111 protein-coding genes, 1 tRNA gene and 1 riboswitch (2 of these 113 only partly in view) are annotated in these 113,692 nt (G+C 56.3%); of the genes, 59 read left to right on the top strand and 53 right to left on the bottom strand.

The features are described 5' to 3' along the window. Positions 1–1,819 carry the 5' portion of a type I secretion system permease/ATPase gene (locus tag ADIMK_RS13635; protein WP_036189117.1) on the bottom strand. 302 nt of this gene lie to the left of the window's left edge, so only the first 1,819 of its 2,121 coding nucleotides appear in the window; it begins with the start codon at positions 1,817–1,819; its stop codon lies beyond the left edge, outside the window. A gap of 85 nt (positions 1,820–1,904) precedes the next feature. Here ADIMK_RS13635 and ADIMK_RS13640 point away from each other — a divergent pair, with 85 nt between their 5' ends. Next, the gene (locus ADIMK_RS13640) at positions 1,905–2,285 is read left to right on the top strand and encodes a hypothetical protein (protein ID WP_036189120.1); all 381 of its coding nucleotides are present in this window, start codon (positions 1,905–1,907) and stop codon (positions 2,283–2,285) included. Positions 2,286–2,293: 8 nt separating this feature from the next. On the opposite strand, the gene ADIMK_RS13645 is transcribed toward ADIMK_RS13640, so the two are convergent. The 3 genes from ADIMK_RS13645 to ADIMK_RS13655 all read right to left on the bottom strand — a co-directional run bounded on the left by ADIMK_RS13645 (position 2,294) and on the right by ADIMK_RS13655 (position 6,239). After that, positions 2,294–3,883, bottom strand: a complete 1,590-nt coding sequence (locus ADIMK_RS13645) for a tetratricopeptide repeat protein (protein WP_036189122.1) — start codon at positions 3,881–3,883, stop codon at positions 2,294–2,296. 147 nt (positions 3,884–4,030) lie between these two features. Beyond that, the gene (locus ADIMK_RS13650; RefSeq protein WP_036189124.1) at positions 4,031–5,257 is read right to left on the bottom strand and encodes an argininosuccinate synthase; all 1,227 of its coding nucleotides are present in this window, start codon (positions 5,255–5,257) and stop codon (positions 4,031–4,033) included. 112 nt (positions 5,258–5,369) lie between these two features. Further along, entirely contained in the window at positions 5,370–6,239 is an 870-nt protein-coding gene (locus tag ADIMK_RS13655; protein ID WP_036189126.1) for a flagellar protein MotY, read from the bottom strand. A gap of 208 nt (positions 6,240–6,447) precedes the next feature. Between ADIMK_RS13655 and rnt the strand changes: the two genes are divergently transcribed. Beyond that, positions 6,448–7,068, top strand: a complete 621-nt coding sequence (rnt, locus tag ADIMK_RS13660; RefSeq protein WP_036189129.1) for a ribonuclease T — start codon at positions 6,448–6,450, stop codon at positions 7,066–7,068. A 57-nt stretch (positions 7,069–7,125) separates the two neighbouring features. Here rnt and ADIMK_RS13665 read toward each other — a convergent pair whose 3' ends face one another. After that, entirely contained in the window at positions 7,126–7,728 is a 603-nt protein-coding gene (locus ADIMK_RS13665; RefSeq protein WP_036189132.1) for a peroxiredoxin, read from the bottom strand. Positions 7,729–7,861: 133 nt separating this feature from the next. After that, positions 7,862–8,197, bottom strand: coding sequence for a Grx4 family monothiol glutaredoxin (gene grxD / locus ADIMK_RS13670; RefSeq protein ID WP_036189134.1), 336 nt, complete (start codon positions 8,195–8,197; stop codon positions 7,862–7,864). Between the two features lie 283 nt (positions 8,198–8,480). On the opposite strand from grxD, the gene ADIMK_RS13675 reads away from it, so the two are divergent. The 7 genes from ADIMK_RS13675 to ADIMK_RS13705 all read left to right on the top strand — a co-directional run bounded on the left by ADIMK_RS13675 (position 8,481) and on the right by ADIMK_RS13705 (position 16,618). Next, complete coding sequence (locus tag ADIMK_RS13675) at positions 8,481–9,674, top strand: aspartate aminotransferase family protein (RefSeq protein ID WP_036189136.1); 1,194 nt, start codon at positions 8,481–8,483, stop codon at positions 9,672–9,674. 61 nt (positions 9,675–9,735) lie between these two features. Further along, positions 9,736–10,647 (top strand): ornithine carbamoyltransferase, encoded by a 912-nt coding sequence (gene argF / locus ADIMK_RS13680; protein WP_036189139.1) that lies wholly within the window; start codon positions 9,736–9,738, stop codon positions 10,645–10,647. 121 nt (positions 10,648–10,768) lie between these two features. Then, complete coding sequence (locus ADIMK_RS13685; protein ID WP_036189142.1) at positions 10,769–11,686, top strand: LysR family transcriptional regulator; 918 nt, start codon at positions 10,769–10,771, stop codon at positions 11,684–11,686. A gap of 127 nt (positions 11,687–11,813) precedes the next feature. Continuing rightward, positions 11,814–13,169, top strand: coding sequence for a class II 3-deoxy-7-phosphoheptulonate synthase (locus tag ADIMK_RS13690; RefSeq protein WP_036189144.1), 1,356 nt, complete (start codon positions 11,814–11,816; stop codon positions 13,167–13,169). Beyond that, positions 13,166–13,492, top strand: a complete 327-nt coding sequence (locus ADIMK_RS13695; RefSeq protein ID WP_051692955.1) for a YqcC family protein — start codon at positions 13,166–13,168, stop codon at positions 13,490–13,492. Before ADIMK_RS13690 ends, ADIMK_RS13695 begins: the two co-directional genes overlap by 4 nt. A gap of 30 nt (positions 13,493–13,522) precedes the next feature. Beyond that, positions 13,523–15,502 (top strand): monovalent cation:proton antiporter family protein, encoded by a 1,980-nt coding sequence (locus tag ADIMK_RS13700; protein ID WP_036189146.1) that lies wholly within the window; start codon positions 13,523–13,525, stop codon positions 15,500–15,502. A 54-nt stretch (positions 15,503–15,556) separates the two neighbouring features. Further along, on the top strand, positions 15,557–16,618 hold the full coding sequence (locus ADIMK_RS13705) for a DUF3549 family protein (RefSeq protein WP_036189148.1): 1,062 nt from the start codon (positions 15,557–15,559) through the stop codon (positions 16,616–16,618). A gap of 4 nt (positions 16,619–16,622) precedes the next feature. Here ADIMK_RS13705 and ADIMK_RS13710 read toward each other — a convergent pair whose 3' ends face one another. The 3 genes from ADIMK_RS13710 to purU all read right to left on the bottom strand — a co-directional run bounded on the left by ADIMK_RS13710 (position 16,623) and on the right by purU (position 19,176). Next, the gene (locus ADIMK_RS13710) at positions 16,623–17,297 is read right to left on the bottom strand and encodes a replication protein P (protein ID WP_036189151.1); all 675 of its coding nucleotides are present in this window, start codon (positions 17,295–17,297) and stop codon (positions 16,623–16,625) included. Positions 17,298–17,358: 61 nt separating this feature from the next. Continuing rightward, the gene (locus tag ADIMK_RS13715; protein WP_036189154.1) at positions 17,359–18,255 is read right to left on the bottom strand and encodes a DnaT-like ssDNA-binding domain-containing protein; all 897 of its coding nucleotides are present in this window, start codon (positions 18,253–18,255) and stop codon (positions 17,359–17,361) included. A 66-nt stretch (positions 18,256–18,321) separates the two neighbouring features. Further along, positions 18,322–19,176 carry a formyltetrahydrofolate deformylase gene (gene purU, locus ADIMK_RS13720; RefSeq protein ID WP_036189155.1) on the bottom strand — a complete coding sequence of 285 codons (855 nt, stop codon included), beginning with the start codon at positions 19,174–19,176 and terminating at the stop codon, positions 18,322–18,324. 155 nt (positions 19,177–19,331) lie between these two features. Between purU and ADIMK_RS13725 the strand changes: the two genes are divergently transcribed. From ADIMK_RS13725 to ADIMK_RS13745, 5 genes are all read left to right on the top strand, one after another. Continuing rightward, complete coding sequence (locus ADIMK_RS13725; RefSeq protein ID WP_036189157.1) at positions 19,332–20,867, top strand: thymidine phosphorylase family protein; 1,536 nt, start codon at positions 19,332–19,334, stop codon at positions 20,865–20,867. Then, entirely contained in the window at positions 20,864–21,754 is an 891-nt protein-coding gene (locus ADIMK_RS13730) for a ribose-phosphate pyrophosphokinase (protein ID WP_036189159.1), read from the top strand. The genes ADIMK_RS13725 and ADIMK_RS13730 overlap by 4 nt, the downstream gene beginning before the upstream one ends. A 104-nt stretch (positions 21,755–21,858) precedes the next feature. Further along, a complete protein-coding gene (gene nfsA, locus ADIMK_RS13735; protein WP_036189162.1) occupies positions 21,859–22,596 on the top strand; it encodes an oxygen-insensitive NADPH nitroreductase in 738 nt (245 codons plus the stop codon). Positions 22,597–22,714: 118 nt separating this feature from the next. Further along, positions 22,715–23,038: a hypothetical protein gene (locus tag ADIMK_RS13740; protein WP_036189164.1), complete on the top strand. Its 324-nt coding sequence runs from the start codon at positions 22,715–22,717 to the stop codon at positions 23,036–23,038. 80 nt (positions 23,039–23,118) lie between these two features. After that, positions 23,119–24,165: a CobW family GTP-binding protein gene (locus ADIMK_RS13745; protein WP_051692956.1), complete on the top strand. Its 1,047-nt coding sequence runs from the start codon at positions 23,119–23,121 to the stop codon at positions 24,163–24,165. Between the two features lie 87 nt (positions 24,166–24,252). Here ADIMK_RS13745 and ADIMK_RS13750 read toward each other — a convergent pair whose 3' ends face one another. Further along, positions 24,253–24,465: a cold-shock protein gene (locus tag ADIMK_RS13750; protein WP_010325086.1), complete on the bottom strand. Its 213-nt coding sequence runs from the start codon at positions 24,463–24,465 to the stop codon at positions 24,253–24,255. An 875-nt stretch (positions 24,466–25,340) separates the two neighbouring features. Between ADIMK_RS13750 and ADIMK_RS13755 the strand changes: the two genes are divergently transcribed. Next, a complete protein-coding gene (locus ADIMK_RS13755; protein WP_036189169.1) occupies positions 25,341–27,317 on the top strand; it encodes a methyl-accepting chemotaxis protein in 1,977 nt (658 codons plus the stop codon). A gap of 2 nt (positions 27,318–27,319) precedes the next feature. Here ADIMK_RS13755 and ADIMK_RS13760 read toward each other — a convergent pair whose 3' ends face one another. Together ADIMK_RS13760 and mtgA are read right to left on the bottom strand one after the other, a co-directional pair. Beyond that, on the bottom strand, positions 27,320–29,608 hold the full coding sequence (locus tag ADIMK_RS13760) for a YgiQ family radical SAM protein (RefSeq protein ID WP_051692957.1): 2,289 nt from the start codon (positions 29,606–29,608) through the stop codon (positions 27,320–27,322). 82 nt (positions 29,609–29,690) lie between these two features. Then, positions 29,691–30,428: a monofunctional biosynthetic peptidoglycan transglycosylase gene (gene mtgA / locus ADIMK_RS13765; RefSeq protein ID WP_231517057.1), complete on the bottom strand. Its 738-nt coding sequence runs from the start codon at positions 30,426–30,428 to the stop codon at positions 29,691–29,693. 110 nt (positions 30,429–30,538) lie between these two features. Here mtgA and ADIMK_RS13770 point away from each other — a divergent pair, with 110 nt between their 5' ends. Further along, entirely contained in the window at positions 30,539–32,233 is a 1,695-nt protein-coding gene (locus ADIMK_RS13770; RefSeq protein WP_036189171.1) for a GGDEF domain-containing protein, read from the top strand. Here the strand turns inward: ADIMK_RS13770 and ADIMK_RS13775 are convergent. After that, complete coding sequence (locus ADIMK_RS13775; RefSeq protein WP_036189173.1) at positions 32,230–33,645, bottom strand: aminotransferase-like domain-containing protein; 1,416 nt, start codon at positions 33,643–33,645, stop codon at positions 32,230–32,232. The two genes, ADIMK_RS13770 and ADIMK_RS13775, sit on opposite strands and share 4 nt — an antisense overlap. Before the next feature lie 170 nt (positions 33,646–33,815). Here ADIMK_RS13775 and ADIMK_RS21745 point away from each other — a divergent pair, with 170 nt between their 5' ends. The 3 genes from ADIMK_RS21745 to ADIMK_RS21425 all read left to right on the top strand — a co-directional run bounded on the left by ADIMK_RS21745 (position 33,816) and on the right by ADIMK_RS21425 (position 36,514). Then, positions 33,816–33,986: a YjiS-like domain-containing protein gene (locus ADIMK_RS21745; RefSeq protein WP_081849792.1), complete on the top strand. Its 171-nt coding sequence runs from the start codon at positions 33,816–33,818 to the stop codon at positions 33,984–33,986. Between the two features lie 115 nt (positions 33,987–34,101). After that, positions 34,102–34,869, top strand: coding sequence for a transporter substrate-binding domain-containing protein (locus tag ADIMK_RS13780; protein ID WP_036189175.1), 768 nt, complete (start codon positions 34,102–34,104; stop codon positions 34,867–34,869). 13 nt (positions 34,870–34,882) lie between these two features. After that, entirely contained in the window at positions 34,883–36,514 is a 1,632-nt protein-coding gene (locus ADIMK_RS21425; protein ID WP_081849793.1) for a GGDEF domain-containing protein, read from the top strand. Positions 36,515–36,580: 66 nt separating this feature from the next. On the opposite strand, the gene ADIMK_RS13790 is transcribed toward ADIMK_RS21425, so the two are convergent. The 11 genes from ADIMK_RS13790 to ADIMK_RS13840 form a co-directional block, all read right to left on the bottom strand. Then, positions 36,581–36,967: a c-type cytochrome gene (locus tag ADIMK_RS13790; protein ID WP_036189176.1), complete on the bottom strand. Its 387-nt coding sequence runs from the start codon at positions 36,965–36,967 to the stop codon at positions 36,581–36,583. 189 nt (positions 36,968–37,156) lie between these two features. Further along, complete coding sequence (locus ADIMK_RS13795; protein WP_036189177.1) at positions 37,157–38,662, bottom strand: fumarate hydratase; 1,506 nt, start codon at positions 38,660–38,662, stop codon at positions 37,157–37,159. Between the two features lie 151 nt (positions 38,663–38,813). Beyond that, positions 38,814–39,668: a prenyltransferase gene (locus ADIMK_RS13800; RefSeq protein WP_051692959.1), complete on the bottom strand. Its 855-nt coding sequence runs from the start codon at positions 39,666–39,668 to the stop codon at positions 38,814–38,816. 82 nt (positions 39,669–39,750) lie between these two features. After that, positions 39,751–41,100 (bottom strand): prephenate-dependent tRNA uridine(34) hydroxylase TrhP, encoded by a 1,350-nt coding sequence (gene trhP / locus ADIMK_RS13805; RefSeq protein ID WP_036189178.1) that lies wholly within the window; start codon positions 41,098–41,100, stop codon positions 39,751–39,753. Next, the gene (thpR, locus tag ADIMK_RS13810; protein ID WP_051692960.1) at positions 41,087–41,689 is read right to left on the bottom strand and encodes an RNA 2',3'-cyclic phosphodiesterase; all 603 of its coding nucleotides are present in this window, start codon (positions 41,687–41,689) and stop codon (positions 41,087–41,089) included. Before thpR ends, trhP begins: the two co-directional genes overlap by 14 nt. Before the next feature lie 88 nt (positions 41,690–41,777). After that, complete coding sequence (locus ADIMK_RS13815; RefSeq protein ID WP_036189180.1) at positions 41,778–42,647, bottom strand: hypothetical protein; 870 nt, start codon at positions 42,645–42,647, stop codon at positions 41,778–41,780. Positions 42,648–42,901: 254 nt separating this feature from the next. Then, complete coding sequence (locus tag ADIMK_RS13820; RefSeq protein ID WP_036189181.1) at positions 42,902–43,102, bottom strand: hypothetical protein; 201 nt, start codon at positions 43,100–43,102, stop codon at positions 42,902–42,904. Then, entirely contained in the window at positions 43,086–44,822 is a 1,737-nt protein-coding gene (gene ltrA, locus ADIMK_RS13825) for a group II intron reverse transcriptase/maturase (protein WP_081849795.1), read from the bottom strand. Before ltrA ends, ADIMK_RS13820 begins: the two co-directional genes overlap by 17 nt. 1,087 nt (positions 44,823–45,909) lie before the next feature. After that, positions 45,910–47,553, bottom strand: a complete 1,644-nt coding sequence (gene groL / locus ADIMK_RS13830; RefSeq protein ID WP_036189184.1) for a chaperonin GroEL — start codon at positions 47,551–47,553, stop codon at positions 45,910–45,912. A 60-nt stretch (positions 47,554–47,613) separates the two neighbouring features. Then, complete coding sequence (locus ADIMK_RS13835) at positions 47,614–47,907, bottom strand: co-chaperone GroES (RefSeq protein ID WP_036189186.1); 294 nt, start codon at positions 47,905–47,907, stop codon at positions 47,614–47,616. A gap of 250 nt (positions 47,908–48,157) precedes the next feature. Beyond that, the gene (locus tag ADIMK_RS13840; protein ID WP_036189187.1) at positions 48,158–48,646 is read right to left on the bottom strand and encodes an FxsA family protein; all 489 of its coding nucleotides are present in this window, start codon (positions 48,644–48,646) and stop codon (positions 48,158–48,160) included. Between the two features lie 253 nt (positions 48,647–48,899). Here ADIMK_RS13840 and ADIMK_RS13845 point away from each other — a divergent pair, with 253 nt between their 5' ends. From ADIMK_RS13845 to ADIMK_RS13855, 3 genes are all read left to right on the top strand, one after another. Further along, the gene (locus ADIMK_RS13845; RefSeq protein WP_036189190.1) at positions 48,900–49,661 is read left to right on the top strand and encodes an SDR family oxidoreductase; all 762 of its coding nucleotides are present in this window, start codon (positions 48,900–48,902) and stop codon (positions 49,659–49,661) included. 153 nt (positions 49,662–49,814) lie between these two features. Next, positions 49,815–51,230, top strand: a complete 1,416-nt coding sequence (locus tag ADIMK_RS13850; RefSeq protein ID WP_156042921.1) for an AmpG family muropeptide MFS transporter — start codon at positions 49,815–49,817, stop codon at positions 51,228–51,230. Positions 51,231–51,328: 98 nt separating this feature from the next. Then, the gene (locus ADIMK_RS13855; protein WP_036189199.1) at positions 51,329–51,586 is read left to right on the top strand and encodes a PA4570 family protein; all 258 of its coding nucleotides are present in this window, start codon (positions 51,329–51,331) and stop codon (positions 51,584–51,586) included. Positions 51,587–51,603: 17 nt separating this feature from the next. Here ADIMK_RS13855 and ADIMK_RS13860 read toward each other — a convergent pair whose 3' ends face one another. Continuing rightward, positions 51,604–52,086 carry a YajQ family cyclic di-GMP-binding protein gene (locus ADIMK_RS13860; RefSeq protein ID WP_036189202.1) on the bottom strand — a complete coding sequence of 161 codons (483 nt, stop codon included), beginning with the start codon at positions 52,084–52,086 and terminating at the stop codon, positions 51,604–51,606. Positions 52,087–52,199: 113 nt separating this feature from the next. On the opposite strand from ADIMK_RS13860, the gene ADIMK_RS13865 reads away from it, so the two are divergent. The 5 genes from ADIMK_RS13865 to ADIMK_RS13885 all read left to right on the top strand — a co-directional run bounded on the left by ADIMK_RS13865 (position 52,200) and on the right by ADIMK_RS13885 (position 56,977). Next, complete coding sequence (locus ADIMK_RS13865) at positions 52,200–53,129, top strand: ketopantoate reductase family protein (protein WP_051692961.1); 930 nt, start codon at positions 52,200–52,202, stop codon at positions 53,127–53,129. After that, positions 53,126–53,884 (top strand): polyphosphate kinase 2, encoded by a 759-nt coding sequence (ppk2, locus tag ADIMK_RS13870; RefSeq protein WP_036189205.1) that lies wholly within the window; start codon positions 53,126–53,128, stop codon positions 53,882–53,884. Before ADIMK_RS13865 ends, ppk2 begins: the two co-directional genes overlap by 4 nt. Before the next feature lie 30 nt (positions 53,885–53,914). Continuing rightward, a riboswitch (cobalamin riboswitch) is annotated at positions 53,915–54,057 on the top strand. 48 nt (positions 54,058–54,105) lie between these two features. Beyond that, the gene (locus tag ADIMK_RS13875; protein ID WP_081849796.1) at positions 54,106–56,058 is read left to right on the top strand and encodes a TonB-dependent receptor; all 1,953 of its coding nucleotides are present in this window, start codon (positions 54,106–54,108) and stop codon (positions 56,056–56,058) included. A 33-nt stretch (positions 56,059–56,091) separates the two neighbouring features. Next, the gene (locus ADIMK_RS13880) at positions 56,092–56,706 is read left to right on the top strand and encodes a cob(I)yrinic acid a,c-diamide adenosyltransferase (RefSeq protein ID WP_051692962.1); all 615 of its coding nucleotides are present in this window, start codon (positions 56,092–56,094) and stop codon (positions 56,704–56,706) included. Next, the gene (locus tag ADIMK_RS13885; RefSeq protein WP_036189209.1) at positions 56,681–56,977 is read left to right on the top strand and encodes a hypothetical protein; all 297 of its coding nucleotides are present in this window, start codon (positions 56,681–56,683) and stop codon (positions 56,975–56,977) included. Before ADIMK_RS13880 ends, ADIMK_RS13885 begins: the two co-directional genes overlap by 26 nt. 1 nt (position 56,978) lies before the next feature. Here the strand turns inward: ADIMK_RS13885 and ADIMK_RS13890 are convergent, their stop codons facing one another. The 3 genes from ADIMK_RS13890 to acuI all read right to left on the bottom strand — a co-directional run bounded on the left by ADIMK_RS13890 (position 56,979) and on the right by acuI (position 60,590). Then, positions 56,979–58,529, bottom strand: coding sequence for an HDOD domain-containing protein (locus ADIMK_RS13890; protein WP_036189212.1), 1,551 nt, complete (start codon positions 58,527–58,529; stop codon positions 56,979–56,981). Positions 58,530–58,669: 140 nt separating this feature from the next. Then, positions 58,670–59,542, bottom strand: coding sequence for a cobalamin-binding protein (locus ADIMK_RS13895; RefSeq protein WP_036189214.1), 873 nt, complete (start codon positions 59,540–59,542; stop codon positions 58,670–58,672). Between the two features lie 64 nt (positions 59,543–59,606). After that, positions 59,607–60,590: an acrylyl-CoA reductase (NADPH) gene (gene acuI, locus ADIMK_RS13900; protein WP_036189218.1), complete on the bottom strand. Its 984-nt coding sequence runs from the start codon at positions 60,588–60,590 to the stop codon at positions 59,607–59,609. A 191-nt stretch (positions 60,591–60,781) separates the two neighbouring features. On the opposite strand from acuI, the gene ADIMK_RS13905 reads away from it, so the two are divergent. Next, complete coding sequence (locus ADIMK_RS13905; RefSeq protein ID WP_036189221.1) at positions 60,782–61,516, top strand: FadR/GntR family transcriptional regulator; 735 nt, start codon at positions 60,782–60,784, stop codon at positions 61,514–61,516. A gap of 63 nt (positions 61,517–61,579) precedes the next feature. Continuing rightward, positions 61,580–62,122, top strand: a complete 543-nt coding sequence (locus tag ADIMK_RS13910) for a Z-ring associated ZapG family protein (protein WP_036189224.1) — start codon at positions 61,580–61,582, stop codon at positions 62,120–62,122. A 26-nt stretch (positions 62,123–62,148) separates the two neighbouring features. On the opposite strand, the gene ADIMK_RS13915 is transcribed toward ADIMK_RS13910, so the two are convergent. Further along, the gene (locus tag ADIMK_RS13915; protein WP_036189226.1) at positions 62,149–62,922 is read right to left on the bottom strand and encodes a Nif3-like dinuclear metal center hexameric protein; all 774 of its coding nucleotides are present in this window, start codon (positions 62,920–62,922) and stop codon (positions 62,149–62,151) included. A 76-nt stretch (positions 62,923–62,998) separates the two neighbouring features. On the opposite strand from ADIMK_RS13915, the gene ADIMK_RS13920 reads away from it, so the two are divergent. After that, the gene (locus tag ADIMK_RS13920; RefSeq protein ID WP_036189227.1) at positions 62,999–64,141 is read left to right on the top strand and encodes a trypsin-like peptidase domain-containing protein; all 1,143 of its coding nucleotides are present in this window, start codon (positions 62,999–63,001) and stop codon (positions 64,139–64,141) included. Between the two features lie 69 nt (positions 64,142–64,210). Here ADIMK_RS13920 and hisD read toward each other — a convergent pair whose 3' ends face one another. The 9 genes from hisD to ADIMK_RS13965 all read right to left on the bottom strand — a co-directional run bounded on the left by hisD (position 64,211) and on the right by ADIMK_RS13965 (position 70,868). After that, positions 64,211–65,518, bottom strand: coding sequence for a histidinol dehydrogenase (gene hisD / locus ADIMK_RS13925; RefSeq protein WP_036189229.1), 1,308 nt, complete (start codon positions 65,516–65,518; stop codon positions 64,211–64,213). Continuing rightward, positions 65,515–66,168 carry an ATP phosphoribosyltransferase gene (gene hisG, locus ADIMK_RS13930; protein ID WP_036189232.1) on the bottom strand — a complete coding sequence of 218 codons (654 nt, stop codon included), beginning with the start codon at positions 66,166–66,168 and terminating at the stop codon, positions 65,515–65,517. The genes hisD and hisG overlap by 4 nt, the downstream gene beginning before the upstream one ends. 16 nt (positions 66,169–66,184) lie before the next feature. Further along, a complete protein-coding gene (gene murA, locus ADIMK_RS13935) occupies positions 66,185–67,447 on the bottom strand; it encodes a UDP-N-acetylglucosamine 1-carboxyvinyltransferase (RefSeq protein ID WP_036189234.1) in 1,263 nt (420 codons plus the stop codon). A 25-nt stretch (positions 67,448–67,472) separates the two neighbouring features. After that, the gene (locus tag ADIMK_RS13940) at positions 67,473–67,712 is read right to left on the bottom strand and encodes a BolA family protein (RefSeq protein ID WP_036189239.1); all 240 of its coding nucleotides are present in this window, start codon (positions 67,710–67,712) and stop codon (positions 67,473–67,475) included. A 152-nt stretch (positions 67,713–67,864) separates the two neighbouring features. After that, the gene (locus ADIMK_RS13945; protein WP_051692964.1) at positions 67,865–68,161 is read right to left on the bottom strand and encodes an STAS domain-containing protein; all 297 of its coding nucleotides are present in this window, start codon (positions 68,159–68,161) and stop codon (positions 67,865–67,867) included. Beyond that, on the bottom strand, positions 68,148–68,810 hold the full coding sequence (locus ADIMK_RS13950; protein WP_051692965.1) for an MlaC/ttg2D family ABC transporter substrate-binding protein: 663 nt from the start codon (positions 68,808–68,810) through the stop codon (positions 68,148–68,150). The genes ADIMK_RS13945 and ADIMK_RS13950 overlap by 14 nt, the downstream gene beginning before the upstream one ends. 1 nt (position 68,811) lies before the next feature. Then, the gene (gene mlaD / locus ADIMK_RS13955) at positions 68,812–69,270 is read right to left on the bottom strand and encodes an outer membrane lipid asymmetry maintenance protein MlaD (protein WP_036189242.1); all 459 of its coding nucleotides are present in this window, start codon (positions 69,268–69,270) and stop codon (positions 68,812–68,814) included. Between the two features lie 2 nt (positions 69,271–69,272). Next, positions 69,273–70,055 carry a lipid asymmetry maintenance ABC transporter permease subunit MlaE gene (mlaE, locus tag ADIMK_RS13960; RefSeq protein ID WP_036189245.1) on the bottom strand — a complete coding sequence of 261 codons (783 nt, stop codon included), beginning with the start codon at positions 70,053–70,055 and terminating at the stop codon, positions 69,273–69,275. Beyond that, the gene (locus tag ADIMK_RS13965) at positions 70,056–70,868 is read right to left on the bottom strand and encodes an ATP-binding cassette domain-containing protein (protein ID WP_036189248.1); all 813 of its coding nucleotides are present in this window, start codon (positions 70,866–70,868) and stop codon (positions 70,056–70,058) included. It abuts the gene before it with no gap. Positions 70,869–71,089: 221 nt separating this feature from the next. Between ADIMK_RS13965 and ADIMK_RS13970 the strand changes: the two genes are divergently transcribed. From ADIMK_RS13970 to yjgA, 12 genes are all read left to right on the top strand, one after another. After that, complete coding sequence (locus ADIMK_RS13970) at positions 71,090–72,061, top strand: KpsF/GutQ family sugar-phosphate isomerase (protein ID WP_036189251.1); 972 nt, start codon at positions 71,090–71,092, stop codon at positions 72,059–72,061. Beyond that, positions 72,061–72,597 carry a KdsC family phosphatase gene (locus ADIMK_RS13975; protein WP_036189253.1) on the top strand — a complete coding sequence of 179 codons (537 nt, stop codon included), beginning with the start codon at positions 72,061–72,063 and terminating at the stop codon, positions 72,595–72,597. Before ADIMK_RS13970 ends, ADIMK_RS13975 begins: the two co-directional genes overlap by 1 nt. Beyond that, complete coding sequence (gene lptC / locus ADIMK_RS13980) at positions 72,598–73,167, top strand: LPS export ABC transporter periplasmic protein LptC (protein ID WP_036189256.1); 570 nt, start codon at positions 72,598–72,600, stop codon at positions 73,165–73,167. Beyond that, positions 73,157–73,684, top strand: coding sequence for a lipopolysaccharide transport periplasmic protein LptA (gene lptA / locus ADIMK_RS13985; protein ID WP_051692966.1), 528 nt, complete (start codon positions 73,157–73,159; stop codon positions 73,682–73,684). Before lptC ends, lptA begins: the two co-directional genes overlap by 11 nt. Then, positions 73,681–74,406, top strand: a complete 726-nt coding sequence (lptB, locus tag ADIMK_RS13990; RefSeq protein WP_036189258.1) for an LPS export ABC transporter ATP-binding protein — start codon at positions 73,681–73,683, stop codon at positions 74,404–74,406. The genes lptA and lptB overlap by 4 nt, the downstream gene beginning before the upstream one ends. A 46-nt stretch (positions 74,407–74,452) precedes the next feature. Next, the gene (locus tag ADIMK_RS13995) at positions 74,453–75,988 is read left to right on the top strand and encodes an RNA polymerase factor sigma-54 (protein ID WP_036189261.1); all 1,536 of its coding nucleotides are present in this window, start codon (positions 74,453–74,455) and stop codon (positions 75,986–75,988) included. Between the two features lie 51 nt (positions 75,989–76,039). Further along, a complete protein-coding gene (hpf, locus tag ADIMK_RS14000) occupies positions 76,040–76,330 on the top strand; it encodes a ribosome hibernation promoting factor (protein WP_036189264.1) in 291 nt (96 codons plus the stop codon). Between the two features lie 21 nt (positions 76,331–76,351). Further along, positions 76,352–76,819, top strand: a complete 468-nt coding sequence (locus ADIMK_RS14005) for a PTS sugar transporter subunit IIA (RefSeq protein WP_036189266.1) — start codon at positions 76,352–76,354, stop codon at positions 76,817–76,819. Further along, positions 76,819–77,676 (top strand): RNase adapter RapZ, encoded by an 858-nt coding sequence (rapZ, locus tag ADIMK_RS14010; RefSeq protein ID WP_036189269.1) that lies wholly within the window; start codon positions 76,819–76,821, stop codon positions 77,674–77,676. The genes ADIMK_RS14005 and rapZ overlap by 1 nt, the downstream gene beginning before the upstream one ends. Positions 77,677–77,703: 27 nt before the next feature. Beyond that, complete coding sequence (locus ADIMK_RS14015) at positions 77,704–77,973, top strand: HPr family phosphocarrier protein (protein ID WP_036189272.1); 270 nt, start codon at positions 77,704–77,706, stop codon at positions 77,971–77,973. A 69-nt stretch (positions 77,974–78,042) separates the two neighbouring features. Beyond that, the gene (mgtE, locus tag ADIMK_RS14020) at positions 78,043–79,395 is read left to right on the top strand and encodes a magnesium transporter (RefSeq protein ID WP_036189275.1); all 1,353 of its coding nucleotides are present in this window, start codon (positions 78,043–78,045) and stop codon (positions 79,393–79,395) included. A 4-nt stretch (positions 79,396–79,399) separates the two neighbouring features. Further along, positions 79,400–79,924 (top strand): ribosome biogenesis factor YjgA, encoded by a 525-nt coding sequence (gene yjgA, locus ADIMK_RS14025; protein WP_036189277.1) that lies wholly within the window; start codon positions 79,400–79,402, stop codon positions 79,922–79,924. 12 nt (positions 79,925–79,936) lie between these two features. On the opposite strand, the gene ADIMK_RS14030 is transcribed toward yjgA, so the two are convergent. The 7 genes from ADIMK_RS14030 to ADIMK_RS14060 form a co-directional block, all read right to left on the bottom strand. Next, positions 79,937–80,773 (bottom strand): carbon-nitrogen hydrolase family protein, encoded by an 837-nt coding sequence (locus tag ADIMK_RS14030; protein WP_036189279.1) that lies wholly within the window; start codon positions 80,771–80,773, stop codon positions 79,937–79,939. Then, positions 80,773–84,600, bottom strand: a complete 3,828-nt coding sequence (locus ADIMK_RS14035; RefSeq protein WP_081849798.1) for a YhdP family protein — start codon at positions 84,598–84,600, stop codon at positions 80,773–80,775. The genes ADIMK_RS14030 and ADIMK_RS14035 overlap by 1 nt, the downstream gene beginning before the upstream one ends. A 14-nt stretch (positions 84,601–84,614) precedes the next feature. After that, the gene (gene rng / locus ADIMK_RS14040; RefSeq protein WP_036189282.1) at positions 84,615–86,087 is read right to left on the bottom strand and encodes a ribonuclease G; all 1,473 of its coding nucleotides are present in this window, start codon (positions 86,085–86,087) and stop codon (positions 84,615–84,617) included. A 15-nt stretch (positions 86,088–86,102) separates the two neighbouring features. After that, a complete protein-coding gene (locus tag ADIMK_RS14045; RefSeq protein ID WP_036189285.1) occupies positions 86,103–86,699 on the bottom strand; it encodes a Maf family protein in 597 nt (198 codons plus the stop codon). A gap of 14 nt (positions 86,700–86,713) precedes the next feature. Next, positions 86,714–87,202 carry a rod shape-determining protein MreD gene (gene mreD, locus ADIMK_RS14050; RefSeq protein ID WP_036189288.1) on the bottom strand — a complete coding sequence of 163 codons (489 nt, stop codon included), beginning with the start codon at positions 87,200–87,202 and terminating at the stop codon, positions 86,714–86,716. Next, positions 87,195–88,049 (bottom strand): rod shape-determining protein MreC, encoded by an 855-nt coding sequence (gene mreC, locus ADIMK_RS14055; protein WP_081849799.1) that lies wholly within the window; start codon positions 88,047–88,049, stop codon positions 87,195–87,197. Before mreC ends, mreD begins: the two co-directional genes overlap by 8 nt. Before the next feature lie 67 nt (positions 88,050–88,116). Beyond that, positions 88,117–89,154: a rod shape-determining protein gene (locus ADIMK_RS14060; protein WP_036189294.1), complete on the bottom strand. Its 1,038-nt coding sequence runs from the start codon at positions 89,152–89,154 to the stop codon at positions 88,117–88,119. A gap of 190 nt (positions 89,155–89,344) precedes the next feature. On the opposite strand from ADIMK_RS14060, the gene gatC reads away from it, so the two are divergent. From gatC to nhaR, 7 genes are all read left to right on the top strand, one after another. Continuing rightward, the gene (gatC, locus tag ADIMK_RS14065; RefSeq protein WP_036189297.1) at positions 89,345–89,632 is read left to right on the top strand and encodes an Asp-tRNA(Asn)/Glu-tRNA(Gln) amidotransferase subunit GatC; all 288 of its coding nucleotides are present in this window, start codon (positions 89,345–89,347) and stop codon (positions 89,630–89,632) included. A gap of 30 nt (positions 89,633–89,662) precedes the next feature. Further along, entirely contained in the window at positions 89,663–91,114 is a 1,452-nt protein-coding gene (gene gatA, locus ADIMK_RS14070; protein ID WP_036189299.1) for an Asp-tRNA(Asn)/Glu-tRNA(Gln) amidotransferase subunit GatA, read from the top strand. A gap of 13 nt (positions 91,115–91,127) precedes the next feature. Beyond that, a complete protein-coding gene (gene gatB / locus ADIMK_RS14075) occupies positions 91,128–92,582 on the top strand; it encodes an Asp-tRNA(Asn)/Glu-tRNA(Gln) amidotransferase subunit GatB (RefSeq protein ID WP_036189302.1) in 1,455 nt (484 codons plus the stop codon). Positions 92,583–92,890: 308 nt separating this feature from the next. Next, the gene (locus tag ADIMK_RS14080) at positions 92,891–93,085 is read left to right on the top strand and encodes a (2Fe-2S)-binding protein (protein WP_036189304.1); all 195 of its coding nucleotides are present in this window, start codon (positions 92,891–92,893) and stop codon (positions 93,083–93,085) included. Between the two features lie 126 nt (positions 93,086–93,211). Continuing rightward, positions 93,212–93,685 carry a bacterioferritin gene (bfr, locus tag ADIMK_RS14085; RefSeq protein ID WP_036189307.1) on the top strand — a complete coding sequence of 158 codons (474 nt, stop codon included), beginning with the start codon at positions 93,212–93,214 and terminating at the stop codon, positions 93,683–93,685. Between the two features lie 4 nt (positions 93,686–93,689). Beyond that, positions 93,690–94,157 (top strand): bacterioferritin, encoded by a 468-nt coding sequence (bfr, locus tag ADIMK_RS14090; RefSeq protein ID WP_036189310.1) that lies wholly within the window; start codon positions 93,690–93,692, stop codon positions 94,155–94,157. A 325-nt stretch (positions 94,158–94,482) separates the two neighbouring features. Beyond that, entirely contained in the window at positions 94,483–95,391 is a 909-nt protein-coding gene (nhaR, locus tag ADIMK_RS14095; protein WP_036189313.1) for a transcriptional activator NhaR, read from the top strand. Here the strand turns inward: nhaR and ADIMK_RS14100 are convergent. Together ADIMK_RS14100 and rpe are read right to left on the bottom strand one after the other, a co-directional pair. After that, a complete protein-coding gene (locus ADIMK_RS14100; protein WP_036189315.1) occupies positions 95,371–96,057 on the bottom strand; it encodes a phosphoglycolate phosphatase in 687 nt (228 codons plus the stop codon). The genes nhaR and ADIMK_RS14100 overlap by 21 nt on opposite strands. Next, complete coding sequence (rpe, locus tag ADIMK_RS14105) at positions 96,054–96,728, bottom strand: ribulose-phosphate 3-epimerase (protein ID WP_036189318.1); 675 nt, start codon at positions 96,726–96,728, stop codon at positions 96,054–96,056. Before rpe ends, ADIMK_RS14100 begins: the two co-directional genes overlap by 4 nt. 129 nt (positions 96,729–96,857) lie before the next feature. Here rpe and ADIMK_RS14110 point away from each other — a divergent pair, with 129 nt between their 5' ends. Beyond that, positions 96,858–97,892 carry a DUF3530 family protein gene (locus ADIMK_RS14110; RefSeq protein WP_036189321.1) on the top strand — a complete coding sequence of 345 codons (1,035 nt, stop codon included), beginning with the start codon at positions 96,858–96,860 and terminating at the stop codon, positions 97,890–97,892. Here ADIMK_RS14110 and djlA read toward each other — a convergent pair whose 3' ends face one another. Genes djlA through ADIMK_RS14125 form a run of 3 tightly spaced genes read right to left on the bottom strand, consistent with a single transcriptional unit; the run spans position 97,893 to position 100,456 of the window. Beyond that, entirely contained in the window at positions 97,893–98,720 is an 828-nt protein-coding gene (gene djlA / locus ADIMK_RS14115; protein ID WP_036189323.1) for a co-chaperone DjlA, read from the bottom strand. A 2-nt stretch (positions 98,721–98,722) separates the two neighbouring features. Continuing rightward, the gene (gene murU, locus ADIMK_RS14120; protein ID WP_036189326.1) at positions 98,723–99,412 is read right to left on the bottom strand and encodes an N-acetylmuramate alpha-1-phosphate uridylyltransferase MurU; all 690 of its coding nucleotides are present in this window, start codon (positions 99,410–99,412) and stop codon (positions 98,723–98,725) included. 3 nt (positions 99,413–99,415) lie between these two features. Next, entirely contained in the window at positions 99,416–100,456 is a 1,041-nt protein-coding gene (locus ADIMK_RS14125; protein ID WP_036189341.1) for an aminoglycoside phosphotransferase family protein, read from the bottom strand. A 203-nt stretch (positions 100,457–100,659) separates the two neighbouring features. On the opposite strand from ADIMK_RS14125, the gene ADIMK_RS14130 reads away from it, so the two are divergent. Genes ADIMK_RS14130 through apaG form a run of 5 tightly spaced genes read left to right on the top strand, consistent with a single transcriptional unit; the run spans position 100,660 to position 106,907 of the window. Next, positions 100,660–103,413, top strand: a complete 2,754-nt coding sequence (locus ADIMK_RS14130) for an LPS-assembly protein LptD (protein ID WP_036189344.1) — start codon at positions 100,660–100,662, stop codon at positions 103,411–103,413. Continuing rightward, on the top strand, positions 103,400–104,692 hold the full coding sequence (locus tag ADIMK_RS14135; RefSeq protein ID WP_156042922.1) for a peptidylprolyl isomerase: 1,293 nt from the start codon (positions 103,400–103,402) through the stop codon (positions 104,690–104,692). The genes ADIMK_RS14130 and ADIMK_RS14135 overlap by 14 nt, the downstream gene beginning before the upstream one ends. Positions 104,693–104,694: 2 nt before the next feature. After that, positions 104,695–105,702 carry a 4-hydroxythreonine-4-phosphate dehydrogenase PdxA gene (gene pdxA, locus ADIMK_RS14140; RefSeq protein ID WP_036189350.1) on the top strand — a complete coding sequence of 336 codons (1,008 nt, stop codon included), beginning with the start codon at positions 104,695–104,697 and terminating at the stop codon, positions 105,700–105,702. Beyond that, positions 105,699–106,514 carry a 16S rRNA (adenine(1518)-N(6)/adenine(1519)-N(6))-dimethyltransferase RsmA gene (gene rsmA / locus ADIMK_RS14145; RefSeq protein ID WP_036189353.1) on the top strand — a complete coding sequence of 272 codons (816 nt, stop codon included), beginning with the start codon at positions 105,699–105,701 and terminating at the stop codon, positions 106,512–106,514. The genes pdxA and rsmA overlap by 4 nt, the downstream gene beginning before the upstream one ends. A 6-nt stretch (positions 106,515–106,520) precedes the next feature. Continuing rightward, positions 106,521–106,907: a Co2+/Mg2+ efflux facilitator ApaG/CorD gene (apaG, locus tag ADIMK_RS14150; RefSeq protein ID WP_036189356.1), complete on the top strand. Its 387-nt coding sequence runs from the start codon at positions 106,521–106,523 to the stop codon at positions 106,905–106,907. A 6-nt stretch (positions 106,908–106,913) separates the two neighbouring features. On the opposite strand, the gene ADIMK_RS14155 is transcribed toward apaG, so the two are convergent. Then, on the bottom strand, positions 106,914–107,771 hold the full coding sequence (locus ADIMK_RS14155) for a DUF72 domain-containing protein (protein ID WP_051692967.1): 858 nt from the start codon (positions 107,769–107,771) through the stop codon (positions 106,914–106,916). 194 nt (positions 107,772–107,965) lie between these two features. Here ADIMK_RS14155 and ADIMK_RS14160 point away from each other — a divergent pair. Continuing rightward, positions 107,966–108,042 (top strand) — tRNA-Met (locus tag ADIMK_RS14160). Positions 108,043–108,159: 117 nt separating this feature from the next. Here ADIMK_RS14160 and paaY read toward each other — a convergent pair. Together paaY and paaN are read right to left on the bottom strand one after the other, a co-directional pair. After that, positions 108,160–108,753 carry a phenylacetic acid degradation protein PaaY gene (gene paaY, locus ADIMK_RS14165; protein ID WP_036189359.1) on the bottom strand — a complete coding sequence of 198 codons (594 nt, stop codon included), beginning with the start codon at positions 108,751–108,753 and terminating at the stop codon, positions 108,160–108,162. A gap of 4 nt (positions 108,754–108,757) precedes the next feature. Next, positions 108,758–110,503, bottom strand: coding sequence for a phenylacetic acid degradation protein PaaN (gene paaN / locus ADIMK_RS14170; protein ID WP_368085837.1), 1,746 nt, complete (start codon positions 110,501–110,503; stop codon positions 108,758–108,760). 404 nt (positions 110,504–110,907) lie between these two features. Here paaN and paaF point away from each other — a divergent pair, with 404 nt between their 5' ends. The 3 genes in view from paaF to paaH are tightly spaced (at most 55 nt apart) and all read left to right on the top strand, a layout consistent with a single transcriptional unit that may run on beyond the window. Continuing rightward, complete coding sequence (gene paaF / locus ADIMK_RS14175) at positions 110,908–111,681, top strand: 2,3-dehydroadipyl-CoA hydratase PaaF (protein WP_036189364.1); 774 nt, start codon at positions 110,908–110,910, stop codon at positions 111,679–111,681. Between the two features lie 55 nt (positions 111,682–111,736). Then, on the top strand, positions 111,737–112,528 hold the full coding sequence (gene paaG / locus ADIMK_RS14180) for a 2-(1,2-epoxy-1,2-dihydrophenyl)acetyl-CoA isomerase PaaG (protein WP_036189366.1): 792 nt from the start codon (positions 111,737–111,739) through the stop codon (positions 112,526–112,528). A gap of 29 nt (positions 112,529–112,557) precedes the next feature. Next, positions 112,558–113,692, top strand: partial view of a 3-hydroxyacyl-CoA dehydrogenase PaaH gene (gene paaH / locus ADIMK_RS14185; RefSeq protein ID WP_036189369.1) — the 5' portion only. It continues 389 nt past the right edge of the window; 1,135 of the gene's 1,524 nt are visible here — the first part of the coding sequence; its start codon is at positions 112,558–112,560; the stop codon falls past the right edge of the window.

Genomic DNA, 113,692 nt, shown 5'->3' on the forward strand with positions numbered 1-113,692 from the left:
GCCCACGCTCGCCCACCTGCATATCGAAGCCCATGGGATGCAAATTCACGAACTGCTCAACACCTGCCAGGCGCGCAGCCTGTAACATTTCAGCGTCCGACGCCTGCGGAGAGCCAACAATGATATTGTCGCGAACGGTACCGGCGAACAACATCACATCCTGCGGCACATAACCCGTATTAAGGCGCAAATCTACAGGATCGATCTGTTTGATATCGACACCATCCAGCAGGATGGCTCCGTCCGTCGGTTGATAAAGCCCCAGCAGCATTTTCTCGATAGTGGTTTTGCCCGAGCCGATACGCCCGATCATGGCCACACGCTCACCGGCATTAATCTTGAACGAAACCTGTTTAAGCGCCGGATACTCGACATTGGGGTAATTGAAGCTTACGTTTCGAAACTCCACATTACCGTCCAAATTAGGACGATGAACGAAGTGCTTACCCTCCTCCCGCTCAACCGGGAGCGACATAATCTCATCCAGTGTTTTAAGCGCTTTGGCCGACTGTTCGTACTGAATAATCAAGCTGGCAACCTGGGCCATCGGCGCAATCGCACGCCCAGTAAGAATGACACACGCAATCAAAGCACCGAGCGACAGCTCCTGCTCCATGATCAGGTAAACACCGCCGATCACCAGCAGCACAGACGCCAACTGCTGAACGAATCCAGCAAAAGTAACCACCGACGAAGAGAGCATGCGCGAACGCAGCCCCCAGCGGGAGATATAGCCGACCGCCTCCTCCCAACGCTGCTGTAATGGACTCGCCGCGCGCTGGGTTTTAACCGTTTCCATCGCGGTCAGTGATTCAACCAGAGTACCGTTCTTCTGCGCCGTCGATGCAAAGGTGCGCTCCACGGCATCACGCAGCTTCGGCCGCACAATGAGGGAGTAGATGATAATCATCGGTATCGCCACGGCGGGTACAGCCACCAGGGGACCACCGATCAGGCTGATAACGAAGATATAGATCAGCATGAAAGGAATATCGATGAGTACGGTATTGGTCGTGGAACTCAGGAAATTCCTGATACTGTCGAATTCACGCAGGTTACTGGAGAAAGCACCCACCGAGGCAGGCATCCGGTCGTAACGGATACGCATCACTTTCTCGAAAAGCTGGGCAGACAACAAAACATCGGATTTTTTGGCCGCGACCTCGATAAAATAAGCACGCAGCATCTTGAGGCCAAAATCGAACAGATAGACGATAAGAACGCCGACCGCCAACACCCACAGCGTCTCGACAGCACCGTTGGGCACGACGCGGTCATATACGTTCATTACGAAGAGGGGGTTGGCCAACACGAAGAGGTTGATCAGGAAACTGGCCAGCAGAACGTCACGGTAGATACGTGTCGAGCGTTTCAGCGTGCCCCAGAACCAGTGACCGCTGCGACCATCGAGTACGCGGCTGGACTCTCCGCCCGCTTTGTACTCTGCCCGCACGAAGATAAGATAACCGCTGTACTGAGGCTCCAGCTCACTGAGCGGTATGCGGTAGCTGCCACCGCTTTCCGGCTGCTGAATCACAGCCTCGCCGGTGTCGCTGTCGATTTCCTGAAGAATACAGGCGGTATCATCATCCATAATCAGGACGACTGGAAGTAAAAGCTCCGACAGCTGATCCAAACGCCGCTCGGCAACCTTGGCGGCCAACCCGGCACGCGTTGCGGCTCTCACAAAAAGCTGAGGCGTAAGTCGATGATTAACAAGAGGCAAGCCATCAGCCAGCACCCCGGCAGATGTCGGCCTGTGGTACTGCTGAGCTAAAATCACCAAACAGCTTAATAGTGGGTCGTGCGATGCATCCATACTCGTTGACCTTAGAATTATGGCGGTTAATACTAACAGCTGTTTGACGATATTCCATCCCCCACCGCCAAAAGGATTCAGGCAGATGCTATACGCCAAGTTTGATGATCAGGGAAAGGTGATCAGCCTGACCGAAACCCCTGCCAGCGGTGCCCGCGAAGTCACCCTTCGAGATCCCAAGGTGCTGGAATTCCTGTCAATGAACGATAGTCAGGAGTTCGATCCCGATGTATTTCTGGACCAATCGGACAAATCGACTATCCGAATCCTTGAGGATTTGATCGACACACTCGTCAGCCAGCATCTGATTCGGTTCACCGACCTGCCGATGCCCGCACAGAAGAAACTACTCAGTCGAAAACTGGCGCGCAACCTGGCCAGAGAGGAGGCTGGGCTTTCAAGCCCGGAGGGACAACCTCAAGAAAATGGCGGCAATATTCTGGACGACGAAGAACAGCTGTTCTAACCCCCGTCTTATTCGGCCGTACGGCCCATACGGCCGGCGATCTCAGCCAGACGCTGATAAAGCCCCTTGTAACGCTGTTTCTGCTTGGGCGTAAGCGCCCCGTAGTGCAGCGCATAGAGAGTCTCATCACATAGCGCCATCAAATCCTGTTCAAGCATCGGGATAGAAGATCGACGGATGATCTCCAGTGCAGTCTGCACCAGATTGAGCCCAATCCCCGGGTTCCCCTCCTGCTGCTCATAGGCATCCAGGAAAGAGTCCAGCGCGGGATCCAGCTCACCATGACGGAACTGGGTCATCCCCTTAAGGTTGGCGCGCCCCCACTTCAACCCCGCCATCTGTTTGGTCAACTCCTGACGCAACCCCGACATCTCATCATGCACGGAGGTCCCCTCGACCCCTTCAATCAGCTGATCAAGCCACATCAGACGCTCATCCAACGTCAGCTCTTGAAAGAGACTAAAGGCATCGCGCGCAGCCAGCTCGCCACTTTGTGCATCACCCACCACGCGATAGACCTCGCTGGAGAGCAACCGACAGCGAAAATGGATAACCGGCATATCCAGGAAGTCGCGCTGGGCTCGTTCAAGCATACGGACCGCCTCCTCTTCGGCATCCGCATTGGAACCACCCCGCGCCTGCATCTGCTCCAGCAACACTCGAACCAGACCAAAATAATAATCCGGGTGCTGGAAAGCCGAGTAGCGACTGTACCGTATCGCAGCACGGAACGACTCCACCGAGAGACGAACATCCCCCCCCATAGCTGCCACATCACCCAGATCCCCCTGCAGCAAGGCTACGGTGGGCTGCAAGACGACAGCCTGACGCAACAGATTCTGCGCCTGCTCCAACTCCCCTCTTACACGATGAAGCCTGGCACGCCAGACGAAGGCTTCGATGCACACCTGCTGATCGCCAATCACCTTGTCGAGCTGCTCTGCCGCTTGGTTAAACCACCCGCACCGGGCAGCCGATATGGCAAGCCCAATTCGAACCCAAGGCTGGTCACGACCGTGCAACAAAAGTCCAAACAACTCGTAGGCCTGCTGAGGCTCATTATTACGCAGCAGGACCCCACCTTTCAGGCGCTGAAGATAGACCTTCATCCCTGGGTAATGCTCTTCCAGCCGTGCGCACTCCTCCAAGGCGTCTTCCCACTTACCATCGTCCAGCAACTGCTCTACCGGCCCGAGGTTTTTTTTCAGGCGCATTACCTTTTCGAGCTGCTGACCAACGCGGATACGATCATAGGGCTTGGATATATAGATATCGGGAGCGTTTTCAGGCGAACCGAGCAGAAGATCGGACTTTTCCGGCTCGACCACCAGAACATAACAACCGGAGTGGTAACGCAGGCCTTCCGCCTGCAGCTCGAGCATCAGCTGCAAGCCGTTCTTCTCGTCGCGGCCAAGGTCATAACAGAGAAAGCAGAAATCGACAGGCAACTCTCTCAGCATGCTGAGCGCCATATTCACAGATGAGGCCGCAAGTACCTCACCAAATCCCAGATTGCCCAGGATTGAGCGCAGAGACTGCAGGTCCTCCAGCTTCTTGTCGAGAATCAGTGCCGACTTTCCAGAGAACAGAGCTTCCATAACTTCAGTGACAGCCAATTTTTCGAAAAAGTAGCATGAGAATCAGCCCGTTAGCAAAAAATTGCTGCATAGCCATCAAACCTGAGACACAAAAAACCCGCCGACAGGCATGCCAGCGGGTTTTGATGCGATCAGACAAGCGCCTGATCAATCATCCAGAAGATTGCGCCCCTTGCTTGCGGCTATGCGCATACGCAAGGCATTCAGCTTGATAAAGCCTTCTGCATCTTTCTGATTATAAGAGCCGGCATCGTCTTCAAATGTCGCGATACTCTCATCAAACAGACTATCTTCAGAGCGACGACCCACAACCGAAACAGCACCCTTGTAAAGCTTGACGCGAACATCGCCATTTACGTTACGCTGGCTGTAATCGATCATCTGCTGAAGCATCTTGCGCTCTTCGGACCACCAGAAACCGTTGTAGATAACCTTAGCATAGCGCGGCATCAGCTCATCCTTCAGATGCGCAGCTTCCCGATCCAGCGTGATCGACTCGATGGCGCGGTGCGCCTTGAGCATGATGGTGCCTCCCGGGGTCTCGTAGCAACCGCGGGACTTCATACCCACAAAACGGTTTTCTACGATATCCAGTCGTCCAACGCCGTTCTCGCCACCGATCTTGTTCAGGTAAGCCAGCACAGTCGCCGGACTCATCTCTTCGCCGTTGATGGCAACGATATCGCCCTTGCGATAGGTCAGTTCAAGATAGGTCGGCTGATCCGGCGCCTGCTCGGGCGCCACGCTCCAGCGCCACATATCCTCTTCGGCTTCCGCCCAGGGATCCTCAAGAATGCCGCCCTCATAGGAGATATGCAGCAGGTTGGCATCCATGGAGTAGGGTGACTTTTTCTTGCCCTTGGCGAAGTCGACCGGGATATTGCGCTCTTCACAATACGCCATCAGCGTCTCGCGCGAGGTCAGATCCCACTCACGCCAGGGTGCAATCACTTTGACGCCAGGCTTCAGGGCATACGCACCCATTTCGAATCGAACCTGATCATTACCTTTGCCGGTCGCACCATGAGAAATAGCATCAGCACCGGTTTCGTTGGCGATCTCTACCAAACGCTTGGCGATCAAAGGACGTGCAATCGACGTACCCAGTAGGTACTCACCTTCATAGATCGTATTGGCACGGAACATCGGATAGACGTAGTCGCGCACAAACTCTTCGCGCAGATCTTCGATGTAGATCTCTTTGACACCCAGCGCCTGCGCCTTGGCACGAGCGGGCTCAACCTCTTCGCCCTGCCCCAGATCGGCAGTAAAGGTCACTACTTCACAGTTATAGGTATCCTGTAGCCAACGGACGATCACAGAGGTATCCAGACCGCCGGAGTAAGCCAGTACGACCTTCTTGATATCGGACATGTTGCGACTCCAGATCACAGAAATCCGGCCCCCGCAGCGGAAACCGGTCATTTAAAGCGGAAAGCGCGAAAGTATATCAGAAAGCGCGGTCACGTATAACCAGCGCACGCACTCAACGAACAGGTGCGTCTTCTCGCTCCAGACGAATGGTCACACGGCGGTTACGTGCACGATTCTTCGCGCTTGTATTGGGAACGACGGGATAACGTTCGCCATGATAGCGGGTGACGATTCGATCTTCCGCCACCCCTTGCTCCACCAGATAACGCGACACCTCTTCTGCACGCTTCTTGGACAAGTCGCGATTCAACAACCGACGCCCAAGATTATCCGAATGACCATCCACGTAGATGGTTTGCACACTATTATCAGCCTTGACATAGGTTGCAATCAGCGCCAGACGCTCGCGCGTCGCATCCGACAGCATCGTCTGGCCGGACGGAAAAAGCACTGCCGTACGCGCAACCTGGCGATAGTTAACGGGCAGCAGTCCCGCAATACAGTTGAGATAATCGGTGTACGCAGACTGGAAGTTGGCAGCCGAAACGCCGACCTTGAGCAACTCCGGTGTGCCATACCATTGATCGGTATTAAACGTAGGCGTCATGCCGCGATAGAGCGCCGCGAGCATATTTTTGGCAAGCATGGCAGGCACCTCAATCACTCCGGTTCCTGGCGCCGCCTTAACCACACCAATCATCTGAGGATCGATACCGGGCTGCCATGACGAAGCCTCGGCAACTAGCTTGGCCTGCCCCTCTACCTGCTGTTTTTGAGTGGGCGTCAGTGTGAATCGCACCTCCTCCCCTGCCAGATGTTCGAAAGAGGCAACCCCGTACGATGGGATCTCCTGCTGGAGCCGACAGACAAACTGGGAACTCTCCATCTCCCAGCGTGAATCCTCAATAGAGGCACGAAAGGTCACCGCCCCAGCATGCTGAAACGAAAAAAACAGAACAAGAAGCAGCAACCAGAAGCGCATCCAGTGAATTCCCATCACGTAAAACAAGAGGTCGATCCGCACACCCTAACTTTATCAGCGGGTTATCGGCCAAAAACACCCGTCCTTTAACGCTCCTTTTGCGGGCACAGCAATTGGACCTCATACACTCGACTGTTAGAATGAGCCCATATCCGTTCTCCAGCAACCCCAGAGTTAAGGAAGCCTATTGTCCTCCACCAAACACCCTATGTCCGATCGCTTTCGCGGCTTTCTACCCGTTGTCATCGACGTTGAAACCGCAGGCTTCAATCCACGTACCGACGCCCTGCTGGAGGTTGCCGCGGTCACGCTCACCATGGATGAACAGGGCTACCTGATACCGGACAAAAGCTTTGATGCCAAGGTAGCCCCCTTCGAAGGCGCGAACCTGGAACCCGAAGCACTCGCCTTCACCGGAATCGATCCGTTCGATCCTGAGCGCGAAGCGATGTCCGAACTGGATGCTCTGGAGATGATTTTCAAACCCGTGCGCAAGTCCATAAAGTCTCACGACTGCAAGCGCGCGGTACTGGTCGGCCACAATGCGGCTTTTGACCACAGCTTCATCTGCAACGCCGCAGAGCGTGCCGACGTAAAGCGCAACCCTTTCCACCCCTTCTCGACATTTGACACCGCCACACTGGCAGGACTCGCGTTTGGCCAGACTGTGCTGGCACGCGCATGCGATGCGGCCGGCATCGAGTTTGACGGTAAGCAGGCGCACTCCGCGCTCTACGACACCCAGAAAACAGCGGAACTGTTCTGCACTATCGTCAATCGCTGGAAAGACCTGGGCGGCTGGGAGATGGTGCTCGCCACCCGCGACTAACCCAAAGACACAGACACAAAAAAACCCGCCGAAGCGGGTTTTTTCTCAATCAAGCGATTACAGCTTGTCGGATTCTTCAGCCAGGTACTTGGCAACACCTTCCGGAGATGCGCTCATACCTTTGTCGCCTTTGTTCCAGCCAGCCGGGCATACTTCGCCGTGCTCTTCGTGGAACTGCAGCGCGTCAACCAGACGAATCAGCTCGTCCATGTTACGTCCCAACGGCAGATCGTTGACGATCTGGGAACGAACGACACCTTCTTTGTCGATCAGGAAAGCGCCACGGAAAGCGACACCGCCTTCAGCTTCTACATCATAAGCCTGGCAGATTTCATGCTTGGTATCAGCAGCCAGCGTGTACTTGACCGGACCGATACCACCGGCATTTACCGGAGTGTTGCGCCATGCGTTATGGGTAAACTGAGAATCGATAGAAACGCCGATAACCTCAACACCACGCTCAGTAAAGGCATCCATACGGTGATCCAGAGCGATCAGCTCGGACGGACATACGAATGTGAAGTCGAGGGGGTAGAAGAATACAAGGCCGTATTTGCCCTTGATCGCTTCGCTCAGCGTGAAGCTATCAACGATGCTGCCATCGCCCTTGACAGCTGCAACTGTGAAATCGGGTGCTTTTTTACCTACGAGTACGCCCATTGCTCACTACTCTCCATGCTTGGGTTGAGTTTTTCTAGGGTTAATCAACCAGTTAAAATTACCTGATCAACCATAAGGGTTCTAATAGAGCCACGCTATACGGTCGATTAAGGCTAGCTATTGCCAACCCTGATCAAGCCTCTTCTGAATCCTGCTGCTTGGCAGCGGCACTGACAAGCTCTTTCAGCTCGCCGCTTTCGGCCATTTCGCAAATGATGTCGCAGCCACCAACAAGCTCACCGTTGACCCAAAGCTGTGGAAATGTCGGCCAGTTCGCGTATTTCGGCAGCTCTGCACGTATCTCAGGCGCCTCCAGTATATTCACGAACGCAAAGCGCTCGCCACAAGCGACCAACGCTTCCGAGGCCCTGGAGGAGAAGCCACACTGCGGAAAGCGGGGAGTGCCCTTCATATATAGCAGAATCGTATTGTTTTCGATCTGCTCCTTGATGGTATCGACTACGCTCATGGTTACACCTTGCTGTTGTATATATTCGGTCCCGGGTAGCGCCCGCCACCCGGATGTCAACAGGCTATATCCTACCTCTTTAGTGGGATTAATAAAATATCCCGCCAGGCAGCCAAGCCTCCATCCTGTGAAAAACAATATGGGGACGGCAGGCCGCAATACAAGGACCAAAGGCGAATATCACGTTGACACAATATTATTGCCAAAATACTAACCCCCACATAGAATGTCCGTTTTTTCGGCAGCTATGGCTGCCTTTTTGCGTTGTAGGGAGAAACGCCCCATGTCGTTACAGCCACTGATGAATACCTATAACAGGCTCTCGGTCGCCTTTGACTACGGTAAGGGCGTCTGGATATACGACACCGACGGCCATCGCTACCTGGATGCTCTATCCGGGATCGCCGTGACCGGACTTGGTCACGCACACCCAGCCGTCACCCGCGCGATCGCCGATCAGGCCGGACGTCTAATCCACTGCTCCAACCTCTACACCATTCCGCTTCAGGAGCAGCTAGCTGAAAAGCTCACCTCAATTTCCGGAATGGATAATGCGTTCTTCTGCAACTCAGGTGCTGAAGCGAACGAAGCAGCGATCAAGCTCGCACGTCGTTACGGACACCAGAAAGGGATCGAGGTTCCCACGATTATCGTGATGGAGAACTCCTTCCACGGCCGCACCCTTGCCACCCTCAGCGCCACCGGAAACCGCTCAGCCCAGGCTGGCTTTGAGCCCTTGGTCGCAGGATTCGTCCGCGTTCCGTACGACGATATCGAAGCGGTGCGTCAGATTGCCGCCAAAAACACCAATATTGCGGCAATCCTGGTGGAGCCCGTTCAGGGCGAAGGCGGCGTGCACATCCCCGCCGATAACTACCTGAACCAGCTGCGTGATATCTGCGACGAGAATCAGTGGCTGCTGATGCTCGATGAAGTCCAGACCGGGAACGGGCGTACCGGCCGATATTTCGCTTACCAGCATAACGACATTTTGCCTGACGTGGTGACGACGGCTAAAGGCCTGGCGAATGGCGTACCGATTGGCGCCTGCCTGGCACGAGGGGAAGCGGCAAAGCTATTCACACCGGGAACGCACGGCACAACCTATGGCGGCAACCCGCTTGCCTGCGCCGCTGCGCTTGCCGTAATTGATACCATTAGTGCCGATAATCTTTGCCAACACGCGGACGTTTTGGGGCACTATATCGTCGAGCAGTTCCGTGCCAAACTGGGTGATGCACCCTATATTCGAGAAATCCGTGGCAAGGGCCTGATGATCGGCATCGAGTTAACCGAAGCCGGCAGCGAACTGGCCGTATTGGCCAAAGTAAAAGGCGTATTGCTTAACGTAACAGGTGGTGGCCGAGTCGTTCGTATGCTGCCACCGCTGATCATGAGCCAGAATGAGGCCGACCTCATGATCAACACCGTGTCCCAGCTCATTCGCGTATATGCGGGCGACGAGCGCACCGAGTGACACGCTGAACCTTCATTCACATTGACCTCTGGAACCGACGGCAGAGCCGTCTGTTGATACTATGAGTATTAGACATTTTCTGACCCTGCTGGATATGACACCGGCAGAGCTGCAAGGCATTATCGAGCGCGCTAGCGAGCTCAAGCAGATGCGCAACAACGGCGAAATCTACGAGCCGCTGAAGAACCGTGTTATGGCGATGATATTCGAGAAGGCATCAACGCGTACTCGCGTTTCCTTCGAGTCCGGTATGGCGCAATTTGGCGGGCACGCCATGTTCCTGTCGCCCCGCGATACCCAGCTCGGTCGTGGTGAGCCGGTTGAAGACAGCGCTCGCGTCATCTCCAGCATGGTCGATGTCGTAATGATCCGCACCTTCAGCCATGAACTGGTTGAAACCTTTGCCGCCAACTCCCGGGTTCCGGTCATCAACGCACTGACCGATGATTATCACCCTTGCCAACTACTGGCCGACATGCAGGCGTTCAACGAACTGCGCGGCTCGATCAAAGGCAAAACAGTGGCCTGGGTCGGCGATGGCAACAACATGTGCAACTCATACATCAACGCCTCTCGCCAGTTTGACTTCAAACTCAATATTGCCTGTCCGCCAGACTTCGCACCCAATGATGCCCTGGTACAAAAGAACGCAGACCGCGTAACCGTATTCAACAACCCAGAAGAAGCGGTTGCCGGTGCACACCTTGTCTGCACTGACGTCTGGGCGTCGATGGGACAGGAAGACGAGCAACGTCAGCGAGTTCGCGAATTCCGCGGCTATCAGGTAACCCCCGCGCTAATGGATCTCGCCAGTAAAGACGCCCTGTTCATGCATTGCCTCCCTGCCCATCGCGGTGAGGAGATCAGCGAAGATATGATGGACGATCCACGTTGCGTAGCCTTCCATCAGGCGGAAAACCGGCTTCACGCTCAGAAAGCGCTGCTGGAGTTCCTGCTTGTAGGACCCCGTTAAGGGGCACTCCCCTCGGTTACAGCAACCGCGCGAAGGCGGACCGGAACCTCGCCAGAGTCTGGTCCGCCGTCTATACTGGCCTTCAGCGTCCACTCCTGGGTTTAGAGAGAGTCAGTCAGGTATGATAGAACTACGTCATTTGAAAACCCTGTCCGCTCTGCGCGACGCGGGAAGCCTTGTCGAAGCGGCCGAAAGGGTTCATCTGACACAATCCGCACTCTCCCACCAGATAAAAGATCTCGAAGAGCGTCTTAACTGCTCGCTTTTCATTCGTAAGACAAAACCGATCTGCTTTACCAGCGCCGGCCAACGCCTGCTTGCTCTTGCAGATGACATGCTGCCGATGATCCGTAACGCCGAGCGTGACATCGCCCGGCTGGCCGGAGGAGCTGCCGGACGGCTCAACATCTGTATTGAGTGTCACAGTTGCTTCGACTGGCTGATGCCGACCATCGATCATTTCCGCCAGAACTGGCCCGAGGTGGAGCTGGACCTGTCCACCGGTTTTACCTTTCAGCCGTTGCCAGCGCTGGCGCGAGGCGATCTTGACCTTGTCATTACATCAGACCCTGAGCCTCGCAGCGGCCTGCACTACGTACCGCTGTTCAGCTACGAGTCTGTACTGGCGCTCAGCCGTCAGCACCGGTTGATTGCACGAAAGTTCATCCACCCACGCGATCTGGCCCAGGAAACGCTGATCACCTACCCGGTAGATCCCAATAGACTGGATATCTACACCCGTTTTCTGGACCCGGAAAATATCGAGCCTGCCGATCAGCGCACCGCAGAGCTGACCGTGATGATGGTACAACTGGTCGCCAGCGGTCGTGGCGTTGCAGCCCTGCCCAACTGGGCTTTACACGAATATCTGGAGCGCGATTATGTCGCTGCTCGCCCGCTGGGCGAAAAAGGGCTTTGGTGCACACTGTACGCCGCTATGCGAGAGGACCAGAAAAACGCCGACTTCATGGTCGACTTTCTCAATACCGCGCGAGAGGTCACCTTTCGCAATCTGAACGGAATTCGCGCGGCATCCTGATTACCCTGCAATCACCCCATCTGCACCAAAGGAGTACGCTGCGCCTTTGTTTGGCGGCTCCGATCACATACACTTAACGAATCCACACTATTCCGCCCATCAAGAAGACGTTTACGGACACGACCCTATGTCAAACTGGAGCCCCCGCAGCTGGCGGGCCAAACCGATCGTGCAACAGCCGATCTACCCCGACCTGAACGCCCTGAACACCACTGAAGAAACACTTGGCAAGTATCCGCCCTTGGTGTTTGCAGGCGAAATCCGTTCTCTGCAGGACGAGCTGGCTGCCGTCAGCCGTGGTGAGGGCTTTCTGCTGCAAGGCGGCGACTGTGCCGAAAGCTTCGCGGAATTTAACGCCAACAAGATCAAGAATACGTTCCAGTTATTACTGCAGATGGCCATTGTGCTGACATTTGCAGGCAGCTGCCCGGTAGTCAAAATCGGTCGTATGGCCGGACAGTTTGCCAAGCCGCGCTCATCCGGCAGTGAAACACTGGACGGAGTCGAGCTGCCGAGCTACCGGGGGGATATCATCAACGATATCAACTTCACCGCCGAAGCACGAACACCGGACCCCCAACGCCTGCTCTCTGCCTACCACCAGTCGTCAGCCACTCTCAACCTGCTGCGTGCGTTTGCCGGCGGCGGCCTGGCCGACCTGCATCAGGTGCACAAGTGGAACCTCGGCTTCGTATCGCAAACGCCTCAACACGAAAAGTACGAGCACCTCGCCGCCCAGATCGACCAGACGCTGGCGTTCATGGAGGCATGCGGGCTCAACGCAAGCAACACACCGCAGCTCAAGGAAACCGCTTTCTACACCTCTCACGAGGCGCTGCTGCTCAATTATGAAGAGGCGCTGACACGTCGCGACAGCCTCACAGGCGATTGGTATGACTGTTCAGCGCACATGCTCTGGATTGGTGACCGCACCCGCCAGCCTGACCATGCCCATGTGGAGTTCCTGCGCGGCGTCAAGAACCCGATCGGCGTCAAGGTCGGTCCCAGCACCGACGTAGACGATCTCCGGCGTTTGCTGGAAATACTCAACCCACACAATACAGCCGGTCGCATCACCCTGATTGCCCGCATGGGGGCGGAGAAGATTCTGGACAAGCTGCCGCCGCTGGTACGTGCCGTACAGCAGATGGGGGCAAATGTCGTGTGGAGCTCCGATCCGATGCACGGTAATACCATTAAAGCCTCCAACGGGTACAAAACCCGTAACGTCAACGCCATCCTGCATGAGATGCAAGGGTTCTTCGAAGTGCACCAGGCCGAAGGCAGCTATGCCGGCGGTGTACACTTCGAGATGACCGGTAACGATGTCACCGAATGCATCGGCGGTGCTTACCAGATTACCGAAGAGGGACTGGCAGACCGTTATCACACCTACTGCGACCCCCGCCTGAACGCGGACCAGTCGCTGGAGCTGGCTTTCATGATCGCCGATACACTGAAGATTGCCCGGAGGCAACGGTGACCCCAGCCCAGCAGATTCTGCCCATATTGATGGATATCGAGCGCGAGATGCGCGCGCTCGAACTCTGGTCCGAGTCCATGCCTGACGCCGAAGCGCTGATGAGTCAGCAGCCGTTCTGTATTGACACACTGGATTTCCATGAGTGGGTGCAATGGCTGCTGCTGCCAAGACTTCAGCACATCGTCCTGGAACAGCTGCCGCTTCCGGAGAGCTGCTCGGTAGCACCTATGGCCGAGGAAGCATTCAAGCAGATAAGTGACGATACCGGTTGCCTGCTACAACTGCTTGAAGAACTCGACCGGGCTGTGACCGACGCATCCTGATCCCGCTCCTGGCGTTACGGAAAAACTGGCATGGAACACCCACTGTTTGAACAGCTGCTACTAATTCTGGTTGGCGCGGTCATCGCCACGACCGTGTTCCGACGTTTTAACCTGCCGCCGATTCTGGCGTATTTGGCAATAGGTGCACTGCTTGGCCCCTATGCACTGCAGGTGACCGACCCTCACCAGATGACGCTGATGTCCGAACTCGGTGTCGTGTTCCTGCTATTCATGCTCGGGCTTGAGTTTTCACTTCCGCGTATGATCGCCATGCGCAAGCTCGTATTCGGTTTGGGTTCGCTACAGGTTATCCTAACGACACTGGTGTTGATTCTGATCTCCATCGCCTTTGGCATAGAGTTCAGAGGCGCGATCGTCATTGCAGGCGCTCTGGCACTATCATCGACCGCAATCGTCACACGGGAGCTGCTGCGGCTGAACCAACTCAGCGCACCCCATGGACAGCTGTCCTTCGGCATCCTGCTGTTTCAGGACTTAGCCGCGGTATTCTTCCTGATTGTCGTACCCGTTCTTGGCAGCGACGGTGGCAATATCGATACGGATACACTGCTGCTTTCCCTGCTTCAGGGCGCAGGACTGCTCCTGTTGCTGATGGTGCTTGGGCGCACAGTACTGCCAGCGCTGTTCCATGAAATCGCCCGCTCCCGCTCCGACGAAATGTTTGTGCTCATGGCGCTTGTTACTGCGCTTGCCGCCGCTTGGCTGACCCATGCTGCCGGTCTTTCGATGGCCCTTGGCGGCTTCCTGGCCGGCATGATGCTCGGGGAGAGCCATTACAAGCACCAGCTTGAAGCCGACATCCGGCCCTTCCGCGACGTTCTGCTTGGGCTGTTTTTTGTCACCGTCGGCATGCAGCTGAATCTAAATACCCTGGTTGAGAACTGGTACTGGGTCATTCTGTTCACGCTGGGCTTGATGCTGCTCAAGGCGGCGATCATCTCGCTGGTAACAGGCCGCCTCAACCACGATCCCAGCAGCGCGCTGCGTGCCGGCCTATGCCTGTCTCAGGGCGGCGAATTCGGCTTCGCACTTCTGGCTCTGGGTCTGGGCCATCAGATGGTCGACAGCGAGCTCAATGCCATGATCGTCTCGACGATCATTCTGAGCATGATATTCACGCCGATGCTGATCAACTACAGCGGCCCGATTGCCTCCAAGCTGCTGAAGCAGTCGGACAAAACCAGCTCCGACCCATTCACGCCGCCAACGCTTGAGGAGCTCAGCAACGCCACCGAACATGTCGAGAATCATGTCATCATCTGCGGTTTCGGTCGTGTGGGCCAGATCGTGGCCCGTTTCCTGCGCCCGCTGAACATCCCCTACATTGCAATAGACTCCGATCCGTTTCGAACCCACGAAGCCGCACAGGCGGGCGAGCCCATGTATTACGGGGACGCCCGTCGTGGCGACATCCTCAAGGCTATTGGCGCCGAACGTGCGCGCCTGTTGATTCTAACCGTACCCGATCATGTCGAAAGCATGGCGGCACTGAAGCAGATCAAGCGCAACTACCCTGACCTGCCAGTGCTGGTGCGCACCCAGGACGACAGCAAGCTGGAGCTCTACCAGAATGCCGGAGCTGCGGAAGTGGTGCCCGAGGCGCTGGAGGGAAGTCTGATGCTGGTCTCCCACATACTGACACTGCTCGAAGTGCCCTCTGAAGAGATTCGCTCACGCATTGACGAGGTCAGATCCCAACGCTACCAGATGTTGCACGGTTTTCTTCATGGCAAGCGATCGCGCAAGGTAACAGAGGCTGGCATACCCAATGAGCTCCGCCACCCAGTCACTCTGACCCAAGACTGCTACGCAACGGGAAGAACACTCGGCAGCCTGGGACTGAAAACGGTCGTGGTCAGTCTGCGGCGGGGCGATATCGAATTAGGCCCCCCACCGCACGAAGAGTGCCTCGAAGCCGGCGATATACTCATCCTTTCAGGTGAGCCTAGCCTTGTCGAAGCGGACGAGGAACGGCTGTTCAGTGGTTGACCCGGGGCTGCTAGAATAGCCCCCAGCCACCCTGGATAACCAGCAGGAGATACAATGCCCAGCGCCAACCACCCGCAACCCACCCTGATTCATGTACTGCGTGAAGCGGGCGCTGCAATACGTCTGTTTGATATGGGACGGCGCGTCAGCAAGCTGACGGGTGAGCTTTTCGAGCGCATCGAGCAGGCACGGATTCCCTATCCACTGCCTTTTCTCCACCACGCCTGGATCGGCATATTGATCTGGCATCCCAAGCAGCCTGAACAGAATGCAATCTGGTTTCTCAAACTTCCGCTGGACGAGCAGGGCTTTCTGGTGCAGGCAGCACGTGACGATCTGGTGCAGAGACTGCTTCAGAATGCTGTCAACGCCAAGAGTGGCGCACTTGAAGAGGATGCGCTCAAGGACAACCCGTTCGCCTTCAAACCAGACCAGGACAAGATGGCTATCTTCCACGCCCTCGCCGCCCAATCGACGGGCGTGTCCGCGTCAAGCTATTTCGAGACCGCGCAAGACTACATCAACGGCGAACTGCCGCTGGATCGCTGGACCGACCTGGCTCTCCAGGGGCTGGCCGATCTAGTGGTCAGGCTGGACGACAAGTCCAACGCGAACGCATTGGCCGCTCGAATAGCTGAATTGCCGCTGCCGGCGCTGGCATCTATATCAACACTGCTCGAGCATTTAGTACCGCCGGTCAAGGTGAGGGATGCGCTATCGGCACGCCTTGATCAAATGCTGGCCGATTCCACCACAGACCCGCTGGTGGTCGCAGCTGTGATTCGCGGCCTGTCGAACATTCAGGACGAACACTTCAAACAGCGTGAAGTCCTCAAGGTCCTTGCCTCAAAGCACGCGCTGGAAGCCGAAGTGATCGTCGCCATTGCCACCCGATGCTCACTGGCACTGCAGGCCCCCGAAGTGCTGCAGCCGTTTCTGGAGAGGCTCGCCGCCGGGAAGGCCGGTCAGGCGGGATTCAGTCGGGTATTGGCCGACCTGATGTTCATGCCCGCCCTGAGAGCCTTGATCATGCAGGCATTTCGCAATCCACAGCGCAGCGAGACGCTGGCCGCGGCAATTGGCGAGATGTTCGGACAATCGTTCGGGGGGCATTGACGCCTCATCGATTGACGATGGCGCCAGCCTGTTCGGGCAGATCGATCTTGAGCCCTTTGGCATCGATCTCGGCCTGAGCCTGCTTCTTAAAGCGTTCACGCGTAGCACTGCCCTTGGGCAGTGTCAGGTAGTACAGCAAAGAGCAGGCGAATTCCGGCTCAAGCTCGTGCTCCTGAGCAAACGCCAGCATGAACCGCGCAACCGTACTGTCCTGTTTGTTCTCGATCGCTGGAACTACTGGCAATTCAAGCTCCTCGCCCTCGCGAACCCGACGACAAAGTACTTCGTACTGATAGCGAAAGCGCGGTAATACCTCGGTTTCATCTTCCGAGCGCAGCTCAAACCAACCGGTATTGCGCGCGGCCAGATAAACGGCCGGATGACTCCAATGATGCTGTCGTGGACGATCGGCGTGCATGCAGGCCTCGATATAGGCATCCCGTGCGGATGGCAGTCCGAAGTCGCCACCGATATCACGCAAGATCGCCAAAAACTCGGAAATTGTCGGCATCCAGGCGAGTGTTTCCTTGCAGCGATTAACGGCCGCGACCAACTCCCCTTCACCATAGTTACGCAGGCTCAGCGCCCACTCACGTTTGGCAATACGGATCTCATCCTCGGTTTCGAAACAGCTTTTGAATTTATGGCCGTAGATCGCCATAAAACGCGCAAAGATCATGTTGACCAGCGCTTTGGTTTCGACTGAAATCGATTGAGGCTGACTTTGCGGCCCGGATTGATTACCAGTCGGTGTCCTTGATGTCCATGATGGCTGCGGTAACCCGTTTGCGCTTTTCGCGAGAATCTGGTCGGGAGTTTTCATGGCCAGAGGCACCTGTCAATGTGGAATCACGCTCCTGCTGATAGCGTTTGTCGCGTGCATCCTGTGTTTGTTTCTTTACCCACTCTCGTTTGACCCAAGCGAGAAACTTTTGATCCCAGTTACTCTCTTTTCGGTCTTTGTCGAGAAAATAGAGCACAAATTCATCGATGCAACCGTCTGCAAAGTCTGCGGGAATGGCATAACGCGGCAGCATCTGATGGAACAGCTCTGACGGCTGCCAACCGATGAACATCGATTGCAATTTCTGATTGCGCTGCTCGGCCTGCTCGAAAATCTCCTCAAGCTCATCCTTGTGCCGACGCCAGCCGATACTGCCGCCGAATGTAGGAGCAGGCCCGCGGCGCTGGGCAAGATTTGTCTGCCGGACAGGTCGGGGCGTCGGTGGCGGCTCATCGACCACTGGCAAACGACTCACCTGCTCGACAACAGGCGGGTTATGCCGCACGGGTATTTCGGGCACCGGCTCCTGAACCTGAGGCCGTACAGCCGTGCTCACCTCTGGCGCCGGCATTCTCACACGCAGATTTCCGGCGCTCCCCCAGGTAATCTCAACCAATCGCTCGGCGAGTAGCACATCACTGAGCGCACGCAATTGCGCCTCGTCCCAGAACGGCGCCAGTGCTTGCCACTGATCGCGCGAGAGCAGCAGCTCCGAGCGGCCCTTCTCGTCGGTCATGCCATTACGCTCGGCCGCCTCATGATACAGGCCAAGCAGCAATGCAGGTTCCACCCCGATGCGGCAGGCCAGCGAGGGGTAGATCAACATCGGCTTTTCCGGGAAGGTGAAACTCATAGGGGTCAGCAGACTCAGTTAGTGTGTTTACAGCATTACAGCTTAGCGTACAGGTGAGGATACCGGTCAGGAAAAAACCACCGTCTTGTTGCCATGAACCAGAACCCGATCTTCAAGATGCCAGCGCAAGCCGCGCGCCAGTGCCAGCTTCTCGACATCACGCCCCAGACGCACCATCTCTTCAGGCAGATGACGGTGACTGACGCGAGTCACTTCCTGATCGATGATGGGGCCTGCGTCCAGTTCCGGCGTGACATAGTGACAGGTTGCGCCGATCAGTTTCACGCCACGGTCATAGGCCTGATGATAGGGCCGCGCACCGGCGAACGACGGCAGGAAACTATGATGGATGTTGATGATTTTATGCGGGTAACGATCACACACTTCGGTGGGCAGTATCTGCATGTAACGCGCCAGCACAACGGTATCAGCGTCGTGTTCCCGGATCAGCGCGTCCACGCGCTCGAAATGGGGCTGCTTGTTTTCGGGGTCCACCGGCACACAAAAATAAGGAATGCCATGCCACTCCACCATTGAGCGCAAGTCTTCGTGGTTTGATATAACGCAGGGAATCTCGCAGAACAGCTCGTTACTGTGATAGCGGTACAGCAGATCGGCCAGACAGTGAGATTCGCGGCTGGCCATCAGGATCACCTTTTTCGGCTGCATCGAATCGGTGATGCTCCACTCCATTGCAAAGGAGTTGGCTATCGGGTCGAAGGCTTCACGCAGACGCTCCAGCGAAAACGGAAGCGATGAGGCATTGATCTCCACGCGCATGAAGAAGTAGCCGCTGACCGGATCGGAATGCTGGTTGGCGTCGGTAATCGAGCCACCATGGCTGGAGATGAAATTACTGACCATCGATACAATGCCCACACGGTCCGGGCATGAGAGGACCAAACGGTAACTACGTTCCATGAAGAGCGATCCTGCGCTGGCTAAAAACGAAAGAGCGGTATTCTAACAGCCCAAGGCCCACTCAGGGAGTCCAAGACAGACTAGCATCATACTCGCCGGGAGGCCTTTGCGTTACTATCAGATAAAACATAACAACGGCAGAGGACCTGTCCGCCATGAGTTTTACGCCCGAGAAGATGGCACCCCTTAAAGCCCGCCGTCTTGGAATCAATACCCATCACGAGCCCACACTCTACCTGCGCGAAGACAGTCCGGTCTGCCGCTCGGAGGGCTTTGAAAGCCTTTCGCGAATCACCGTAAACTGCCAGGACCGGCACATCATCGCCTCGTTGAACATCGTCTGCTCAGACCTGCTGGAGCCAGAGCAGGCCGGTTTTTCCGAGTCCGCCTGGCAGATGCTGGATTTGAAGCCAAACGCCGAGATATGGCTCTCGCACCCACGCCCGGTACAATCCCTCTCCTATGTGCGCGCCAAAGTCTATGGGCACGAACTGGACGAGTTGCAACTGCAAAGCATCATCAACGATATTGTCGAAGGTCGCTATGCTGATGTGCATCTGGCCGCCTTTATCACCGCCTGCGGCGACGATTCACTGAGCGACAGAGAGATCACTGCGCTGACCGAAGCGATGGTCAAGGCCGGAAGCCGCATCGACTGGGGGCTGGAGCAGGTCATTGATAAACACTGCGTAGGCGGACTCCCCGGAAACCGCACCACACCCATCATTGTATCGATCCTTACCGCCTGTGGCCTGACTGTACCTAAGACCTCCTCTCGCGCTATTACGTCTCCGGCGGGCACCGCCGACACCATGGAAACGTTGACCGAAGTGGCCCTATCACTGGAGCAGATGCGTACTGTCGTCAACCGAGAAAAGGGCTGCCTGGCCTGGGGTGGATCGGTACGCTTAAGCCCTGCCGACGACATGTTGATTCAGGTCGAGCGGGCACTGGATATCGACAGCGAAGGTCAACTGATCGCCTCGGTGCTGTCAAAGAAGCTGGCCGCCGGCGCAACCCATGTGCTGATCGACATACCGGTCGGCCCCACCGCCAAAGTCCGCAGTCAGGAGGCAGCCGAGCGACTGTCCGAGAGTTTCAAGACGGTCGCGCACAACCTTGGCCTGCAGCTGGACGTACTGCTTACCGATGGCAGCCAGCCGATCGGTCGCGGCATAGGCCCGGCGCTTGAGGCTAGAGATATTCTGGCGGTATTGCAAAACAAGCCGGACGCCCCAAGCGACCTGCGAGATCGAGCCACACTGATCGCCGGCGCCATGCTGGAAATGGTTGGAGAATCCGCCCCCGGGAAAGGTCAGCAGCGGGCAATGGAAAAAATAACCTCCGGCGAAGCCTGGGACCGTTTCCGACGGATCTGCGAAGCACAGGGCGGTCTGAAAAAGCCACCGGTCGCACCCTATCGCTATGCGCTGGTCGCGCCCAGCGATTGCGAGGTACTCGACGTCGACAATCGCCAGTTGGCCAAAATCGCCAAATTGGCCGGTGCTCCGGCCGACCCGGCCGCGGGCATCGAACTGCACGTCAAGATCGGCGACAAAGTTGAGCAATACCAGCCTCTGCTGACGATCCATGCCGAAAACGCCGGCGAATTGAATTACGCCGTTGACTACCTGACCGACCACGAACTGGTATTGACGCTGAGCAGTAACGGCAAGGAGAGCACCCGATGAAACCGGTCCTTTTCAACTTGGATTCCGATCCAGACCTGTCCACTCGTCTGCGCAGGGCCCTGAATGCCGACGCCGGAGAGCTCGAACAGCGCCATTTCCCCGATGGCGAGAGTTATCTTCGCGTCCATAGCGATGTTGACTCTCGCGACTGCCTGATTCTGTGCAACCTTTACCGGCCGGACGAAAAATGCCTACGCCTGTTTTTTTTGGCCGATACCCTACGCGATCTTGGCGCCCATCGAATTGGCCTGATAACCCCTTACCTGCCCTACATGCGCCAAGACAAACGCTTTCAACCAGGAGAGTGCATCAGCTCACGCCCCTTCGCGCGATTACTGTCGGACGCGTTTGACCTGCTGGTGACCACCGATCCGCATCTGCACCGCTATAACTCACTGGACGAGATCTATACCCTGAAAAGCCGCGTGGTCCATGCGGCCCCCATGATCGCCGAATGGATACAGCAACACATCAAATCTCCACTTTTGATAGGCCCGGACAGCGAAAGCGAACAGTGGGTGTCCCATGTAGCCAGCTTGGCCGGGGCACCGTTTCAAGTGCTCCGCAAGGAGCGCCACGGTGACTATGACGTCAGCGTCTCACTCCCCGATGTCGACCGCTGGCGAGAACACACGCCAGTGCTGGTCGACGACATCATCTCCAGCGGACGCACCATGCTTGAGACGCTGGACCATCTGGCAGCTCAGGAGCTGCCGCGCGCGACTGTCATCGCCGTTCACGGTCTGTTTGCCGGTGACGCCTGGCGCCAGTTGCAGTCTCGTGCTGATGTTATCACCTGCGAAGCGGTTCCCCATCCAAGCAATGGCATCAGCCTTTCAGCAGCACTGGCCACCGCGATGGCGGAACTCCTCTCGGAGACCGATTGATGCAGAACTGAAATGGCATTGATGCAGCCTGTGCACTGGTCGTGAATATAGTAAGCAGGCATCATTGAGGGCTTCGCGATACAGTGAAAAAGGATACACCCACGATGAACGCCGTTATTGAGCTGCTAAAACAGCACCGCTCCATTCGCAAGTTCCGCCCGGATGCAATCGAGCAGGAGACACTCAATACCCTGATCGAAGCAGGGCAATGCGCTGCTACCTCCAGCTTCATTCAGGCCTGCACGGTCATTCAGGTCGATAATCCAACGCTTAGAACCGAGCTGGCCGAGTGCGCCGGCAATCAGGCATATGTCGCCAGCGCTCCGCGTTTTCTCGTGTTCTGCGCCGACATGCGCCGCCATCAGCTGGCCTGCGAAATGCACGGAGCCGAGATGCAGTCGGGTTATACCGAGCAGTTTTTAACCGCCTCGCTCGACTGTGCCCTATTCGCACAGAACGTTGCCGTAGCGGCCGAATCCATGGGGCTTGGCCTTGTGTACATAGGTGGTCTGCGCAACCAGATTGAACGCGTCTCCGATCTGCTGCAACTGCCTGAACTGGTCTACCCGGTCTTCGGTTTGTGTCTTGGCTTCCCTGATCAGGACCCCGAAACCAAACCCCGCCTGCCGCTTAATGTCGTGCTCAAACAGGACCGTTACGACGACACCCAGGACCATGATGCAATCAAGGCCTACGACGAGCAGGTACTTGAGTACTACAGAACGCGCACCGGCGGCACCAAGGAGATGACCTGGAGCGGTCAGATTTCAGAAATGCTGGTGAAAGAGGCACGCCCGCATATGCTGCCTTACCTGCAGTCACGCGGCTTCCTAAAACAGTAGACCGGCCTGGCAAACATGCCCGTCATTGCCTGAATGACGGGCTTTTCGATAGGCAGCGCGCGCACTCTCGTCTATGCTGAAAATGTACTCAAGCAATCAGCCGAGAGATGTGAACATTATGCCTGAACGACACATCAACTCCCTGCTCTCCGAGCTTGAAAGCCGCTCTCGCCGAGTGGCCAGCGAACGAGAAGTTACCCTCAAGATCGATAACGAAGACCTGATTCGACTCAAGGCATTGGCGGAGGTGTATGGCCTTAGCATCGACGAGGTCAGCGCCTGCCTCTTGCACCAGGTACTCGTCGAAGTTGAAGAGAAGATGCCCTACCGTGCGGGCTCTCGCATTATACGGGTCGAAGACGACGACCCGGTGTATGAAGACATCGGCCCGACACCGCGTTATCTGGAAGCCAAACGGCGCATCGAGCAAGAGTGCGCCTGACCGATCAAGCGGCCTGCTAAAAGCGCTGCCAAGTCAACAGTTCAGCACCAGACTTGCTGTTGCCTCTACAGCGAAGGACAATGCGCCTCTGCGTCAGCCCTGCATCTCTACGGAGGCCGCTTATCAACATCATCAAGTCAGTTCCAACCAACATCATTACCGGTTTTCTAGGTGCCGGAAAAACCACAGCGATCAATCGCCTGCTGGCCAACAAGCCGCCATCGGAACGTTGGGCCGTACTGGTCAACGAGTTCGGTCAAATCGGTGTCGACCAATCCTTGATCGACAACGACGAAGCCGTCCATATTCAGGAGATCCCGGGAGGCTGCCTCTGCTGCGCACGCGGGCCGCAACTGCGCGTCGCGTTGACCCGCCTGCTGCGCACCGCCAAACCAGACCGACTGATCATCGAGCCTACGGGGCTTGGCCACCCTGTCGGTATCGTCGATCTGCTGCTGGGGCCTGATTTTGCGTCGGTGATCGATCTGCGCTCCATGATCTGTCTGATCGATCCGCGTGTGTTGGAGCAACCCGAAATTCTGTCACACCCGGTATTCGGGGTTCAGATCGGCATGGCTGATATTCTGGTCATTAACAAGTCCGACCTCTGCACAGCAGAGCAGCTTGCCGAAGCACAGGCGCTGTCCGACAACATGTTCCCGCCCAAACACCAGGTCCTCACAACTTCCATGGGAGAGTTGAACCCTGATTGCCTGGATGCAGTGGCCGGTGCCCACACAAGACGCTCAGGCGGAGCGCTGCGCCCAGCCGCATCTGGCGTTCAAGAACCACCACCTGACAACGCAATGACCGCGACGCCCGGTTGCCCGGCATTTTTCTCCGGTGAGATGGAGGGCTTTTTCAGCCAAAGCTGGCTCTTCAGTGCAGAGGACAGCTTCGATACGAACCGCATAACAGACCTGCTCGATCAACAACGTGATTGCCTGCGCGTTAAAGGCGCTATACGCATCGGGCATACATGGATCGGCTACAATCGGATGCTGTCGGATCGGACGATCACGCAACTGGCCTGGCGAAGGGATTCACGTATCGAATTACTGTCGGCAGAACCGCTGAATATCGACGCGCTGACGAACGAACTGCTGCGCTGTCTTAAAAGCGTATGACAAAAGAGCGCGAGCTAATCGCGAGGGGATAAAGCGGAAAAGCGAAGAGCGGGCACGAAGTGTCCGCCCTTCTGTATACGGCGTTACTTACGCGACGACCGTTACGTTCTCAGCCTGAGGACCTTTCTGGCCCTGAGTTACTTCGAAAGTAACCTGCTGGTTTTCGTGCAGTGTACGACGGCCAGTGCCGTTGATTGCGCGGAAGTGAACGAATACGTCAGGACCGTTTTCCTGCTGGATGAAGCCGAAGCCTTTCTCATCGTTGAACCATTTAACGGTGCCGGTTACGAGCTGTGACATGTTTTGCCTCTTTCTTTTTTCTTTCATACCAGCGAAAAGCTGGCGACTTCTTTCCGGTCGAAATCCTGTATCCCGACCTGGTTCTTAACAAGTTCGGGCCTATCCCGAATCCTGTGTGGCGCTGATCGACTACCCGAGTCAAACCTCGCCGTTCCGGCAACCGCGCGCTGAATTACCCGCGGCGCTGAACACGTTTGACGCAACGCCAAGGCGCTGCGTCGGGCCCTGGCTCACCCTACCGGAACTCTCACGGTGCTATCCCCGGACAAACGGCAAGCGGAAACAGCACGAACAGAAAGCGTTCGCACACCATCGGCAATCGTTTGTGTCAAACAGGGAACGTCGGCCGGGATGGCCGTAAGATGAGAGCTGGTAGACACTTCAAAGGCCGTCGGTCCCTGACTTTTGGATCGTACCGGCAATTTATGAAGCTTTGCGGTCAAAAACCCGCTAACTGTGTGTAGCATCAAACTCAATGAAACTCCGAACCAGCTTACCCGCTGGCGGGCCCGGTCTTGCTGTATCGCGTCCACTACGATGGAAGTTTATATCCAACGTCTTGGATCCGCCTCAAAACACGCTATTTTCGCGCTTAAAAATTGCCGACCGGAGGACAACCTTTTCCGCATAATACTCCAGTTCAAACCAATTACAATGGTCTAGACTGGCGATATGCTCCCCTTTCATCAATTTCTTACATACTGGTCTAAGACCAATTACTTTGACTCCAAACGCCCGCCGGTGCTCCCGGTTGCCAAAAAGCTGTGCAATACTTGACCGACACCACATAAGGCAATTGGTGCACAAACCGTTATACGAGCACTCGGCAGCCTGATCGTGAATTCGGCTTGATTATGGACAATCGGAGTAGACGGATGAAACTCAAATTTTCACACAAGATTCTGACACTGGCCTTTCTACCCCTGCTACTCTTGTCACTGCTCCTGATATCGCAATCGCTCACCGACCTGAACACCAGCCGCGCCCTTGATAAGCTTGAGCACATTGCAGAACTCTCTACCATCAACAGCGCACTGGTCCACGAACTTCAAAAAGAGCGCGGCGCAACCAGCGGTTGGCTCGGCTCTGGTGATCAGGCGTTCGCCGAAAAACTCAATAATCAGCGCAAGCTAACCGACGCAGCGCTCAAGACCTGGCGCGATTATCGTACCAACCTCGACAGCGACGATGCCAAAATCAACGACACACTCAACCGCATCGATAACAGCCTGAGCCAGCTTTCCGCAACGCGCCGGACAACCGATGCCCGCACTATCGCACTGAAAGATGCTCTCGGGTATTACACCGGACTCAACAAAGACCTCCTTTCCGTCGCAGGTGATCTGTCTATTATCAGCACCAGTGCAGACCTAAGCAGAACAGCCAGCGCCTTCTTCGCTTTCCTGCAGGCCAAGGAGCGTGCCGGCATAGAGCGAGCAGTGCTAAGCAACACCTTTGCCGCCGACCAGTTTGCCCCAGGACTCTTCGCCCGTTTTCTGACCCTTGTCTCAGAACAGAATACCTACCTGTCCCAATTCGAAGTAACTGCATCTGACGCGCTTAAACAAAAATGGCAGCAGATCAGTAAGCAGTCCGCTTTCGGTGAAGTCGAGAAACGCCGCTCGACCGCCATCGACAAAGCATCTGAAGGCGGCTTTGGCATCAGTGGCACAGACTGGTTCGAACGCGCAACCGCGCGTATCAACCTGATGAAAGAGATGGAAGACATCATTGCCGGAGCCCTTATCGATCAGGCGCGTAACGATCATGCTCAGGCCAGCTTCAATATGTGGGTTGAGCTGGCGATGCTCGCCAGTGCATTACTGGTCGTTGGTGGGCTTTCCCTGCGCATAAGCCATACAGTTAACAAGCAGGTGCTCTCGCTTGATCACGCAATGGACAAGGCGCGCAGCGAACATGACCTCAGCGTGCGCGCCGAGGTCATTTCAAGCGACGAACTCGGCGACGTGGCCCGCAACCTCAACCACACACTTGAAGGTTTTGCCAGCGCCATCCGTGAAGTAAATGACGCCAGCCACCTGCTCAGTGAAGAGGCCCGTAATACCCGTCACACTGTGCAGCAGACGGAACGCAGCCTGAAAACACAAAATGCAGAAACCGTGCAGGTTGCAGCCGCAATCGAAGAGGTATCAACGGCGATCGCCGATGTCGCCGGTAGCACATCCAATGCATCCGAGGTTGCACGCTCGGCCAATGAACTCGCCGCCGAGGGCCACAGCCGAATGCAGTCAGCCTTCGGCTCGATTCAGCGGCTTGGCGACGATATTGCCAGGGTCGGTAACATCACGGCTGAACTGAGAAGCAGCAGCGATACCATCTCTGAGGTTATCAATGTCATCAACTCGATCTCCGAGCAAACCAATTTGCTGGCCTTGAACGCCGCTATTGAGGCCGCCCGTGCCGGTGAGCAGGGTCGTGGTTTCTCGGTCGTTGCGGACGAAGTGCGCACGCTGGCACAGCGTACCCACGCCTCCACCGCCCAGATTGAGGAGATCATCCAGCGACTGCAGGCACAAACAGCGGACGCCAGCCGCCTGATGGAGGAAAACCAGCGCGACATGGCCTCCACCACCGTTCAAATTCGGGATGTCAGCGAGGCGCTGGATGAAATCGTCAGCGCAGTGGATAACATTGCATCACTGTCGATGCAGATTGCCGCCGCCGCTGAAGAGGAATCCACGGCGATGAACGATATTGGCCGCAGCATCTCGAGCATCGACAGCAGTGCAGAAACGATCAGCGGACACGCAAGAGAGCTCAGCGGACAGGCCGAACAGCAGGCTGCGATGGCCGAGCAGCTTGAGCGTCTGATCAGCCGATTCCGTATTTAGCCTTATACGCGACGGGACTTGCGGGCGGAAACCGACTTACCCTGTTCCCGCCCTTTGCCCGCCTGACGCGAAGCAGGTTTGGCTTTGCCTGATACGCCGGCACCGCCGGGCTTTCGCCCCTTGCCCTTCTCGCCGTCTTGACGTGGCGGCAAGCCCGTATGCTGGGTCAGGATGCGCCCCTTGCCCGCCCGCGAAGACTTGTGGGAATTCTTGCGTCGAGGTGCAACATAATCCGATTCGGCCTGATGCTCGGGGATCAACTGATGTTCGCCCGAACCAATCAGATCCGCGCGCCCCATCTCCTTGAGTGCTTCCCTCAGCAGCAGCCAGTTATCAGGATCGTGCCAACGCAGAAAAGCCTTGTGAAGACGGCGCTGACGCTCCCCTTTGACCGTTTCGACTTTCTCGGCACTTTTCTTGTAACTCAGTCGCCTTAGCGGATTGCGTCCGCTGTGATACATCGCAGTGGCTGTCGCCATCGGTGACGGATAGAAGGCCTGGACTTGGTCCGCCTTGAAACCGCTGCGCTTAAGCCAAAGCGCGAGATTCATCATATCCTCATCGGTTGTACCTGGATGCGCCGCGATAAAATAGGGTATCAGGTACTGATCTTTGCCCGCCTCGGCCGAGAAACGCTCGAACATCCTCTTGAACGCATCGTAGGTGCCGATACCGGGCTTCATCATCTTGTCGAGAGGCCCGCGCTCGGTATGCTCGGGCGCAATTTTCAGGTAACCGCCGACATGGTGTGTTACCAACTCACGCACATACTCTGGATCCTCGACGGCAAGATCGTAACGCAGCCCCGAGGCGATCAGGATCTTCTTCACACCCTTTAGCTTGCGCGCCGCACGATACAGCGTGGTCAGCGCCGAATGATCGGTATTGAGGTTCTGACAAATGCCCGGATAGACACATGAGGGCTTGCGGCAGGCCGCCTCAATCTCAGGGCTTCTGCACGCCAGCCTATACATGTTAGCGGTTGGCCCACCGAGATCGGAAATCACGCCGGTAAAGCCCGGCACCTTATCGCGAATCTGCTCGATCTCGCGGATGATCGAGTGCTGAGAGCGGTTTTGAATGATTCTGCCCTCATGCTCGGTAATAGAGCAGAAGGTGCAACCGCCAAAGCAACCGCGCATGATATTGACCGAAAACCGGATCATTTTATACGCCGGTATCTCCTGCTTCCCATAGCTCGGGTGCGGTACGCGCGCGTAAGGCAGATCGAAGACATAATCCATCTCCTCCATGCTCAGAGGGATCGGCGGCGGATTCAGCCAGACCTCCTGATCACCGTGCAACTGTACCAACGCGCGGGCGTTGCCCGGATTGGTCTCGAGATGCAGGACCCGACTGGCATGGGCATAGAGCACCGGGTCGCGGCTGACCTTTTCAAACGAAGGAATGCGGATCACGGTCCGGCTGCGATCAAGACGCTGCCGAGGAGACGGTTCAATATGGAGAACCTGTGTATCGTCTGTTTCGACGGCCGCGTCACCCTGCTGCTTCTCCAGCTCGCACTGGGGCAGATCGCGGGTGTTAACGTAAGGGTTGATAATCTTGTCGATCTTGCCCGGACGGTCGATGCGGGTGGAATCTATCTCCATCCAGTCGTCAGGGGTATCTTTGCGAATAAACGCACTCCCCCTGATATCGGTAATTCGCTCGATCGGCTCGCCCGCTGACAAACGATGAGCCAACTCAACGACGGCCCGCTCGGCATTACCGTATAACAGGAGATCTGCCCGGGCATCCAGCAGGATTGATCGGCGCACCTTGTCCTGCCAGTAGTCGTAATGCGCAATGCGGCGCAGCGACGCCTCGATTCCACCGAGGATTATCGGTACATCCTTGTACGCCTCACGACAGCGCTGACTGTATACAAGACTGGCACGATCCGGACGCTTGCCCGCCATACCACCCGGTGTATAGGCATCGTCCGAACGTTTCTTACGATCAGCCGTATAACGGTTGATCATCGAATCCATGTTTCCAGCGGCAACACCGAAGAACAGGCGCGGCCTTCCCAATGCCCGAAAGGCATCGGCACTGTGCCAGTCTGGTTGCGCGATAATTCCGACACGAAATCCCTGAGCCTCGAGCAAGCGGCCGATAATCGCCATGCCGAAGGAGGGATGATCCACATAGGCATCCCCCGTGACGATGATGATATCGCAGGCGTCCCAGCCCAATGCGTCCATCTCCTGACGGGACACCGGCAGAAAAGAAGCGGATGAGCGTCCAGTCGACGCAGGAGCGAGCTGGTGAACAGGTGTCGAGGTATGCATAAAGATTAACCGGGTTTATAGCGGAAGGCCGGAAGCATTATACCTCAGAGAGCGCATACTTCCGACCTGTTTGCTCGGGTATTCAATCATGAAGCGGCGACAGCCAGGAAAAACCCAGCTGCGACATCTGGCGTTCAATCCAGTAACTACGCTTGAGGACGTATCGGCTCGGTGGCTCGGCGCTGTATTGCCAGGGATTTGGCAGAATCGCAGCCAGGCGCGCGGCCTGTGACGGCGTCAACTGGGACACTGGCTTATTGAACCAGTACTCACTGGCCGCTGCGACGCCGTATACACCGGGCCCAAACTCCACAATATTGAGGTACACCTCAAGGATGCGCTCTTTTCCCCACACCAGCTCCAGCAGCAGCGCAAGCGGTAACTCCAAGCCCTTTCGAAGCCAGTCCCGACCCGGCCACAACAGCAGGTTCTTCGCCGTCTGTTGTGTCAGCGTACTGGCGCCCCTCAGGCGCTCGCCCTCTAGCGCCTCCTCCAACGCCTGACCGATCGCCTTGGTGTCGACGCCGGAGTGCAACGGAAAACGCTGGTCCTCGGAGGCGATAACCGCCAACTGCACCGATCGCGGAATCGTATCGAGATCGCGCCATTGATGACGCACCTGATCGGGATATCCCGCCGGAGGATTGATCATCCTGTGCAACTGCCAACTCCACACAGGTGGATTGACGTAACGCATCAATACGAGAAGCGACAGCAACAGGGCGAAACTGCCGCCGAACAGCCACAGCAATCCGTTGCGTACGCGCACGAACAAACTGCGAGGGCGTCGTGTCGTTTTTCTCTTGCGTTTCAGTATCACTGTCACCTCTGTGTGTAAGTTGACTGCCTCACACAATACCAATGTGTAAAATAACCGGAGGTTTGATCCTGTTAATATGATCAACATTCTCTACCCGCTCAGGATCCGCGATGAATCTCAAAACCCGATTCATGCTTTTGATGCTCGCCCTCTTTGTCATCGCGGCGGCCATCGTATGGGTTCTGGTTCGCCAGTTATCCGAGTCCATCGTCGAAGAGTGGGCTACCCGCTATGCCGAAAAACAGGTGCTGTACGACAAGGGCCGTACATTGCAGCCAATTCTGCGAGAAATCGCCCTGTCACGCCAATTTGCAACTTCGCAGCAGCTACTGGAGTGGGCGCACAACCCCTCGGACGACACGCTGACCCAGAAAGCGATCACCGAGATGGAGACTTTCCGCCGCAACTTCAGCGACCACAGCTACTTCGTTGCGCTGCTCGACTCGGGTCGCTACTACCACAATAACGCCGAAAACGAGTACGCCGACCAACAGTATCGCTATACGCTGGACCCAGAGCGCTCTGCCGACCGCTGGTTTTACGACATTGTGCAGCAAAATCGCGATATGCACCTGAACGTCAACCCAGACGTCGAACTGGGCGTCACCAAACTCTGGATCGACATGCTGATGCGCGATGGAGAGCGTATTCTGGGCGTGGCGGGCACCGGCCTGGACTTAACCCATTTTCTCAATGATGTAGTCGATCCGACAGATCCCGGCATCACCCGCCTGTTCATCGATCATGATGGTGCCATTCAGCTTTTTCGTGACCAGAACCTGATCGACTTCGCCTCGATCACCAAAGCCAGTGCCGACAAAAAAACGGTCGACAGGCTCTTTTCAGACCACGAAGACAGGCAGGCGGTTCGGGAGCTGATGCAACAGCTGGCAAAAACGCCGGATCAAGTGCTGAGCCGATTCGTTACCATCGATAACCGCCGTCATCTCGCAGGCATCGCCTACCTGCCCGAGATTGGCTGGTATGAAATAACCCTACTCGACCTCGATGTTATTCTGCCACTGAGCCACTTCACCGGTATTCTACTGAGCTTCGGCCTGATGCTGTTAATCAGTTTATTCATGTTGCACATCGCATTGAGCCGTTTCGTCATCCGGCCTCTTGGACAGCTTGAATCAGCGATGGATGAAATCCGGCAGGGCCACGCGCCCTCGACCCTCGCACCGATATCCTCAAAGAGTGAGATCGGCCGCCTTACAACACATTTCCAGACCATGGCACACGCCGTTCAACGGTCCCGGGAAGAGCTGGAAACCAAGGTTTTGGAGCGAACCAAGGCGCTAGAACTACAAAGCAAGACAGACCCTCTCACTGACCTGTTGAACCGACGTGGCATGCAGGAGCGACTGGAAAGTCAAACCGAGCAGCTCGAGCGCGAGGGTCGCGCCTTTGGCCTAATCTGGCTTGATCTGGATGGTTTTAAGGACGTAAACGACCGGTTCGGACATGAAGCGGGGGACCGGATACTGGTTGGCGTTGCACAGCAGATACGCTCCGTCATCCGCCCCTACGACAGTGCCGCTCGCTGGGGCGGAGACGAGTTTCTGGTGCTGATTCAAACCGAGCAACGCGACCTTGTACACCAACTCTGTGAACGCGTACGAGAGGCTGTCGAAGCGCATCAGGTATTCTATGGTGGCGATCAGGAACCCGTCAGCATAACGCTCAGCGCAGGCAGCCATCTCGCCAGAGAGGGAGAGTCACTGGAAACCATCCTTCACAGTGCCGATCAAGCGCTCTATCAAGCCAAAGCAGCAGGCCGTAACCGCTGCATCGCCTCCTAGTCGGGGTAGCGCTGCCGAATCATATCGCCCAGCACACAGAGCGCCTCCTCCGTTTGAGCATCCACGCCATTGACGAAGTTCAACCGCATACAGTTGCGGTACTTGCCTGTAGCCGAAAACAGCACGCCAGGCGCGATTCTGAACTGTCTGTCGCTGAGTTCACGGTTGAGTTCGACGCAATCCACTTCCCGGGCAAATTCTACCCAGAGCAGGTACCCCCCCTGTGGATAGCTGATTCGGATACCCGGCGGAAAATGCTCTTCAAGCCAACTGACCATCTGATCACGGTAACGCTGGTACTGCGCTCTCACCTTGCGCAGATGCCGCTCATATCCCCCTTCGGCAATAAATTGAGCGACCGCCAACTGGGACAGAGTGCTGGAAGCCGCCGTGGAAACAAACTTGTTGTGAATCACCTGGCTACGATAACGCCCTGGAGCTATCCATCCCAGCCTCAACCCCGGGGCAAGCGTCTTCGAAAACGAGCTACACAACAGGACCCTTCCATCGGTATCAAACGCCTTGATCGTACGCGGTCTTGGCCATGCATAGGTCAGATCGCCGTAGATATCATCTTCAATGATGGCGATATCGAACCGCTGCGCCAGCAGCAGAAGCTCACGCTTGCGCGAGTCGGGCATGGAGTAGCCAAGCGGATTGTTACAGGTAGGCGTCACCGCCAGCGCCTTGATAGGCCACTGCTCCATCGCCAACTCAAGCGCCTCGATGCTCAAGCCGCTTTCAGGATGGGTCGGTATCTCCATCACCTTGAGATCGTTGGCCTTGATCGCCTGCATGGCACCGTAAAAGCAGGGAGAGTCCACGGCAACGATATCCCCCGGCTCTGTTACGGCGCGAAGCGCGCAGAACAGCGCCTCCTGGCAACCGGTAGTTATGATGAGCTCGTCCGGATGCAACTGACATCCAGAGTGGTCCCCCAAGCGCGCGACCTGGGTACGCAACTCCTCCGTACCCCGCAGGCTGTCATACTCCAAGCCCCTCATGTCGCTTCTACGCGCCTGCATCGACCAGAGTTTCAATAGAGGCTTGAGTGTGGCACCGGCCAGATCGGGCATGGCATGCCCCAGAGAGAACAGCTTCGAGGGTGCCTCAGCCCCCAGTATGTTAAGCACATCCTCCCACTGGGAAACTTCTATGGGGCGGCGTACAGGCCGGCTTACCTGTGGTAGATCGGGCGTGGTTGAACGCAGTCTGGCGAAGTACCCCGACTTCGGCCTGGACTCCACTAACCCTGCATCTTCGAGCTGCCGATAGGCTTCCTGAACCGTGGTAATGCTCACGCCATGCTCACGGCTAAGGGCACGAATCGATGGCATTCTCTCGCCACCCGCTACAAACCCCTGCTCTATGCGCTGACGAAGATAATCCGCGAGCCCCTCGTACAATTTCATCAGTGAACACCAATATTAAAATAAACCAGTACAGTTATGCTTATAAAATGATATACAGATAGAAAATACAGCAATCTGTATACTAAAAATTCTTTATATCTGAATCTGTATACCTATTCCATATTTTCTTAATCTGCTCCCTGAAATCAACAACCACCAGGGAGAGCACGATGTTTTTCACACAGCTTATCCGGTCCGCCTACCGTCGGTTACGTCAGCTACAGCAGCAGCAACGCCAACGTAAACAGCTATTAGCACTCGAGAGTCATATGCTCAAAGATCTTGGCCTTTCGAAAGCGGATGCTGCGCGCGAGGGGAATAAGCGCTTCTGGCAGTCCTGAAGTATCTGCGCTCATCACCTGACGCAAGATAATTAGAAGCGCTCAAAGACAATCTCCCGCTGCCGGTTTAAAATTGACCTATCAGCCAATTAGCTCACGGCACGGGGACAAAGGAATGTCGAAACGCGGGCGTTATGCTCAGATCTATCTGTTGCTCGCGGCTCTATTCTGGAGCAGCAGTTCAGTTGGCGAGACACTCAGGGTTGCGACCGAAGGCGCCTACCCTCCCTTCAGCTATTTTGACAGCACGGGACAACTGGCAGGCTTCGATGTCGATATCGCACGCGCCCTGTGTCAGGCCCTCGAACGGACATGCGACATCAAGGCCGTGGCCTGGACAGATCTGCTCGATGAGCTCCAAGCCGGCAAGCTCGATATGGTCGTTGCCAGCATGGCCAAAACCCGGGAACGCGAAGCGCAGGTGGATTTCACCGACTATTATTACCAGTCACACTCCATCTTTGCCGGTCGTCCCGAGGTTACCGATACCACACCTACAGCGTTGATGGGCAAGTCCCTGGCTACCGCACGGGCCACCATTCAGGCAGATTTTCTTAACAAGCACTACACACTCAGCCGCGTCATACTCACCGATAATATGCCGCAGGCGTTACAAATGCTGCTGGAGGGGAAAGTGGACTTTGTCCTCTCCGACACCACTAACCTGCTCGATTTTCTGGAACGGCCACAGGCGATGGCGGCCGGGATGGATTTCGTAGGCGATCCCGTCAAATCCCCCGAGCTGCAGAGCAAGGCTCATATTGCAGTCAAAAAAGGCGACCAAGTCCTTCGGGAGGAGATAAACCGCGCCCTTGAGCAACTTCGCCTCAACGGCACTTACGACCAAATCAACCGCAAATACTTTCCGTTCAGTATCTACTGAAAGGGGCTGAACCATGCGGACGGACAAAACTTCAGTCTTATTCCCCGGCAGGATACAGATCAGCCTTGCTACCACCCTGTATGTCGGAGTCGTACTCCTTATGCTAATGGGCGGCTTGGCGGTCTGGCTGTCGACTCCCTTGCTGGATGGCATCGTCAAAAAGGCCCGTCAGACGAGTGAGGAGCAGTTGCCGCAGATCACACGCTGGCGCCACAACGGCGAACGTGCAGAGCTGCTGCACAGCTATATCAACACTGTGTTCTGGGTCGAAGATCCGCTTATCGCTCGCCAGGCCCGACTGCAGGCACAGGTGCTGGTCCACGGCCTTGCACTTGAGGCTGACGAACAGATCAATCGCCAGGCGGACGATGTCATTACAAAGCTGCTCGCACTCATCGAGATCCGCCAGCAGCAGCGTCAGATCCAGCAGTCGCTGAATAAGCTGGCAGAATCCGAACTTGAACTCTATGAGTCGCTCGCGCCATCTTTGATGCTGGAGAGCCCTTTCTACCGGCAAAGCCACGCCATCAGCCGATTCGCTGCATCCACTACAGACACGTCCATACACAACTCGGATTGGGGGCATCTGCAACAGGAGATAACTTCTATCATAGACTCGTTGTCTGCCTTAGCTGCCGACGAGCCGCTTCAACAGACAGCCATCAACCAGTATCTCTCACTGCTGCAACGGCAGAGTCGGTCATTGACACAGATGCAGGTACTGATCGAACAAACCCGCCAGATTCACGTGCAAGCGCTTGCCGCCCAGCAAACGTTATCGGGCATGCTGAACAGCGATGCCGCGCTGAAAACCCAACAGCTGGCAGAGAGGGTAGAAAGCGATGCACTTCAGGTCAGAACCTATACACAGATACTGCTATCGATATTTGCCCTGCTGGGTACCGTGTCCGTAATCTGCTTCCATGTTCTGGTTCTAAAACCGATTCTTCACGCAACCCGGGCACTGGATAGCGTCGGACTTGGCACGCCGCTACCTCCTGATACCTGTCGACCGTTATTTTCGGAGCTCAACGCTATCGTGCAAAGCGTGTGGCGATATGGCGAGGTGGCCACCGAGCTACACAACACCAATGCCGAGCTAAGGGAGTTATCTCAAATAGACGGTCTGACGGGGCTGAAAAACCGACGTTGCTTCGACACTGCCCTGCAAAGCGAATATGACCGGTCCAGTCGACATGGACACTCCTTGGGACTGGTTCTGTTCGATCTCGATCATTTCAAGTGTATTAACGACCGGTACGGTCATCTGCTCGGCGACGACTGCCTAAAGGCATTTGCCGACTTGCTTAAACAGTTCAGTCAGCGGTCCGGCGAAATGGCGGCGCGATACGGCGGCGAGGAGTTTGCGCTGATACTGCCGGAGATCACCTTTGAGAGCGCACAGAACATTGCCGAAAAGATACGTCAGGCATGTACCGAACTGAGCATACGCTCCGAGCACGATGAGCCGATTGAGCTTTCAGTCAGCGCAGGGCTTATACATGTAAACAATACCCGGCTATACCCGCCCGAGGCGATCTTGAGGGAAGCAGACGCAGCGCTCTATCGTGCTAAGCAGCAAGGAAGAAATAGAGTTGAGAGCGTCAGCAGCCTGCCCGGCATTCATCTCTGCACACGCAACTGAACGGCTTGCACGCCACTCGGAAGGCGGGAGCGCCTCTACAGAACCGCTCCCATGCGCAATGTCGCTTTATTTCAGTGACTTAAGAAAGGCGATTAGGTAGTCCTGCTCGACTGGGTCGGTCACCGAAACGTGGCGCATGCGAGTACCCGGCACCAGCGCCTCATTATCGGCAACCCATTTACGCAGATTGTCTTCGGTCCAGGTAATACCGGAGTTTTTCAACGCATCTGAATAGGCAAAGCGAGGAATAGTACCGGCCTCACGCCCGACTACGCCGTGCAGATTCGGTCCAAAGCCGTTCTTGGCCGGATCCAGCGTGTGACAGGCTTCACATTTGTGGAACACCGCTCGACCTGCGGCAATCATCGCTTCCTGCTCATCACTGTCAGCCAGTGCAACCGGTGCTGCAACCAACGCGCTTAAGGAAAGTGCAGCTATCCATCGAATAGTCATGGGACACACCTCGGAAAGTTGTTAACGGATAGGTCAACTATATGCCGCGGTGCAGCATGAACACCTTAGTACTTCAGTACTGTTTGCAGGGTCCGGTTGATGCAGATCAAGCCGCTCTCGCCCGAAAGCGGTTGCTCCAAATACAAAACCCCGGCCTAAGCCGGGGTTTTGGTTTGCAAGAGACGACGATCAGGCGCTGTGCGCGATGATATCCTTCCACTTGGCGGGACCGGTGGTGTGAACGGACTCGCCAGAGGTATCGACAGCTACCGTCACCGGCATGTCCTTGACCTCGAACTCGTAGATCGCTTCCATACCCAGCTCCGGGAAGGCCAGAACGTCAGCATGGGTGATCGCCTTGGACACCAGATAAGCCGCACCGCCGACCGCCATCAGGTAGACCGCCTGATTGTCCTTGATTGCATCAATTGCAATCGGACCACGCTCGGACTTGCCGATCATGCCCAAGAGACCTGTGCTCTCCAGAATCTGACGGGTGAACTTGTCCATGCGGGTGGAGGTAGTAGGGCCTGCCGGACCTACAACCTCATCGCGAACCGGATCAACCGGGCCGACGTAGTAGATAAAGCGGCCTTTCAGATCCACCGGCAGCTCTTCACCGTTGTTCAACATCTCGACCATACGCTTATGAGCCGCATCACGGCCGGTTAGCATCTTGCCGTTGAGCAGGATGGTCTCGCCCACCTTCCACTCTTTCACCGCTTCCGGGGTGATCTCGTCCAGATTTACACGGCGAGTGTTGGCGCCAACCTCGAAGGTCACCTCCGGCCACTCGTCCAGGCTCGGCGGGGTCAGTACGGCCGGGCCGTTACCGTTCAGCGTGAAGTGAGTATGACGGGTAGCGGCACAGTTCGGAATCATACACACCGGCAGGGAGGCGGCGTGAGTCGGGTAGTCCTTGATCTTCACATCGAGGATGGTGGTCAAACCGCCGAGGCCCTGAGCACCGATGCCCAGCGCGTTGACGGCATCCATAATTTCCAGACGCAGCTCTTCGACACGATTCTGCGGGCCGCGCTCACGCAACTCGTGGATATCGATCGGATCCATCAGCGACTCTTTCGCCAGTACCGCGGCTTTCTCTGCAGTACCGCCGATTCCGATACCGAGCATACCCGGCGGACACCAGCCTGCACCCATGGTCGGCACAGTCTTGACGATCCAGTCGACGATGCTGTCAGACGGGTTCAGCATCACCATCTTGGACTTGTTCTCGGAGCCGCCACCTTTGGCTGCCACATGCACCTCAACCTCATCACCCTCTACGATCTCGTAGTGAATAACGGCCGGGGTATTGTCCTTGGTGTTCTGGCGCTTGCCGGCCGGATCGGCCAGGATGGAGGCACGCAGTACGTTATCCGGATTCAGGTAAGCACGGCGCACGCCCTCGTTGACCATATCGGTCACGGACATCTTGGCATCCCACTGCACGTTCATCCCGACTTTCAGGAACACGGTCACGATACCGGTATCCTGACAGATCGGACGGCGGCCTTCGGCGCACATGCGGGAGTTAATCAGAATCTGCGCCATGGCGTCCTTCGCCGCCGGGTTCTGCTCCTTCAAGTAGGCTTCATGCACACCCTGGATAAAATCGATCGGGTGGTAGTAGGAGATGAACTGCAGCGCATCTGCAACGCTGCTGATGAAATCATCCTGGCGAATAACGCTCATTCGGGACTCTCCATTCAGACTCGGGCCTTTAAGGCTCTATGTTGAGGGTCGGGGCGTTCAACATTGACAGGCTTTCCACCCCTTCGGTTGGGGCGGCATTATACACCAGTTAATGACCGGATGACTGCGGCTATTCAACTAACGGAGGGGGTCAGTTCAAGGCAAAACAGAACAACAGACCAAACACCATGACTAATTGACCGGTTGCCGGCGTCAGCGGTCGACGCTGCTCCGCAGACGTATTCAGGTAACGCAGGGGGCGAATCATAAAGGGTAGCGATATCAGCAACGGCCAGGGCGTAGCAAGCAGACCGGAGACCCAAAGCACCAGGCAAGCAATAAGAGTCGAGGCCATCAGCAACCAGTACAACCGCTTAGCCTGCGTAAAACCGGCCCTGACCGTCAATGTCTTAAGCCCCTGATCCCTGTCGCTCTCGTAATCCCGCAACTCGTTACTCAACAGCAGCAGCGATACGAGCAGGCTGATCGGTATCGACTGAGCGATGATCGCCCTGTTCAATACCCCTCCCACGGCAACATAGCTACCCACCACCATAAAAACCCCCATCAACCAAAACACGAGCACCACGGCCAACCCGCGTGACTTGTAGTTGACAGGGTTCAGGGTATAGCCCAGTGCACCGGCTAGCCCGAGCGCGAACAACCCAAGCAGAGCCATCGAGCGATCGGCCACTAGATACAACCCCAGCGGGGTGGCCAATAGGAAACACCCGATACCTGCACGAAAGTTTCGGCGTATAGCCGCTATCAGGCAGGCGCTGCCCTCCTCACCGCTTAATAGCTCGATATCGGAGTAGTCGTTAATCAGGTTAACGCCGGACTGCAGCAACAGCCCGCCAATGACTACCAGTAACGCATTTAACGGTATCAGAACCCCCTCTTGCCAGGCCGCCGTAATCCCGATCAGGCAAGTGGTGACCGCCACACCGAAAGAGAACGGGCGCAATGCATGCAGGAAGGTGTATTTGTTCTGAATCGTGTTCAATGTAAATGGGCCGTGCAGGTTGCTGAAAACAGTTCGGGAGCCACTAAGGCTCCCGAATGATGACACTTCCAGACATTACAGACTAGCGCGGCGGCGCATTGGGCAGATCACGCATCAGCAAGGCGTATTGCATATCGGTGTCGAAATCGAGCGGAATCGTGACACGATGACCGGAGCCCGGCGCGGCATCCACCGCCTGCCCCTTCTTGTCGTACAGCTCGGAGAGCTTGAAACGACGGTTTCCGACAGGTGTCATCAGCTCCAGCGTATCGCCTTTTTCGAACCGGTTTTTCACGTCGATCGTCAACGTTCCACGCTGGGCGTCATGTTCGAGCACTTCACCGACGAACTGCTGATGAACACCCACCGAGTTGCCGGTTTCGTAGTTCTGATATTCATCATGGACATGGCGACGGTAGAAACCTTCTGTGTAACCGCGGTTGGCCAGGTTCTCCAATACATCCATCAAACCCATGTCGAACGGTTTGCCGGCCACAGCGTCGTCGATCGCCTGGCGATAAGCCTGAGCGGTACGTGCAACGTAGTAATGCGACTTGGTACGCCCTTCGATTTTCAGCGAATCGACACCCATCTCGGCCAGCTTATGCACATGCTGGATGGCGCGAAGATCCTTGGAGTTCATGATATAGGTGCCGTGTTCATCTTCGAACGCGGGCATGTATTCACCGGGACGGGTTTCCTCCTGCAACAGGAAGATCTTATCGGTCGGCTTACCCTCACCCAACGCAGGCTTCGCCTCTGCAGTCGGGTCAAAGGACTGAACCGGCACCACATCGCCAGCATCGTCCTCCTTTGCCTCATGAGCATCGTATTTCCAACGGCAGGTATTGGTGCACGTACCCTGGTTGGGGTCACGATGGTTGATATAGCCTGACAGCAGGCAACGACCTGAATAAGCGATACACAGCGAGCCGTGTACAAACACTTCAAGCTCCATCTCCGGACAGCGATCTCGAATCTCTGCCACCTCTTCCAGCGACAGTTCGCGGGAGAGAATGATGCGCTCGATACCGGCGCGATGCCAAAACTTCACCGACGCCCAGTTCATGGTATTGGACTGAACTGACAGATGGATCGGCAGATCCGGATACTTGTCCTTGACCATCATGATCAGACCCGGATCGGACATGATCAATGCATCCGGCCCCATCTCGACCACCGGATCGATATCACGCATATAGGTGGTCAGTTTGGAGTTATGCGGCATGATGTTGCTGGCCACGAAAAACTTCTTGCCGAGCTCGTGTGCAACCCGAATGCCTTCGGCCAGATTGTCGTGGGTAAAGTCGTTATTGCGCACCCGCAGACTATAGCGCGGCTGGCCGGCGTAAACTGCATCCGCACCATAAGCGAATGCATACTTCATGTTTTTCAATGTCCCCGCCGGGGACAGGAGTTCAGGCGTTCGCATCGTTAACCAGATCTTTGGATTCAGAGGCTGCCCACGGCGCAGGCAGACGGGTTTCGAAAAGAGGTGTGTAGATAGAGCCACGCTCACCTGGGCGACTTTGGAACAGCACAACCGAGTCCACCGGCACCACTTCACGCAGCACAGGCCAGCACTCCGGCGCTTCAAAGCGGTTGTCCGAAGGCAGTCGTCCCAATGTCACATGTGGCCGAAATCCTTTCTCGTGATAATCGATGCCACTATCCTTCACCACCTGTGCCAAGCGTTCCTGCAAAGCGGCAAGCGGGGCGGGATCACTGGTCAGCGCAGCGATCACAGCAAGGCGCGTATTGACCGGATAATAGTCCAGCGTATCCAGATTCAACTGGAAGCTGGGGATATCATCCAGCGCCTGAGCCACCGCCCTCTCAAGCATCTGAACCTGATCGAGCGTTATCTCGTTCAGGAAACAGAGTGTCAGATGGTAACCGGCGGAATCGACCCAATGCGCATCAAGCCCGCGATCGTATTCACACAACGTATCGGCGTAGTCCGCCAGAGCCCGGGAGATTCGATCCGGGATCGGCAGCGCAAAAAAAGCACGAATGTTCATCTACGCTCGACAATCACCTCTTTTTGGAAACCGGCTATTGTGCCGCCGAACCCCGGCGGACGCAAATCCGAGTACAACACTCGGGCTTCTAGCGGGCATCAACCCGACGCTGCAATTGGTTGATCTGATCGCGCAACTGCAAAAGACTCTGGCTGAACTGCCGACGCGAACCGTCGATCGCCTGTATGGACTGCTCGATAGACGCGATACGCTGCCCAAGGCCTGCACTACTCTGAGAGCTCTGACTGAGCTTGTCGATACGGGCTGACAACGCCTGCTGAGCGCTCACCCGCTCATCTTTCTCAAGTGACAAGGCAAACCCGGTATCGGTGCTGACCGCCTTCAACTTATCAGCCTGCTCCGCCATCGACTTCTCGAGCCCTGCAACCTGCTTTTTGAGGGTGCCGAGATCACCTTTTCCTGCATCAACGCTGGCATTCAGCTTGGTTACTTTATCACCGGCTGCGGCCAGTTGCTGCTTCAGCTCCGAGAGCTCGGCAGCCTGCGTCTCAAGCGCCTTTTTCTGCTCTTCCAACTGAGGTTTGTTCCGCTGGTACGCTACGGTCCAGAGCTTGGCGATCTCCGAATCGAAATGTTCGTATTTCTCACCTGCGCGACTTTCAAGTTGCCCGATGCGTCCCATCAGGGTCTGTCCCGACTGGCTGGCAGTATCACTGGTCAGCGCCAGCATCTCGGCCATTTCGGCAATACGGGCCTGCGCCTTGGCAAGCTCGGCGCCCTGCTCATCTAGCGCCTGCTTCAGTCCTACCGTCCAGTACGCCAAACCTGCACCGCCTGCAGCGAGCACCAACAATATTAACGTCAGCAGAAAACTGCCGCCACGCGGTTTATCAGCAACCGGGACTGTCGGGCGTTTTGCTGTGGGAGCCGGTCTGCGATCAGTTTCCTGGACATCCAGTCCCGATAGATTGAGCCCGGGTTCTTTACGTTCACTCATCGTTGTTTTCTATTCCGTACAGGCTGGAAAAATCACACTAGCAGGTTTACCTGATACGAAAAAGCCCCGCAAAAGCGGGGCTTTTCAGCATTACGGCGGGGGCGATGTCGGGTAAGGAGCAGCCATTGCTGGCCACCCCTCCCCTAAGAACCGTACGTGCGAGTTTCCCCGCATACGGCTCAAGCCTTTAGAAGCCCTCCTCTGTGAGGAAGACCGACGGCCTTAGCAGATAGCACCTATTCTCGCAGCTAAGTTCAGCCAATGCTACGAAGTCGAGGCTTTCTCTGCTCGTCGAGATGCTGGCTCAGTGCTTCTTTAGCCACCTTTTCCGCAAATTTCGTCATGTAGGCGTCGAAGCCACCTTCACGACTCGTTGCATGCAAGATCGCCGCAGTACCGCTTAGTACTTTACCAGACTTATCGCTCACAACTTTCAGACTACACTTGTTTTCCATATCCCAACCTCTTATCACCAGACTGAACAAATAACATGGTGATAGATTGATCAGTTTTCAAGTGAAAGCCCAAAGCGTGCAGCTTCCGATGGCAATTCGGATGCAACAACACCAAGTTCTCCAGCTTGTCGCTACCACCCTTGTGCCGCTCAATAACATGGTGAATGTTCCACCCGGTCTCGAACGTGATGTACTGCTTGCACATCGGGCAACGCTTCTGCTGTCGACTCCAAAGCATATAGGTCTTCCGCTTGCCCTGTTCCGAGTTTCTCCACGCATACTCCAAGCGTTGCTCGTAGTAGCTTTCGAACTGCGGTAGGTACGGATTCGCGTCCGCTTTCATCTTAGTGTGCCGCTTGATCGGCGTGTCAGCTGCGTATATCAATGTGGCAAGTTTGCCGCTGGGGTACTGCTCCGCGAACACCCAATTGCGTTTCCCAACGCGCTTAAAGTATTTCGCTTTGACCCAGCGTTTACGGCGATTTAGATGCCGCCTCTTGCACCACTGCCACAGCAGCTTCCAGATACGATAATCCACGTAGTTGAAGGTTTCCTTGGCCACGATATGCCTGTGATAGTTAGCCCAACCCCGAATCATCGGATTGAGCATATCTATCAACAACCAGGCCGGGACCGTTTTGTTGTCCTTCACCACTTGCCGGATCTTGGCCAGAAACTGCTTCAGGTTCTTGTGAGCAGGCTTGATTAGCAGCTTGCCCCCATATTGCCTGATATTCTGACCCAGAAAGTTGAACCCTTCCGACACATGCGTAATCAGTGTTTTTTCCGCCGACAAGGTTAACCCACGTTCCGCCATGAAGGCTTCAACAACAGGCTTTACCTCGCTGTCCAGCAGCTCTTTCGAGATGCCGGTAATGACGAAGTCATCCGCATAACGCACATAGTTGACCTTTGTCTTGTAGCTGGCTTTGGTGTTTTTCTTCCCGAATCGGGCTTCTAACTCCTCTTCCAGACCATCAAGCGCAATATTGGCCAACACCGGCGAGATAATACCTCCTTGTGGAGTCCCCGCCTCGGTTGGGAATAACTGGCCGGATTCCATGTATCCTGCCTTTAGCCATTTTCTGACGATCACCCGGTCCAGAGGGACATGAGCAACCAGCCAGTCATGACTGATGTTGTCGAAACACCCTTTTATATCGCCTTCCAACACCCATTGAGCCGAACTCTTGCGACTGAGGTTGATGAACAACTGCTCAATTGCATCGGCCGTAGAGCGCAAGGGACGAAAGCCATAGGAATTACGATCTGCCGTGGTCTCCGACACCGGCTCAAGCGCTAACAGGTATAACGCCTGCATGGCTCGGTCCAGCATTGTCGGAATCCCCAAAGGACGACGAGCGCCATTTGACTTCGGGATATATACGCGACGTAGCGGTCTAGGCTTATAGCCCTTCCGCACTAATCGAAATACAGCATTCCATTTGGTCTCGGGGGTGTCCCATGTTTCGCCATCGATGCCGGGGGTTTTCCGTCCCCGGTTTTCCGTCACCCGTTTCACAGCCAGAGCTTTGGCCGAAAACGAGCGAACCAGCAAGCGCTGCAGGCTATTAACCTTACGCCACTGCTGATTACTGGCCGCCTTCGCGATGCGCACCTGTAGTCCTCTCACCCTGATATGACAGGTTTCCCAGTCAATACCGTGCCAGTTGGCGGAGTGGGAAGACGCAGGTACGTCAATCGTGGTTGATATACTCATCTTGCAGTCCTCCTAGGTTTGACCACCCCTGAATGACTGAAGACGCAGTAACCCCTTGCGGGAATTATGCATCCCCACAAGGGCGTCGATGAGTGAAGCCAAGGCCAAAGCCTGACTTCGATTTAGAGACTTTACAGGACGTTACGCGAGTAAAGACCTGCCAGAAGTGGGCACCGTTTCCGGTCAGGGCAAAGTTCGAACCCCTATCCTAGCCATTACAGCCAGGCATTCGCTTTTTCTGGCATCCTTTACCCGCACATCCAACAGTTTGCCTTACGGCTTACTTGCCCGATGGGCAGATGTACGGGCTTACCGAGTTCCATAACGATGACACGAGAGGGTTAGGTTCTGCCTATCTACCGGTAGCTTTGTTGTCAGCGTAATCCCAGATGTAAAAGGATTAACCAGCTACGCACCATTTTGGTTGAAGCCTGTCAGTGACTTTGGCTCCTTGCGGTTGACGGTATTTATCAGCAGTTCACATACGTTAACCATACCTCCCAGCCTAGCACCTCACCCGCGTTGTCACTCGCAGGATCCATGCACGCACCCTCACGGGCCGCACACACCGAAAAACGGGGCTACATTGTCAGGAAGCTTCGCACCACTCCATTACTGGAATCGCACTATCCCTAGGCTACAACTGGCTGAACAGCAGGTTCACTACGCATCAGCTAAATGCGCCGAACAATCATCGTTACAGCTTGCATCGCTGCGAGGTTAGATCAGTGACTCGATTGAGCCGTGGTGATCGTATCTGTGCTCCACACTATCCGGGCGGATGAACAAGCACGAAGTGGCATGGCAAAAGGCCATAAGGTGAGGACATGCAGAGAACCGGGACAAGCCCGATTCTCTTTTTGCATGCGTTGTTGGTTCGCTTACAGACGAACCGAGTCTGTGGTCTCAAGCGCTTAGCTAAACGCCATCATCGACCGGGGTCACATGGGTGGACTGACCGCCGCAGCGGCTCCTCTCATTCACAGTCCGGGTGAGAGGATGGGGCAGGTGCTCAACACACCTAAACCCCGGGCTAACACCTTGATTCAAAAGGAACCAAGGTGCCTCGCAGGCGACTCTCGTCGCACTACATCATGCCGCCCATGCCGCCCATTCCACCCATACCGCCCATGTCAGGCATAGACGGCTTGTCTTCCGGATGTTCAGCAACCATCGCTTCGGTGGTGATCATCAGACCGGCGATAGAAGCCGCTGCCTGCAGTGCAGAACGGGTGACTTTAGCCGGATCAAGAATACCCATCTCCAGCATGTCGCCGTACTCTTCGGTAGATGCGTTGAAGCCGTAAGCACCTTCGCCATTGCGAACGTTGTTTACAACGACAGAGCCTTCACCACCGGCATTGCCGACGATCTGACGCAGCGGCGCTTCCATGGCACGCAGTGCCAGCTGGATACCGATAGTCTGGTCGTGGTTTTCACCTTCCAGACCTTCAACCTTGCTCAGGGCGCGGATCAGTGCGACACCACCGCCAGGAACAACGCCCTCTTCAACGGCAGCACGGGTAGCGTGCAGCGCGTCATCGACACGGGCCTTCTTCTCTTTCATCTCAACTTCGGTCGCGGCACCAACCTTGATGACAGCAACGCCGCCAGCCAGCTTGGCAACACGCTCCTGCAGTTTTTCGCGATCGTAGTCAGACGTTGTTTCTTCGATCTGAACACGGATCTGCTGAACGCGAGCGTCGATATCAGCCTTGGAACCCGCACCATCAACGATGGTGGTGTTTTCCTTGGTGATGTTAACGCGCTTAGCAGTACCCAGGTGCTCAAGGCCGGTGGTTTCCAGGCTCAAACCAACCTCTTCGGAGATCACCTGACCGCCAGTCAGGACAGCGATATCCTGCAGCATCGCCTTGCGACGATCCCCGAAGCCCGGTGCCTTGACGGCAGCAACCTTGACGATACCGCGCATGGTGTTAACCACCAGGGTCGCCAGTGCTTCGCCTTCAACATCTTCAGCGATGATCAGCAGCGGACGTGAAGCCTTGGCAACCTGTTCCAGAGCCGGCAGCAGTTCGCGGATGTTGGAGATTTTTTTGTCAACCAGCAGCACGAACGGCTCTTCCAGTTCGGCGGTCATGGTTTCCTGGTTGTTGATGAAGTACGGAGACAGGTAGCCGCGATCGAACTGCATACCTTCAACCACGTCCAGCTCGTTCTCGAAACCGGAACCTTCTTCAACGGTGATAACACCCTCTTTGCCCACTTTTTCCATCGCTTCAGCGATGATCTGACCGACTTCTACGTCGGAGTTGGCAGAGATGGTACCAACCTGAGCGATAGCCTTGGAATCGGCGCAGGGAACAGCCATGGCACGCAGCTCTTCAACAACAGCGGCAGTCGCCTTGTCGATACCGCGCTTCAGATCCATCGGGTTCATGCCCGCTGCAACAGACTTCAGACCTTCATTGACGATAGCCTGAGCCAGAACAGTAGCAGTGGTGGTGCCGTCGCCGGCAACATCGTTGGCCTTGGAAGCAACTTCCTTGACCATCTGGGCGCCCATGTTTTCGAACTTGTCTTTCAGCTCGATCTCTTTAGCGACAGAGACACCGTCTTTGGTAACGGTCGGCGCGCCGAAAGATTTTTCCAGCACCACGTTGCGGCCTTTCGGGCCCAGGGTCGTTTTTACAGCGTCAGCCAGAATGTTCACACCATCGAGCATGCGCTGACGGGCATCATTACCGAAACGTACGTCTTTAGCAGCCATTATTCGTTTATCCTGTAATTCTGTGATCGGTTAACGTTTTTAAGCGATTAATAGCGACGATCAGTCTTCCAGTACGCCGTAGATTTCGCTTTCCTGCATGATCAGTAGCTCGTCGCCGTCAATTTTGACGGTGTTGGAACCGGCATACTGACCGAACAGGACTTTATCCCCCACTTTGACAGACGGCGCCTGAACTTCGCCGCTGTTCAGCACGCGACCCGGGCCAACAGCTACAACTTCACCGCGATTCGGTTTTTCAGCAGCAGAACCCGGCAGCACAATGCCGCTCGCCGTGGTGGTTTCTTCCTCACTGCGACGAACTACTACACGGTCGTGAAGTGGACGAATTTTCATCTGGTTGTTCTCCTGGTATCTAGGATCCAATGCGATGTTGGTTTTTTTGTGTTTGAAGCCCTGACGGGCTCCTAAATTCAGATGCCTATGGCTCGTGGCTAACTAGGTGGGGCCGTGCCGACTTATTTCAATGCCAAAAGCGATTTTTTTTTCGCTTTGACCGCGGTACCCCACACAAACAGCACTTCTCCTGCCTATGTGGGGTAGTGGAAGGGGATTTCAAGGGAAGAAATGAATTTTTTCACAGGCTCTAGCGCGGCTTTTCATCATCCCGATCGACCACTTCGCCTTCGATCACATCACCGCCACGTCCGGCATTGGAGGATCGCCCGTCGACATCTCCGCGCGGGTTTGCGCCCATGCCGCTCTTGGCTCTGGAGGCGACAATCACGGTAAAACGGCTCATCAACAGACGCACGAAGGCTTGACGCAAAGGCGGGATCAGGCAGCTGAAGCCAATCGCATCAGTCACAAAGCCCGGCGTTACCAGCAAAGCGCCGCCCACCGCCAGAACAATGCCTTCAACCATCTCCTGCCCCGGCATCTCTTGTCGATCAAGGCGCTGCTGAGCACGGCTAAGAGTCGCCAGTCCCTGATGACGCAACATGTTAACCCCTATAAAGGCTGAGAGCAGCACCAGACCAACGGTGTACCACGCCCCGATCGCCTGCCCCACTTTGAGCAGCACCGTTATCTCGACGATTGGCAGAACGATGAACAGAAGGAAAAGAAATCGCATTGCGCACCTCGAACATTTTTAGCGCTACAAGACTATCAGAGAGCTGCACACAACGGTAATAGAGGCACAAAAGTGCCTGACAGAAAGCGACATCTGCGACTATTAGGCTATTTGATCATCTATACCCAGCCCGCAAAATGAATTTTGCTGCACCACGGAAATTGCGTGTTGCAGCGCAGCATATTGCGACGCACAATAAACACTGTATGCAAAACAACCAGAGACGTGATAACGCCCATAGAGGACAGGCAATATGGAACTTAAAGACAAGGTAATCGTTATAACAGGTGGTGGACGCGGTCTGGGTCGCGCGATGGCCCTGGAGCTTGCAGCCAAAGGCGCGAAACTTGCGCTGGTGGACCTGAACCAGGCCGACCTGGATGAAACGATCGGCATGTGCGTTGACAAGGGTGTGGAAGCACGCGGATATGTCGTCGATATCAGTGAAGAAGCTGAAGTCGAAAAGCTGTTCAGTGACATCGTCGCTGACCTGGGTACCCTCAACGGGCTGGTCAACAATGCAGGCATTACCCGTGACGGCCTGTTCGTGAAAGCCAAAGATGGCCAGATCGTCGGCAAGATGTCCAAGGAGAACTGGGACCTGGTGATCAAGGTCAACCTGACCGGCACCTTCCTGTGCGGCCGCGAAGCAGCCGCGAAGATGATCGAACTGGGCACCGAAGGCTGCATCATCAACATCTCCTCCATCTCCCGCTCCGGTAACATGGGCCAGACCAACTACACCGCAACCAAGGCGGCCGTGGAAGCAATGGCAGTCACCTGGGCCAAAGAACTGGCCCGTTACGGTATCCGTGCAGCCTCCATTGCGCCGGGCTACATCGGCACTGAAATGGTCATGGCGATGAAACCGGAAGCACGCGAAAAAATCGAGGCCATGATTCCGACCAAGCGTCTGGGTAAACCCGAGCATATCGCCAAGACAGTTTCGTTCATTCTTGAAAACGACTATGTCGATGGCCGTTGCTTCGAAATCGACGGCGCGCTGCGCATCTAGCCTCAGGGCATGCCCGGAGAGGCGTGTGCCTCTTCCGGGAAACCCTCTCCCCAACTCCATCCTACATCGCTTGATTTCCCGCTTGCTTCACGCACAATGGAAAGCCCGCTCTGCGAGCGTTGCTCAATAACCTCATGACAACTCGGGAATCCAATGCCAATCCGCGTTTCACGCTCATGGATTAACGCCCTCGGAATCTATCTGCGCCCCAGACCTATCACCTTGCTATTTCTGGGATTCTCTTCGGGCCTGCCACTTTTGCTTGTGTTCTCTTCACTGTCGTTCTGGCTACGTGAAGCCGGTATTGAACGCAGCAGCATCGGATTCATATCCTGGGTCGCACTGGCCTATGCCTTCAAGTGGGTATGGGCGCCGTTGGTCGATCGTCTGAGCTTGCCGCTGCTGGGCGGGTGGCTGGGGCGACGACGCAGCTGGATGCTGCTGGCCCAAATCGGTGTAGCCGCGGGACTTTTGGCCCTGGCCGCTAATGATCCGGCACAAAACCTTCACTTCAGTGTACTGATGGCCGTGCTGGTCGCCTTCTGCTCCGCCACACAGGACATCACGGTGGATGCCTACAGGATCGAATCAGGTGACGAGAGGATGCAGGCGGCGATGGCCGCTACCTATATGGTCGGATACCGGTTAGCGATGATTACATCAACTGCAGGTGTGCTGGCTATCGCAGCCTTGATCGATACCAGTGAGGCGACATACGAGCATGCGCCCTGGATGCTGGCCTATACGGTGATGGCACTGCTGATGATTCCCGGCATTCTGACCACACTGCTCTCACCAGAACCTCCGGCTCCGCCGCGGGATGAGATGAACGCACAGCTGGCGCAGATCGAGTCATGGAGTCAACGAAACGCCCACCTTCCCGAACGGCTGGCCAGAATCGCCGGTTGGTTCTATATCGCGCTGATATGCCCTTTTGCCGATTTCATCCGACGTTATCGCTGGCAGGCAGTGCTTATACTGGCGCTTATCGGTAGCTACCGTATCGCCGATATCGTCATGGGTGTCATAGCAAACGTATTCTATGTCGATCTTGGTTTTACCAAAGCCGAGATTGCCGCCGTTACAAAGGTATTCGGCGTCATAATGACCCTGATCGGAGCCCTCGCAGGAGGCGTACTGGTCGAACGCTTTGGCGTCATGAAAATACTGTTTGCCGGTGCACTGATGGCCGCTGCAACCAACCTGCTGTTCGCACTCATGGCACTGAGCGGCCCTCAAGTGGAGTTACTGATATCGGTTGTGTCACTGGACAACTTCAGCGCCGGCATCGCCACAGCGGCCTTTGTGGCCTATCTTTCGGCACTGACCAACATTCAGTATTCTGCCACCCAGTACGCACTTTTCAGTTCGGTTATGCTCCTGCTGCCGAAGTTTCTGGGCGGCTTTTCCGGGGTCGCCGTCGACAGCATCGGCTACCCGATGTTTTTCACCGGTACCGCAGTGCTCGGCGTTCCCGTACTGATCCTGATCGTTATCGCCGCCAGAACCACCCATATTCACCACTCAAGCACAGCCAAAGATACGGCGCTCCAAGACAATAAACTGTGATCCCGACCATACAAATGTCGATCACGCTTCCGCACTATTGCAAATGATATTGATTATCATTAATCTTCAATAACCAATATCATTTGAAGGAGCGCGGCATGACCTACCAAATCGATGCATGGCTGGAACGCAAGGACCCTGAACTACGTGTGACCTTGAGAAATACAGGCGTGGTACTGCTGCACTGGCACAGCGAGGAACTCAAACCCATGCTGGAGTCCGGTCTGTTAAATCCTCATGATTTTTGCTGTTGTCAGGGCAAAGAGAAGGAGTTGGTACGAGAACTTTTCCTCATCGCGTGCATGGACGAGGGGCGTTGCGGACAGTGCCGCTACAATACCGGGGAGAAGCATTAGCCTCTCCCCGGCGCAGATCAGTCGCGGAAGTTGTTGTACTGTAACGGCAGTTCTAGATCTGCTTCGCGCAAAACAGCCATGGCAGCCTGGAGATCATCGCGTTTTTTCCCGGTAACACGGACCTTTTCGCCTTGAATCTGGGACTGTACCTTGAGCTTGCTGTCCTTGATCAGTTTGGTGATTTTTTTGGCCATTGCCTGATCAAGCCCCTGCTTGAGCAACACCTGCTGGGTAGCCTTTACACCGCTGACATCCGGGTCTTTGACCTCCATACATTTGATGTCGATCTTGCGACCGGTCAGCTTGGAACGCAGCACCTCCAGCATCTGCTGCAGCTGGAAATCCACTTCTGCGCTTAGCGTAACGGTCTCATCCTGCATGGCAAAGTCAGCCTTCACACCCTTGAAATCATAGCGCTGCTGAATTTCGCGATTGGCCTGATCCACCGCGTTGGTCACTTCATGCATATCCAGCTCGGATACGATATCGAACGAGGGCATTTTCATCTCCTGATCTACTTGAGAAACGGGCAAAGTAAAAGGCCCATTTCCGGGGTTCTGTCGGGTCGCCGGCGCCGCTATCATAGCCTTTTATAGTGCAATGGAGAGAAGCTATGCGCTGGCATATTCTCGGCGCGGGTGCAATCGGTTGCCTGTTTGCAGAGCGGCTGGCCCGGGCTGGGTGTGACGTCACCTTGCTCGTGCGTACCGAGGCGCAACTCGAGGGCCTTAACCGACTCGACAATATCGTAAGCGTCCAAATCGATAATACCTGGCATCTTGCCAGAGTGGACGCCGAAACTGTCGCGGACAGCTCCGCCATCCAACATCTGCTGGTCTGTACCAAGGCCTATGACGGACTGGACGCAATCAACGCCATATCGCCAAGGCTTGCGCCGGACGCGCAAATCGTACTGCTTCAGAACGGCTATGGCCACCAACAAAAGAGCGCACTTGCCCTCGCACCGCGTCCGATTTGGGCGGGCGTCACCACATCTGGCGCACGTCGCACAGGCCCTTTCAGGGTCGTTCAGTCCGGTGAGGGAGAAACCCAGATCGGTCGCCTCAACCTGCCCGAGGGCGCAGACCACGGCCTGCCTGATGGATGGAGCACGCTGGATCACCGCGTGGTATTAAACGGCGATATCAATAGAGCCCTGTGGCAAAAGCTGGCCATAAATGCGGTAATCAACCCGTTGACGGCCCTGCATGGATGCCGCAACGGTGAGCTTCTCAGCCCCGTTTATCGCCAGGAGCTGACCACGCTATGCACTGAAATCGAGAATGTGGCCAGTGTCTGTACCCAGCCGCTTTTCGATACCACTCTGCTGGAAGCTGTGCTTGAAGTAGCCGAGAACACCGCGCAAAACCGCTCATCCATGCTTGAAGATCTAAGCGCAGGGCGGCCGACCGAGATTGAACAGATCACGGGCTTTATCTGCGCGGCTGCGCGCGAGCTTGGTGAGGAAACACCCTTGAACACGGAACTGCTCAATGCTGTACGCTTTGAGCAGCGCAGAAAAAACCGTGAGGAGCAGGCATGAGCCCGATGAAAAAGATGAAGCGCGCAGAATATGAAGCCCTCAAACTTGATCTTCAGATTGAGCTGCTGAAGATGCAGAACTGGGTTCGCGCCAACGGCGAAAAGGTTTTGATACTGTTTGAAGGTCGCGATGCCGCCGGCAAAGGCGGTACCATTAAACGGTTTATGGAGCATTTGAACCCGCGCAGTGCGCGTGTCATTGCGCTTGAAAAACCCACCGAGCGCGAGCGCGGACAATGGTACTACCAGCGCTATATCAAGCACCTGCCGGCTGCCGGTGAGATCGTTCTGTTTGACCGCTCATGGTATAACCGTGCAGGCGTCGAGCGTGTTATGGACTTCTGTTCGCCCTCCGAGTATCTGGAATTCATGCGCGAAACGCCGGAACTGGAGAAAATGTTTGTGCGCAGCGGTATCCGGCTTTTCAAGCTGTGGTTCGAAGTCAGCCGCGACGAACAGTTTCGCCGATTCCAGTCTCGCCGCGTCGATCCACTCAAGCACTGGAAGCTCTCCCCTATCGACATGGCCTCACTGGATAAGTGGGATGAATACACCGAAGCCAAGGAAGCGATGTTTTTCCACACCGATACGGCTGACGCTCCCTGGACTGTCATCCGCTCTGACGATAAAAAGCGCGCCCGGATCAATGCCATGAGGCATCTGCTGAGCAGCCTACCCTACCCCGATCGCAACAGCGACATTACGCTGCAACCGGACCCGAACATTGTTTTACCGGCAAGGAACATCCTGAGCTGATGTTGCCCAGCTCAGGTCAGCTCTTTACAATCGCCCTCTGACCGCAAGGGTGCCCGGAATAGCCGGGATAATCGGGAAGTTGGTTGAAATCCAACGCTGCCCCCGCAACGGTGATGGACGCTGTAAACACAGTGCATCCTAAGCCCGGAGACCGGCCCTGCTGACGCCCATAGACGTTATCACTACGCCATGCGCGGCGGGCGCATAGACGAGGTATTCCCATGCACTCCCCTGTTCCTACGTTGCTGGCGGCCGCCATGACCGCAGCGACTTTCCCGGTATTTGCCGCTTCTCAGGATTCAAACACCTCCGCCGTTTCGGCCCCTTTACAGGTTGTCGTGACTGGCACCCGTTCAGAACAGCCTATCGGCACAACGCCGGGCCAGGTTGACGTGATCACGCGCGCACACATTGATGCGAGCGGCGCCCAATCTGTCGTCGAGGCATTGCGAGCCAGCGGTGCAGTACAGATCAATCAAAGCTACACCGGGAACGGCAATGACGGCGTTATCTCAATGCGCGGCTTTGGCGAGAATGCAGGGCAGAACGTATTGGTACTGGTCGATGGCAGGCCGCTGAACAACCCGACACTTCAGGCGCCGGACCTGGCAAGCATCAGCCTCAACTCGGTCGAGCGCATTGAGGTTTTTCAGGGCAGTGCAGGCACTCTTTACGGCCAGTACGCTGTCGGCGGCGTCGTGAACATCATTACCCGCAGCATAACCGGCACGCAGGGGCAGATAAACGCCAGCTCAGGCAGCTATGACCGCAGGCGTCTAAACGGCAGCGTCGAACACCGCTTCGAATCAGGTCTTGGACTGGCATTTTCGGCTGACAGCGACACCAGCGACGGCTACCGTGACAACAGCAACCGCGATTACGACCAGTTTAAAACCGAAATCTCCTATCAGCACGAGCGGGGCGAGGTCCGTTTCAGCCACGAGCAGGTCAATAACAACCAGAGGCTACCCGGCGCTCTAAATGAAGCCCAGGTGCGTGCAGATCGCCGGCAAACGGTATATCCCGATGACTACTTCAATGAAGATCTGCGAATCGACACCCTTTACGTGCATCAGCAGCTGAATGACCATCTGGATGTTCGCGCAGACTGGAGTCAGCGGGACAGCAACGGCGAAGGTGTCGCCACGTTCTTCCCCTTCCCTCAGGACACCCGGGCAAACACCTTTATGCCCCGCATGACAGGTCATTGGGATACAACAAATGGTCCGATTCAGGTAACAGCAGGTATCGATGTGACCGACAGCGATTACCAAGCCTGGAACTACAACGACATTACTCAGAACACGGAAGCGGCTTATGCACGTCTCCAGTTACCGGTGTCACCGCAATGGATGGCGACGCTGGGCGGACGCCACAGCAAGGTGGAAGATCGTGATCTCGGTGCTGATCTGCGGCATCACGATTCACTGTTCGTAAAGGAGCTGGGACTAACCTGGACCCCCTCGACGGCCCACCGCCTGTTTATCCGACGTGACGAGAACTTCCGTTTCGCCACAGCTGATGAAAACGGCTTGACGCTGCCCGGCGTCGACTTCCTCGATCCACAAACGGGGGTCTCCTGGGAGTTAGGATGGGCATGGACGGGCGCTGCAAACAGTGTGGAGCTCACCCTGTATCAGCTCGACCTGGACGACGAGATCCTCTTCGACAGTGAAATCAGCAACCCTCAGCCTTGGGATGCTAGCTATCAGGGTGCCAACATCAACCTGGACAGCTCCCGCCGCAGAGGGTTGGTGCTGAGTGCTGAGCACCAGCTCTCACACGCGTTCAGACTCGGCGGAACCTATACCTTTACCGATAGCGAACTGACTGCAGGCAGCTTCAAGGGCAACGAAGTGCCTTACGTCGCCCGCCACCAGTTCAGCCTCTACGGCAATTACCGGTTCGACCCACAATGGAATCTGTATACCGACCTGCAATATACGGGCAGCCGCTACCCCGCCAGTGATGATGCCAACGCGCAATCTCGTATTGGCTCCGATCTGATCGTCAATACGTCACTGCGCTGGAGTGCCGACCACTGGAACGCTCGGATCAATATGAATAACCTGTTCAACAGGCACTATTACACCTACTCTGGTTACTCTGGAGGGCCCTACTACTACCCGGCAGCTGGACGCAACCTACTGTTTACACTGGGTTATACGTTTTAAACGAAGCATGGTGCCGACAACTGGAGATGAACCATGGGTAATCGGCTTACACGCCTCTACACCCGCAAGGGCGACAAGGGCACTACGGGTCTAGCAAATGGTAGTCACGTCGCAAAGACACATCCGCGAATCGAAGCACTCGGAGAGGTGGATGAGCTGAACTGTCTGATCGGCCTGCTTATTGCCGATCTGTCCGAGGGCGACAGCCTTAAAACGGATCTACAAAAGATTCAGAACGAACTGTTCGATCTCGGCGGTGAATTAGCCGTCGCAGACCCGAACTATACCGTGATCGATGCAGCGGTGCTGGAGAGCATCGAGGAGCAGCTTGATCTGCTCAACGAAACCTTGCCGCCGCTGAAAGAGTTTATCCTGCCCGGTGGCAACCGCCCGGCCGCCAGTGCCCACCTGGCGCGCGCCGTCTGCCGCCGTACAGAGCGGCGCCTGGTTGAACTTGCCGCATCGGACACAGTCAATCCCTTATCGATCGCCTATATCAACAGGTTGTCAGACTTGCTGTTTGTTCATGCTCGTTTGCTTGCACGACGCGACGGCGGCAGCGAGGTGCTATGGCAACCACGCGGCGCTCACACAACGCCCACAAGTGAGGGGACGGCTCACGATGAAAACCCGACTTCTGGCGACTAGCCTGTTACTGGCTGCCACGATCAGCCCGCAGGCAAACGCAGATTGTGCAATGGATCAGACGTTTTGCGATGCAAAGTGCAGCATCGAACATTTCAGTGACAAAGCCGCGCGGCTGGGGTGCGAATCCCGCTGTGCAGCAGAGCGCGCCGCCTGCAGCACCAAGGCGGGTGCCGAAAAAGCCGTTGAGATAGGGAAAAAGGCGCTACGTGACACAGGCGCCTTCATTGAGGGCTTTACCGGCGAAAAGGATCCGCCCGAGAATAGCCATTAAACTAACTTGAGCGCTCCGAGTGGCGCTGTACCTCCAGCGCCAGCCGCGCCTGTATCAGGAACTGGTTAAAGACTCGAAACGCGCCTTCGTCGACCCGCTTTCCAACCTGAATGGTATCGGCATAGAAGAGCCCGACCGGCTTATCACCCACCCGCAGTGGCGCTGCCACAAACCCCGTGGGCGCAACCGTACGTATAAAATCCTGCGGCAGGCGTTCTGCCCACCCCTGTTCGCCACAATCGGCCACCAACAGTGTGCTGCCTTTCTCCACCAAACGAACGAATAATTGCCCTTTGGGTTCTGATGAGCTCAGATGCATCTGTTTGCTGAGCACCTCCGCGTCCAGCCCCTTCACGATCCGTGCAGATAATGTGCTGCGATCATTGCTGAGCAGACAAAACGCGACACGATCCAAAGTAGAACAACGCTCAATCGCCTCCACCGCCAGTGCAACAATTGCCGTAGGCTTAACCCCCTCAGCCAGAAGCTCGTTCATCTTCGCCAGATAATCAAGCTGCAGCTGATCCTGAGACGGCCTCGCCGAATGAGGCTCCGCCAGCACGGTAGCAGCAGGCGCAGCCGCCTGGAACTGTTCACTGCGAGAACTGATGTAGAAAGCCAACTGTCGCGAAAGCTCGTCCAGCTGATCGTTACCGCTGCCCTGATAGGGCGGTATAAGCACCTTGGCCGGCAAACCGTACTCTACGCAGATATCACATACCTGGCGAAAGGAGTTACTGATCGCCGTTTCAAGCTCCTTATGCGTCAAGCCGGTGCAGCTAGCCAACTGCTTGAGCCGTTTGCCATAATCGAGCTCACGCCCTGTATCACGGTAGTAGATCAGCTCCAACAGATCATGACAGCCTGCAGCCAATAGGTGGTTGAGTCGATGGGAAGGCTTGAGCTGTTCGGCACTCATTGAATCCATCGCCTGAACGACACTTTTCGGGAAACCCCAACTCTGTGTCAGGTCCTGACCGATATCGCTGAAATGCCCGCCGAGTTCGGCAAGCTGGATTCTCTCCCACTGTTCACGCCCCAACGCCCTAAGCTTGAGCATCTTTCGGTAACGCTCAGGCAGTGTATACGCCACCACGATCTCGCCAAGTCGATAGAGTAATCCACAGATGTAGCTCTCTTCGATATCCATGGCGCCAGAGCGCATGGCGATCTCCCTTGCCATCGCGGCATTCAGGAATGCGCTGACCAGTAGCGTATCCATACCAGTACCGGGCTCATCGACGCTAAAGGTCTCGATAAGCTTCAACGTCATCGACAGGTTCTGAATGCGCTCGAAGCCGATCAGGACGACAGCCCGGGAGACAACGCTGATATCACCGTGACCACGGTTGTAATGGGGTGTATTGGCAATCTTCAGCAGCTTTGCCGACAGGTTCGCATCCTTCATCACCGCCATTGCAAGTGCCATCGCATCACTTTCGCGCGATGAGCTTATCTGGCGAATACGGTTAACTGTGGCGCTGAAAATAGGCAAATCGCCCAAGCGGTCAAGCTGGGCATACACTGCATTTAACGTGGTCTGATACTTCACCGTCGTGCGCTACCTTCAGACAGACGAGCTACGAATACCCAAACGAGGTTAAGGCTGGGTCAATGCGGCTAATATAGTGTAGGAAAAGGCTTAAACAGTACAGGTATTGCGTCAAACAGCGGAGACTTTCGCGCTCACCATCAGCGTTTCATCCGTTGACGCACATCGACCACAGCTTCACAGAGCGCCTGTACTCCATCCAAAAAGCGTGGGGTTGGCCGATGAATCAGATCAGCGTGCAGCGAATATAAAGCGCCATTGCGTACCGCCGGCAACACCGACCATGACTCCCATCGCTCTTGCCACCCACCCCCAACCTCATCAGTACTGACAATCAGATCGGGCGCTACAGCCAGCACCGCTTCAAGACTGACCTGAGGCGCCGCCTCTGGCCGATCGCCGAACGGATTTCGAGCACCGCAGAAACCGATCGCCTCCCCGATCAGCGCATCGTCACTGACGGTTAGCAGTGGATTGTCCCAGAGCTGGTAGAAGAGCGTCGGTACTGCCCCGGCCTCAGGTTTGAGCGCTCGTAATCTAGCCTCAAACGCTGAGGCCTGCACCTGCGCCTGTGCGTCGTTTCCTGTGAGTTGTCCCAACAGACGAAGATTGTCAGGAATGCTTTGGATGCGCTTGGAGGATAGCCTGACCACCTTCAAGCCGAAGCCTTCCAGCGTGCGCAGCTGCGCCTGAGGGTTTCCCTCGAACCAGGCGATGACCAAATCCGGGCGAAGGCTGAGTATGGTTTCTGTATTGAAACGCTGGTAGTCACCCACCAGCGGAATGGAACGCGCGGCATCAGGGTAGTCGGAATAGCTGACACGACCGACGATGCGGTCGCCGCTGCCCACTGCGTAGAGATTCTCGACAATATCCGGTGCCAACGCAACAACACGGCGTGCAGGCTGTTGAAGCTCTACCCTGTGTCCACTGCCATCGACCACCGAGATGGGCGCTGAGATAGCCATACTGGCGGTAAGCACCAGCATCATGGACAGTAGAACCCTCAACATTAACACCGCCCCATTTGGAAAATGGCGCAGTATAGCACTGCGCCCTGATCGGTGACCGGTGCGACTAGCCACCGATTTTAACGATGGTTCGGCCGCGAACTGCACCACTGACGATCCGCTGCGCATACTCAGGCACCTGCTCCAGCGAAATCTCCTGGACCAGATCGTCAAAAAGTTGAGGATCGAGCTCGCGCTGCAACCGCGCCCAAGCATCGGTGCGGCGCGCAGTCGGACAGGAGACAGAGTCCACGCCTTGCAGACGCACATTTCTTAAGATGAACGGCATCACCGTGGTTGGCAAATCGGCGCTGCCAGCCAGCCCGCAGGCCGCCACCGCCCCGCCATAGTTCGTTTCGGCCAACGCACGGGACAGGACCACCCCGCCGACGGTATCGACGACTCCGGCCCAACGCTGCTTCTCAAGCGGTCGGCAAGCAGCCGACATCTCGTCCCTCGGCCGTATAGCCTGCGCTCCCAGCTTGCGCAGATAAGGCTCCTCCTCCACCCGCCCTGTAGCGGCCACTACCTCAAAGCCCTGTTTCGCAAGCAACGCAATCGCGACACTGCCGACACCGCCAGAGGCTCCGGTCACCAGTACCGGCCCCTGCTCAGGCTTGACACCCGCCTCTTCCAACGCCAACACACAGAGCATCGCGGTCAAGCCCGCGGTACCAATCGCCATCGCTGTTTGCGCGGTCATGCCATCCGGCAGCGGGACTATCCAGTCCGCTTTCATCCGCGCCCGAGCAGCCATTCCGCCCCAGTGACGCTCACCTACGCCCCATCCAGTTACGATGACCTGCATGCCGGGCACAAAACGCACATCCTCAGAACTCACTACCTGGCCAACCAGATCGATGCCAGGAATAGCCGGGAACTTCGAAATAATCGGCCCTTTACCTGTTACCGCAAGGCCGTCCTTATAGTTGAGCGAGGAGTACGTGACATCGATCAGCACCTCACCGTCGGGCAGCACCGATTCATCGAGCTGCTTGATGTCAGCCATTGTCTCGCCTTCAACCTGATCGAGCACCAGTGCCTTGAACATCGACTTCACCTCTTGATCTGGAGAACATTGAGTTATATCCAGTAAGACACTCTATTTGTCTTACAAATTAACATTAGAATCCAATCCCTCCCTCTATTTGTCAAGCAAATTAACAAATAGCGGTCGATGTGAAATACTCTAAAAAACTAGCCCAATTCTCAAAAACCAGCCGTCCCTCCCGGAGCCTTCAGGTGGAATTCAACCCCGTCAGCCAACAAAACCTGCCCCGTCAGATTGCAGACCAGATCCGCAATGCCATAGCAGACGGCACTCTGAATGCAGACGATCGCCTACCGACTGAAGAGGAGTTAGCCAAGCGCTTCCGAGTCTCCCGGCCGACAATACGGGAGGCTCTCAAACGTCTCGCGGCCCAGAACCTTGTTCGATCGCGTCGCGGGCCAACCGGCGGTACGTTCATTAACCGCCCCGATATCGCAGAGCTTGGAGAGGGCCTGTCCAGTTCAACCCGGCTACTGGCGGGATTAAACAGCCTGTCGCTCGAGGAGATCATTCAGTGCCGTCTGGAGCTGGAGCAGCTTTGTGCCACCCTCGCTGCCGACAACCGCTCTGAAGAGGATCTGGCGCGAATGGAGGCCGCCCTTTCCGCACAGAGAAAGCTGGTCGACCAACCGGAGCAGTTCTGCACCGCCGATGTCGGCTTTCACCGGGCACTGGCCGACGCGGCCGGTAACAAGCTGTTAAGCCTGCTGATGCACTCTGTCATTGAGGGCTTGCAGCCGGTGAGCAATATGGTGGCCTTTCGATATCCCGAACGGGATCTGATTATCGAGCAACATCAGGCGCTTTGTGAGGCGATTGCCCAGCGCGACTCCAAAGCCGCTCGTGAGCAGATCGCCAGACAGGTTGAGACACTGTCATCCCAACTGGAGCGGGCCCGCGACGAAAGTCAGGGAACCGGAAGATAGGCACAGCGGTCGGATTGTCATATTCTTATCTGGTGAGGAACGTTGTCGTGTTAAGGAGATGTTGTGGAAGCAAGTAATGCCTGGACCTTGGGTCTTGTCGGAATCGCCATCGGCTTGGTACTCGGGTACTTGCTCGGGCGCAGTAACAGCAGTCGACAGCAGGAGATGGCCAGCGAACTGAATGCGGCGCGCTCCGAGCTTAATCGCTATAAGGATGAGGTTACCGAGCACTTCGAAACCACTGCCGAGCTCGTCAATGGCCTGACTGAACAGTACAGACGGGTGCATCAGCACCTGGCATCCGGTGCCCAGACACTTTGCAGCAGCGAACACGCGGGAGAGTCGCTTCAGGCCTCACTGCAACCGCGTCTGCACAAGCAGGATATTCCGACGGTCACCGATGCTGTGGATAACACCGAAATCGATGAACTACCAGAACCCCCGAGAGACTATGCTCCCAAAAGCGCTGACGAAGAGGGCACACTCTCTGACGGGTACGGCTTGAAGCAGAAACCTCAACAGGATGATGAGGAAGACCCCAAAGCGCCAACCGTCGATCCCTCGACGCCCGCGACCGAAGAGACAGCAGGGGCCCCTCGGCGCTAACCCCTGAACAGATCGCCGGTATCGACTCAAACCGGATTGTCGATATCGGCGAAACGGTGCTCCAGACCGAAATGTCGCGCCACGTGAGTACCCAATGCCTGCACCCCGTACCGCTCCGTCGCATGATGCCCGGCTGCGATGTAATGGATACCCGCCTCCCGAGCAAAGTGTACGACCGGTTCCGATATTTCCCCGCTTAAAAACGCATCGGCACCCAGCGCCTTGGCTTGTTCGATCATTCTGTCGGCAGCCCCGGTGCACCAGGCGATATGCCTGATAGGATGGTCACCACCGCTTATGACCTGCGGCGCCCGCCCAAGCGCGACCTTAACCCGGCCAGCAAAGCTCTGCAGATCCACTGCCTGAGACAACACGCCCACGTTTCCGACGCTTAGCGGATTATCAGGCTCAAGGCCGCTCTGAACCTCGATGCCGAGAAGCTTCGCCAGCCGAGCGTTATTGCCATACTCCGGATGTGCATCCAGCGGCAGATGGTAGGCCAGTAGGTTGATATCCGCGCACAGAAGCGTTTTCAGGCGGCGCTGCTTGATTCCGGTAACGGCGGCAGACTCCCCTTTCCAGAAATACCCGTGGTGAACCAGAAGCAGGTCGGCCTGCCACGCGACCGCCTCATCGAGCAGCGCCTGACATGCCGTGACACCGGTCAGTATGCGCTTTACCTGAGCACATCCCTCTACCTGCAAACCGTTCGGACAATAGTCACGAAAACGCCCTGCCTGCAGCAGTTGATCGCAATACTCCACGATCCGTGCGGTTTCTACGCCAATAATATCTGTCATCTGTATTTCCCATTACTCTGCGACTATCCGTATAATCGTTGCTTTTAGTAGCGGTTCCGCTTTGCACAATCAACCTATGCGAATACTTTCATTTCTCGGCTGGCCCATCATCGCAGGCATTCTTGCGGCAGCACTCATTCTGCAGCTTTATCCACAGCTGCTAACGAGTACACCGACGGTCGAAATCCGCCAGGCCAACAACGAACGCAACAGCACGCAGGGTCCGTTCAGCTATGCGGACGCCGTGGATCGTGCCGCACCGGCTGTTGTCAATATTTACACCCGCACCCTGGTCGATAGCGACGGTAACCCTATCGGCAACGATCCACTCTATAAACACTATTTCAACTCGGAGACTCCGCCGACTCAAGAGCGGATTCACTCAAGTCTTGGCTCTGGCGTCATTATCAACCCTCAGGGGTATGTGGTCACCAACAACCACGTGATAGCCGGTGCAGATTCCATCATCGTCGCGCTACAGGACGGCCGGGAAGCCGTCGCTCAAACAGTGGGCACCGATCCGGAAACCGATATAGCCGTACTGAAAATAAGCCTTGGCGACCTGCCGGACATCACACTGGCACCGACCGAATCACTTCGCGTCGGCGATGTCGTGCTGGCAATCGGTAACCCCTTCGGGGTTGGACAGACCGTCACGCAGGGCATCATCAGCGCTACCGACCGCAACAGCCTAGGCCTGAACACCTATGAAGATTTCATCCAGACCGATGCTGCGATCAACCCCGGCAACTCCGGTGGTGCACTGATCGACCCCAATGGCAATCTGGTTGGGATCAATACTGCGATCTTCAGTAAGTCAGGCGGCTCCGAAGGTATCGGCTTTGCGATCCCTGTAGATCTCGTAAAGCAAGTTCTTGAAGATCTTATTGAACGCGGACGCGTGGTGCGTGGCTGGGTTGGTGTTGAAGCCCAACCCCTGAACCCGAGACTGGCGGAGTCTTTTGGACTGTCGCCAGAACAGCATGGCCTGATCATCGCAGGTATCTATCGAGACAGCCCTGCACACACCGCGGGACTTCAGCCCGGCGATGTATTGCTTGCGCTCGACGAACAGCCGATCACCGATGACGGCCACACGACAATGAACACCATTGCCCGACTGAAGCCCGGCGAGAAGGTACGTTTCACCATCTATCGCAATGGCGCACAGCAGGAGATAGAGGTCACAACGACAGAACGACCGGCCAACGTCAATTAAGCCAGCCTACAGAACAACAAAAAAGGCATGCCCAATGGCATGCCTTTTTTATTTAAACGTAAACAGCTGTCAGGACTTGATGCGGTATTCAGCCGAACGCGCATGAGCGGTCAAGCCTTCACCACGCGCCAACACTGACGCTACCTTGCCCATTTCCGATGCCCCCTCTTCAGAGAACATAATCAGCGATGAGCGCTTCTGGAAGTCATACACCCCCAACGGCGATGAGAAACGCGCAGTGCCCGATGTCGGCAATACATGGTTGGGGCCAGCACAATAATCGCCCAGCGCCTCTGCCGTATAACGTCCCATAAAGATCGCGCCAGCATGACGAATTTCATCCAGCATCGCTTCAGGATCCGCAACGGAGAGTTCCAGATGTTCAGGCGCTACACGGTTGCTGATACGGGCAGCATCGCTGAGATCCTGCGCCTTGATCAGCACCGCACGGTTTCGCAGTGAAACCTCGATAATCTCGGCTCGCTCCATTGTCGGCAGCAGCTTCTCAATACTCGCTTCCACCCGATCAATAAACGCGGAATCAGGGGATACCAGTATCGGTTGTGCATCCTCATCGTGCTCGGCCTGCGAAAACAGGTCCATCGCGACCCAGTCCGGATCCGTCTGGCCATCACAGATCACCAGAATCTCCGAAGGTCCGGCAATCATGTCGATGCCAACAGCACCAAATACGGCACGCTTTGCGGTCGCCACGAAAATATTGCCCGGACCGACTATCTTGTCGACACGGGGAACGGTTTCGGTGCCATAGGCAAGCGCCGCCACAGCCTGGGCACCGCCTACGGTAAACACGCGGTTGACGCCAGCCAGCGCAGCCGCGGCCAAAACCAGCTCGTTGACCACACCGTCAGGCGTGGGCACGACCATAACGATCTCTTCAACTCCGGCGACATGGGCCGGCAGTGCGTTCATCAACACCGATGACGGATACGCCGCCTTGCCGCCCGGTACGTACAGACCGACCCGATCCATAGGCGTCACTTTCTGCCCAAGCATGGTGCCATCGGCTTCCGTGTACTGCCAGGACGTGGCCAGCTGGCGCTCATGGTAGGTACGCACGCGCTCGGCTGCTTTCTCAAGCGCCGCACGCTGCTCAACAGGCAGACCGTCCAGCGCCTGCTGCAAGCGCTCCTGCCCCATCTCGAGCTCTGCCATGGAGGCGACACTCATTCGATCGAAACGATTGGTATATTCCACCAGCGCGGCGTCGCCTTCACTGCGAATACGACCAATAATCTCGTTTACGATGTCGTTAACCTTGGTATCGGATACGCTCTCCCAGGCCAGCAATGCATCGAGACGCTCCGCGAAATCGCTCTGCTGACTGTCGAGACGCACAATCTCCGTCTTGCTCATGCCTGCCCTCCCTCACGCTTGGCCACTATCGCCTCGGCCAGCTGATCCAGAATCGGCTGAATCTGACGATACTTCATTTTCATCGACGGCTGACCGACAACAAAGCGGGAGCTGATGTCCGCGATATGCTCCATCGGTTCAAGTCCATTTGCGCGCAGTGTGTTGCCAGTATCCACGATATCGACGATACGATCGGCTAACCCCATAATCGGTGCCAGTTCCATCGCACCGTAGAGCTTGATGATGTCGACCTGAGCACCCTGACGGGCAAAATACTCTTTAGTGACATTGACGAATTTGGTCGCTACCTTCATCCGCCCCTCTACCGGTGCAGCATCTTTCATGCCCGCCACCATCAGACGACACTTGGCGATCTCAAGATCAAGCGGTTCATACAGGCCTGCGCCGCCATGCTCCATCAGCACATCCTTTCCGGCCACCCCCATATCAGCCCCGCCATACTCAACGTAGGTCGGCACATCGGTGGCACGGATCACCACAAGCTTGATATGCGAATGGTTGGTATCGAAGATCAGCTTACGGCTGGAAAAAATATCCTCGGCCGGAACAATGTTCGCCGCTGCCAGCAGTGGCAGCGTCTCCTTAAGGATGCGCCCTTTGGACAGGGCGATGGTCAGCTGTTCTTTCATTAGCCTCTTCGCTCAATCATCCCGGCACACGACGTATACGCGCACCGAGCAACTGCAGTTTCTCTTCAATACATTCGTAACCGCGATCGATATGGTAGATCCGGTCGATCAACGTCTCGCCCTCGGCCACAAGCGCGGCAATAACAAGACTCGCCGACGCACGCAGGTCTGTCGCCATGACTGGCGCACCCTGCAACTTCTCCACACCTTCAATAATCGCCGTATTACCGTCGATGGTGATATCGGCGCCCATGCGGATCATCTCCTGCATGTGCATGAAACGGTTCTCAAAGATCGTCTCCTTGATCCGCCCCACACCGTTGGCGATGGTGTTCAATGCCGCAAACTGCGCCTGCATATCGGTCGGGAATGCAGGGTAAGGGGCAGTCGTCAGACTGATTGCCTTTGGCTTGCGCCCAGACATGTCGAGACTGACCCAGGTGTCACCCACCTCGATGTCTGCGCCGGCTTCCTCAAGTTTCTGCAACACTGCCTCGAAAGTATCCGGACGCGTGTTGAGACACTTGACGCTACCACCCGTTACGGCGGCCGCAACAAGATATGTTCCAGTTTCGATCCGATCCGCCATTACCGAGAAGCGACAGCCATGGAGCTTTTCAACGCCACGAACCGTTATAGTGTCGGTACCGGCACCTCTGATGTCCGCCCCCATGGCGATCAAACACTCGGCCAGATCAACAACCTCCGGCTCACGAGCGGCGTTTTCGATAACCGTTTCGCCTTCGGCCAGCGTCGCGGCCATCAGAATGTTTTCAGTGCCTGTCACGGTCACGGTGTCGAAAAATACGCGGGCACCTTTCAACCGGCCATTCATGCGTGCACGAATATAACCGTTCTCAACCTTGATATCCGCACCCATCGCCTCCAGGCCCCGGATGTGCAGATCCACCGGTCTGCTGCCGATGGCACAACCACCGGGAAGCGATATGTCGGCACTGCCAAAATGCGCCAACATCGGGCCCAATACCAGAATCGACGCACGCATGGTTTTCACGAGATCATAGGGCGCGCAAAAATCATGAATCGGACGCGGGTCGATCTCAACGCTGAGCTTTTCGTCCACCATGAGTTCGACACCCATGCGGCGAATCAACTCAAGCATGGTGGTAATGTCATGCAGGTGTGGCAGGTTGCAAATGGTGACCGGCTCACTGGCCAGCAGCGTTGCAGCCAAAATTGGCAACGCTGAGTTCTTGGCGCCGGAAATACGCACCTCACCCCGCAGAGGGACGCCACCCTCGATTATCAATTTATCCATCAGGCAATCCTGTCAGGTGAGCGTATTACTGCTTTGCAGCCCACTGCTCGGGGGTAAAGGTCTTGATAGAAACAGCATGGATGGCACCACTGGCAATCTGCTCGGTCAGACAGGCATAAACCAGTTGCTGCTTTTTAACCGGCGTAAGGCCGGCGAAGCATTCGCCAACAGCCGTTATCTGGAAATCACAGCCTTCACCTGCTGTATATACGGTGCAACCCTCAAGCTCGCGCTCGATGATCTGTTTCACTTCTTCAGCTTGCATGCACAACTCCGAATGCAGAGTTTGGATTCTTCGGGACAGGGAGGGAATGATACAGCTTCGCCGCAGGCTGGGCCACCACGTGGCCGCCCAGGCAACAAAAGGGAGGTATCGGCATGGACGAAAATAGATACTTCATCCATGCCTGAAGGCATTCAAGCCTGGCTCAAGGCTCCATCCAGCCCCACAAGATCGGCAATCGCCTTGAGATCAGCGGGAAGATTGGCAATTGAAAGCTCAATACCGTCTCGACGCGCCTTGCGACAGCCGGCCAGCCAGAGCGCCAGTGCCGAGCTATCGACACGTGTCACACCACCAAGATCCAGCTGACAGCTACCTTCCTGGCGGGACAGTAATGTCTCAAGCTCTGCACGCACCGACATAACCGATCCGAAGAGCAGCTCGCCACTGAGTGATATAACCCCGGGCGCCGACTCCTCAACCCTCGTCACTTTCGCCTTCCCCACCGGTTGCCTTGATCGCGACCTGCGACTCCCAGCTGTCGATCACACCGCCGACGCTACTGTAGCGCTGATAGAGATCGGCAAACTGGTTTTTAAAGGTCAGGCGCAGGTTGACACCGTCGACGGTCACGTTTACCAACGTCCAGCGGTCACCCTGCTTGAGCATGTAATAAACCAGACCGTAGACAGTACCGTTGGCTGCACGAACATTTACCGTTACAACCTGCTTGTCTGGATCAGGGCTATCCGCCAAAGGCTGCGCGATCTCATAGGTTTCAAATTCGAAACCCACTATCGCTTTGGCAAAGGTCTTGAGAAGCGTCGTCTTGAACACGTCGGAAAAACGCGCCATCTCATCATCGGACGCCTGGCGGTAATACTTGCCCATTACACGCTTGGCAATATAGGGGAAGTCCACAACCGGAGAGATGACCCGCTCGACTTCGGCCATCATTTGGTCGATCTTTTCCGGCGACTTCAGGCTTTCATCTTCAACCACGGCCAGCATTTCACGCGTCACTTGATCCATAACACCACTCGCCTCCTGCCAGGAGGGCTGGGCAGCCTGAACACCAAGCGCCGGAAGGAGCAGCGTAAAACCAAGAACAGCTGCCGAAGCCAGATTTCGCACGTTCATGTTATTCACTCACCTTGTTAAACAGGAATTTCCCGACCAGATCCTCCAGCACAAGTGCCGACTGAGTATCCTGAATCCGATCGCCGTCCTTGAGGTTTTCATCCTCGGCCCCCGGTGTGATACCGATATACTGCTCACCCAGCAGGCCTGCGGTCAAAATTTGTGCAGAGCTGTCCGTGCTTAAATAGTCGACATCATCACGAATTCGCATCTCCACCTCAGCAACGAGAAACTTCGGATCCAGCCGGATCGCCGTTACCTCACCGATCTGAACACCGGACATGGCCACCTTGGCCCGAGCCGTCAGACCACCGATGTTTTCAAACCGTGCGTAAACCCGATACCCACCGCCTTGGTTCGCCAGGCTAAGACCACTGATATTCAGTGCCAACACAACCAATGCAACGGCGCCCGCCAGCATCAGAAAGCCCACGCCAATTTCCATTGTACGCATGCGCATTATTACAACTCTCCAAACATTAACGCTGTCAGAATGAAGTCAAGCCCCAATACCGCCAGTGAGGAAAACACTACGGTTCGAGTCGTTGCCTGACTGATTCCTTCCGATGTCGGCACACAGTCATAGCCTTCAAACACGGCGATCCAAGTCACGACCGCGCCAAACACGATCGACTTGATGATGCCATTCAAGACATCGTCGTTAAAATCAACCGAATGCTGCATGTTCGCCCAGAAGGAACCGTCGTAGATCCCCAACCAGTCAACAGCAACAATCGCACCACCCCATACCCCTACAACCGAAAAGATCACGGTCAGTATCGGCATGGAGATAAAGCCTGCCCAAAATCTGGGCGCGATCACCCGTCGCAGCGGATCGACGCCGATCATCTCGAGACTGGCAAGCTGCTCAGTCGCCTTCATCAACCCGATTTCAGCCGTCAAAGCAGAACCGGCACGCCCTGCAAACAACAGCGCCGTCACAACCGGTGCCAGCTCACGAACCAGACTGAGCGCGACCATTTGCCCCACCGCCTGCTCCGATCCGTAATCCACCAAGATGGTGTAGCCCTGAAGGCCCAACACCATACCGATAAAACCACCTGAAACGACAATAATCACCAGCGACAGCACACCCACGAAATAGAGTTGCTGCACCAAAAGAGGGAACATGGTGATCGGCGACGGTCGTGCGATCAACGACTGCGCCAGCAACTGACCGGCGCGTCCGAACGCCGCCAGCCGGGACAGGGTGCGATGACCCAGCGACTGTATCCAATCCAGCATTTAGGGGGTTTCCTGTAACAATTCCTGCATCAAATCCGGCGCCGGATAATGGAAAGGCACCGGACCATCCGGCAACCCCTGCATAAACTGACGCACCTGCTCGGAATCGACGACAGCAAGCTGCTCGGGTGTGCCCTCGGCAATTACCCGTCCATCTGCCACCATGTAGACATAGTCTGCAATTCCCAGCGTTTCCTTAATATCGTGAGACACGATGATACTGGTATGACCCAGCGCCTGATTCAGGCGACGGATCAGATTGACCAGCACGCCCATGGCGATAGGATCCTGACCGGTAAACGGCTCATCGTACATCACGATATCGGGGTCGAGGGCGATGGCCCGCGCAAGCGCTACACGCCTGGCCATACCACCGGAGAGTTCACTTGGCATCAACTTCGCCGCACCGCGCAAACCGACAGCCTGTAACTTCATCAACACGATATCGCGGATCATGTCCTGGCTAAGATCGGTATGCACCCGGATCGGAAACGCGACGTTCTCGAACACGCTCATGTCCGTAAATAGCGCTCCGCTCTGGAACAGCATTCCCATACGTTCGCGTGCCAGAAACAGTTCGCGGCGACCCAGTCGGGGAATGTCATCGTCCTCCAGCAGGATCTGACCGCTATCGGGTTTCAGTTGCCCGCCGATCAGCTTCAGCAGCGTGGTTTTACCCGTACCGGACGGCCCCATAATCGCAGTGACCTTGCCACGGGGGACGCGGATACTGATATCGTCGAAAATGGTGCGTGAACCACGGCTGAAGGTCATGCCGCGAATGTCGATGATTATATCGCTCAGTGGATCCATAGCTGCCCGAAAGGCCTCACACTCAGTTCCTTGTGCTGCAGCGCGCGCAGCATCGCAGTCTAATTCAGAGCGCGACAATATATCACTCCCGGACAAAAACGTGAACTTCATCCCCCCAGAAGGGGTCATCTGAACAGCCGCCACGCTGTGCCCGCACAGCCCTGTGTTGTACACTCCCCTCTTTAATACCCGTAACTGTTTACAGAGAGACATCTCCACTTATGACAGACTTCGATTTCCTCCGTGCCGGTCGCCGCACGATAGAGCTTGAGCTCGATGCTGTGCAGAATCTGCTCCAGCACCTCGACCAGCGCTTTAGCCGTGCTTGCGAACTGATGATCAACTGCCGCGGAAGGGTCATTGTCACCGGCATGGGCAAGTCCGGTCATATAGGCAACAAAATCGCTGCGACGCTGGCCAGTACCGGCACACCCGCCTTTTTTGTCCACCCAGGTGAAGCCAGCCACGGGGATCTCGGCATGTTCACCCGTGACGACGTTGTTTTGGCGCTGTCCAATTCTGGCGAGACGGCAGAAGTCGTTACTATTCTCCCCCTAATCAAGCGCATGCAAGCGCCACTTATCAGCATCACTGCACGCCCTGATTCAACACTGTCCAAAGCGGCCGATGTCAGTCTGCACATTCCGGTCGATCGTGAGGCCTGCCCACTGGGTCTGGCACCGACGTCAAGCACTACAGCACAGCTGGTGCTCGGCGATGCTCTGGCGATCGCTCTACTGGAAGCCCGTGGCTTCAGTGCCGAGGATTTCGCCTTTTCCCATCCCGGCGGCGCCCTCGGCCGACGCCTTTTGCTGATGGTTGATGACATCATGCACACCGGCGATGCCATACCGGTTGTCAATGCCGAAACATCGGTGCGCGATGCATTGCTTGAAATGACGCGAAAACATTTGGGCATGACCGCGGTAACAGACAGCCAAGGCGCGCTATTGGGCATCTTCACCGACGGCGACCTGCGCCGCACTCTGGATCAGGAGATCGACCTCAAGCAAACCTGCATTCATGACGTGATGACCGTGAACTGCACCACCATCCACCCGGGCATTCTTGCGGCCGAAGCATTGCAGATCATGCAGAGCAAAAAGATCAACGCGCTGGTTGTGGTCGATGATGCAATGAAACCGGTCGGCGCTCTGAACATGCATGACATGCTCAAGGCGGGGGTTATCTGATGCTGGAGAAACTGCTCCCTGCACAGGTCGAAAAGCTGACCAATATTAAGCTGGTCGTTTTCGACGTAGACGGCATTCTAAACTCCGGACAACTTAACTTTCTGGCCGACGGCCGTGAGATCAAGTCGTTCAGCATACTGGATGGCCTTGGTATCAAACTCCTGCATAAAGGCGGCATCAAAAGCGCCATTATCACCGGCAGACGCTCCCCTCAGGTCGAACTCCGCGCCGAAGCGCTGGGCATCACCTATCTGCGCCAGGGCCGCGAAGACAAGCTGATCGCGCTTGAAGAGTTGTGGCACGAAACCGGGTTTGGTCCAGACAACACCGCCTACATCGGTGACGACCTTCCTGATCTTGCCGCCATCCGCCGGGTCAGCTTCGGCGCCACCGTGCCCAATGGACACTGGTTCGTACGCGAGCACGCCGATTGGATCACCCAGACACCCGGCGGCCAAGGCGCTGGACGTGAGCTATGCGAGTTGATTCTTGCGGCACAAGGAAAGCTGGACGGCCTGCTCAAGGAGTATTTGTAAGTGTTTAGCAGTACTCGTATTCGCCTGCTAATAGCCCTGGCCATTATTGCCCCTGTACTTATATTTTGGGGTTTCTCCGGCGATACACTGCAACAACCGTCTGGAAGCTCGAAAGAGAACGCAGCCAGCATCGATTTCTTCATGCACGACGCACGTACTGTTTACTGGTCACCGGAAGGAGACCTGGCCCGCGAGTGGCAAACACCCGAGCTCAAACACTACCCCTTGCGTTCGCGTAGCGAATTGCTGGAACCGGAAACGTCAATGCCGACACCCGAGGGCGGGCTATACAAAATGCGCGCCAACGAAGGATGGATTGTCGATGATCAGAGCCAGATTCAACTTGCAGGCGATGTAGAGGTTCACCATAATCCGCAATCTGGACCCAATGGGGTCCTGACCACCAGCAGCCTGACGATCTACCCGCCACGGAACATTGCCCGCACTGACGCACCGGCAAAACTGGTTCGCGATGGAGAGCAGACCGAAACGGTAGGGCTTGAGGTCTATTTCGATCAACAGCGAATAGAACTGCTTTCAAACGTACAGGGTAGATACAATGCGCCTTAACCGCCTGTTTCAAGCCACCCTCTGCTGCCTATTGCTGAGCGGCGTAGCGGAATCGACGCTGGCGCTTCCCGAAGATCGAAGCCAACCGATCCATATCAGTGCCAACAGCGCGAGCATCAACGAAAAAACCGGCGTTACTGTCTACAGCGGCCAGGTAGAGATCTCTCAGGGATCAATGAAAATCCGTGGCGACCGTGTCGAGCTATATCGCTCGGCTGACGGCGATGTAAACCGTATCGTCTCGATAGGCAAACCCGCCGAGTTTGAGCAACAACCCAAAGCCAGCGATCCTGTCACGCATGCCTACGGCCTGCGTATGGAGTACAAGATCAACAGCCAGCAAGTGACGATCAGCGAACAGGCAAAGGTGGAACAGGGTCAGGACACCTTTACCGGTGAGCGTATCGTGTACAATATGGACAAGGCGATCGTCGATGCATACAGCAGCGAAAGCGGCGACCAGCGCGTCAAAATGGTTATCCAACCCAAGAGCAGTCGAAACGGGCTGAACCCATGATGCAACTGGAAGCATTACATCTGGCCAAAAGCTACAAGGGCCGCCAGGTTGTTCGTGATGTGTCGATCGAAATCAGCAGCGGAGAGGTTGTCGGTCTGCTAGGACCCAACGGCGCCGGCAAGACCACCTGCTTTTACATGATTGTCGGCCTGATCAAAGCTGATCACGGCCAGATTCGGATCAACCAGGACGACATTACCCGCCTGGCCATGCACGGGCGAGCGCGACGCGGTATCGGCTATCTGCCTCAGGAAGCCTCGATCTTCCGCAAGCTGAGTGTCCATGACAATCTCATGGCCATTTTGGAAACGCGCAAGGACCTGAGCAAGCTTCAGCGGGAACAGCGAGTCGAAGAACTGCTGGAAGAGTTTCACATCACGCACCTGTCGAAAAACCTCGGCATGTCGCTATCCGGCGGAGAAAGACGTCGCGTGGAGATCGCGCGAGCCCTGGCAACGGAGCCTGCGTTTATTCTGCTGGATGAGCCCTTCGCCGGAGTCGACCCGATTTCGGTAGGCGATATCAAGCAGACCGTACGCCACCTGCAAGACAGGGGGATCGGCGTATTGATAACGGATCATAACGTGCGGGAAACGCTCGACATCTGTCAACGCGCCTATATTGTGAGTGATGGCGGAATTCTGGCGAAGGGAGATCCTCAACAGATACTGACCAACCAGCAGGTACGACAAGCTTATCTCGGCGAACAGTTCAGGCTTTGAACATGAGCGCCGCAACATCCGATCCACGTAATGGCATATCGCGTATATGAAGCAATCCTTACAGCTAAAAATCGGTCAGCAACTCACCATGACGCCGCAATTGCAGCAGGCTATTCGCTTGCTGCAACTTTCGACACTGGATCTACAGCAGGAGATCCAGCAGGCTCTGGAGAGCAATCCGCTGCTCGAAATTAGTGAAGAGGATTCAGATCTGCCCGGCGATGAAGGTGACGAGCGAGGCGAGCCTGAGCAGACCTCTGGCAACTCCGATGAGCGAAGCGAACACTCAGAGAACGCGTCGGACGATTCCTATGACGACAGCGCCTCATACGAAGACACTGCCGAAGACAGCTGGAGCGAAGATATTCCGTCGGAGCTTACGACCGACAGCTCCTGGGATGACACTTTCCAGGCAGCCCCTTCCAGTAGCGTGTCGTCACGTGATGACGATTGGGAGCCAGGCGATAACGACACCCGGGACGAAACACTTCAAGACCACCTTATCTGGCAGCTTAATCTGACACCGATGAGCGATGCCGACCGCCTGGTCGCTGAAGCGATCATCGACGGCATAGAGCCTGATGGCTATCTGACCGTCAGCGCCGAAGAGCTGCTTGAGCAGTTTTGTCAGCAGTACCCCGAAGACTTCGCCGATTGTGAACTGGACGAGATCGAAGCGGTGCTGCACCGCGTTCAGCAGTTCGACCCACCTGGCGTGGCGGCCCGAGACCTAAGTGAGTGCCTGGCGATACAGCTGCGCCAATTGCCACCAGACACCCCTTGGCTTAGCGAAGCGCTGAAGCTGGTTCAGGAACATCTCCAGCTGCTGGGCAATCACGACTACAAGACCCTTCTCAGAAGAATGAGGCTTAAAGAGGAGTCGCTTCAGGCGGTAATCCGTCTGATCCAGACACTGAATCCCAAGCCTGGCGCCATGATCACGTCGAGCCAATCAGAGTATGTTATTCCCGACGTTGTGGTAACCAAGATCAAGGACGAGTGGATCGTCAATCTCAACCCCGACGCTGCGCCACGCCTTCGCATCAACACACAGTACGCTGACCTTATCCGCCGGGCAGACAACAGTGCCGACAACAACTTTCTGAAGAACCACCTGCAAGAGGCTCGCTGGTTCCTTAAGAGCCTACTGAGTCGAAATGACACCTTGCTCAAGGTAGCGACCGAGATCGTTAGCCGACAATCCGAGTTTCTGGAGCAAGGTGAAGAGGCGATGAAGCCGATGGTACTGCATGACATTGCAGAAGCGGTGGGTATGCATGAGTCGACCATTTCACGCGTCACGACCCAGAAGTACATGCACACTCCCCGTGGTATATTCGAACTGAAGTACTTTTTCTCCAGCCACGTCAGCACATCGGATGGCGGCGCAGCTTCATCGACAGCCATCCGGGCACTGATTAAAAAGCTGGTATCAGCGGAAAATCCGGCCAAGCCTCTTAGCGATAACAAGATTGCACAACTGCTGGATGAGCAAGGAATCAATGTCGCCAGGCGCACCATCGCCAAATATCGCGAAGCAATGGCGATTCCGCCTTCTAATGAGCGCAAGCGTCTGGTTTAATTGAAGTGGAGAAGCACGATACAAAAGCGTGCAACGACGAGGAGAAAACGTATGCAGATCAACATTACTGGCCATCATGTCGAACTGACTGAAGCGCTTAACGACTATGTCCGCTCAAAGTTTGACAAGCTGGAGCGCCATTTTGACAACATCACCAATGCCCAGGTGACCCTCAGCGTTGAGAAGCAGCGTCAGCAGGCAGAAGCCGACGTCCACATTGCCGGCGGACAGATCTTTGCCACACACGAGCACGACGACATGTATGCTGCGATCGACGGACTGATCGACAAGCTTGATCGCCAGATCATCAAACACAAGGAAAAGATGAAAGCACACAAATAAACTGGAAACTCCTGTCAAATAATGAACTTAACCGAACTGCTGACCGAATCGCGCACACTCTGTCATACCGATATCGTCAGCAAGAAACGAGCACTGGAGCTGGCCAGCGAGACTCTCGCCGGCCAGCCCGGCGCTCCGGCAACCGAACAAATTTTCAGCGGTCTTCTCAACCGCGAGCGCCTTGGCAGCACCGGTATCGGTGACGGCGTCGCGATCCCCCATTGTCGTCTCGCCGATTGCCATCAGGCCATGGCGCTACTGATGACATTGGCGACACCAATAGACTTCGATGCGATCGACAATCGTCCTGTCGATCTGCTCTGCGTGTTACTGGTACCCGAAGATGGCGCCGAAGAGCATCTGCAAACGCTTGCGGGGCTTGCAGAACTCTTCAGCCAGGCGGACGTCCGCGAACAGTTGAGATCCTGCGAACAGGCAGCACAACTGTATCAGAGCGCACACGAACTGGCCGACGCTCAAAGGGCATGATGAAACTGGTCGTGATCAGCGGCCGGTCAGGCTCAGGCAAGAGTACCGCTCTCCAGGCACTTGAGGATGTCGGCTTTTACTGCATCGACAACCTCCCCGCCCGCTTGCTACCTGACTTGATCGATCAGATGCTCGGGGATCCCGAGCATCCCGACCAGCTAGCCGTCAGTATCGACGCCCGCAACCTGGTCAGCAATCTGCACGCTTTTCCCGGTATCATTCAGACACTCTCGATCCGTAAGGATCTCAGCTGTGAAATCCTTTACCTTGATGCAGCCGAGCCCACGCTGATCAAGCGCTACAGTGCCACCCGACGCAAACACCCCTTGTCTGACAGCCAATCAGGGCTGCGCGAAGCGATCGAATACGAGCGTACCCTGCTGGAAGGAATCGCCAGTCTTGCGGATATTCGTGTCGACACCACACGCCTTAGCCTCTATGAGTTACGCGATACCATCAAGTTACGCATTGCACAGAGAAGTGAACAAACGCTCTCCGTTCAATTTGAATCCTTCGGCTTCAAACATGGCGTACCGCTTGATGTCGATTTCACGTTCGATGTTCGCATGCTGCCCAACCCATACTGGGTACCCGAGCTGCGTCAGTTCACCGGTCGTGAGCAGGAGGTAATCGCCTTCCTTGAGAAGTCCCCCGAAGTAGAAGAGATGGTGGCCGACATCCGCGATTTTCTGGAGCGCTGGATCCCCCACTTCCGCCGCAACAATCGCAGCTACGTCACCGTCGGCATAGGGTGTACAGGCGGGCAGCATCGATCGGTTTATATTGCCGAGCGTCTCGCTGGTCATTTCAGCCAACTTATGGATAATGTCCATGTTCGCCATCGCGAACTGACCTAACCCCCTCGCTCGACCCTAGGGAAGCCGATGATCGAGAAGCAGCTGACAATAATCAACAAACTCGGCCTGCATGCCCGGGCCGCAGCTAAATTGATCAATACAACCGGCCACTACTCCAGCGATATCAAGATCGATAAGCAGGGCCGCGTGGTGGACGGAAAAAGTATCATGGCCGTTATGATGCTTGCCGCTTCAAAAGGTACCGACCTTGTCTTTCGCATTGAAGGTGAAGACGAAGAGGAAGCGATGAGTGCCATCGAGACCCTTATTAACAACCGCTTTGACGAGGCGGAATAGAGCCACAGCCTTCTCGCCGCTATACTTTCCGTTATACCCTGCCACCCTTACTTGAGCGATCGTTGCCGCATGAGCTCCCAACAGGACAACACCAGTCGTCTCGATGTTCTAAGCAATGCGCTCGACAGCAGTGAGATTCGTCAGCTCAAGTACATGCTCAACAAGGGGCTCAGACCGGTCGAAGCCGCCAAACTGCTGGAGAAGTCGCCGCCCAAAGAGCGCCAGCTGCTCTGGAACCTGCTCAACAAGGAGAACGAGGGTAAAATCCTCCAACACCTTGGTGACGATATTCAGACCGACATTCTAAGCCGCATGGATCCCAGCGAACTGCTGATGGTCACCGAAGGCCTCGATTCTGACGATATGGCCGACATGCTGCAACAGCTCCCCGACCGGGTGATGAAAGAGCTGCTGCGCATCATGGACAAGCAGAATCGCAAGCGTGTCGAAAAGCTGCTGTCCTACCCGGAAGATACCGCTGGCGGCCTGATGAATACGGATACGGTGACCATCAGGCCGGATATCACAGTGGAAACCGTGTTACGTTATCTCAGGCGTCATAGCGAGATTCCGCATACGACCGACAGCCTGTTCGTGGTCAGCCGTAAGGACTCCTTTATCGGCACGCTACCACTGAGCCGATTGCTCACCTCGGATCCGCAGGTCATGGTCCGCGAAATCATGCAAACCGAGCTCAAGGCCATACCGGCGGACATGCCGGAGCAGGAGGTTGCCCGCCTGTTCGAGGATGAAGATCTGGTATCGGCGCCAGTGGTGGATGATCACGGCAAACTGCTTGGCCGTGTCACCATAGACGATGTGGTTGACGTCATTCGTGAAGACGCCGACCACTCGCTGATGAGCATGGCAGGCCTTGATGATGACGAAGACACCTTCGCACCGGCCCTGCGCACAACGCGTCGGCGCGCGCTCTGGCTAGGCATAAACCTGATCACGGCCTTTATCGCATCGGCCGTTATCGGCTTGTTCGAAAACACGCTGGAGCAGGTCGTAGCGCTGGCGGTCTTGATGCCGATCGTTGCCTCCATGGGTGGCATTGCCGGCAGCCAGACACTGACACTGGTTATTCGAGGTCAGGCGCTAGGGCAGATAGAACGCAGCAATATTGGCTGGCTATTCAATCGCGAGCTGATATCAGGCGCATTGAACGGTACTCTATGGGCACTGGTTGTCGCGCTAGTTGCCGTGCTCTGGTTCAACGATATCACCGTCGGCATCGTCATTGCCCTGGCTATCGTGATCAATCTTCTGGCCGGCGCCATGGCCGGCACACTTTTACCCATGGCTCTCAAAAGCGCAGGTATAGACCCGGCTCTGGCCGGTGGTGTGCTGCTGACAACGATCACCGACGTCGTCGGTTTCTTTGCATTCTTGGGTCTTGCGACCCTGTTTTACGGTTGAAACAATGAGCGAATTCGAACACCAATCGGGGCTGGACCCTGACGAAGAACTGGGGCCAAGCCGCAGTCAGATTAAACGCGACATGGAAGCGCTTCAGGAGCTGGGCAGGCGTATTACAGAGCTTCGTCCCGACCAACAGGCCCAGGTACCAATGGATGAACGCCTGGCCACTGCGGTCGCGGAGATGCGACGGATAACGGCTCACGGTGCGCGAAAAAGGCACTTACAGTTTATCGGCAAGTTGATGCGCACCGCCGACGCCGACGCCATTCGCGAGGTAATCGAGCGCTTTGACTCGGCCTCTGCCGCCCACAACCAGCATTTTCACGCCCTGGAACAGTGGCGCGAACGCCTGATTGCAGGCGGCAACGAGGAGCTGCAGAGCTATATCGACGCCCATCCTGAGGCCGACATTCAACATCTGCGACAGCTGGTCCGTAATGCTCAGAAAGAGCGCAAGGAGGAAAAGCCGCCTGCGCAGGCGCGCAAGCTCTTCCGCTACCTGCGTGACATCAGCGAACAGGCCTGATTAAACACCCGCCTATCGCCAGCTATCGCGCCGATGCTGCCAAACCGGCATGTCGGCGCGTAGCTGTTTGACCTTGTCCAGATTCACATCTGCGACAACCACACCCTCACCCCACTCGTGACACCCGAGCACTTTCCCCCAGGGATCGATAATCATCGAGTGCCCCCAGGTTTCGCGCTTCGGGCTATGCACACCGCCCTGACCCGCCCCCAGGCAGTAGCACTGGTTTTCAATGGCTCGCGCTCGCAGCAACACTTCCCAGTGAGCCTCACCTGTCACCTTGGTAAAGGCAGCAGGTACCAACAGTATCTCGGCACCCAAGTCTCGCAAACGCTGATAGTGCGCCGGAAAGCGCAAATCGTAACAGATGCTCAGACCGAGTTTGCCAACAGGCGAATCAACGACAACCACGTCCTCGCCCGGTTCGAACCGCTCCGACTCACGGTAGCTCGACAGCGCATCCCCCACATCCACATCGAACAGGTGCCGCTTGTCATAGGAGGCGGCGACTGCCCCCCCGTCATCGACCACCAGCAACCGACTGCGTACCCTACCGTCTTCGATTTTGGATCCATCGGGCCTAAGCAGAGCCGGCGTACTGCCTGCAACCAGCCAAATACCGTACGCTTTGGCCTGGGCCGCCAGCCAGTTGGAGAGACGTCCGTGCAACAACTCCTCTTCAGCCAGCGCGCGTATCTGACCGCTTTCGATCAGCGCAAAGTTTTCCGGCATAACCGCGAGCCGAGCGCCCTGGCTGGCAGCCTGAGCAATCAACTCTCCGGCCTGAGCCAGGTTGGCTTCGGTATCCTTGCTGGACACCATTTGGATTACCGCCACTTTTTCAGCCATCAGGGCGTCTCCTTCTGTGCTGCTGCCGGTGTCTGCAGCTCAACCTGCGGATCACCCCAGTCACCGGAAATTCGATATTTCAGTGTCGTCACTTTCTCAAGCTTATCGCCGATCAGCTTGTCGATCAGGAACACCGCGCCTGCCACCTGAGGCGCACCCAATAAAACAGCGGCAAAGGGCACATTACTGGCCAATGGCAGTACCACCTCCATCTCCTTGTCTACCGTTTCATCGACGAGGTTCAGAGTGCCGCTGGCTTTAAGATTAGCCGAAGGGCCTTCCATGATTAGCGGATCCACAGTGCGCGCGATACCCTTTGCTATATCGTAGCGTCCTTCGAGGCGATCAAAAGCAACACCCTTCTTGAACAGATCGGAGAAATCGAGCCTCAAACGGCGGCCCAACGAGTTGAAATTCAGAATACCTAATACACGGAGCAGGTTGGCGCTGTTACCCGATTCAATCAGCCGTCCATCCTTGAATTTAAACCCCAAAGCACCGCCAAGATTCGCCGCCTTGATCGACCAGGGAGCCCCGGACCACTCCAGCTGTAGATCCGCACTTAATTCCTCGCTTTCAAACGTCTTCTCAAGCTGCCACAACTCCAATTGTCGCCCCAGATCCTTTCCCTGAATCTTCAGGGTCAAGCCGGTGCTTGGATGCTCTCCTCCCAACCAGTTGAGCTCACCTTTAATATTCAGTTGAGCAAGTGTCGCCACGATATTTTGTATTCTCAGACGCTGCCCCTGGGGACGCAGATTCGCCTGCCAGTGCCCCAGGTCACGCCCCCTGTATACAAACTTCTCAATATTCAGATCAGCCGGCGGCATCGACTCTGGGCTAAATAAGGACTCGTCCTCTTCCTGTTCAGATCCGGTCTTGGCGCTATCACCCGAGGGCAGTTTGTCCAGCGTCAGGCGTGAAAGGTCGATGGATATCGGTCGATCATCCCTGGGAATATGGACGTCCCCGGCAATCTCGTCACCGGCCAAATTCACCAGCCAACCTCCTCGATCAGGGGTCACTTTCGCGCTCAATCGGTGGACACTGAGCGCGCCGGCATCCACTCGAGCGATCTGCAGATCCACCGCTTTAAGTGCTACGTTTTCGCCAGCTGGCACACCGGCATTGGCATCTGCCCCTGCCGGTTGCAACTTCTCGAGCAGTGGCTTTAATTCATTGACTTTAAGGAGACCTAGAGCACCATCCACATAGAGGCCGTCACCCGCTCGCAGTACACTCTCGCCCTCACCCAAATGCACCGTACCACGCAGCGCATCGTGCGATAGATCAAAACGCCCGCTCAACGCCTGTCGATAACTGAAATCAAGCTGTCGACTGGACAACGCGAGTCCGACCTTGAGCTCGCCCGGCTGGGAAGCTTCAAGCCCCAACGGCGACGGCAGGTCCACCGCAACACCTTTCAGGTCCGACTGTATATCCAGTCGACTGATGCACGCTTTCTGCCCGTTACAGAGCGTTAACGCGGCGGTATAACCCAAGGTGCCCCGCATAAGCGTGAGCTGATCCACACCTGTCCATTTCCGGGCGGTCTCGACCGGTAACTGCCCTTGCATATCCACTCGAGTAACACCGTCACGGGTGGCAAGCTTTCCACTGAAAGACTGATCAAACATCCTGCCGGTAAGTTTTTCACTGGAAAGACCACGAGCGGTGCTGTAATTCAACCAGCCTTGAATATCGCTGATATCGAGACGCTTGGACTCTGATGAGAGTCTGGCACCGTCCAGGCGCCCCTTAGCCACAACGCTCAGCTTCGCTTTCGCGTCATGCTGCACCGGTATATCCAGATTCAAACCGGTCTCAATATGGCCGTCGAAGTGCCAGTCATCCAGCGATTCACCCACAAAGGCCATTGGTTTGGAGCGCAGAACTTTCTCCAAGTCAGTTGCAGGCCCATCCAGTTGAGCGATCACCTTGAGTCTTGGCTGATGCAGAGGCTTATAGGCCCACCCCGACTTTATTTTCGAATCAAGCAGGGTTGCATGGCGAATGTCAGCTCTCAAGTCTCCGTTATGTATGTATAAAAACAGGTCTGCGTTATCGATACTGGGCCAATCCGGGTCATACTTCAGCTGTGCATCCGCGATATCGAAAAAGAGTTGCACCACGGGTGGCTCGCGATCTTCCAGCATCCGCGTTCCACCGTGCAGCAATAGACCCGCCTGACGAATCGTACCGCCCTCTATCGCCTTTCCAAGCCAGCTGTGCAATCCTTCGCCTACTTCATGGGCAGGCGTAAAACTCTGGGCACGTGTTGCAGCGCCCTCCGTAATACCGATCTGCAGCGTAAGCTCGGTCTGCTGCTCCCGGTCATAGGGTATCTCGATACTGAATCGACCGGCCGCTTTCACGTCAGGCTCGGAAAGGTGCAGAAGCTCACTGCTGATAAGAGCCGCATCAGGAGAGAGTGACCACTTGATAACACCGTCTGCCTGCGCAAACGACCAGCCCTGGGGATAAAGTTTAGGGAAGTTCAGATCGAATCGATCCGAGCGAAGATGCAGAGCTCCACCGTTAATGTTTGCCTTCACCAACCCTGAAACACCATCGACAGCCGGTGCCCCATAGTAGGCATCAACAGCAAGATTCTCGGCATCCGCCGCAACGTGAAAGTCGCGCCACTGCCCGGATTCCGGCCAGACTACCCTGAGATTGTTTAACCGGCCCCGCGGCTTCAACTCATCGACAACCTCCAGCACTTTTTCCGGTAATGCCGACTGCTGTCCCACCCATTGCGCCAAGCGCTCAAGATCGACACTGGGCACTGCGACCTGCTGCAGTCTGAAAGGCTTTTGAACACCTTTACTCTCCAGCAACACCTGAGGTATTACCAGCCCTTCCCCCTCGGTATTGAGGTGAACATTGTTGAGCTGCAGCTGATATCCACCCGCTTTAGGCAGTAACGCAAAGTCGAGATAGCTATTGTTCAAGACCACCCGCTGTGGTGGGGCGCCATATTCCAGATCGCCCACCGCCAGCGCACCATTTAATGACGCCAGGGCACCGGCATGCCAACGTCCCCAAAATTCCGTTCCGGCGCGCAACCGGATCAGCGGCAGCTCAAGATCAATCAGCGTAAAGAGCTCGGGCCCCAGGGAATCAAGCTTTAGGTAAAAAGGGTAATCGCCCTGCAACGGATCTTCGGGCGTGCCCTCAAACTGCACTGCAAATTCAAGACGGGTATCCTCACCCAGCGCCGCTACCTGAAGGTTGCCGCTGAGCTGGTGCTGGTCGTCAACATTTTCAAGCAGGGCGTCGATCGAATTCAATTGCCTTGCACTGCCGGCATCGGGAAGCATCAACAGGCTAGCGTCGCGTATGACGACCTGAGGCTGACCTAGAATAAGTCCTAAGAGGCGTTGCCACCCCCGTTCCGACATGCCGCTGCTGTCAGCGCCGACACCGGGCCGATGCAGCCACCGACCGTCCCGTTGATGCCAGAAACCCTTTACAGAGCTGAACTCGAGTTTGCCGAAAACTGGCTGCCAACGTACTAACGATCGCCAGGGATCGAGCTGAACGTCGATATGGTCGATGCTCAAGCGCACCTCGGGCCCCTGCTCACCGGCACTGAACACCCTGAGCCCCTCAACATTGAGCGCCGGGTAGTAGCCTTCCCAGCGTGCATCGATGCGATCGATCCCCAGATTGACACCCAGTGCTTCGCCCAGATAGGCCTCAATTTCGTCCTTGTAGTCCGATACTTTCGGCAGCCCCAGGCGCAAGCCGATTATGGCGATACCAATCAGCATCGCCAGCATCAAACTCCACCAACTGAGGTGTCTAACCGACGCCTTGAGCATAAGCGGCGCGTTCCTTAGCGCAGAACCACATCGAAATGTTCGGGGTTATACATGGGTTCAACTTGGAAGCGGATCGTCTTGCCGATGAACACTTCAAGCTCCGCCACGTGATCCGATGCATCATCCAGCAGGTAATCGACTACCCGCTGATTGGCCAAAACCAGATAGGAGTCGGTATCGTAGGCACGGTGCTGACGCAGAATCTCGCGGAAAATTTCATAACAGACCGTTTCCGGTGTACGGATAGAGCCACGCCCCTCACACTGCTGGCAGGGCTCGCAGAGCACCTGTTCAAGGCTCTCCCGGGTGCGTTTGCGGGTCATCTCGACCAGACCAAGCTCCGACACACCTGTCACTTTGCACTTGGCGTAATCCTTTTCCAGCACTCGCTCAAGCGTACGTAGAACCTGGCGCTGATGATCGACATCTTCCATGTCGATAAAATCGATGATGATAATGCCGCCAAGGTTCCTTAAACGCAGCTGACGCCCTATCGCAGTCGCCGCTTCAAGATTGGTTTTGAAGATCGTCTCTTCAAGATTGCGATGCCCGACAAACGCGCCGGTATTCACATCAACCGTCGTCATCGCTTCTGTTTGATCGAATATCAGATAGCCGCCGGATTTCAGCTCCACCTTGCGACCGAGGGCCTTCTGCACCTCCTCCTCTACGTTAAAGAGGTCGAAAATAGGGCGCTCGCCCGGGTAGTACTCCAGCTTACTCTCAATCTCAGGCACCAGAGAACGGCAGAAATCGACCGCCTTCTGAAACGTCTCACGGGAGTCGATCCGGATACGTTCAACGCCGGCATGGGCCATATCACGGAGCGCGCGCATATTCAGCGGCAGATCCTCGTAAACCGCAGATGGGGCACTTGCCTTGGCAATCCGGCTCTGAATCGAATCCCACAGCCGTACCAAAAACTGTATATCGGCCGCCAGCTCGGCCTCACTTACCTGCTCGGCTACAGTCCGCAGGATAAATCCATGACCTGGAGATTCTTCCTCTTCGCTGGTACTGAGCTTCTGGATCAGGGATCTTAAACGCTCACGCTCTTCCGGATCCTCAATGCGCTGAGAGACACCAATGTGGGAGCTGCCCGGCATCAGCACTAGATAGCGGGAGGGAATCGAAAGATGGGTTGTCAGCCGCGCCCCCTTGGTCCCGATCGGGTCCTTGGTTACCTGCACAAGCAGCGACTGCCCCTCTCTCAACACATGAGCAATGGAGAGATTCGCGCGCCCTTCCGCGGACTGACTCTGGTCGACAACCTCGTCAACGTGGATAAAAGCTGCGCGCTCCAGGCCTATATCGACAAAGGCCGCCTGCATACCCGGCAAGACACGTACAACCTTACCCTTATATATATTGCCAACAATTCCGCGACGCTTGGCACGTTCGATATAGATCTCTTGCGGCATACCGTTTTCGATTACCGCGACACGGGTCTCCATCGGAGTAAAGTTGATCAGTATCTCTTCCGCCATGCCGAATTCCTTACTTCAGGCTTTTGGGTCAGACGATGTTTGCCAGACCTCAATATCGAATTCTTTCAGTATGGCCGCTGTTTGCGCCAGCGGCAGGCCAACGACCGCCGAATAGCTACCGTTGATCGAATCTACCAATACAGCACCCAGTCCCTGAATGCCGTAGGCTCCCGCCTTGTCTGCAGGTTCACCACTGGCCCAGTATGCTCGGGCACGTGACTCATCAAAGGCGACAAAGTTGACTTCCGTTATGACGGTTTCACAGATACAACGTTCCCCATCGACGACAGCAACGGCCGTCATCACCTGATGTTTTCGACCGGATAATCGCCTTAGCATGCTTAGCGCATCCGCCTCGTCACGCGGCTTTCCGAGAATTTCGTCATCCAGAATAACTGCCGTATCTGACCCGAGGGCGGGCGTAACACTGCCCGCCGCCAGGAAGCCGGCCTTCGCCTTTTCACAGGCTAGACGCGCAACATAAGCAGTTGGCGCTTCATCGTCCAGCGGGTCTTCGCACAGGTCGACAGGCATGACCTGATGAGGCACTCCGATCTGATCCAACAATTCGCGGCGACGTGGGGATGCGGAAGCAAGAATCAGAACAGACATTGGGAAACCTTGACTCAGCGTATTCGGAACAGGCGCCGAACACCTCTTAACAGCAGGAACAACCAGGGCCAGACCAGAGCGCTGATCACCGCTGGTAGTAGAAACAGTAGCGAATCGCTTGTCGTGCCGGTAATGCCCTGCATCCAGTGGAACAGCAGCTGATTGATTCCCACCAGCACCAGAATCAGGGAGGACTGCTGCCACAACGGGAACATGCGCATCCGTTTGTACAGCATCAACACCAGAAAGGCGATGATCGTCATCGACAGCGCGTTGAGCCCAAGCACACTGCCACGCACCAGATCCATGGCCAGCCCGACAACGAATGCACTTCCTATGCCGATGCGGTAGGGCAGTGCCATGACCCAATAGATCAGGACCAGAAGAACCCATTCAGGTCGCGCCCATGTCATGAAGTCCGGCATCGGAATCTGGCTGAGTACCAGACCGATGATGAACGTCCCAAGAATGATCAGCCCGCCGCCGGCGCGCTCTTCATTCATCAGGCGCCTCCGAAGGGAGCGTCACATTGACCTGTTCGTGCTGTACGAGCAGCAGATGACGGCTCTTGTCCAAGCGAGCGGAGGGCTTCGCCTTGACCTGCACGAACTGCCTGCCTGGATCGCGTATCACATCCGTCACTTCTGCCACCGGGTAGCCCCGAGGGAATCGCCCAGCCAGCCCGGAGGTGACCAGCAGGTCCCCGACACGCACATCGGCTGTATCGGCTACATGTTCAAGCTCCAGCTCATCCAGATCCCCCTTGCCCAGAGCAATTGCGCGAAAACCGTTGCGATTGATCTCGACCGGAAGCGCCGCACGGGCGTCGGTGACCAGCATTACGCGGGCGGTATAGTGCGACAGCGTAATGACCTGCCCCATGATACCACCGGCGTCCAGCACCGGCTGGCCTTCGTAGACACCATCCTCGAAACCGCGGTTTATGATCACCTCGTGCTGGAACGGATCGGGGTTTACACCGATCAACTCAGCCAGCTTGACCGGCTCCGTTACGCGTTTTCCAGCACCGAGCAACTCCCGAAGGCGGATATTCTCGGCGATAAGCGCCGCGTTCTGCTGCACCTTGCGCTCAAGCATCAACGCCTCGGAGCGAAGCCGCTCGTTATCGCTCAGCAGTGTGGCACGGCTTACAACAACGCCGGACAGGTTATCGGCGGCACGGGCAGGCAGATCGACCAACCACTGGACGGGTGTAGTCAACAGGGACAGGTAAGCACGCCCCTCTTTCATCTTCGACCAGTTCAGGTCAGAGATGATCAAAAGCAGTGCCATCAATATCAGAACGACGAAGAGGGCACGCGGTGCCCCCCCTCGAAATATGGTTTTAATAGCAGACCTCCGGTTTCTTTTTCACCAGTGCATCAACAGCATTGGCGATTGGAAACAGGTCAAAATCTTATTCGTAGGTCAGCAGCTCGAATGCGTGCTTATCGAGCATCTCCAGCGCCTTGCCACCACCACGAGCAACACAGGTCAGCGGATCTTCGGCGACGATCACAGGCAGGCCGGTCTCTTCGCTGATCAAACGATCGATATTACGCAGCAGCGCACCACCGCCGGTCAGCACAATGCCGTGTTCGGCAATATCGGCTGCCAGCTCCGGCGGACACTGCTCAAGCGCACTTTTGACCGCCTGCACGATAGAGGACAGCGGCTCCTGCAGCGCCTCCAGAATTTCGTTGCTGTTCAGGGTGAAGCTGCGCGGAATCCCTTCAGCCAGATTGCGACCGCGCACATCGATCTCGAAAACCTCTGTACCGGGATAGGCTGTACCGATCTCCTGCTTGATCCGCTCAGCTGTCGCCTCGCCGATCAAACTGCCATAGTTGCGACGCACGTAGGTGACGATCGCTTCATCGAAACGGTCACCACCGACACGTACAGACTCCGCATAGACGATTCCGTTCAATGAAATAACCGCGATCTCAGTGGTACCGCCACCGATATCCACCACCATGGAACCGCTTGCTTCATCCACCGGCATACCGGCGCCGATCGCGGCCGCCATAGGCTCCTCGATCAAATACACCTCGCGAGCACCAGCACCGATCGCCGATTCCTTGATGGCGCGACGCTCTACCTGCGTGGATTTGCAGGGCACACACACCAGCACACGCGGGCTCGGGGTCAGGAAAGAGTTGTCATGTACCTTGCTGATGAAGTACTGCAGCATCTTTTCGGTGACATGGAAATCAGCGATGACGCCGTCTTTCATCGGTCGAATCGCTGTGATGTTACCGGGCGTACGGCCCAGCATGCGTTTTGCATCGGTACCGACTGCCGCTACCGATTTCTGGTTGCCATTGACGCGTATCGCGACTACCGAGGGCTCGTTGAGCACTATGTCCCGGTCACGCACATAAATGAGGGTATTAGCAGTACCCAGGTCGATCGACAGGTCGCTGGAGAAAAGGCCGCGGATTTTCTTGAACATGAGAAGTGGATACCCTGAGGTTTGCCGTCGGGCCGCCGCCGCTGAAAACTTAGCTGGGCGACTTTACTGGCCACAAGTCCTGAAAGGCGATAACTCTAACAACGGCGGGGATTTTGGGCAAGGAACAAATATGGTAACTTAGCCCGCTTCTAACTCTTTCCTGAATAAGCTAACAGCGAGAAGCGGACTTATGTCTCTGGACCGATCCGACGTGGAACGTATCGCCCATCTGGCACGTCTCCAGATAGACGAAAGCGATATCCCGTCCTACACCGAAAATCTCTCCAGCATCCTTAACCTGATCGACCAGATGCAGCAGACGGATACCTCCGGCGTTGAGCCGCTGGCCAATCCGCTCGACGCCGTACTGCGTCTACGTGAAGACGTGGTCAGCGAAGTCAACCAACGTGCGGCGCTGCAATCGGTTTCCCCGGCTGTCGAAGAGGGGCTGTTCCTGGTCCCGAAAGTGATCGAGTAACTCTCGCCCTATTTCAAGGAATGCTTACAGATGTTTGACAAGACACTGGCCGAGCTGGCTGAAGGTCTGCGCAAGGGGGAATTCAGCAGCGTCGAGCTGACCCAAGCGTACCTGGAGCGGATCAAGAACGAAGATAACCGCTACAACAGTTTCATTACCGTTACCGAAGAGCAGGCACTGGAGCAGGCCAGAGCGGCCGATGCAGCCATCGCCGCTGGAACTGCAGGCGCTTTCACCGGCCTGCCGATTGCACACAAGGACCTGTTCTGCACCCAGGGCGTTCGCACAAGCTGCGGCTCAAAGATGCTGGACAACTTCGCCTCCCCCTACGACGCCACCGTTGTCGCCAAATTCAAGCAGGCCGGCGCGGTCATGCTGGGCAAAACCAACATGGATGAGTTCGCCATGGGCTCCTCCAACGAATCCAGCTTCTACGGGGCCGCGCGCAACCCGTGGAACACCGATTGCGTACCCGGCGGCTCATCCGGTGGTTCTGGCGCTGCGGTAGCCGCCCGCCTGACACCAGCCGCAACCGGCTCGGATACTGGCGGCTCGATTCGTCAGCCGGCCGCACTGTGCGGCATCACCGGTCTGAAACCCACCTATGGCCGCGTATCCCGCTACGGCATGATCGCCTACGCCTCATCCCTCGATCAGGGCGGGCCGATGGCCCATACCGCGGAAGATTGCGCGATAATGCTGAACGTGATGGCCGGTTTTGATCCGATGGATTCAACCTGCCTCAATCGCGAGGTGCCGGATTACACCGCAACGCTGAACGAATCCCTCGCCGGGCTGAAGATCGGCCTGCCCAAGGAGTACTTCAGCGAAGCGCTGGACCCGCAGATCGCCGAGCGCGTCAAAGCCGCCGTTGCCGAATTTGAAAAGCTTGGCGCCACGGTAAAAGAGGTGAGCCTGCCAAGAACCGAGCTGTCGATTCCGGCTTACTACATCATCGCGCCGGCCGAAGCCTCTTCCAACCTGTCGCGTTTCGACGGCGTTCGCTATGGCTACCGTTGCGAGAATCCGCAGGATCTTGAGGACATGTACAAGCGCACTCGGGGCGAAGGCTTCGGTGCCGAGGTAAAACGCCGCATCATGGTGGGCACCTACGCGTTGTGCGCCGGTTACTATGACGCGTACTACAACAAAGCACAGCAGATCCGCCGCCTGATCCAGCAGGATTTCATCCGCGTTCTGGAAGAGGTCGACGTCATCATGGGCCCAACCACGCCGCACCCGGCTTTCCGCATCGGTGAAAAGAATAACGATCCGGTTAGCATGTATATGGAAGACATCTTCACCCTGTCGCTGAACCTGGCAGGATTGCCGGGTATGTCCGTACCCTGCGGTCAGGTTAACGGTCTTCCGGTCGGCTTGCAGATCATCGGCAACTATTTTGCCGAGGCGAAGCTGTTGAACGTTGCGCATCAGTTCCAGCAGGCGACTGACTGGCACAAACAGGCACCGGCCGGAATCTGAGAGGTTTAGAACGATGGAATGGGAAGTTGTTATCGGGCTGGAGATTCACGTCCAGCTCTCCACTACGACCAAGATTTTCTCCGGTGCCAGCACTGCATTCGGTGCCGAGCCGAATACTCAGGCTTGTGCAGTCGACCTTGCCCTGCCCGGCACCTTGCCGGTGTTCAACGAGAACGCCTTGCGCATGGCGGTCATGTTCGGCCTCGCAGTGAATGCCGAGATTGGCAAGCGCTCGGTATTCGAGCGCAAGAACTACTTCTACCCCGACCTGCCCAAGGGTTACCAGACCACACAGCTAGCCGAACCGATTGTGGGTGCAGGCTATGTGGATATCGAAACCGACGATGGTGTAAAACGTCGTGTACGGCTGCATCACGCCCATCTTGAAGAGGATGCCGGCAAGTCACTACATGAAGACTTCCACGGCATGTCCGGCATTGACCTGAACCGCGCCGGCACGCCACTGGTTGAGATCGTATCCGAACCGGACATGCGCTCCTCCAAGGAAGCAGCCGCCTACGCACGCAAGATCCACGCAATCGTTACAACGCTGGGCATCTGCGACGGCAACATGGCCGAAGGCTCCATGCGCTGCGACTGTAACGTATCCATACGTCCCAAGGGACAGGAAACGCTTGGCACCCGCACAGAGCTTAAGAACATCAACTCCTTCCGCTTTATCGAACGCGCCATCGATACCGAAGTGGCACGCCAGATCGATCTGATCGAAGATGGCGGCAAAGTGGTGCAGGAGACCCGACTGTACGATCCGGACAAGAACGAAACCCGCAGCATGCGTTCGAAAGAGGATGCCAACGACTACCGTTACTTCCCCTGCCCCGACCTGCTGCCGGTGGTGATCGATGACAGCTACATCGACGCTATTCGTGCAACACTGCCCGAACTGCCGGATGCACGTCGCGCACGCTTTATCGAAGAGTTCGGGCTCTCGGAGTATGATGCAGGCGTTCTCTCCAGCTATCGCGCTCAGGCCGATTACTACGAGCAAGCGGTCAAAGCCTGCGGCGATGCGAAACTCGCCGCCAACTGGGTCATGGGCGAGTTGGCCAAATACCTGAACCAGAGCGACACCGATATCAAAGACAGCCCGATCTCGGCTGAGCAGCTTGGCGGACTGCTGGTGCGTATCAAGGACAACACCATCTCCGGCAATATCGCCAAGAAGGTGTTCGAGCTGATGTGGAGCAAGGGCGGCAGTGCCGACGACATCATTGAGACTGAAGGGCTCAAGCAGGTGACCGACACCGGCGCTATCGAGAAGATCGTCGACGAGGTCATCGCCAACGCCGACAAGCAGGTCGAGCAGTACAAGGCGGCCGAACCCGAAAAACGCGGCAAGATGCTTGGCTTCTTCATGGGGCAGGTGATGAAAGCCACCGGCGGCAAGGCCAACCCCGGTGCGGTCACCGGAATTCTGAAGCAGAAACTGGACGCACTCTGCAACTAAGCTGTATCGATCGGACAGGCTTAAGCCTGTCCGATCTCCTCCCCTCTGTTCACATCCGCACAAACACCCGACACCCTAACGTCGCCCAGCGGCTTTATCATGTTGATTTAAAGGCGCTTTTAGTCACTGACTGATGGCACAGTGCTTGCTCTACTCTCGAATGTGCGCCCTTATTGGCACAGCCTCCCCTACTCTGGACCGCTATCGCACCGCAACAACCAAAAATTAACGAAAGATGTTGCAAAAAGGTAATGCGAAACATTATCATTACCAACAGTATTTAATTACCCATCCAAACGGAGGGAGTCATGTACGTATGCATCTGTAACAACATCACCGAACGCCAGATTCAACAAGCGATCGACGAAGGTGCCCGTAACGTACGCGATCTTAACCGTGCGCTTTGCGTTGGCAGCGAGTGTGGCAAGTGCACCTGCACCGCCCGACAGATTCTCAAACGCGAGCTCACCTCCCAAGCCGAAGCTTTGGCTATTCCCGCTTAATCCCCCTACCCGCTCCAATCGCCACAGGGCGACCGACAGTCTCATCTTTTGCGCTATACTCACAGGCTGAGGCTGCCCCGCCCAGTCTCATGGAACCTATGCGCCACGACAATTTAGGAGCTACCAATGCAAGGCGATAAGTCACTTGTGCGCCGCCTCAACAAGGTGTTGACCTACGAACTGACCTCCATCAACCAGTTTTTTCTGCACGCCAGAATGTTCAAGAACTGGGGCCTGGAGGGACTGAATCACAAGGCTTACAAGAAATCGATTCTCGACATGAAGCAGGCGGATGAGCTGATCGAGCGCATCCTTTTCCTGGAGGGCCTTCCGAATCTTCAGCAGCTGGAGCGCTTGCGTATTGGGGAGCATACCGCCGAGATGCTGCAATGCGACCTGGACTTCGAGATGGACCAGATCGCGCTGTTGCGGGAAGTTATCGCCGAGTGCGAAGCGGCCGGCGACTATGTCAGCCGGCATCTGCTGGTCGAAATCCTCGAAAGCGAAGAGGAGCACGTTGACTGGATTGAAGCACAGCAATACCTGATCAACGAAACAGGAATCGAGAACTATCTGCAGTCGGCGATTGAAAAGGAGTAAGGCAATGCAGGGTAAACAACGCGTCATCGATGCACTGAACAAGCTGCTGGCCGGCGAACTGGCCGCAATGGATCAGTATTTTGTCCACTCCGAGATGTACGACGACTGGGGGTTGAGCAAGCTTTATGAGCGCATCTCTCACGAGTTCGACGACGAGAAAGGACACGCCAAGGCGATTATCTCCCGCATCCTGTTTCTGGAAGGCACTCCCGACCTGGTTACCCGGGACACGATTCATGTGGGCAAGGACGTACCGGAGATGCTGCGCAACGACCTCAACACCGAATACTCCGTTGCACAGAACCTGAAAGACGTCATCAAACTATGCGAGGACGAGCAGGACTATCAAACCCGCGAAATGCTCCGCCAGCAACTCGAAGATACTGAAGAAGACCACGCGTACTGGCTGGAAAAGCAGCTCGGCCTGATCGACAAGATCGGACTGAAAAACTACCTGCAGTCGCAGATGTAAGCCCGCACCGGCAAGCTCACATCGAAAAGGCAGCGCCCGAGGGGCTGCCTTTTCAGTTTCTGACCGCAATACGCCCGCGGGGTACTGTACATCCACCTACCCCGCTCCTGCGCATCCCTGCGTCCACGGAGTACCGTACATCCTGCACATAAAAAAACCCCGCCGAAGCGGGGTAAAACTGTGTGTGATAAAGCCGATGTCCGTTCACATACCGAGAACAGAACAATCCAGTCTCGGGGAGAGACTGCATGAGCAAGATCCAGTATAGTGATTTGAAGACTATATAAAACTCGAATTTAATAACGCAAAGCTTCGATTTTATCGAATGAAAATTCACAACCTAAACTTCCGCCACCTGCGTTACTTCATGGTCGTTGCACAGGAAGGCAGCATTGCCCGCGCCAGCGACCGCCTGAATCTGACACCGCAGACCATCTCCGGCCAGCTGAAAACACTGGAGGAGATGCTGGAGATCGAGCTGTTCGAACGTCGAGGCCGCCGCCTGGAACTCACAGACGCGGGCCGACAGGCACTGGAATACGCCGAGGAGATTTTCAGTCTCGGTGAAGCGATGCAGCTGCAATTGCATCACGCCGATACCGCACGTCTGACCTGCGCTGTGGGCATCGCCGATGTGGTGCCAAAGAGCATCGCCTACCGCCTGCTGGCTCCGGCATTAGAACTTGACGAGCCATTGCGGCTGGAGTGCCGCGAAGGCTCGATGGAATCATTGCTGGGGGAGCTGATCTCCAACCGTGTTGACCTGATACTGGCCGACCGTCCCATCGACGCGGGCACCCATGTGCGGGCGTACAATCATCTGCTCGGTGAAACAGGCATCAGCATGTTCGCCAGCCCCGCGCTGGCGGCCCGCTATCGCAATCGTTTCCCCGAGGGGCTCGATGGGGCGCCTTTACTGCTGCCAACAGACGACACCGTGGCCGGTGCCAACATCATGAAGTGGCTTCGCGCCCGCCAGATATCTCCACTGATCCAGGTTGAATGTGTGGACAGCGCCCTGATCGATACGTTTGGCCAGGCCGGTATCGGCCTGTTCTGCGGCCCTTCCGTGCTTGAGGAAGAGCTGCAACGTCAGCACGGCGTCGAGCTGATCGGTCGATTGGAGGGGATCAGAGAGCGCTATTATGCGATTTCGCTGGAGCGGCAGATCCGCCACCCCGGCGTTCAGGCCATCACGCATCGCGCGCGTGAACTACTGGGTGTTGAGCGGTAACAACTCTCGCAGTGAGTCGACGACACGATCAGCCCCGGCGTCTTGAATCGCCTCGCCGTGGTTGTAGCCATAGCTGACACATACAACCGGGCAACCCGCCGCACGAGCCGCTTCGACATCGACTTTGGAGTCACCGATCATCAGCGCCCGATCGGGCTCTACACCCAAGGCGCTGCATGCATGAAGCAAGGGCGCGGGATGCGGCTTCCTCTGATCTAGCGAATCACCCGCCACAACAACGGGGAAATAACGTGCTAACTGGAGCTGATCCAGCAATTCGGTCGTGAAGCTGCCAGGCTTATTGGTTACAACGGCCATCGGAACCCCTTGAGCCTGATAATGCTCCAGCAGTGCCTCAACACCGGGATAGATGTGGCTGTTGCGACCGTTGGCCTGGGCATAGGCCGCGAGAAAGAGCTCCCGCGCAATCGGAAACAACTCACCACCGAGCGGATCGGAATCGACCTCAAAACCACCAGCCAGTGCGCGCCGCACCAGCATGTCGGCACCGTTGCCAACCCAGCGACGCACCTTATCTTCCCCTGCAGGTGCTCGACCTATCCCCTCCAGCATCAAATCGACCGCGCGTGCCAGATCCGGTACGCTGTCGACCAGCGTGCCATCAAGGTCAAACATCACCAGCGCAGGCTGAGTACCACAGATCACCGCTCCACCTTGGCAAGCTCTGCGCGCATCTTATCGATCGTGGCGCGGTAGTCGTCGGTGTTGAATATTGCCGAGCCGGCGACAAAGGTATCAGCTCCGGCTTGCGCAATCTCGCGAATATTTCCGATACCCACTCCGCCATCGACTTCAAGGCGTACCGCATAACCGCTTTCATCGATGCGCTGGCGTACCTGCTTCAACTTATCGAGTGTAGCAGGGATAAACTTCTGACCACCGAAGCCCGGGTTTACCGACATCAGCAAGATCATGTCCAGTTTATCCATCACGTAATCGAGGTAGTGCAGCGGTGTAGCGGGATTGAACACCAGACCCGCCTTGCAGCCACCGTCACGGATCATCTGTAACGAGCGATCGATATGTTCTGACGCTTCTGGATGGAAGGTGATGAATGTCGCGCCCGCGTCGATAAAATCGCCAATCATGCGATCCACCGGCTTCACCATCAGATGCACATCAATGGGGGCCTTGATGCCGTAGTTACGCAGCGCCTTGCACACCATCGGACCAATGGTCAGATTGGGGACATAGTGGTTATCCATAACATCGAAGTGAACAATATCGGCACCGGCTGCTAATACAGCGTCGACCTCTTCACCCAAGCGGGCGAAATCGGCTGAGAGGATGGAGGGAGCTATCTTGTAGTCGGTCATCGCACAAAATACCGCAAGGGTTGAGAATCGAAGACGCCATTGTACAAAAGCATGCCGACAGATTCAGCCTCGGCGAGGTGCTCGATACAAACTCTTGCCGCAAAGCCCCGTGACACCGATAATCCGTGCATGAGCTACTTACCCTTACCGACTGCACTGCTTCTCATACTGCTCTCATCGCTGACAGGCCAGGCTCTGGCAGCAGACGAGACCGGCGATAGCCCGGCGTCCGCTGCCTCCGGCTCACTGTACAACGTGGAGCGAAGCGAAGCGGGTAACACCCCTCTCGACGAACAGCTCGGTGAGCAACTTCGAAGCGATACCAGTGTATTAACCATGGAGGTCGGCGATCAGCGATTCCACGCGTTGCGCCAGGAAGCCGATACCGCCGCAACAGCGGGGTGGGTATTGCTGCTGCCGGACCCCGGCATGGGCCCTGCTTGGCCCCAGCAGGTGGAGGCACTGCTGTTCAATCTTGCACAGCACGGCTGGCTGACACTAGCCCTTGAGCCACCACGCATCTCGGCGCCGTCCATTCCGGAGCGCACCCTTCCGGTGATGAAAAGCTTCAGCGCCGCCTCTGCAGCTGCCCCCAGCGATAGCGAAACACCAGAAACCAGCACTGAAGAGCAAAGCCCTGAGCCGAGCTTTGGCGAGCGTTTCAACGAACGGGTCGCACTAGCATTGGAGCAACTTCCGAATGAAGAGGACAAACCGAGAATCTTTCTGGCGTTTGGCCGCTCTGCAGGATGGAGTGCGTCTTTTATTGCCGAACACCCAGAGCTTGGTGCCAGCCTTATTATCCTTGACGCGATTCCGGACACACAGACCGACGCACCAACGTTGGAAGAACAATGGGGCAAGCTGACCTCAACGCGCGTACTTGATCTCTACCATACTCCCCTGCCGGGCTATCCACAGGCGGCCTCCGATGCCCAAGTGCGAAAAGCCCAATCACAGAGGGCAAAGATGGAATACTACCGCCAGTCAAGAATAGCGCCCCCCTTCAGCGGCTGGCAGAAAGAGATGCCCTGGCTGAGCCAAACCATTAGAGGGCTGATCAAGAGCCAGATTGTCAAGCCGATGGAAGAACAGCGCCGAAAAGAGCGGTATGCAGTGCCCGACAGCCCTAAACAGGTAAAGCCGGGAATGCCTGCCAACTGATCAGCGCATGCCCCTGGATTTTCGAATCAGGTCGTAAGCGGCCTGAATCTCTTGGGTCTGCTCCTTGGCCAATTGAATCATCTCCTCCGGCAGGCCCTTGGAAACCAGCTTGTCCGGATGGTGCTGACTCATCAGTTTACGCCAGGCCTTTTTGACCTCCGCATCAGTTGCGCTCGACTCCACCCCAAGCACACCGTAGGCCTGCTCAAGTGACGCGCCGGAAAACTGCTCAGGATTCTGATGCGCGCGGTAAGATTGCTCTCTGAATGCCTGCTCGGCACGAATGCGACTCAACAAAGCCTGAGCTTCTTGAGGCGTAAACTGCAGCAGGCGGCAAATTTCGGACAACAGCACCTGTTCGGATGCACTCACCTCACCATCAGCCATGGCCGCCTGAAGCTGAATCTCGACAAACATCAGCTTAACGGCACTGCGGTGGCGCAATAACGCGCCCAGTGGTAACAGGACACTGGCGATATCAAACTCGGCGCGCTTGCCCTCAGAGAAGCACTCGATCGCTTCGCGTCTTTTCTCCTCGGAGAGGTTCATACGCGCCATTACCTCACGCGCAAAACTGATCTCTGTCTCAGACACCCGGCCATCGGCCTTTGCCACCTTCCCCATGACCGTGAAGGTTGCGCGGAAAAATAGCTGCTGAGGGTTATATTGAGACACCCCTTTTCGCAACGCCCTGTCGAGCCAGAATCCCAGTGCGCCCCCCATCAGCAGACCGAAAAAACCGCCGCTGAATAATCCGATAAGCGCGCCTATCGCAAGCCCTGTGCGATGACGGTAAAGCAGCTGTCCGAATGATTCGGCTCCTGCCATAACTAAATCTCTCCTGTTAAACGTTGATCGAGCGCAGCCAGGCGCTCGGGGGTTCCGATATCGTCCCAATACGCATCGACATGAGTGCCGCAGACAGCACCTCTGGCCATGGCCTCTCGCAGCAACGGCGCGAGCGGGGCTGGCTCTTCAGGATTAAGCCCGGTAAATAGAGACGCGCGTAACAGACTGATGCCGGCAAAGGTGTAACGAGGCTCCCCCTCAGCGTGAACGCTTCCATCTCCGGCGAGATAAAAATCTCCCTGCGGATGCCAGACAGGATTATCCACCAGCACAAGATGAGCCTGCTGCCGGGTAGTCAGCCGCAACGCCACCAGCTGCTCATCGGAAAGCTCGGTATAAACATCACCGTTGACCACCAGAAAGCAGTCCTCTTCCCCGTCAGCCAGTAAGGGCAGCGCCGTACGAATACCGCCGGCCGTTTCAAGCGGATCCTGCTCGGCGGAATACTGCAGAGAAACACCAAAGCGCTCGCCAGTCCCCAACTCCTTCTCAATCTGTTCCCCCAGCCAGGCATGATTGATAACGATGCGCTCGACACCGATCCGCGCCAGACGCTCGATCTGATACTCGATCAGGGGCTTTTCGCCTGCTTTTAGAAGCGGCTTGGGTCGACTGAGCGTTAAAGGTCGCATACGGGTGCCAAGCCCCGCCGCCAGAATCATCGCTCGCATTGCTCAGCCAAGCTCCCGTGTCAACGCCTGAGCATCGAACAACGTGTGTGCAGCAAGTGCCGGTACCACCTTCTCATCAAGCAAACGGTAAAGCTCCGCGCTTTCTGGGTAGCGGGCGGCCGCGCGGTATAGGTATCCCAGTGTGCGCGGAATATCGTTCAAATAGCCGGACTTGCCATCTCTGAGATACAGGCGTGAAAAGATACCCAACACCTTCAACTGACGCTGCATACCCATAAAATCGAACTGTTTCAGGAAAGATACCTCATCAACAACCGGCACCTCTTTCCCCTTAAGACGCTGACGGTAACCCTCGACCCACCCGGATACGCGCTCATCCGGCCAGCGCACATAGCTATCCCTCAACAGCGACACCAGATCGTAGGTTACAGGCCCTCTCACAGCATCCTGAAAATCGATAATGCCCAGACCATCCCCTTCTTCAATCAGCATCAGATTGCGGGAGTGGTAGTCGCGGTGGACGCTGACCTGAGGCTGACTCTCTGCACTGGCGACCAACACCTTTTTGGCCGCCTCGAGCGTATTCACATCAGTCTCGGTAAGATCAAGCTGCAACAACTGTCCGACAAACCACTCGTCGAAAAGGTCCATTTCGCGGCGCAGAAGCGCTTCATCGTAATCAGGCAACGCCGCCGCCTCGATCGATTGAATAGCCTCCAACGCGGAAAACGCTTGTCCGTACAAGGCATCGGCCGTCTCGACTGACAGGGCGGGCAACAACAGCTGATCGCCAAAATCCTCAAGCAGCATGAATCCAAGATCGAGATCCAGTGCCACCAGTGCCGGCACCCGCACACCCTCTGCATGCCAATGCCGCGCGATGTCGACAAAGGGCTGGCTGTTTTCCTTATCGGGCGGTGCATCTACTGCGATCCAGTTTTGCAAATCTCCACGAGCCCGAAAGTAACGCCGGAAACTGGCATCGCCTGAAACCGGCTGTAACGGTTCGTCTAGCAACGACAACTTCTGCTCGGCTGCCTGCTCAACGACCCAGCCCTGCAACTGCTGCAGACGCTCACCCATAAATATTGCCACCCTCTTCCCCACCGCGACTCGCGGCGTGTTGATTACCGGTATTCAGCTCGATGCAGCATGCCCGTGCCAAGCCTCATGAGGTCTGGCATTAGCGCACGTAACAGCTGTATCATGCACAGCTCGATATGGTACTCGACTTCGAGGGTGGCGAGAAACTGGCCGCCTGAATCGCGCAAACGGAAAGCGACTTGATGCCCTTTAACAGAGCCCACTCTTTCAAGCTGATGCTTGCCATCGCAGCAGTAATCAGCGCCTCTCAGGCAATGGCCGAAAACGAGCAACGCCTGTGGAACTGCAATCTCAACAGCGCCGGAGAATGGGACTGCGAAGTCAACGAAGAGCTGATGCAACAAAGCGCTCAGCCGACTTCTGCGGACCTGCCCCTGCCCACCACTCGGCCTGAATCGGCAGTTGAAGCGCATCAAGCACCGCAACAGGCCCCAACCGATACTCAAACGGCTACAGTAGAAACCGCCCCGGCAGCCGTTGCCGCGCCGATCAATCCTGTACGCCCCGTTCGTCAAAGCACGAATACAGCGTCCGCCACAGCCTCTGAGGCTACGAAGCAGGCACCAACAAGTGCCGACCTCGCCAGCAATAATCAGTGGGAGTGCAGCGCGCTGGAAGGCCAGTGGAAATGCCAACAAAACGCCGCCTATGGCGTGGCAGCAAGACCCGGCCAGGTTGCAGTTCGAGCAGTTCCCCAGACGTACGCCAACCTCGACTGGTATACCTATTCACCCGGTGAAGAGGGCTATGGCGGTACCTGCCCTGGCGAGTACCGTGAGCCGGATATGGATCTGAATCGTGCGATGTCGCTGCAGGAACAACAAACCATTTTTCTGGAAGCATTGCGCTCATCCACTGTACTCGGCGGGATAACCCAGCTCGAAGGCGGCATAAACATGCGCCAGGGCGGGCGCCTGTTGAGCAGTGATGAAGCTGAATACGACCCAGAGTCACGTACCGCCAGCCTCAAGGGCAATGTCAGCTATCGTGAGCAGGGCCTGCTGTTGCTCGCTGACAGGGCAGAGGCCGACCTCAATCAGGGCAACGCCAGTTTCAGCGATGCCGAATACGTGATGCATCAGGAACACATGCGCGGAGAAGCCAAACGTATAGAGCGTTTCGGCGACACCCGTGTGCAGATGATCGACGGCCGCATTACCTTCTGTGAGCCAGGCAATAACGCCTGGGCGATCGGCGCGGAGTCACTGGAGATTCATACCGACGAGGGGTATGGCGAGGCACGCCACGCCACCTTCGAAGTGGGCAATGTTCCCGTGCTGTACCTGCCGTACTTCTATTTTCCGATCAACGATAACCGCCGCACGGGCTTCCTGTATCCGAAGATCAGCTATTCGGACAGCGATGGTCTGGATATCGCAACGCCCTATTATTTCAATCTGGCACCGAACTACGACGATACGTTCACGCCTCGATATGTTTCCGAGCGCGGTGTGATCCTTGAGAACGAATTCCGCTACATGAATCGTTGGTCGATGAATGCGTTGAGCACCGCATACATGCCCGATGACGACAAGTACGGCAGTGATCGATGGGCCCTGGGTATTGACCACACCGGCAACCCGGCAGAGCGCTGGTTCAGCCGTATCGATTACCGACGTATCAGTGACGACGACTATCTCGACGATCTGGACACCACCAACCTCGAGATTGCCAACGAAGATGACCTGGACCAGCTCGGTGAAATGCGATATCAGGCCGATACCTGGCAATTCATCGGACGCGTTCATCAGTACCAGACAACCGATGATGGTACCGAACCCTACGAACGCGTGCCCCAGTTGCTGCTCAAAGGTCGAGAACTGGCTCTGGACCAGCATGCAGCGCTCGATTACACCGCCGACTTTACTGCATTCGATCGCAACAATGATGATCTGACCGGACGTGAGCGCATCACTGGCAGTCGCATACACCTGCGCCCATCGGCCAGCTATCGCTGGGAGCGCCCCTGGTCCTATCTGGAACCACGCGCCACCTACTGGTATTCACAGTACAACTTGAACGACCAACCCGCTGGCTGGGACAGCAACCCGAACCTCAGCGTCCCGATTTTGAGCCTTGACAGCGGCTTGAAGTTCGAGCGGGAGTATTCCAACGCGCTGACCCAGACACTCGAGCCCCGGTTGAAACTGATCAGTGCCGCAAAGGAAGACCAGTCCACTCTTCCGGATTTCGATTCCTCGCGTCTGTCATTCAGCTATTACAACCTGTTCAATGAAACCGGCTACAGCGGCAACGATAACGTGGCAGGAACCGATCAGGCTACGTTAGGCCTAAGCAGCGGGTTCTACTCGGCCACTGGTATCGAGCAAGCCCGAATTGCACTGGCTCAGGCCTATTACTTCAGCGACAGGGATTCCTCCACCGGTTTACGCCCCGGGGACGTGGAAGGGACTGAAGATCGCTCCAACATTGCCCTGCTGGCTAACTGGAACATCTCGCCCGCTCTCTCGCTCAGGCACGACAGCGAACTCGACGAAGAGGATTTCGCTCTCGTTCAGCAGAACTACCGCCTGACCTATCAACCGGATGACATGCGACTGATCTACCTGAGTTACCGCGACAACTCCGGAGGGCGATTCGACGATCCGAGCGACGAGGTACGCCAGACCGACTTTGCCTTCCGCTGGCCCATGTCACCGACCTGGAACGTTATCGGCCGCTGGCAGGAAGATCTGCTGCGTAACGAGAACCTCGAAACCCTATTGGGTGTCGAATACGTCAGCTGCTGCTGGAAACTGCGCCTGACCGGCCGCCAGTGGGTTACCGACACAGACAATTCAAATGAAAGCGACACCGATTCCGGTATCTTCCTGCAGTTCGTTCTACGCGGCCTTGGCTCGTTCGGCCAGGATGGCGGACGCGGATTCCTGGAAGATATCACCGGCGAGGATGAGAATGCCCATGAGACTTTTTAAGCGTGTAATAGGACTTAAACTACCGCTTTTTGCAGCCCTGCTCTGCCTCCAACAGGTACAGGCAGCCGAGCTGATCGACCGTGTCGCTGCCGTGGTCAACGACGACATCGTGCTGGAAAGCGAGCTGAACAACAGAACACAGCTAGTACATGAACAGATCAAGTCTCAGGGCAACCAGGCACCGTCAGATAACGTACTGAAAAACCAGGTTCTCGAAAAGCTGATCATGGACCGCATCCAACTGCAGATCGCAGAACGCCAGGGGATTCGTGTCAGCGATCAGGAACTCAACGCCGCGCTGCAAAACATCGCCGACAAGAACAACCTGACACTGGCCCAGTTCCGCGAGGCACTCATTGCCGAGGGCCGTGACTACGCACAAGCCCGTGAGCAGATCCGTCAGGAGATGCTGCTGGCACGGGTACAACAAGCCAACGTGAACCGCCGCATCAGCGTTTCCCAGCAAGAGATCGACAACTATCTGGCAAGTGACCAGGCCTCAAGCAATGTCGACTATCAGCTAGCCAACATCCTGATCGCCGTTCCCCAGAGCGCAACGCCCGAGATCATCCAGCGTGCCGAAGCTGAAGCCGACGCCATCTACCAGAAACTGAATGACGGTGCGGATTTTCCGGAGCTGGCCGTCGCCAACTCCGATGCATCCAATGCCCTGAACGGTGGCGATCTCGGTTGGCGCGCGGAAAAGGAGCTGCCATCCGATCTCGCCTCGGCGATACGCTCTCTTCACCCGGGCCAGTACAGCAGACCCATTCGCACGCCGGCAGGCTTCCACATCCTGATGGTCCGCGACAAGCGCGGTGACCAGCAGACATTGATCGAGCAAACGAAAGTCAGCCATATCCTGATCACGCCGAACGAGATTCGAAATTCAACCCAGGCACGGCAGCTGGCTGAAGACCTCTATCGACGTCTGCAGGAAGGTCAGCCATTCGACGAGCTTGCGCGTCAGTACAGCGACGACGCGGCCAGCGGCTCACAGGGTGGCGAGCTTGGCTGGACGCAGCCCGGCCAGATGGTGCCCGAGTTCGAACAGGCCATGAATGCAACAGAGATCGGTCAGATCAGCGCCCCATTCGAGTCCCGATTTGGCTGGCACATTCTCAAGGTAGAGGATCGTCGTACACAGGACTTCTCCGACGAGATGCGTGAATCGGCGGCCCGCAACGCGATCCGCAAACGTAAATACAACGAAGAGTTCGACAACTGGCTACGCGAAATTCGCTCCGAGGCCTACATCGAGCGCAAGGATCTGAAGTAACCGTGAGCCGAACGCTACGCCTTGCCATCACAGCCGGAGAGCCAGCCGGAATTGGGCCGGACCTCTGTATTCAGATAGCCCAACAGGGCCATCCACAGCAGCTTATCGTCATCGCCGACCCTGAGCTGCTGCGCGAGCGCGCCAAAACGTTGAGCCTGCCGCTGGTGTTGCACGCGTTTGACGACAGCGCACCTGCGCAGCCCACCGCTGCCGGTGAACTGTTCGTTGTTCCGGTTGAACTAGCCGCCGAGGCAGAACCCGGCGTACTCGATCCGCGCAACGCCAGCTACGTGCTCAAAACGCTTGAATTGGCGGCTAACGGCTGCCTGAGCGGTCGCTTCGATGCAGTGGTTACCGCACCCGTGCACAAAGGCGTTATCAATCAAGCCGGCATCGCTTTCAGTGGCCATACCGAGTTCCTCGAGGATCTGACCTCCAGTGAAAAAGTGGTGATGATGCTGGCTACCGAGGGGCTGCGCGTCGCACTGGCGACCACACACCTTCCGCTGGCCGACGTACCCAAGGCGATTACCGCGCCCTTGCTGCGTCAGGTACTCACCGTATTGATCCGCGACCTCAAGACCTATTTCAACGCCCCCAACCCGAAAGTTCTGGTGTGCGGGCTCAACCCCCATGCGGGTGAAGGCGGCTATCTTGGCCGTGAAGAGATCGATACCATTACCCCGGTTCTGGATGAGATGCGCAAAACAGGCGTCGACCTGATCGGCCCTCTCCCGGCCGACACCTTGTTCACAGAACACAACCTCATCGGAGCGGATGCCGTCCTGGCGATGTACCACGACCAAGGGTTGCCGGTACTGAAGTACAAGGGTTTCGGCCGCGCCGTCAACATCACGCTGGGGATGCCGATCATCCGCACATCCGTCGATCACGGTACCGCGCTGGATCTGGCCGGCACCGGTCGGGCCGATTCTGGCTCCCTGCACACAGCCATCGACTATGCTAGCAGCATGGTACAGAGCAAAGAGCACGGCAACGCTAACTCATGAGCAAGAAACCGATTATGCACAAGGCGCGTAAGCGCTTTGGCCAGAACTTCCTGCACGACCTGGGTATCATTCGTCGCATACTGCGCGAGATCAATCCCAAACCAGGCCAGCACCTGGTCGAGATAGGCCCCGGGCTTGGCGCACTGACAGAAGAGTTACTCGAGGAAGCAGGCGCACTCGATGCCGTTGAGCTCGACCGCGACCTGATACCCGTTTTGCGTACCAAATTCTTTCGCTATGAAGACAACTTCCGCATTCACGAGGCCGACGCGCTGAAGTTCGACTTCAGTTCGCTCAAGCAGGATGATCAGCCACTGCGCATTGTCGGCAACCTGCCGTACAACATATCCACACCGCTCATCTTCCACCTGCTGAGTTTCTCTGGATTGATCAGTGACATGCACTTCATGTTGCAGAACGAGGTCGTCGACCGCCTTGCAGCCGGTCCCGGAGATAATCACTACGGCCGTCTCGGCATCATGGCGCAGTATTTCTGCCGTGTGGAAAAACTCTTCATGGTGCCGCCCGGCGCGTTCCAGCCGGCACCCAAAGTGGACTCAGCCATCGTGCGCCTGACGCCCTATGAAACGCTTCCGCTGGTGGCTCGCGATGTAAAAGTATTGCAGGAAGTGGTCCGTACCGCTTTCAGCCAGCGTAGAAAAACTCTGCGTAACAACTTGAAACCCATGATCGATGCCACCACATTGGAAACATTGGGCATAGATCCGCAGCTACGACCTGAGCGCCTTCCGCTGGAAGACTTTATCAAGATCAGCGATGCTATCGTTATCAGGCAGCAAGAGGAAAATTGAACCACGATGGACCCCTTTGAGTACGGCCGCAACATACAGATCGATGTACTGACCTCCTACCTGCCCGAGCAATCGGATCCGGAGGCGCATCGTTTCGTGTTCTCATACCAGATCACTGTCACCAACCATAACCCGGAGCCGGTCAAACTGGTAAGCCGCCGCTGGGTTATTACCGACGGCAATGAGCAGGTACAGGAGGTCAAAGGCGAAGGCGTCGTTGGCGAACAGCCCGTAATCGAGCCGGATCAGAGCTTCAGCTATACCAGCGGTACAGTGCTGGCCACCGAAGTGGGCAGCATGCAGGGTCACTACGAAATGCAGACTGAAGATGAAGACCGCTTCATCGCACCAATCCCCGCCTTCACCCTGGCACAGCCCAACGCCCTGCACTGACGCGCATTAGAACAACCCTGCCTGAACCTGACTGGGTTCGGGCCAGGGTTTCATGCCACGATACCCACTTCCGAGCAGTTCAACAAAACGCCTGGCCAGAAGCGGGGCTTCTGCATTGTCCGGCGTATGAAAAAACAGCCAGGGCTTGCGCCCCTGCGCGATCCACTTCACCACCCTGTCGGCCCAGTACGTCAACTCCTGCTCGGCAAGCCCTCTATCCAGGGGCGAGATAAACCGAAGCATCGGGGCTCCTGCAGTTGCCACAGGACGCAGAGGCAGTCTCGGTTTTGCTTTGAAGGCCTCCTGCGTGATCGGGTCGGACGCGGGATGACGAAACAGGGCACGGGTGTCGAAACTGACCCGATTCACGCCGGTTGCGGCCAGCAACTCGGTCAACCGACGGTCGGCCTCCCCGCCGGAGAAGAAATCTGGGTGACGCACCTCAACGGCATAGCTGAACCCGGCAGGCAGTAGCGCCAGAAAGCGCCCTAATACAGCCAGCTCGCGGGGGGAGAAGGTCGCGGGCAGTTGCAGCCATAACATGCCCAGTTTGTGCTCCAGCGGCGCAAGCCTGTTCAGGAAAGCGAGCAGAGGTGCTTCGACCGATGACAGCGCGCTTTTATGACTGATCTCACCGGGAAACTTGAAACTGAAACGAAAGTCGTCGGCACTTTCGCCCCTCCAGCGCGACACAGCATCGGTTGATGGCAACCCGTAGAAGGTTGTGTTGCCCTCAACAGAGTTAAAACTGGCTGAATACCCCCGCAGCTCTGTCGTGCCCTGCTGACCGGCAAACAGACTTTCGTGCCACGCCGGGTGACTCCACTGGGGAAGGCCGATGTAATAATCTGGCTGCTTCAACACGCCTCAATCCGTTAACCGCTTCAGGAGAAGAGGCACAAGACTAACAATCCATCCGGGTAATTGCACTGGCAGGAGCCCAACACCATGACCACCACCGGTATCAGCGATTTTTAGCCGGCAAAAGAAATACCCACTATTCCAAGTAATTAATTTGACAGGGCTATAGCACCTCTGTATAGTTCGCACCACGTTGATGCGGGGTGGAGCAGTCTGGTAGCTCGTCGGGCTCATAACCCGAAGGTCGTTGGTTCAAATCCAGCCCCCGCTACCAAATTTGAGAAAGGCAGATCAGCCATTTGGCGATCTGCCTTTTTCGTTTCCAGACATAGGGTTAGCCATCAGTAACAGGATGGCGGCGGCCGCAAAGCACGCCACCCTCCTTGCTAGATTAACTGCGATACTTGGGCTTTACCTCGCTGGCAGACACCCGCGGCCTGTCCGCCTCTACCTCCGTAAGCGGCTCGCAGAGCTCGATCGACGCCAGGCAGCGGCGCGTCAGCACCTGATACTCATGGGTACCCTCGGATTTCCACTTCACCTCGTCGTCGCTGAGGGTGCGAAGCACCTTGGCGGGCGAGCCAACCATCAGTGAGCGAGGAGGACACTCAAAACCCGCCTTGACGAAGGCATTGGCGGCGACAATCGACTCCTCGCCGATCACCGCACCATCCATCACTACGGCGTTCATACCCACCATCGCATTTCGCTCCACGCGACAGCCATGCAGAATGGCGCCATGCCCTATGTGTCCATCCACCTCCACCACGGTATCGGTGTCGGGAAAGCCGTGCATGACACAGTTATCCTGCAGGTTGGCGCCCTCTTTAAGGATCAGGCGGCCGAAGTCGCCCCGCAGGCTGGCATTGGGCCCGACATAACAGTGCGGACCAATAATGACATCGCCGATCAGAACAGCAGTCGGATGAACATAGGCGGTTGGATCCACCACCGGTGTCACCCCTTCAAGACGGTATACGGGCATAGCATTACTCCTCTGCCGGGGGCGGTACATCGCGGCGGTTTTGAACCACCACAAAGCGGCGGCTCACAAACGAACTGTCGGTGAGACAGGCATTCGCGGCAGGATTGCCGCCGGTGGCGTGAAAATCACTGAATGCGGCCGACTGGTTTACAAACACGCCACCACTGAGATTACAGGACAGCGCCACTTTCACATCCAGCGCCAATTCGTGCGCCTGTTCCAGTACCGTCTCAGAGGTAGAATAGACACCCAGCGTAATAGCCCCTCTCTGCCCAATCACCTCACGGGCCAGCGCCATACTCTGCTCAGTGCTGTCGGTGGCGATCAGGAAACTGATCGGACCAAAACGCTCTTGTGCGTAGCTGTCGCGATCAGCCGCATCCACCGCCAGCATTAAGGGCGTTCTCATCCGCGCATCGGGGAACTCTGGATGTTCGCCGCTCACGCTATCCAGCACAACGCGGCCCAATGCCCGACATTGATCGATTCGATCAACGGTCGCAGGATTCTGCAGGGCGCCCAGCACATTGACCGCCACCTCGGGTTTGGCCAGGAATCCGCTGACGCCGTCAGCCAGCCGTTGCGCCACCTGATCGAAACTCAGGTGTCCTTCGTCGGTATCGATACCGTCACGAGGAATGAAAATATTCTGGGGTGTGGTGCACATTTGGCCAGAGTACAGGCTGAGTGAGAACGCGAGATTGCGCACCACCGCTTTCAGGTTGGCAATACTGTCGATGATCAGCGTATTGACGCCCGCCTTTTCGGTGAACACCTGCGCCTGTGGACAGTTGCGCTCCAGCCAATTGCCAAACTCGGACGAACCGGTGAAGTCGATCAGTTTAATCGCCGGATGCTGTGCCAGCACCTGGGCGACAGGATCCGATGCGCTGTCCGGCACCATCGAAACCAGACAGGGATCAAATCCCGCCTCACTCAGCACCTGCTGCGCGACCTGAACACTGATCGCCACAGGCAGCACCGATCCCGGATGCGGCTTGACGATTACCGGGTTGCCAGTAACCAAACTCGCGAACAGACCCGGATAGGTATTCCAGGTCGGGAAGGTGGCACAGGCGATTACCAATGAAATCCCCTGAGGTACGACGGTGTAATGCTTCTCCATCGCCAGTGCGGGATTCTTGCCCTGAGGCTTCACCCACTGCGCCACCGCAGGTGCAGCATTCTTCATCGCCTGCCAGGCCATGGAGACCGCTTCCAGCCCCCTGTCTTGTGCATGCGGGCCACCAGCTTGAAACGCCATGGCAAAACCCTGCCCAGTGGTATGCATGGTGGCATAGGCAAGCTCGAAGCTGCGCTTATTAAGACGGTGGAGTATCTCCAGACAGACTCCGGTGCGCGCATCAGCCCCGGCATCGCGCCAGCCTTTCAACGCGCCTTGCATGCGCGCAATCAGCGCTTCGATATCGGGGCGGTCATAGCGAATCCCCAGCGCCATCCCATAGGGCGATAACTCCTCACCCAGCTGATCACCACTTGTCTCGGTTTCCAGCGCGAAGCGGTTACCTAGATACGCATCGAATGCCGCCCGACCATCAGCGTTGGCCGTTTCACCATAGATGCGTCCGCTTGGAATCTCGGAATAGGGAGACCAAAAGGCGCGACTGCGCCCGGCATCCACTGCCTGTTTGAGCGTCGACAGGTGGGTTTCAAAAAAGGCCAGGGCCTTGGACATAGAACCATTCTCCAGTGATACCGGCACGCCGCCACCGGGCGTGGACAGACTCATCCGGGCTCAGCTGGGCGACCTTTGTTGTATTTGTTGTCGGAATCGATACTAGTAACACACTTTTTTAGTGTCAAATTATTAATAGGTATCATGAAAGACCAAGTGCAAACCGTGCACGGTCTGTCGCGGCCTCCCTACTCTAAAAACAGATAAAAAACTCCTTTTATAACTTACATATAGCGAACAACAAGCTTATTGATTGATGTTATAAACAATCTGCAGACACTATGAAAACAACTCAGAATAACATCACAAAACAACTAATAAGACACAATTAAATTACTAAAATAACTTTTCATGTATCACTTTTCTAAGCTAAGCTTCGCTCAACAATGAGACCGATCCCACGAGAGCGGTCCGTGACAAGACAGATGACGTCAATAACTACAAAAACAGTGAAGACTATGCTGAATCATCTACTGACCGACGCGTCTTCCGACGGCGTGCTGACCATCCAACTGCACCGTCCGGAATCGCTCAACGCCCTCAATACTGCTCTGCTTAGCGAGCTGGCCGATACGCTTGATCACGCTGCAAGCGATACATTGATCGGTGCTGTCGTCATCACCGGCGATAGCCGTGCTTTCGCTGCCGGTGCTGACATCCGCGAGATGGCCGATCTGGATATGGTCGGTGTCATGAACGATCCGCGTCCGCTGCACTGGGCCCGCATTTCAGCCTTCCCCAAACCAATTGTTGCCGCTGTCAACGGCTTCGCCCTCGGGGGCGGCTGCGAGCTGGTGATGCACGCCGATATTGTTATCGCCAGTCGCGATGCCCGCTTTGGCCAGCCCGAGATCAAACTCGGCATCATCCCCGGTGCGGGCGGTACTCAACGCCTTATCCGTGCCGTGGGCAAGTCCCTCGCCTCTCAAATGGTGCTCACAGGTGAGCCGATCAGCGCCCAGCGCGCCTATGACGCAGGTCTGGTCAGCGAACTCACCGAGCCTGAACTGACGCTCGAGCGCGCCCATCAGGTTGCTGCATCCATTGCAGCCCAAGCGCCACAGGCGGTGCGTCAGGCCAAGGATGTACTGCTGCGCTCGCAGGAGACCCACCTTGCAGCAGGCCTCGCCTATGAGCGCAAGGCGTTCACGCTGCTGGCCGCGACAGAGGACCGAAACGAGGGGATCCAGGCATTCATTGAGAAACGACGTCCGCGATACAGAGGGCGCTAAGGCGCTTCGGACATCGAGACCACCACACCCGCGTTCTTTGAAGGAGCTGCCAGACATGGCTTTCGAGCATATTGAATATCGCGTCGATCAGGGCGTTGCCGTCCTTACCCTGAACCGCCCCGCCAGCCTCAACAGTTTCAACGCGACGATGCACGCCGAAGTGCGTGACGCCCTGAAACAGCTGCGCAGAGACGACAGCGTGCGCTGCCTGCTGATCACCGGCAACGGCCGCGGCTTCTGCGCCGGACAGGACCTGTCCGACCGCAACGTAGCGGCCGATGCCGAGATGCCTGATCTCGGCCGCTCCATCGAGACGTTTTACAACCCGTTGATCCGCACGCTGCGCGAGCTTCCCCTGCCGGTCATCTGTGCGGTCAACGGCGTTGCTGCCGGCGCGGGCGCCAACATCGCACTGGCCTGCGATATCGTGTTCGCGGCCCGCTCGGCCAGCTTTATTCAGGCGTTCTGCAAGATCGGTCTGGTACCGGATTCCGGCGGCACCTGGACACTGCCACGACTGGTTGGCCCGGCACGGGCGATGGCGCTCTCAATGCTGGGCGACAAGATCAGCGCCGAACAGGCAGCCAACTGGGGCATGATCTGGTCCTGCGTAGATGATGAAGCCCTGATGGACAGCGCCCTGACCTGCGCCCGCCATCTGGCAACCCAGCCCACACGCGGCCTTGCATTGATCAAGCGTGCTTTGAACGAAAGCAGCACCAATACGCTGGATCAGCAGCTGGATCTCGAGCGCGATCTGCAACGTCTGGCCGGACGCACCGCCGACTACCGCGAAGGCGTCGCCGCCTTCATGGAGAAGCGCAAGCCCGAGTTCAAAGGCTGCTGATGCAAACTGAACGTACACAGAGAGCAGAGATGAAACAGATCACTGAACACTCCGTTATCGGCGTCATCGGCGCAGGTGCCATGGGCGCGGGCATCGCACAGGTTGCGGCGACTGCCGGACACACCGTACTGGTGTTTGACAACCTTCCCGGCGCCGCGCAGAAAGGGATCGACAATACGGCCAAAGGGCTGGACAAGCTGGTCACCCGTGGCAAGATTGACGCGGCCTCCCGCGATGCGATTATCGCCCGCATGCAGCCGGTGGAATCCCTGCAATCGCTGTCCGACGCCGATCTGGTGATCGAAGCGATCGTCGAAAGCCTTGAGATCAAACGCAGCCTGTTCGTGCAGCTTGAATCGATCTGCGCACCCGGCACCCTGTTCGCCTCCAACACCTCATCGATCTCCATCACCTCCATCGGCGCGGCGCTGAAGCAGCCCGAGCATCTTGCCGGCATGCACTTTTTCAATCCGGCGCCAGTGATGAAGCTGGTCGAGATCGTATCCGGACTCGACACCCACCCCGAGGTGGCGCTTTCCCTGCACCAACTGGCCACCCGTTGGGGCAAGAAAGCGGTCTATGCCAAATCCACCCCGGGGTTCATCGTCAACCGCCTTGCCCGCCCCTTCTATGCCGAGGGCCTGCGCCTACTCGAAGAGGGTGCCGCCGACTGCGCCACCCTGGATGCATTGATGCGCGAAGCCGGCGGTTTCCGCATGGGGCCGTTCGAGCTGATGGATCTGATCGGCCACGACGTCAACTACGCGGTCACCTGCTCGGTGTTCAACGCCTATTTCGGCGACACCCGCTTCCAGCCATCGCTCACCCAGCAGGCGCTGGTCGACGCTGGTCGCCTGGGCCGCAAGTCGGGTCAGGGCTTTTATGACTACCGCGAAGGTGCCGACACACCGGCTCCGGCAACGCTGTCCTGCGCGGATGCAGATCTGCCTGCGTCTATCGTCGTCGAAGGTGATCTGTATATCGCCGCGCCGCTAATCGAGCGCTGGCGCGAGGCCGGTATCGAGATCATCGAACGTGAAGGCCGCGGCCTGATACGTGTAGGCGATACAACGCTGGCACTGAGCGATGGACGCATGGCGACCGAGCGCGCGGTTCAGGACGGCATCGGCGCACTGGCCCTGTTTGATCTTGCACTGGACTACA

It is taken from the genome of Marinobacterium lacunae (genome assembly GCF_000705555.1).
In the GTDB taxonomy this organism is placed as follows: Bacteria; Pseudomonadota; Gammaproteobacteria; order Pseudomonadales; family Balneatricaceae; genus Marinobacterium_D; species Marinobacterium_D lacunae.

What these genes read in the sequence shown, in the direction of transcription:
- ADIMK_RS13640 (WP_036189120.1), top strand. Translation starts at nt 1,905, where the DNA reads ATGCTATACGCCAAGTTTGATGATCAGGGAAAGGTGATCAGCCTGACC.
- ADIMK_RS13645 (WP_036189122.1), bottom strand. Translation starts at nt 3,883, where the DNA reads ATGGAAGCTCTGTTCTCTGGAAAGTCGGCACTGATTCTCGACAAGAAG.
- ADIMK_RS13650 (WP_036189124.1), bottom strand. Translation starts at nt 5,257, where the DNA reads ATGTCCGATATCAAGAAGGTCGTACTGGCTTACTCCGGCGGTCTGGAT.
- ADIMK_RS13655 (WP_036189126.1), bottom strand. Translation starts at nt 6,239, where the DNA reads ATGCGCTTCTGGTTGCTGCTTCTTGTTCTGTTTTTTTCGTTTCAGCAT.
- rnt (WP_036189129.1), top strand. Translation starts at nt 6,448, where the DNA reads ATGTCCGATCGCTTTCGCGGCTTTCTACCCGTTGTCATCGACGTTGAA.
- ADIMK_RS13665 (WP_036189132.1), bottom strand. Translation starts at nt 7,728, where the DNA reads ATGGGCGTACTCGTAGGTAAAAAAGCACCCGATTTCACAGTTGCAGCT.
- grxD (WP_036189134.1), bottom strand. Translation starts at nt 8,197, where the DNA reads ATGAGCGTAGTCGATACCATCAAGGAGCAGATCGAAAACAATACGATT.
- ADIMK_RS13675 (WP_036189136.1), top strand. Translation starts at nt 8,481, where the DNA reads ATGTCGTTACAGCCACTGATGAATACCTATAACAGGCTCTCGGTCGCC.
- argF (WP_036189139.1), top strand. Translation starts at nt 9,736, where the DNA reads ATGAGTATTAGACATTTTCTGACCCTGCTGGATATGACACCGGCAGAG.
- ADIMK_RS13685 (WP_036189142.1), top strand. Translation starts at nt 10,769, where the DNA reads ATGATAGAACTACGTCATTTGAAAACCCTGTCCGCTCTGCGCGACGCG.
- ADIMK_RS13690 (WP_036189144.1), top strand. Translation starts at nt 11,814, where the DNA reads ATGTCAAACTGGAGCCCCCGCAGCTGGCGGGCCAAACCGATCGTGCAA.
- ADIMK_RS13700 (WP_036189146.1), top strand. Translation starts at nt 13,523, where the DNA reads ATGGAACACCCACTGTTTGAACAGCTGCTACTAATTCTGGTTGGCGCG.
- ADIMK_RS13705 (WP_036189148.1), top strand. Translation starts at nt 15,557, where the DNA reads ATGCCCAGCGCCAACCACCCGCAACCCACCCTGATTCATGTACTGCGT.
- ADIMK_RS13710 (WP_036189151.1), bottom strand. Translation starts at nt 17,297, where the DNA reads ATGATCTTTGCGCGTTTTATGGCGATCTACGGCCATAAATTCAAAAGC.
- ADIMK_RS13715 (WP_036189154.1), bottom strand. Translation starts at nt 18,255, where the DNA reads ATGAGTTTCACCTTCCCGGAAAAGCCGATGTTGATCTACCCCTCGCTG.
- purU (WP_036189155.1), bottom strand. Translation starts at nt 19,176, where the DNA reads ATGGAACGTAGTTACCGTTTGGTCCTCTCATGCCCGGACCGTGTGGGC.
- ADIMK_RS13725 (WP_036189157.1), top strand. Translation starts at nt 19,332, where the DNA reads ATGAGTTTTACGCCCGAGAAGATGGCACCCCTTAAAGCCCGCCGTCTT.
- ADIMK_RS13730 (WP_036189159.1), top strand. Translation starts at nt 20,864, where the DNA reads ATGAAACCGGTCCTTTTCAACTTGGATTCCGATCCAGACCTGTCCACT.
- nfsA (WP_036189162.1), top strand. Translation starts at nt 21,859, where the DNA reads ATGAACGCCGTTATTGAGCTGCTAAAACAGCACCGCTCCATTCGCAAG.
- ADIMK_RS13740 (WP_036189164.1), top strand. Translation starts at nt 22,715, where the DNA reads ATGCCTGAACGACACATCAACTCCCTGCTCTCCGAGCTTGAAAGCCGC.
- ADIMK_RS13745 (WP_051692956.1), top strand. Translation starts at nt 23,119, where the DNA reads ATGCGCCTCTGCGTCAGCCCTGCATCTCTACGGAGGCCGCTTATCAAC.
- ADIMK_RS13750 (WP_010325086.1), bottom strand. Translation starts at nt 24,465, where the DNA reads ATGTCACAGCTCGTAACCGGCACCGTTAAATGGTTCAACGATGAGAAA.
- ADIMK_RS13755 (WP_036189169.1), top strand. Translation starts at nt 25,341, where the DNA reads ATGAAACTCAAATTTTCACACAAGATTCTGACACTGGCCTTTCTACCC.
- ADIMK_RS13760 (WP_051692957.1), bottom strand. Translation starts at nt 29,608, where the DNA reads ATGCATACCTCGACACCTGTTCACCAGCTCGCTCCTGCGTCGACTGGA.
- ADIMK_RS13770 (WP_036189171.1), top strand. Translation starts at nt 30,539, where the DNA reads ATGAATCTCAAAACCCGATTCATGCTTTTGATGCTCGCCCTCTTTGTC.
- ADIMK_RS13775 (WP_036189173.1), bottom strand. Translation starts at nt 33,645, where the DNA reads ATGAAATTGTACGAGGGGCTCGCGGATTATCTTCGTCAGCGCATAGAG.
- ADIMK_RS21745 (WP_081849792.1), top strand. Translation starts at nt 33,816, where the DNA reads ATGTTTTTCACACAGCTTATCCGGTCCGCCTACCGTCGGTTACGTCAG.
- ADIMK_RS13780 (WP_036189175.1), top strand. Translation starts at nt 34,102, where the DNA reads ATGTCGAAACGCGGGCGTTATGCTCAGATCTATCTGTTGCTCGCGGCT.
- ADIMK_RS21425 (WP_081849793.1), top strand. Translation starts at nt 34,883, where the DNA reads ATGCGGACGGACAAAACTTCAGTCTTATTCCCCGGCAGGATACAGATC.
- ADIMK_RS13790 (WP_036189176.1), bottom strand. Translation starts at nt 36,967, where the DNA reads ATGACTATTCGATGGATAGCTGCACTTTCCTTAAGCGCGTTGGTTGCA.
- ADIMK_RS13795 (WP_036189177.1), bottom strand. Translation starts at nt 38,662, where the DNA reads ATGAGCGTTATTCGCCAGGATGATTTCATCAGCAGCGTTGCAGATGCG.
- trhP (WP_036189178.1), bottom strand. Translation starts at nt 41,100, where the DNA reads ATGCGAACGCCTGAACTCCTGTCCCCGGCGGGGACATTGAAAAACATG.
- thpR (WP_051692960.1), bottom strand. Translation starts at nt 41,689, where the DNA reads ATGAACATTCGTGCTTTTTTTGCGCTGCCGATCCCGGATCGAATCTCC.
- ADIMK_RS13815 (WP_036189180.1), bottom strand. Translation starts at nt 42,647, where the DNA reads ATGAGTGAACGTAAAGAACCCGGGCTCAATCTATCGGGACTGGATGTC.
- ADIMK_RS13820 (WP_036189181.1), bottom strand. Translation starts at nt 43,102, where the DNA reads ATGGAAAACAAGTGTAGTCTGAAAGTTGTGAGCGATAAGTCTGGTAAA.
- ltrA (WP_081849795.1), bottom strand. Translation starts at nt 44,822, where the DNA reads ATGAGTATATCAACCACGATTGACGTACCTGCGTCTTCCCACTCCGCC.
- groL (WP_036189184.1), bottom strand. Translation starts at nt 47,553, where the DNA reads ATGGCTGCTAAAGACGTACGTTTCGGTAATGATGCCCGTCAGCGCATG.
- ADIMK_RS13835 (WP_036189186.1), bottom strand. Translation starts at nt 47,907, where the DNA reads ATGAAAATTCGTCCACTTCACGACCGTGTAGTAGTTCGTCGCAGTGAG.
- ADIMK_RS13840 (WP_036189187.1), bottom strand. Translation starts at nt 48,646, where the DNA reads ATGCGATTTCTTTTCCTTCTGTTCATCGTTCTGCCAATCGTCGAGATA.
- ADIMK_RS13845 (WP_036189190.1), top strand. Translation starts at nt 48,900, where the DNA reads ATGGAACTTAAAGACAAGGTAATCGTTATAACAGGTGGTGGACGCGGT.
- ADIMK_RS13850 (WP_156042921.1), top strand. Translation starts at nt 49,815, where the DNA reads ATGCCAATCCGCGTTTCACGCTCATGGATTAACGCCCTCGGAATCTAT.
- ADIMK_RS13855 (WP_036189199.1), top strand. Translation starts at nt 51,329, where the DNA reads ATGACCTACCAAATCGATGCATGGCTGGAACGCAAGGACCCTGAACTA.
- ADIMK_RS13860 (WP_036189202.1), bottom strand. Translation starts at nt 52,086, where the DNA reads ATGCCCTCGTTCGATATCGTATCCGAGCTGGATATGCATGAAGTGACC.
- ADIMK_RS13865 (WP_051692961.1), top strand. Translation starts at nt 52,200, where the DNA reads ATGCGCTGGCATATTCTCGGCGCGGGTGCAATCGGTTGCCTGTTTGCA.
- ppk2 (WP_036189205.1), top strand. Translation starts at nt 53,126, where the DNA reads ATGAGCCCGATGAAAAAGATGAAGCGCGCAGAATATGAAGCCCTCAAA.
- ADIMK_RS13875 (WP_081849796.1), top strand. Translation starts at nt 54,106, where the DNA reads ATGCACTCCCCTGTTCCTACGTTGCTGGCGGCCGCCATGACCGCAGCG.
- ADIMK_RS13880 (WP_051692962.1), top strand. Translation starts at nt 56,092, where the DNA reads ATGGGTAATCGGCTTACACGCCTCTACACCCGCAAGGGCGACAAGGGC.
- ADIMK_RS13885 (WP_036189209.1), top strand. Translation starts at nt 56,681, where the DNA reads ATGAAAACCCGACTTCTGGCGACTAGCCTGTTACTGGCTGCCACGATC.
- ADIMK_RS13895 (WP_036189214.1), bottom strand. Translation starts at nt 59,542, where the DNA reads ATGTTGAGGGTTCTACTGTCCATGATGCTGGTGCTTACCGCCAGTATG.
- acuI (WP_036189218.1), bottom strand. Translation starts at nt 60,590, where the DNA reads ATGTTCAAGGCACTGGTGCTCGATCAGGTTGAAGGCGAGACAATGGCT.
- ADIMK_RS13915 (WP_036189226.1), bottom strand. Translation starts at nt 62,922, where the DNA reads ATGACAGATATTATTGGCGTAGAAACCGCACGGATCGTGGAGTATTGC.
- ADIMK_RS13920 (WP_036189227.1), top strand. Translation starts at nt 62,999, where the DNA reads ATGCGAATACTTTCATTTCTCGGCTGGCCCATCATCGCAGGCATTCTT.
- hisD (WP_036189229.1), bottom strand. Translation starts at nt 65,518, where the DNA reads ATGAGCAAGACGGAGATTGTGCGTCTCGACAGTCAGCAGAGCGATTTC.
- hisG (WP_036189232.1), bottom strand. Translation starts at nt 66,168, where the DNA reads ATGAAAGAACAGCTGACCATCGCCCTGTCCAAAGGGCGCATCCTTAAG.
- murA (WP_036189234.1), bottom strand. Translation starts at nt 67,447, where the DNA reads ATGGATAAATTGATAATCGAGGGTGGCGTCCCTCTGCGGGGTGAGGTG.
- ADIMK_RS13940 (WP_036189239.1), bottom strand. Translation starts at nt 67,712, where the DNA reads ATGCAAGCTGAAGAAGTGAAACAGATCATCGAGCGCGAGCTTGAGGGT.
- ADIMK_RS13950 (WP_051692965.1), bottom strand. Translation starts at nt 68,810, where the DNA reads ATGAACGTGCGAAATCTGGCTTCGGCAGCTGTTCTTGGTTTTACGCTG.
- mlaD (WP_036189242.1), bottom strand. Translation starts at nt 69,270, where the DNA reads ATGCGCATGCGTACAATGGAAATTGGCGTGGGCTTTCTGATGCTGGCG.
- mlaE (WP_036189245.1), bottom strand. Translation starts at nt 70,055, where the DNA reads ATGCTGGATTGGATACAGTCGCTGGGTCATCGCACCCTGTCCCGGCTG.
- ADIMK_RS13965 (WP_036189248.1), bottom strand. Translation starts at nt 70,868, where the DNA reads ATGGATCCACTGAGCGATATAATCATCGACATTCGCGGCATGACCTTC.
- ADIMK_RS13970 (WP_036189251.1), top strand. Translation starts at nt 71,090, where the DNA reads ATGACAGACTTCGATTTCCTCCGTGCCGGTCGCCGCACGATAGAGCTT.
- ADIMK_RS13975 (WP_036189253.1), top strand. Translation starts at nt 72,061, where the DNA reads ATGCTGGAGAAACTGCTCCCTGCACAGGTCGAAAAGCTGACCAATATT.
- lptA (WP_051692966.1), top strand. Translation starts at nt 73,157, where the DNA reads ATGCGCCTTAACCGCCTGTTTCAAGCCACCCTCTGCTGCCTATTGCTG.
- lptB (WP_036189258.1), top strand. Translation starts at nt 73,681, where the DNA reads ATGATGCAACTGGAAGCATTACATCTGGCCAAAAGCTACAAGGGCCGC.
- ADIMK_RS13995 (WP_036189261.1), top strand. Translation starts at nt 74,453, where the DNA reads ATGAAGCAATCCTTACAGCTAAAAATCGGTCAGCAACTCACCATGACG.
- hpf (WP_036189264.1), top strand. Translation starts at nt 76,040, where the DNA reads ATGCAGATCAACATTACTGGCCATCATGTCGAACTGACTGAAGCGCTT.
- ADIMK_RS14005 (WP_036189266.1), top strand. Translation starts at nt 76,352, where the DNA reads ATGAACTTAACCGAACTGCTGACCGAATCGCGCACACTCTGTCATACC.
- rapZ (WP_036189269.1), top strand. Translation starts at nt 76,819, where the DNA reads ATGAAACTGGTCGTGATCAGCGGCCGGTCAGGCTCAGGCAAGAGTACC.
- ADIMK_RS14015 (WP_036189272.1), top strand. Translation starts at nt 77,704, where the DNA reads ATGATCGAGAAGCAGCTGACAATAATCAACAAACTCGGCCTGCATGCC.
- mgtE (WP_036189275.1), top strand. Translation starts at nt 78,043, where the DNA reads ATGAGCTCCCAACAGGACAACACCAGTCGTCTCGATGTTCTAAGCAAT.
- yjgA (WP_036189277.1), top strand. Translation starts at nt 79,400, where the DNA reads ATGAGCGAATTCGAACACCAATCGGGGCTGGACCCTGACGAAGAACTG.
- ADIMK_RS14030 (WP_036189279.1), bottom strand. Translation starts at nt 80,773, where the DNA reads ATGGCTGAAAAAGTGGCGGTAATCCAAATGGTGTCCAGCAAGGATACC.
- ADIMK_RS14035 (WP_081849798.1), bottom strand. Translation starts at nt 84,600, where the DNA reads ATGCTCAAGGCGTCGGTTAGACACCTCAGTTGGTGGAGTTTGATGCTG.
- rng (WP_036189282.1), bottom strand. Translation starts at nt 86,087, where the DNA reads ATGGCGGAAGAGATACTGATCAACTTTACTCCGATGGAGACCCGTGTC.
- ADIMK_RS14045 (WP_036189285.1), bottom strand. Translation starts at nt 86,699, where the DNA reads ATGTCTGTTCTGATTCTTGCTTCCGCATCCCCACGTCGCCGCGAATTG.
- mreD (WP_036189288.1), bottom strand. Translation starts at nt 87,202, where the DNA reads ATGAATGAAGAGCGCGCCGGCGGCGGGCTGATCATTCTTGGGACGTTC.
- ADIMK_RS14060 (WP_036189294.1), bottom strand. Translation starts at nt 89,154, where the DNA reads ATGTTCAAGAAAATCCGCGGCCTTTTCTCCAGCGACCTGTCGATCGAC.
- gatC (WP_036189297.1), top strand. Translation starts at nt 89,345, where the DNA reads ATGTCTCTGGACCGATCCGACGTGGAACGTATCGCCCATCTGGCACGT.
- gatA (WP_036189299.1), top strand. Translation starts at nt 89,663, where the DNA reads ATGTTTGACAAGACACTGGCCGAGCTGGCTGAAGGTCTGCGCAAGGGG.
- gatB (WP_036189302.1), top strand. Translation starts at nt 91,128, where the DNA reads ATGGAATGGGAAGTTGTTATCGGGCTGGAGATTCACGTCCAGCTCTCC.
- ADIMK_RS14080 (WP_036189304.1), top strand. Translation starts at nt 92,891, where the DNA reads ATGTACGTATGCATCTGTAACAACATCACCGAACGCCAGATTCAACAA.
- bfr (WP_036189307.1), top strand. Translation starts at nt 93,212, where the DNA reads ATGCAAGGCGATAAGTCACTTGTGCGCCGCCTCAACAAGGTGTTGACC.
- bfr (WP_036189310.1), top strand. Translation starts at nt 93,690, where the DNA reads ATGCAGGGTAAACAACGCGTCATCGATGCACTGAACAAGCTGCTGGCC.
- nhaR (WP_036189313.1), top strand. Translation starts at nt 94,483, where the DNA reads ATGAAAATTCACAACCTAAACTTCCGCCACCTGCGTTACTTCATGGTC.
- rpe (WP_036189318.1), bottom strand. Translation starts at nt 96,728, where the DNA reads ATGACCGACTACAAGATAGCTCCCTCCATCCTCTCAGCCGATTTCGCC.
- ADIMK_RS14110 (WP_036189321.1), top strand. Translation starts at nt 96,858, where the DNA reads ATGAGCTACTTACCCTTACCGACTGCACTGCTTCTCATACTGCTCTCA.
- djlA (WP_036189323.1), bottom strand. Translation starts at nt 98,720, where the DNA reads ATGGCAGGAGCCGAATCATTCGGACAGCTGCTTTACCGTCATCGCACA.
- murU (WP_036189326.1), bottom strand. Translation starts at nt 99,412, where the DNA reads ATGCGAGCGATGATTCTGGCGGCGGGGCTTGGCACCCGTATGCGACCT.
- ADIMK_RS14125 (WP_036189341.1), bottom strand. Translation starts at nt 100,456, where the DNA reads ATGGGTGAGCGTCTGCAGCAGTTGCAGGGCTGGGTCGTTGAGCAGGCA.
- ADIMK_RS14130 (WP_036189344.1), top strand. Translation starts at nt 100,660, where the DNA reads ATGCCCTTTAACAGAGCCCACTCTTTCAAGCTGATGCTTGCCATCGCA.
- ADIMK_RS14135 (WP_156042922.1), top strand. Translation starts at nt 103,400, where the DNA reads ATGAGACTTTTTAAGCGTGTAATAGGACTTAAACTACCGCTTTTTGCA.
- rsmA (WP_036189353.1), top strand. Translation starts at nt 105,699, where the DNA reads ATGAGCAAGAAACCGATTATGCACAAGGCGCGTAAGCGCTTTGGCCAG.
- apaG (WP_036189356.1), top strand. Translation starts at nt 106,521, where the DNA reads ATGGACCCCTTTGAGTACGGCCGCAACATACAGATCGATGTACTGACC.
- paaY (WP_036189359.1), bottom strand. Translation starts at nt 108,753, where the DNA reads ATGCCCGTATACCGTCTTGAAGGGGTGACACCGGTGGTGGATCCAACC.
- paaN (WP_368085837.1), bottom strand. Translation starts at nt 110,503, where the DNA reads ATGAGTCTGTCCACGCCCGGTGGCGGCGTGCCGGTATCACTGGAGAAT.
- paaF (WP_036189364.1), top strand. Translation starts at nt 110,908, where the DNA reads ATGCTGAATCATCTACTGACCGACGCGTCTTCCGACGGCGTGCTGACC.
- paaG (WP_036189366.1), top strand. Translation starts at nt 111,737, where the DNA reads ATGGCTTTCGAGCATATTGAATATCGCGTCGATCAGGGCGTTGCCGTC.